Raw genomic sequence first — 106,526 nt, forward strand, 5'->3', positions numbered from 1 at the left:
TATTAATATATTTTCTTACTGTAGTTCTAGAAACCTTCATCTCTCTAGCTATTGCTCTTTGAGACATATTTTCTCTAAAATATTTCATTAGTATTTCTGCTTTCTGATCCAGCTTTATCACCTCTTGTCCCCCCTCAAAAGATATCTTCAAGGGGTATTATATTTTAAGGTGGACCAGTTTTCAATTATTATGGTGGTCTACTTTTAGATTAACATAAACAACTATCCAGTGTTAAATCAAAGATAGCAGTTAAGGTTATGACACTCTTACCTAATCCCATATCTAAGAGCACTGCTGCTATAGGATGATTGAGGATATACTCAGTGGCATAAACCTGATATTCATGAGGCTTGTATTTCACGAAGTATCCCTCCAATCTGTTCTATATGATCCAGGCAGAACACCAAAAAACCAAGTGCTTCTAACTGTCTTTTTCGCTTTTCCTGTAGAGGCCTTAAGGTTTTACCTGGTGCTTTTACCTCTACAAAAGCAACTTTTCTATTAGGTAATAGAATCAATCTGTCTGGCATTCCATCAAAACCTGGTGATACAATCTTAAGTGCAATGCCGCCTATATCTTTTACTGATTTTATTAGTTGCTGTTCAATCAATTTCTCTCTCATAAATCCTCCATGTTCCCTAAATCCAAAAAGTCTCTATACGTGCGTATATACGCGTTTGTAGGTAATTTCTTCTTTTTGTCTTTAGGATTATTTTTAATAATAATTATTGGAACAATGGAACAGAGGTTATAAAGTAGCCTACTTTACAAGGGGCTGCCGCCTGTTCCGATGAGGTGTACCAAATGACCATTTTTGTTTCACCGGAACAGGTAAAATTTGTTCCAGAGAAAAAATTGTTCCATGTGTTCCAAACTAAATTATTCTTTGGGAACATAAACCCATTGTGGTCCATAAAGCGGGATTCGTTCTTTTTTCACGAGACCTGTCCAGCCTCCGATACTTGCCATAATCGCCGATATTTCATTACCATCCACCCTTCGCAGGTTGGCTCGATCCTTTCCAAAGCACTCACACCAAATTTCCATATTAGAAACCGATTTTCGTTTCCAAACACCAACCCTCTTGCTTTCACCAAACTCAGTTCCATTGATATAGGCTCGGCGTTCATATAAATCCATGGTGTCCCAATCTTCAGGTAAAAGCATGTCAAGGTACTCTCGTACTAAACCTTCACGCTCATCGGATTCCATGGCTTCCCGCTGTTCTTCTTTTGCAAGCTTCTCAAGACTGGCATCAAGGTACAATTTCTCTCCAGCCTTAACGAAGGTAAGAGCTTCAGCCCATATCTGAAGAATTTCATCCTGCTTTAGCTGCCATGACTTTTTAGTTCCATTCCCCGGAGTCTTTACCGGCCAGAAACGACGGTTTCCTGTAGTGTCACGTAAATAGCCTTTTTCAGCATTAGTTGTACCAAAAAATATACATTGCCTTAAGTGGGGAGTAGCCCTTCTGCCAAAACTAGCTCTATAAATATCATTCTGGCGAGATAGAAAACTCCTTAGGGTTTCCACTTCAGCTTTTTTCAGTCCAGCTAGCTCTCCAATTTCTAAAATCCAATAACCCTGTAACTTTTCTGCAGCGGTCTTATCCTTGGTATCCGATAAGTTCAAGCTATCAGAAAACCAGTCTCCACCTAACTTGGCTATAAGAGTACTTTTTCCAACTCCCTGCGGGCCATTTAAGACCAACATGGAATCAAACTTGATTCCTGGAGTCAGTACACGAGAGATAGCCGCACATAAAGTTTTTCTTGTCACAGCCCGAACATATGGGTTATCTGATGCACCTAGATAATCGATTAGCAAGGTATCTACTCTAGCTACCTTATCCCATTCAGGGAGTGCATCAATAAACTCACGAATCGGATGATAAGACCTGTCGTCAGCGACCTTCGCTACCGCTACATCATAGTTTCTTGCAGAGAAGGTCCCGTAGTGGGTGTCAATGTAGCTGATTAGCTGGGCATCATCTGCATCTCTCCAGAACTTTGATGGATGTGGCCAAGGAACCTCACCTTTAATTTCAAGGCTATCTGATAGCTGATTAAACACAATGCTTTTCAGGTTTGGATCATTTTCAAGTATCAAAATCAAATTTCTAAGGGTATTTTTAACTGTTCCTGTCTTATCAAGTTCCAGCTGCTTTTCCCAATCTTCATCAATAAACTCTTTTTCAGCCTGAGCCTTTCGTTCTTCTGCAAACTGCTCTTTTACCCGTTCATCCTCTAAAGCCAAATCTGTCATAGCTCTAAACGAAGGTAGTTTACTTGGCGGTGTATTTTCTGCGACCTTTTCATCTAAGTCCCGAAACTTATGCACTCGGACCAAATCAAAAGCGTTTAGCAGCATTCCACATGCTGGATCGGTGGCATGATGGCTATAAGCAAATTTACCGTCATAGATTACCAAGCCCGCTGAAGAATCTGCTGGAATATAATCAAATCGGCCATTCATGGTACTAGGTTCATATACATCCAGTAGAAAAGCTTCGATGGCTTCTTCAATGGTATAGGCCCTGCAAAATGCTCCTATAACACCTTCTTTAATTAATGGATCTGCTTGTTTAGTTATTTTCCTTTGCACAACCTCTGACTGTCTAGAAGATACAGGCCACATGGAAGTATCCCGCCAGTCTTCATATTTTGAAAGATAGCCATCTGGGTCTAACAGTTCTCCATCTTTTTCTTTAAAGACAAACTCTCCATCTGACGGTGTAGAAGGCCAATACATTAGTCTTGAAGGTTCATAAGTGGTGTCATCGAATAAATCAATCCCAATCTCCTTTGCAACCATCCGACCAAGGGCTGGGTATTCATCCTCTGTTACTTCTCTTTTAAGTGGAATAATAAGTCTTAATCTTGGTGCATCTGGTGTATGTTTATGGGTAGAATAGATGCAGCATTTGAAATCATGTAACGCTTCAATTTGATCCCAAATCCCCGGTTTGGCATAATCCATATCTAAAGTCAGGAGGGAGCGGGAGAGGACATAACCATTTCTGCGCTTTCCTTCACGGAGAGCTCCTCCCACAAATCCACCGACGTCTTTTATTGAGTCCTGTTGAGCGCGACTCATTTTTCGGAACTCAGATACAGTTTCTGTTGTTCGTATGGTAGATTTAACTCGTGAGATAAAGTCCTCCCATGTGATATCTTTGTTCTTCCACTTTTTATCCATTCGGCTGTTACCAACCGCTATCTTCATAGCTTCTGCACCTCCTCGCAGTTTTCAGAAAAATACCGGATAGGTATACGATGCTTCGATGCTTTATTTATCTCTGCTTGCATCCCTTTTGAGATATAGCGACCAAATACCCACAGCTCATCACACTTTCTAAGCCATACCATGCCAAAGTATAGTCCTAGTTTTCTTTGTTCAGGATCGCCATCATCTAGCACTTGAGGGTATAGCAGATGAGGAGCAAAAGGAATGGTTCCTTGCTTCACTGCAAACTTCAGGTATTCTCTAGCTTTATTCAGATTTTTTTCTATGTCTCCAGCAAAAGGAGAACAAATAAAAACGCAAGGTTTATAGTTTTTTGCTTTTTCTTCACGCATGATATTTTCCAAGGCTTCTGCTGCAGTTGGATCTGGATAGCCTTCAGCGTTATATCTATCCATAAGTTACATCTCCTCGAATTCGGACTCTTGTTCAATCAATGGTAAAATACCATGATCCTTAAGAAGCTCATAAATGAACAAGCGTCCTTTCTGAGTCCAGTAAGTATGAACCTTTGAATGCATCGTCCCATCATTTCCAAGGTAAGTATGGGTTTTTGTCGTCGTATATCCATGTTGAGCGTACTTTTGATATAGAAGCCAAATCTTCCCTTGACGGAATTGAACACCTAAATTATGCAGATACTCATTAAACCAGCGCCCTGACTTTCCATAGTCCTTGGCTATTGTTGTGATAGACACCGCATCCTTACAGTTAAGTACCACATCGTAATAACTTGCTTTAGGTTTCATTTCTGCAATTTGCTGTTCTTGAATGCTAATGGTAGTAGTTAACTCAGCATTTTTAGCTCTTTCCGCTTTAAGCTCCTGTAGTGCCTGAATCAAAAAGTCTGGATTAGCAAGTAACTCATCTGTAGCATAAAGGCCATGCCTTCTGATTGAAGGAAGCACCTCATGGGTTACCCAGCGCTTAAACTTTTTAGCTTCTGGCTTTCGAGAAACCAATATCACGCTATAAAGACCACTTTCATTGATAATAGATACTTCCTGTTTTCCTCCAGGGGTGTCGATAATATCGACTCCCTTTTCATCACTGTCCAAACGAGCCATAACATCACGACTGTTTCCAATGTCTAGTACCGAACATACATCTTTTAGAACCCACCAAGGATTTCCATCCTTCATTACTGTTCTTACTGTGTTGCCTTCATAGTTGAATATAGTTATTTTGTTCATATTGAACCTCCTGCTTATTGTAGTAGAGCAATAAGACATGCCCTCAGCTATAAGCAAAAAAAGAGGAGGTTTCGAACCCCCTCAAATTAATCTTTTTTATAAAAATTGCATTCGTATCCATCTGCGCGAAGTAAAAGTCCTTGAGCCCAAGTTGGCGTCTGATTCATTAGAGTACATATATCAGTAACGGTTACTTCTAAAGGGACTTCTAAAACTACCTCATCATGGACATGCATTACAATATCAAAACCTTTTTCATCAAGCTTTCTCATGGCACAGCAAAGAATATCTCTTGAAATAGCTTGCACAATATTCTCGACAAACTTAGGACCATAACTTTCAATGCGCTCCCATTTCTTTGTGGCACCAACTCCTTCATAAGTCACTGCTTCACTGCCAAAGCTGTTAATACCTATTCTTGGTTTAACATAAGTAAGTTGTCTGCCAGAAGGAAGCCATATTAATAGCATCCCGCTACGATACTCAAAACGGATACGGTGGGTTTCGGTTCTACACCTTTCTGTTACAGCTTCTTTGACAGCACGATCAACATCCCACCAAAGTCTAACAATATTAGGATTTGCATTCCTCCAAGCATAGACTAGCGGTTTTAATTCTTCTTCGGTAAGACCCATGTCAAGTGCACCCATTGCTTTTAATGCACCTACTGACCCTCCATAGCCACAGTTATGAACTAACACATTTGAAACAGTAAATCTATGATTCTTACCTGCATTTAATATGTCATAAACTCTAACCTTGCTTGGATTAATCTCCAGTTCTTTCTCTGTTCTATAACTGCCATTTCTGCTGATGCTATAATTCCTTCTCTTGTCATGCCATTGGATATCATCCTTGTAACAACACTTCTTGCATAGGGCCAATTTTCTTGTTTGAAATCTGGGATTACTGATATTCTTCTGTTGGCTTGATTTATACTTCTTGGAACAAAACGAATATTGCCCTTTTCGTAATTTCCGTCGTTGTCTATCCTGTCCATCTCTAAATCTTGGCGTACATTTTCTACATTTTTCAATATCCATATCCCCGCACTGAGAACTGAGGGAAAATTGAATTTTATACCCCTTCCCCCATATAAATGGTAATTCCTTGCCTTTGGATTCTCGCAACGCTGCTTTGCGGCAGCAAGTCTTTTCTGTAGCCACAAAGGTATCTTCCTTTGTTGAGAGCATCTCTGGCAGCCTTTTGATTTTCCAGATTTTAAGCTGTTTAAATTTTGCCACTGTATACTGTGACAACCTGTGCATTGTGTTAGGACATAGCAATGATTCATCTTTGCATTCCATCTTTTCTGTGCACTTATTATTTTCACCCAGCCGTATTGCTCTCCTACCATTTCCGGTTTGTATGAGATGTGCTTTGCAGGTGGCAGCTTCTCCAAATTGTATTGGCCTCGATTTCCCTTTGACCCATACAAGATGGTCTTTTGTAGCTGTAAGTCCTCCATAAGTTATAACCTCCTTTTCACCTTTTGAAATGACACCATCATGTTTTACCCAATCTTCACCATCCCACAATTTATGTTTTGTTGTAATATCTTGAATTGGAACAAGTCCTTTATCCGTTAACACAAGACTATTATGTGCTATACAAGCCAGTTCTGCCTGCTTACCTTTCTGCCTTAAATGTCCGTTAACGCCATTCTTCTCAACAGGAACATTAAACATTTGCGATGCTGAAGCACAATAAATGTCTCCGCCATTTGCAAACACTTCATTTCTCCATGTCTCCCCAGCAAGCCAAGCAATTACTCTAGCTTCTATTGCACTAAAGTCAGCAACGATAAACTTATATCCTTTCTTTGGCACAAAAGCGGTTCGGATTAATTCAGACAAAACTCCCGGAATAGAGTCATACAATATTTCCAAGGTATCAAAATGGCCACCTCTAACCAAGCATCGTGCCTGTTCCAGATCCGACAAATGGTTCTGAGGGAGATTTTGAACTTGTATAAGCCTTCCTGCAAATCTACCGGTTCGATTAGCACCGTAGAATTGTAGTAGTCCCCGAGCTCTTCCGTCAGTGCATACAGCATTTTCCATAGCGGTGTATTTCTTTACACTGGATTTAGCTAGTAACTGTCTCAGTTCCAGTACTTCACTCAGATGTTCTGGAGCTTCCTTTAATAGTGCCTTAACTGATGCCTTATCAAGACTGTCTGTTTCCAGACCATTTTCTGATAGCCAGGACTTCATTTGAACAACTGAATTAGGATTATCAAGATCAGTTAGTTCTTTTAGTCTGCTTGTTAGCTCTTCTCTTACTTTTTCATCACATTGAATCGCTTTTTTTACCAATTCCAAATCCAACTGAATACCTCGATCATTGATTTGCTGGTCTAGAATATAGTTCTTCCACTCCTCTTCCGGCATAGGAAATTTTTGAAGCTTTGCCTGTATGGAAAGTTCAACTTCAACGTCTCGAAGGTTATATTCTTTGAAGCTATTCCACTTCTCTGGAGCATGTTCAGGTAAATTTCGTGTACGACCACCATTCGCCCCTGTTGGTTTGCATGGAACTGAAAAATATCGGATGAGCTCTTTACCTTCTGTCAGCTTTTTCTTATCTGCTCCTGTTACAATTGCTGCCCCTTCCAAAGATAGAGGAAGTCCAAGATACGCAGACCATACCATCGTACAACGCCAAGAATCAGGTTCTAGGTGAATACCAAAGTGTTTAGATAAGCAAATCCGTTCAAACTGCGCATTGAATGCCCATTTGGTAACATTATTATCTAAAATCGCTTGCTGTATTTCTTTAGGTATTTTTTCGCCACAAGCGAAATCCACTACTTGTACCGGCCCAGCATCTACACTGTAACCGAAAAGTAAAATCTCAAAATCCGGTGCTTCAGCGTAACGATAGACCCCGCTTTTGGCGAGGTCTACGCTACTATATGTTTCTATATCTATGCTGAGGGTTCTCATGATAAAAAGTCATCATCCACGTCAGTGGCAAAGTCATCAGCTGCATTAGTTCTTCCACCCAAAGGCTCACCATCGCGGATTTTTTGAATATTTCCAAGACCACATGCTATACCCTTATTCCCATTGGAGTTAAAGGCATAAAAGTTGATACTTACTCTTGCATAAACACCGGAGTATACTTCTGAACGCTCAAGGATTGGATTGATATTTTTATCTACAATTTGTGGGGCAGTATTGCTATTGGCATTGATAAAATAGCTATTTGCATAAGCTTCGTCATCTGGACGATCAATATCTCCATCACGTAGAGGAAGCTTTAACGCCGCTTTATTTGGAATCTTGCCACCGAATTTACCTTTACCTTCTTCTATTGCAGCATTCACCGCTTCATTGATAGCACTTAAGGTTTTAGTATCACTCTTAGGAATAATCAGGCTCACACTGTATTTTTCAGCACCGCCATTGATTGATTTAGGTTCCCACACATTAGCATAAGAAAGTCTGACAACTCCTGTAACTACTTTTGTTGGATTTGTTCTTTTTGCTGTTTTTGACATAATTTTTATACCTCCATAAAATCATTTTTTGCTGATGATGTGTTCATTTCAGGACGCTTGTCTGAAACTGGTACTAACGTCGGTTTGCCTGGTGGCTTTATAACTAATCCACCAAGGACTTCATTGAATTTTGACTTGCCCATCAATTTTTCCATTTCAGTAATGGTGATGAGACTTTGTTTGTATATGTCGCGGTAACCTGCATTCTTTGCCGCTTCTGCGACCGCTTCTTCATCTTTGTATTTACGGTTGGAGCGACCTTCGACTACTTTAAAGCCAGGCCACTTCTTTCCATGATTAACTGCTTCATCCGTCGCATAGGCTATAATCTCATTTGCCCAGTTAGTGAGATCACCGATAGAAGATAAAATGTCAGCAATCTCTTCATCAGATAAAAGTGGTGGTAGAGCAAACTCAAACGTAGCCAGTTTCATTTTTGCTTCTGCTCTTGCTCTACATTTCACAGCTGCTCTGCAAAATTGACACCATTCACCGGGACAGAAGTTGCCGTCACCATTGAAGGCTAATTCAGCTTTAGGTTTTAAAACTTCTTCAGCCCACTGATACAAGTTTTCTTTTGAGACTGTGGATGTACTGACATTTTCTCGACGGGGTTGATAAATTGTCATTGAAACCATCTCGATATCATAAATGCCATCAAATAGATCCAGTGCACCAAGGGCATAAAGTTTCATTTGAGGATTGTCTTCTGCGCTGACTAAGACACCCTGACCGTACTTAAAATCAATAATGTGAAGAGTTCCATCAGCTATAATTAAACAATCCCCGGTTCCAAATCCCTCAGGTACATACTTTGAAAAATCAAGCCGCTGTTCTATCAAGATTAGGGGATCACTACAAATTTGCTTAGCTTGCTCAATCACTTCAAGTACAAACTCCACGTAACCATCGGTATAATTGTCCATCTCATCTGAGTCGTATGGAGAGACCGGCTTTTTTGATCTCATCTTAAGTGCCTTTCGGAGTTTGTGTTCACTTAATGCATGAGCTGCTGTACCTTCAGCTGCAGCCTCACCACTGTTGTCATCAAACTCCTGTTCTAGCCTTGCCGATGGTGTACAGTTCATCCAGCGATGAGCCCCTGACGCGGAGAGAATTGCATGTTTACTCATTTCAACTCCTCCGCATCAGCAAGAAGTACAGCATACTTACTTGGATCAATCTGACTAAGTTTTGATGCACCATACTTTTCTAGAAGACCTCTAACCTGAGCAGTAAATCCATCATGACTTTTCTCCGCGAGCACCGCTCTTACTTCTTCTAAGGTAATTTGCTTTTCTTCAGGCTGTTTTTCATGTTTTGGCTGCTCTGACTTTTTATCCTCCTTAGGCTCATTACTTCCAAGGGCATCAGCTACAGCCTGCAAACTATCTGCCAGTGCTCGAAGATCTGACACTACATCAAGAAGGAGCTTAATCTTACTCATGTCCTACACCTCCTTCCTTTATTTCCTTAATTTCTACCGTCTCAACTGAGTCACCTGGAGTAATTACTAACAAACTGGCTTTCTTTCCAAATAGGAAATCAAGCATTCTAGTTCGGATAGTCTTACGACTACTTTGAATGACGGAGCTTTTTTCGCCATTTGGCTTTGCCACATTAATAGTGACTTTATGTTTTAGGCTCATATTCCCTCTCCTTTCCGGGGCAATTTATCTCCCCTCACCGATAAGCGAAAAAGAGAGTTCTTTCGAACCCCCTTTCAGAAAAGATTTTTTAATAGATTCTTTAGAACCCAATTAGTATAGAATTTTTCTAAGTCTTTCATGAAGCTTCTTAAGGCGGCCGCGAATGGCAGCTTCTGTCACACCTTCTTCTGCTGCAATGTCAGTGTTGGAGCGTTTCTCAAGATATACTTTTTGGAAAAGTTCTTTCTGTTGTGGTAAAAGACATTCCATTGCCTTAGTTAACTTGTCCAGCATATCTTGATACTCAGTTTCATCTTCCGCTTGGAGCATAAGATGTTCGGGATTCGCAGTATCATCCGCAAGATACTTATTGCGGTCATTTGCCAATTCATTTTCACCATCATGATAGGCATCTAAATGAGTTGTAACTCTGTAATCATAGCGGCGCTGCTCGTCCACTTCGTCATCATCCATAGTATGTAAAAGCTCGATATCAGCTTCGGTGACTCCATCTTCGCCTGGGGTTATTACAATCTTTGTTCCTTCAGCGGTGTAATAAATGTAGTTAGTTCTCTTTTTTTTACTTGTTTTGTACGCTCTTGACATGTTTTTGCATCCTTTCCGCCGGTTTGCATTGGCGGCAAAGGATACAAAAATAGGCCTGTACCAGAAGTACACAGACCTTTTTATCCTGAAAATGAGCGCAATAAGGTAAGGTACTTCTATTGCACCGCAACAATCCTTACGGATTGGAGCGAAACAATATGTATCCTCTGCCCTTATTGCAAATCAGGCATTCGATATTTTTTTGTAGACGAGGGACGGTCTTAATCTAGCTACTTACGAAGGACCTTTCCTTCGTCTAATATTATTGTAAGGTAGAAATGGACAGCCTTGGCGGACACCTCATGCCCGGTTATTTCATACTCAAAATGATGCTTTTCTCCTCATAAACACCTAAAAACAGCAATAAAAAAAGCCATACACAAACCCTTAAAAGGATTCATGTATGGCTCATGTGCCTAACAGCTAAAAAAACGGACATCCCGTGTCCGCTTTTTCAAAAATATTTTGAAATTTTATAATGGGTCTGCACCATGTTCCTGTAAAAACGCTCTAATCTCATCCATCGATTTTGGATATAGGTGAGTCAGGGCAAAATTATACCAAATATGACTATCGTTATTGAAGTTTAACGAAAAGGGGGAATTGCGAATTATATGACTACTAATATTAGGTGGTAGATGAAGTCCAAGGCAAATTAAGATTATGGAATTGATAGAACCTGGCTCTTCACCATTAACGATTCGTCTTATAGTACGTTCATTAATCAGTATTCGTTCAGCTAATTCTTTATAAGTTACATTTTTCCATTCACGCACTATTTTAAGAGAGCTTGTATAACTATTTGGCAGTTCATTATAGATCCGCGTTTCTTCAGCTAGTGTATCAGCTAGTATCTTTGCTTTCTTCTCTGGAGTTGCGTGTTCAAAACCGTTACAGTATTTTATGTCGAAATCAATATTTGATGTCTTATCTCGGTTGAGAAAACATTCAGTATAATATCTTTCCTTACATCCAGACTTGACTGATAAGTTAAAAGCCAAACAGCACTCTTCCATATGGGTTCGTGCATAATCAGTAAGTACAGTCTGTCCAAATATATCCTGTGTTAAATATTTGGGATGATTTAAAACAAAGTGAGAATCTACATAAACATAACTTCCATCTCCAACTAAAGCTGCCATTTCAGGATTAGTTATGCTTTGGATGGCAGCATCCTCCGCACTTATAGAGAACGTTTGATTTCTTTCAAGTGCACCTTTCTTAAACCTATGAGGTTTGACGTAACGACCATCTATGTAAGTAAAAGTTCCAATTGCTTCCTCATACCCAGCATCAATCATTCGGATTTTTGCTGCGGTTCGAGAAACACAGAAAAACGTAGCCAAAGCGTCAATAACTGGTTCCATTACATCTATAAGTTCAGACGTTCCTAATTCCGTACGAAATTGCTTAATATACTTAAACGCTTGGGTTTTAAACATTGCAAGTGGCATTTGTATCTTTGGAGTGAGAGCATTTGCCTGCCATTCCATCCAATCAGTTGCATCTCTGCTATTGTCTTTTATGCCACCAACAACCTGACACTTGATTCGTGTTAGACTGTTGTTATAGAGCCGCTCCAATTCAAATGCTTTTCTATGCTGATCCCAATGAACACACTCATGGACAATGGTATTGTTTACCGATCCTAGATTACGTAGGAAGAACGCTTTTGGATCAACTATGATAGTTCTGGCATCTACATGGGTCTGTACCATTTCATCACTGTCCTCATCATAGAATACTGCATCACAATCATGAAAGTATAGCTGTCCAAAAACAGAGAAATCCTTTGTAATTTCTCTCATTTCCACTGTAAGACCCATTTTTTCTGCTAGTACTTGTGGTTCAATTGCCATTGGGGTTTTTAGTGCTTCTGGGTAATGTCTGCGAAGAAAGTCTGTAGCGACAGATTCAAGTTGCTCCTTATGAATGATAGGGACAAGAGAGTCCGACATAGGTTTGGGCTGCTTATTTTTACTGGTATACTCAGTTACACTAGAGATTGTAAAGTCATCTAAATTGCAAGCCAAATCTCCTGAACATGTCAGCATAAACCACTGCCTACAATTTTCCGATTCATCATAATGATAGTCTGACTCACGGACTTCTAATTCGGCTTCCACAACAACATCAAATTCTATTTTCATACCTGGTAAGTCATTAACAGATACAAACTTTACTTCTATATCTGATAATTCTATGCCACCAATATTTCGAACCCTGTATAGCCTTAAGTCTAAATCATCGTAGTTATCCGTGGTGTAACTTTGTATAGTAGCAAATATTTCATTATAGAACCTATCTGCCACATAGTCTTTAAAAGAACGATTACCCGCCACTATATTATCCCCCTCTCCAATCAATGTTAAAAAGATTTATTCTGCTTCTAAAATATCTCTCTTTTTATTAATCCCTTGGATAATATTGTAACATCGCAATAAAGAGCTTTCAATCGATTCTGCATGAAAATCTTGCTATCGCATGATTATTCATGCTTTAAGCATTGTTTTTTACATTTTGAGGTGATATACTTGAAAAAGGACTTGTAAAGTGGCCTATTATTAAGCCACTTTACTTCTTTTAATGTAGAAGTTGAGAGGTGGAAATTGATGTCCATAAGTTATAAAAAATTATGGAAATTACTTATCGACAAAGATATGAAAAAGAAAGATTTACAGATAGCTGCAGGAATAAGCTCATCTTCCATTACTAAAATGGCGAAGAATGAAAATGTAAGTACAGAAACTTTAACTAAAGTTTGTAAAGCACTTGACTGCGATATTTCCGATATCGTTGAAATAATAAAAGACTAGCCTTATTAAGCAGAAGTCTAAGCAAATATACGGAGGTCATTATGAAAATAAATACATTTTTCGACTTTTGTTCGGGAATCGGAGCCGGAAGGCTCGGTTTAGAGCAAAGTGGATTAAGATGTGTCGGTTATTCAGATACAAGTAGACTATCGGTAGCAACATATAAACAGATGTTTGATACTGAAAATGAAAAGAATTATGGAAACTTAAAAAAAATTAAAAGTGAAACTCTACCATCATTTGATCTTCTAATTGCAGGATTCCCTTGTCAGACATTCTCTGTCATAGGTAGAAAAGCAGGATTTAATGATGATAGAGGGCAGATCATTTTTCACCTTATAAGAATCCTTAACGAGACTCGCCCGAAATGTTTCATATTAGAAAATGTACGTGGACTTGTGAGCCATGACAAAGGTGCAACAATTAAAAAGATTATGACTGAATTTGATGATATTGGATACTCAGTTGTTTATAAGGTTTTAAACAGCCTTGATTACGGCGTTCCTCAAATGCGGCAACGAGTATATTTCATTGGATTTGATAAAAAATCGAATCTTTCTGCCGATGGCTTCGAATGGCCAACAGTAGAGCCCGTACCTGGTTTAGAAAATTATTTAATTGATTCAAACAACGATATATCAGAGATTAATCTTGAAAAATTCACATATTACCTAAAAAACCCAACAAATCAGGGAAAGTATGTACCAACAGATTTCTTGGATGAAGAATTACTTATAATCGATACAAGAATGTCAGATTTAAGGTTATACCGTGGAAAGGTGCCAACTTTACGCTCTCAAAGAGACGGGATCTTTTACATAAAAAATCATGCCATTAAAGAACTAACAGGTTTTGAAGCACTACTTTTACAAGGTTTTCCTGTACAATATGCAGAAAAAGTAAAAGACAGTGTTACAAATAGACACTTACTTATGCAGGCTGGAAATGCAATGACAGTTAATGTCATTAAAAAGTTAGGTGATTGTATCATTAAACATCTTAAAAAAGAGGAGGTAATATAATGTCATCAATATGGGAAGATTTTGAAATTGACTGTACCGAATATTTAAATAGAAAATTCGGTGATTATGCAAGCTTTAAACATGAGGGGGGATCTGACTCCACTATACCAGACATTAAAGTTACAACTAAGTCTGGCAATATTTTTTACATTGATGCAAAGCACTCTCCAGCACAATGTGGTCAATTTGTTTTGCTACCAGATATTGCATCAAGTACATTTATTTATAGCCGTCTAAATACCACTCCAATTAATACATACGCAAAACAAATCATTGAACATATGAATGCCCAATTTGACGAGTTTAAGGAGGCTGGAACAGCAGGAAAAGATATAGTAATGAATAATGGTTCTGAAATCTTTTCAAATTGGATTATCGACAGCTACAGAAATAAGGGTGCTCGCTATTTTATAACAAATAACTATACTATTTTACCTGTTGAAAGATTTAGTGAATATTTTAATGTTAGTGCTAAATACAGAGTTAAACGCAGTGGGTCAAGTCATGTTGGAAAGAGTAATATATCCAATGTTCTAAACTATATTAAATCCAATGGCTATAATATTGAAAGCTCAAGAACAGATGCTGGCAAGCTTTTTGTCGTTTCAGCGGAATCCTTACACAACCAACGTTTCCTATTACACGGTTATGAATATATGTTCTCTCTACGAGACTCTGAATACGAAATCAGAAAGCTTTCTAATACATTTAATGCAAACGTCATTTTTTCAATTGACTTAAAGTCAAATAAAAGCGGTATTGGACCAGATGAGTTCATTCAGGCTTTGAGGTAATCTCGTCCTCAATGAATTGCTTATACTTATTTAGTGCATACTTAAATATACTAAGCTGGTATTTACCAATTGGCAAATCTACATTTTTAAACTTATTCATATTGTCATTTAAACCTTTGTTTTGAAAAAGGGAGAATAGGTAATAAAACTTATCACTGCGATATTGCTCATCAATATCGCAGTTTTCTATCGCCTTTTCAAAACGTTTCAATCTCGACACAAGATCACTTTGCATCTTTTTGGATATATTATTTTTAGATAGCCATTGTCTGAATTCTATTTCCCTCATTCTTTGCTCCCTCCATGGCACTTCCTATCTCTTGACCAATCAGTTGCAAAACATCAATAACTACAGAATTACCAAATTGCTTATAGGCTTGATTATCACTCTTGCAAATTTTGTAACTATCTGGAAACCCCATTAGTCTAGCACATTCTCTAGGATGCAATTTTCTGGTTTTTCCATTAATTAAGTATCCTCCCGTTTTGGCAAATATTCCTCCACCGTTAGCCGATAGCGTAATCGCTATCCCTTTTACACTATATATTCTTTCACCTTGACCGCCTTTATTTACTATTCCTAATCTAATTGGTTTGTTACTGTACTTGTTATCTTCCACCCCATTGAAATAAGTATCTGGCCTCTGTATGTATAGATGTTCTACCTGGCTTTCATCTTCTAATAAAAAGTCTTCAACATGTTTTTTCAATGGGAAAGGCTTTGGAAAATTAAACTCTCCAATGTCTAAATCATTTCTAAAGCAAACCATGTAAATACGCTCTCTCTTTTGAGGAATTCCATAATCAGCAGCGTTTAAAACTCTCTGATGGAATGTATACCCCAACTCCTCCATAATGGTTTTTACCACGGACAAAGTATTACCATTATCATGAGAAGCAAAATTCTTAACATTTTCCATAAAAACTACCTTTGGCTTCTTAGCTTTCACAATTCTTGCGACATCAAAAAATAATGTACCTCTACTATCTTCAAATCCACGCTGTTTCCCACTTATTGAGAAAGCCTGACATGGAAATCCAGCACATAGAATATCATGATCAGGAATAGAGTTTTCATCTACTTGAGTAATGTCTCCATCAGGGATATCTCCAAAATTCTCTGCATAAACTTCTCTTACAGGTTCATCCCATTCACTTGAATAAACACATTTTGCACCCAGCGATTCTAATGCAATTCGAAAACCACCTAATCCTGCAAATAAATCGATAAAAGTAAAACCAGAAAGCGACTTTTTCTTTATATTAATCATAGTGAATCTCCTCTTTAAGTTTTAATTTCTACTATCATTATAGCGCATTGCGCTATAATTTCAAGTTCTTTAGTCCTAAATTACTAAGTGTTTTCTCAATCAATTATCTGTTTAACCCCATGTATATCTATCCTATCTCCTCGACCCTACGATTTTATCTAATCTGTCAACTCAACCCTACACACTTTTTTACAGTCGACCTGTTTCCTCAATAAATAAAAATAAGGATTTCCAAGGTTAAGAGGACTGCCAGACATCAGACAGAAAATCTTACAACCTTGAAAACCCTTTATTTATCAGTATTTTTAGTAGAGCTACTTCTCAACCCTTGACATCAAGACAACACACTCAACGTGCCCAGTATGCGGAAACATATCCACCGGCTGAACTTCCTCTACCTTATACCCATTCTCCGCCAAATACTTCACATCCCTAGCCATAGTAGCAGAGTTACATGACACATATACAACTTTCTCTGGGCTTAATTTTATAATGGCTTCTATAATTTCTTTTTCGCAACCTTTTCTAGGTGGATCAACTACTACCTTGTTACCCTTTATTCCTTTATCCATTAATTTAGGAAATACTTCTTCGGCTTTTCCCACTATAAATTCCGCATTATCTATATTGTTTAATCTCGCATTTTCCTTAGCATCTTCTATAGCTTTATTTACTATTTCCACTCCATATACTTTCTTAGCTTTTTCTGCCATATATAAGGAGATAGTTCCAATTCCACAGTATAAATCATAGATAATATCATCTTTATCTATATTTAAGTATTCTATAGCTTTATTATATAAAACCTCTGCTTGAGTTCTATTTATTTGGAAAAATGAGTTAGGTGATAGATAAAACTCATACTCTCCTATATAATCTAATAATTTATCTTCTCCATATATTTTTATATATTCTTTCCCATATGTAGTAGATGAGTTTAGCTTATTTATATTTTGATAAATACTGATTATATCTTCTTTAATCAACATATTTATTAATTCTTTTTCATAGGGTATCTTATTACTACCTATGACTATAATCACCATAGCCTTATTATCTTTATTAATTCTTATACCTATATGACGTACTATTCCTTTTTTAGTATTTTTATTATAGGGTTTTATATTAAATGAATCCATCCAATGTCTGATTATTTTTATTATCTTATTTCCCAATTCAGGTTGAAGTATGGTTTCATTCATATTGACTATATCATTTGTATTTTGTTCATAAAATCCGATAACTGTTTCTCCATTTTTTTCACCTACTGGTATTTGAACATGGTTTCTATATCTATAGGGGTTATCCATACCTATAGTATCATTAATTTTTATATTATCTAAATTTGCTATTTTAAGAAAGTCCATCTTTACCTTATTCTTCTTCCACTCCAGTTGCTTAGAATATTTATATTCTATTAAAGGTATTCCACCTCTAGCTTCCTCTATATTAAAATCTAGCTTTATTCTATCTTTTGATGGCTCTATAATATTAGTTACCTGACCTATGGCAAAATTCTTCTTAACCTCATCTATTTTTCCCACTACTTTATCCCCAATTACTCCACCAGAAACAAAAATTGTAAAATTATCAACCTTTACTACTCCATTACCTTCATGGGTAAAATCGATTATTTCTCCTTCAAATCTATCTCCAACATTAATTCCCATAACTTCCTCCATTATAATTTGATGTTAAAAATAAATACCCTTCTTAAAGGGTATTTATCTATAATTTATTTTGCTATTTCCATTAATCTTTCTTCTATATATTCTTTAAGAGGTTTACCAGATATATTTACCTTAGTTTGATCCATAGGGTCTACCATTATTCTAAAGAAGTTGATTATTAATTTATTTCCATCTACATAATATTCAGCTTCATGTCCAGGTATAAAGATTACTTCTAATTCTTCAAACTTTGCATCTTTTGGTAATTTTTCTTTCACATCATCTAAGTTCAATGTTTTAACAGGTCTAACCATATTGTTCATGTTTTCTAAGTCTTCTAGCATCCACATATGGTTATTCCAAAATTTTCTTTCCTTTTTACTTGAGTTATTTAACATTTCTCTATTGGATATAGCTGATAATACTTTTCTAACAGATTCTTCATTAAATTCTTCGTCGTATAGATATTTCATATCTTCTTTATTTGCAACATCTATAAAAAAAGAATCTACTACTTTCTCTCTATCAGCAATAGACTGCCAGATAAATAGCATCATTTCCACTGTATCAAAATTAGTCTTTATTGTCTTCACCATTAAAATCGTCTCCTAATCCTTAGTTATTTTAATTTAATTCCTTTGTCTTCTATTGTGATTAATCCTTCTTTATATAGTTTTCCTATGGCTCTTTTAAATCCTGATTTACTCATACTCAGTTCTTTTTTTATTCTCTCTGGGTCAGTATTATCATTTAGAGGTAAAAATCCATCTCTTTCCTCTAGTTTTAATAAAATATGCTCTGAGTCTTTATCCATTTGAAGATGAGCCCTATCCCTTAGACTTAAATCTAGTTTGCCATCTTCTTTTACTTTAGTTACTCTTACTTCTACTATTTCCCCTACTTCATAAACACCTAGTAGTTCTTTTTTGGGAATCAGTCCATCATATTTATCTTCTACTGCTACAAATGCTCCAATATCTCTATTGATGCTATAAATAGTTCCCTTTACCTTATCATTTTCCTTGTATGGAGACTCTGTACTTAACATATCTTTTATTTTCATAGTAGCACAAAGTCTATCAGATTTGTCTAAATAAACTCCTACTAAATATTCCTTTCCTTTTTCAACTGACCCTACAGTTTCACTAAAAGGTAAAAACAAATCCTTTTCTAATCCCCAATCTAAAAATGAGCCTATTTTAGTTTGACTAATTACCATTAAATGAGCCATTTCTCCTACTTGGGCTTTTGCTCTTTTTGTGGTAGCAATAATTCTATCTCTGGAATCATTATATACCATTACTTCTATTTCATCTCCCACCTTTGCCTCTTCTGGTATTTGAGATTTAGGTAACAATACATCATCTTCTCTGCTATCATCAATATTCAAATAAGCTCCTACAGATGTGAATCTTTTTATTTTTAATTTCTGTATTTTTCCTATTTTTATCATATTTCACTTCCTTTTCCTATTATTTCTACTACTATTTTATCACAATAACTATATTTTATCTAAATAATTTTAAATTTTTAAAGGGCGAACCAAGTTCGCCCTTAATTAATTATTTAGAAACTTCTTTTTCTAATTTTTCAAGTATATCTAATGCTTCCTGTGGTAATTTGTCTCTTCCGCCTTTAAAAGTTTCCATATTATTTAAAAACTCTTTTCTGTAGTTTATACTACTTAACCACATTTTTTGATATTCAGTATTTTCCATATCTGGAGTAAATCCTTCTATTTCCACATATTCAATATCAGTAAAGTTACCTAATTTTTTAAATTCTATTTTCTTAGTTGCTATATCTTCCAGTAATTTTAAGGTAACTTCTTTTGGAATTTTCTTATCTAGAAAATGTCCTGTATTGAATATATAACATTCTACATTTCTGTTCTCAAATAATTCCTTAAACTTATTATAATCATCTTTAAGAGGATAAGTCCTAAAAGGATTTGCATAAGGCTCTATAACTAAAGCATTCATATCTACACCATTAGCAAGTCTTTCAGCCGTAGATCTTTTAGTTGCAAGGGTAGCTCCCATTACAGATGCAAGTACAGGGTTAGTTATTTTCACTATTGGTGGAATAGTTGCATCCTTCATTAACCAAGCTATAGAATCCACTGGTTCATCTATTTTATCTATTCTATTTTCTGCCCATAGTTTCGATTTAACAGCTCTTCCATTACCATTTCTTAAATCTTCTGTTACTATAACTTTCTTTCCTTCATCATCTAAAGTAACTCCACAGTTTTGTACTGTTATTAAATACTTATTTGATGGATGGTCCGTTGGATAATCTTGAGTTTTATCAAAATATGATGGTTCCAAAGCTACTGAAGATCCATCTTTAGTAGATATTACATAAGCATCATCATGTAATATTGTTATATCATATTTTCCGTCATGTTTTTCATGAGTAAGTGTAGATTTACCTGAACCAGATAATCCAAATACTCCAATAGTGTATTTTTCATTGTTTGAGAAATTATATCTTTTCATTCCACCATGACATGAAGCAAATCCATTTCTATTTGCTATACCCCAAGCCAAAGTTAATGTTCCTTTCTTATGCTCACCGAAATATCTCATTCCACATAATAATGCACAATTATGCTGTGGATCAAATAATGCTAATCCATTTGGGTGAGTAGGTGGGTAATATTCTGGATCAGATAATATATAAATATCACCTTCTGGCAACTTTGTAGAATTTTTATACATTTTGATATATTCCTCTGTTATATATTGGAAATTAAGCATCCAACTATACATTGTGTTTTCATAGCCTTCTTGAATTAATAAATGAGCCTTTACCATGAAATCTTCATGTAATCCTATAACCACTTGAGCATGGTATAGTTTTTTATATCTTGTATGAAATACTGCTTCTCTTGCAATACCTGCAAATTGTCCTTCATCTACATTATTTTCTCCAATAATAACTCTAGCTCCTGCGAATCTTCCAGTTATTTCACCATCATTAAATAAAAGAATCTTTGAACCCTCATCTAATCCTAATTCTGTTGGTCTATGTACTGGCATATCCGTAACTATTGTCCCCGATGAAGCTTCTGCTAACTTATATGCTTCTGATAATGAAGAAACTTTAATTACATTATTACCATAAAAAGTAGATTCAATTGTAGTACGTATAGAAGAAAAAATCGGATTATCCTTTCTTATATCTTCTCTTCTATAGTTTGCTGTCGTTGCCATTGTTTTTATTTACCCCCTATAATACATATTATTTTAATAATCATATTATAACAGATAATTCGACGATTTGAAACAAGATATGATATATTTTTTTAATATATGTGTTATACTTTTTTTATTATATTCCACACTAGTACGTCACTATACTAAAATTTCAACTTAGATAAAGCATCTGCTAAATCTGTATTTAAGGATTCATTCTTATTCTTATTTTGTTGCTTCAGATAATTAGAAACTTCCTTCTTAGATACATTACTCTTTTCCTTTGATTTTCTTTCATTAAAAGTAGATAATTTTTCTCTATATCCACATTGACAAGTAAATATCTGTGAATCACCCTCTCCACGAAGCTCCAATCTTTTTTTGCAATTAGGACATCTTGCATTTGTTTCTCTAGATATATTTTTTCTATGACCACATTCTCTATCCTGACATACATACATCTTTCCTTTTTTTCCTTTAACTTCTAACATGAATTTCCCACATTCCGGACATTTATTTCTAGTCATATTGTCGTGTCTAAAGGTTTCATCGCTGTTTTTTATTTCTTTTACTACTGTTTTAGAGTATTCTTTCATTTCTTTTATGAAATTATTTTTATTTAGCTTTCCCTGGGAAATAAGACTAAGTTTTTGTTCCCATTCTGCTGTTAAAGCTGGTGACTTTAAATCTTCCGGTACTAACTCCATTAATTGTTTTCCCTTTGATGTTATGAAAATATCTTTACCATTTTTCTCAATTAGAAATGTATTAAATAACTTCTCGATTATATCTGCTCTAGTTGCTACAGTTCCTATTCCACCTGTTTCACCAATTATCTTTTTCAATGTTTTACTCTCATCACTCATATATCTTACGGGATTTTCCATAGCTTGAAGCAAAGTCCCTTCATTAAATGGTGCTGGTGGTTTAGTTTTTCCTGTTGTTTGTACTATGGATATTACTTTCAATATATCCCCTTTATTTATTATTGGAAGATTTTGTTCATCATTATCTTCCTCTTCATTATAATTATTATTTTCATATATTTCCTTCCACCCCAAGGATATTACTCTTTTTCCTTTAGCTATGAAATTTTCACTTCCTATTTTAGCTTTAATAGAAGTTTCCTCATATTCAAAAGGTGGATAAAGCACTGACAAAAATCTTTTAACTACTAAATCATATATCTTTCTTTCATTATCATTTAGATTCGATAATAGTACTCTTTCTTCCGTAGGAATTATAGCATGATGATCAGTTACCTTAGAATTATCTACAAAAGACTTGTTAGTCTTTATTGGAGAGTTAAGTAGCTTGGATGCAATTCTTCCATATTGACTGATGTTACAGGCTTTTACTCTATCTTTTAGTGTATCTACTAAATCCTCTGATATATATTTAGAATCTGTTCTTGGATATGTCAAAATCTTATGATTTTCATATAATCTCTGCATTATGGATAATGTTTCTTTTGCTGAGTATCCAAATATTCTATTGGCATCTCTCTGTAACTCTGTTAAATCATATAGTCCTTTGGAATAGGACTTTTTATTAGACTTTTCTATATCAACTATTACAGCATCTTGTCCTTTAATAGAATCTAGTATTTTATTAGTTCTAGCTTTATCAAATGTTTTAATGTCCTTAGTGTTACTATCTTGCCATACTAATTTTAATTCCTTTATATTTGCAGTAATGCCATAATATTCTTTTGGTACAAACTTTTTAATCTCCTCTTCTCGTTGTGCAATCATAGATAAAGTAGGAGTTTGAACTCTACCACAGGATAACTGAGCATTATATTTTACGGTAAGAGCACGAGTAGCATTTATACCTACTATCCAATCAGCCTCTGCCCTTGCAACTGCAGAATGATAAAGATTTTCATAGGCTTTACCATCCTTTAATTTATTAAATCCATCCTTTATTGCCTTATCTGTAACTGATGAAATCCATAATCTTTTGATTGGCTTTTTTACATTAGCCTTTTCTATTATCCAGCGAGCTACAAGCTCTCCTTCCCTACCTGCATCTGTCGCTATAATTATTTCATTTACATCTTTACGATACATCTGTTCCTTAACTGTATAGAATTGCTTACTGCTCTGTCTGATGACTTCAAGTTTCATATTATCTGGAAGCATTGGAAGGTCTTCCATACTCCAAGTTTTATATTTCTTATTATATTGTTCTGGGTCAGCTAAAGTAACTAAGTGACCTAATGCCCATGTTACAATATATTTTTCTCCCTCTAAAAATCCATTACCTTTTTTGTTACAATTAAGCACCCGTGCTATATCTCTAGCAACTGAAGGCTTTTCTGCTAAAACCAATGATTTACTCATTAAAAACATCCTTTCAATTTTTGTTTTGCTGTTCTATTTGTTCTGCTAATTCACTTAAATAAACCCATCTATTCATTTTTTCTTCTAGTTTATTTTCAATTTTTTCCTTATCTTCTAGTAGTTCTTGAAGTTTAGTATAATCTGTAGCAGCTATTTCTATTTTCTTATCTATTTTTGCTATATCATCTTCCAATTTAGCAATAATAGTATCTATCTCCTGCCATTCTCGTTGTTCATTATATGAAAATTTCAATTTACTATTTGTCTTTTGCTTTTCTTTATGTTCAGATTTTTTATCTGTCTGAAGACTTTCTTTTTCAACTTTTGATACTTCTTTAAAATACTCATAGTTTCCAGTATATCCTGCTATTTTTCCATTTCCCTCAAATACAAATAATTTATCCACTATTTTATCCAACAAATACCTATCATGAGATACTATAACTACTGGTCCCGGAAACTCTTCAATATAGTCTTCCAATACATTAAGCGTATCTATATCTAAATCGTTAGTAGGCTCATCTAATAAAAGTACATTTGGTGCTTCCATCAACACTCTAAGTAGATGAAGTCTTCTTTTTTCCCCACCTGAAAGTTTTCCTATGGGTGTCCATTGAAGTTCTTTAGGAAATAAAAACCTTTCCATCATCTGAGAAGCAGAGATTTTTTCTCCATCAGAGGTTTGAATAAATTCTCCGCCTAGCTTTATAAACTCAATTGCCCTAATATCATTATCCATATTTAAATTTTCTTGGGCAAATACTCCAATTTTTACAGTCTCTCCCACATCTACTATACCTTTATCTGGATTAAGTTTTCCTGCAATTATATTCATTAAAGTCGATTTTCCACTACCATTTGGACCAAGAATTCCTACTCTATCATCTCTCAAAATAATATAACTAAAATTATCTATTACTTTCTTTTCATCAAATGATTTCTCTATATTTTCCATTTCAATTATTTTTCTACCTAATCTAGTGCCTCCTACAGATATATCTAATTTTTCATTTGATATATCTATTCCTCCTTCCTTCAATTCATTGAAACGTTCTATTCTAGCTTTTTGTTTTGTAGTTCTAGCTCTTGCCCCTCTCTTTATCCATGCTAATTCTTTTTTAAATAAGGATTGTCTTTTTCTCTCACTGGCTAATTCTATTTCTTCTCTTTCTAATTTTTTTTCTAGAAAATAATTATAATTACCTTTATACAGATGAAGACTTCCTCTATCTAGTTCCACTATTTGATTAGTCACTCTATCTAAAAAGTACCTATCATGGGTAATCATAAGGATTGCTCCTTTTCTACCTTTCAAGTATTCTTCAAGCCATTCTATTGTATCATTATCTAAATGGTTAGTTGGCTCATCTAATATAAGTAATTCTGATGGATTGATTAAAGCAGATGCCAAGGCTACTCTTTTTCTTTGTCCTCCAGATAAGTTACCTATCTTTTCATTGAAGTTTGTAATACCAAGTTTAGTCAACACTGATTTTGCCTCATTTTCTAAATCCCAAGCATTGGCATTATCCATTTCTTCTGTTAATTTTAATATTTCTTCACTTTTAGTATTTGGATTTAAAATTGCCTCTTCATATCTTCTAACTAATTGAATATTTTTAGAATTACCTCTAAAGACCTGCTCTACTACTGTAACTTCGAGATCAAAATCTATATCCTGTAATAGATATTCTATATTTACATTGTTGCCTTTTATTATTCTTCCTGTATCTGGTTCTTCCATTCCTGCTATAATCTTTAAAAATGTAGTCTTTCCAGTACCATTTACCCCTATAAGACCTATTTTGTCTCCTTCATTAATTCCTAAACTTATATCTTTAAGTACCTGTTTTTCATTATATGCTTTTGATAAATTTTCTATAGATATTAAATTCATAATATAACCCTTTCGTTTAAGTTTTTCTAACTTAATATTATAACATATATTGGGCATACAAAACAAAAAACGGAGAATTAATTCTCCGTTTTACTCTGATATTGATAGCCTAGAAAATCTACAATCTCTATTACTTTAACTTTTCTACGATAAAATCTGTATCTAAAAAAAATGCTTGTCTTTTATCCTTATCTTCTATGTCTTCAAATCCTAGCTGATAAACTGTTGGATTAGTATTAGATTTTACAGTCAATATTTTGTTCTTTGAATCATAGGAACAAATGTATCTAGTATAAGTAGTATAATTATACTTTGTATTTTTAACAAACCCATTTGGCATAGTCATTGCATTCATTATATTATAAGAGTATGAAAGTGCCTCTTTAGCACTATTGGGTTTAATATTCGTTTTAGTTAGATAAAATGCTTTAATAAACCTAGAAATAGGATCGTAACCTCCTGGTAAATCTTTAGCAGAGTTAAAACCTTCAAGATTATCTAAATCTAAAATTTGATTCAGTCTTCTAACATGAGATTCAAATCTCGGTGAATTTGTCATTACATCATATGGATTTTCATAGCATATCAATTCCCCTTTTCTAGGCTCAACAACAATGCACCTTTTAGTAGAATCGGCAAACATAAAATGAAAATCTGGTGATATTACATTTTCTCCCTTATGATCTTTAGTAGACATATGGATATTTGGTAGGTCTCCAATTAATTCCTCTACAGATTTATAGCTTGTAAGTGCATAGGTCAAGTAAGTCAAGCTAGAAATATTAATCTTTTCCGATTTCACCTGATTAGCATAAAGATTGAATCCCGAAAAAGCATTGGTAATCCCTATTAATCCATATTCATTTATACCATCTTTCAATGGGTCTCTATTTTCAAAACATAGACCTAATGTTTTATATTTTGAATACAATGGTTTGCCCATTAAATCATTACAAAAATTATACTTCTTTGGTAAATAAATTACATTGTAATTTAGAGGAACTTCATAATCCATTGTCCTCCCCATGACACAGCCATTATTATAATTTATTTTTATACCTGTACACATATTATCCCTCTTATTATCATAATATATTTTTTGAAAAGAACCACTTTAGAAATAACTTAATTATCTATATTTTAATTATAGCTTATATTTTCTTTCATTCCAATAAGAACCACCTTTAACAATTTTTTAAATATAATTTTAGAGAGGATTAAATAGTAATTTAATCCTCTCTAAAGTAGTTATCTTCAACATTTAAAAATTTATTAGTAATCAACCTTTTCTTTTAAAAAACTTCCATTTCTCAATTCATCAAATGCCTGTTGGATCTCTTCCTTTGTATTCATAACAATTGGTCCACCCCATGATACTGGCTCATCTAACTTATCAGAACTTATAAATAAAATCTGTATATCTTCATTAAGAGACTCTATATCTAATGAATCTCCCTCAGTTAACTTAACTGCTGTTTTCTCTCTTACAATTTCATCTGTTACTTTAGCATCACCAGATAATAAAAATACTAATACTGATTTATTTTCTTCAGTTTCAATAGTAAATTTATTATTTGCTTTTAACATTATATGATAGTAATCAAGTGGTAAGTATTTCCCCTTGAATCCTTCATATTCTTTATAGTTACCACTTATAAGTCTTAATATCCCTCCATCAATAGGAATTTCTTTTATGTCATTTTTCTTTATGCTGTGATACTCTGGAGCAGCCATTTTATCTTTTTTAGGCATATTTAACCAAAGCTGAACTCCTAAAAGCTTATCAGAAGCGGGTAGCTTCTCTTCATGTAATATTCCGGAACCAGCTGTCATCCACTGAACCTCTCCATCGGAAATTCCGTCCTCATGTCCAAGGCTATCCCTATGTACCATATGACCTCTAACTACTAGACTAATAGTCTCTATACCTCTATGAGGATGCATCGGAAAACCTGCTGTATATTCATCAGGATTTGTACTATCAAAAGAGTCAAGCATCAAAATAGGATCAAAAGTTTCAATTGTATTATGTCCCAAAACCCTAACTAAATTTACTCCTGCTCCATCCTTGGTTCTAAAGCCTGTCACTCTATCTTTTATCTTTCTTTTCATATTATAGCCCTCCAAATTTTTCATATAATTTAATATATTTTCTTGTTCCTCTTAAGTTCTGTCTTTTACATAAAGTCGCCTCATTATTTTTGACCTATCTTCATTAATTTATCTCTAATTAGATATGGTTATCTCTAATTAAAGATAAATCGGAACCTTAATAGACTTATCCCCCTTTCCATAGATTTAAATCAATATTATTAAAAATTCTATTAAATTTTCTTACTAATCTACATCTATCTCCAATCTCTTAAAAGTAAAAATAGCTTCATATAAACAAGAGAGCATGGCTAGCATAAGCTTTCCATACTCTTAATTTTATCTCTTTCTAATAATTTATCAACCTTACCTCTTGATATGTGTAGTATATTGATAAATGAAATACATATGCAGGAGATAATCTTCTCATGGCAGGAATAAAGATATCATTATATCCACTAATCTGTCCAAATGATTTCATAGCCTCCATCAATTGTCCGAAAGGTGAAGATTTATATTCCTACCGTCCTCTTTCTATCTAATATTCTATATTAATTATGTTTTTTTATAACAGGTATCCATACTTCAAACTTTGCATCCTGGGGATCTGCTGATAGATATACTTCAATATCAGGTGCATTGGCATATTCATAGCCTGATGTAGGAAGCCATTCAGTTATAATTCTCTTTTCAAGTTCTTGTATAGAATGTGGCATAGTACCTTCTCCATAAAAAATTGCCCACGTTGATGCCGGAACAATGAATTCTTCAAACTCTTTATCAATAAATTTATCGCTTGCGACAGCAATATAATACTTCCAATTTTCTTCTTCATTACAGGCACTTACTCCAAGTACACCCATGGGCTCAGAACTCATCATAGAAACAAGTTTTCCCACAGTGCCATCTTCTGCCACCCTTTGCCACATTTGTGGAACAATCTCAAAGTTTTTCTCAATCTCCTTATGTAAAGATTCTGCCACTCCAATGATTCTAAAACTATCTTTCTGTTCAATTCTATAATTCATCTCCACATCTCCTTTAATTGTTATTCTGAAGCTAATTGGAGGGAATGCCTTGATTAAAACGCCTTTTGTTCTAGCCTGTGATGGTGTAATTCCATGTATATTTTGAAAAGCTCGGTTAAATGCAGTCGGAGAATTATATCCATATTTTAAAGCAATATCGATGACTTTCTCGTTACTATTTTGCAAATCAACAGCTGCCATTGTCATACGTCTACGACGAATATATTCCGCAAGAGGTACATTTGCTATATAAGAAAACATTCTTTGGAAATGAAATGTAGAACAGCAAGCAATTTTTGCAATATATTCATAATCAATTTCATCCTCCAAATGTTCTTCAATATAACTTATGGCACTATTTAATCGTTCTATCCATTCCATCCTCTTCTCTCCTTTACAATTAAGTATAATATAATCCAGCTATTTTTTCCTCTCCATTCATGCACAAATAAGAGAGTTATCATAAAATTAATGATATTCTAATTGCAAAAACGAAGAATTAATTCTTCGTTTTTATAATTATTTTATTCAATTACTCCAAAGGCACCTTCACTTTGACATTCATCATCTGTCTTGATTACTTTCTTTTGCCATTTGTTGCCTCTATATACCCAGTAACCATATAGACATACTATAAGATTACTAAAGCTCATGGAAAACCATATTCCAGTAGGCCCCCAATTTGTCAAATGTTTAAATATAAGTATCATTGGGAGTCTAACAAACCAAAGTCTGCCTATTTCCATTGCCATGGAATACTTGGTATTTCCAGAACCTTGGAATATTCCTTGTAGTACGCTGAATATACCCATTAAAGGCATTGATAAGGATATATAGAATAAATAAGTTAAGCTTAGCTCTATAACTGAAATATCATCTTTTGACTGCATAAAAAAGTTTATAATAGGCTCATCAAATGCTATTAAAAGTACACAACCTATAGTTCCTATAAGAATTGTTAATTTCAATGCTTTATGGAAAGCCTCTCTAGCCCTATCAATTTGATTAGCACCTATATTTTGCCCTACTATTGCAGTTAAAGCTGAACCCATTCCCATGGCTGGCTGCATTACTAAAGATGTTATTCTATTTACCATGGCATATGCTGCTATGGTAGCTGTTCCATAGGATCCTATAAATCCATTAAGTACAATAAATCCTAAGGAAGCTCCTGACTGCCCTATTGAAGATGGTAATGCTACAGTGATTATTTCTTTTACTATTGATTTATTAAATCTAAATCCTCTAAAATCTGGTCTTATTTTATTACTTTCAGTAAATAGCATAATGACTCCTGCCAGTGCCAAGACTGCTCTAGCCACTAAAGTAGCCCAAGCGGCTCCTGCAATTCCCCAACCAAATGTAAATATAAATATTGGGTCTAAAACTACATTTATTATTGCTGAAATAGCACTAAGTATAGTTGGAGCTAAGGTATTTCCTTGGGCATTCATAATAGAGGTAATATTAAAGAATAGGAACATGAATGGCAAGTCTAAAAATGTAACTCTCAAGTAAATATTACCATATAATCCTAAATCTCCAGTTCCACCCATTAATCTAATTATAGTCGGGCTTATTAAATACCCTAAGGCAGTAAATACAATTGAAGATAATATAGTAATAGCTATTAATTGAGTTGAGTATTCTCTTGTATCCTCTATTCTATCTCCTCCAATTAATTGAGACAAAATCGAAGTACCAGCTATAGATAATCCAATACCCAGTGACACAAATAAAAAGTTTACAGGCCATACAAAAGCCGTTGCTGCAAAATGAACTGAAGATATTTTACTAACCCATACACCATCTACTAGATTATATAGAGTCTGTATAAGGCTGTTGATTATAATTGGAATTGATAAAGTAATAAGTACATTATATATATTTCCTTTTAAAATCATTTCTGTTTTATTTTGCTTATTCATATTCCACCTCTTTCTATATATTTCGAGTCGCTAAACATATATATATTATATCATCTTCTCTAAAAAAGAAAAGTAGGTATAAAAAAAAATATAAGTTAGACCAAATTGGTCTAACTTATATTTTCATGTGTCATAATTTTAAATTTAAGATTATAAATATTTTGCCAAAATATTTATAGAGGAGAAAACTTCATGGGGAAAAGTTTTCTACAAATCTATTGAGAACTCAAATGAGTTGTCTCCTTATTTAATGTCAATTCTTTATTAATTTTGTCCTTATGGTTTTAATTACCATAAACCCTAATAGTACAAAACCTACATATCCATTTATTACATATATTATATTTACTAGTTTATCGAAAGGAACTTTTAGGCCAATAAATACTCCAATTACAGCTAAAACTACTGTTAATATTTTAAATTTATTAGTTTTTTCTTCTGAAAATCTTGCAACAACTTGCCATAAAAGTGGTACTGCTGTTGTATATATACCTGCTACTACTATGAATGAAAATATTATAGCAAGTATTGAATTTATATTACCTGCAAGTATCAATGTAGGTACCATTGTACCAGCTAATTGGTCAATATTTGCAATAATACCTAGGGTAATAATTGCAAGTGAAATACTGAATCCTGCTGCACCTAAAACTACTCCAGTAGTAATTTCTTTTTTACTTTCACTTGATCCTCCTAGAGGCGTTAAGAATCCTGCCAACCACAACATACAGAATCCTACATAAGAACCAGCTGCAAAGAACCAATTAGAAGATGCCTTTAATAAATTAAGCTTTGGTATTATTTCATTAGCTTCAGATAGTCCTGATGGATTTTTTATTATAGATGCTATACCTAATATAATTGTTAATAAAACGATTGCTGGACCTATCTTACCTATTACATCTACTATCTTTCCTAAACCAAATATTACAGTACCTCCTGCTAATATGCCCATAAGTATTCCACCTAATGATGTAGGTAGTCCGTATTGCTGATTTATAGTAGCACCTGCTCCACCCATCATAACTATAAATGACATATAAATAAATGCTATGGAGAAATAATCATAAAAGTTTCCAATTATATTTCCACAATAATATTTATATACATCGCTTCCTTTTGGAAACTGTTGTTCTTTACCTACTGTTACAAACTCAACTGCTACATAAACAAATAATAGAAACGCTACTACTACTCCTAATATTCCTAAGTATCCATATGCACTAAAATACTGCATAACTTCTTGTCCCGTTGCAAATCCTGAACCTATTAGAAAGGCAATATATGCCCCGGCATAAGTCATAGTTCTACCCCAGTTTATTTGCTGTTTTTCCATAGTTATCATCTCCTATAAATTAATAGTACCTTATTAACTATTCTAGTCAAAAGGGGCATCAATAGCCCCTTTTATTTCTAATGATGGAAAAATTATAGAACTAGAACTGAGTTACTTCTTTTATTTCTGTATTTAATCCTTTTAAAGCTCTTTCAACCATTTTCTTTCTCAATGTATATTCTTCATTCTCTGGAAGATTTGGATTTCCAACAGGATAAGGAATTGCAATAGTTGGAACAATTCTATTAGCTCCTACTGATTCTGAGATTGTAGTTATAGTAGACATATGAACTATAGGTATGCCATATCTTTCGATTTCTTTTACCATCGTTGCACCGCAACGTGTACAAGTACCTCAAGTAGATGTTAAGATAACACCGTCTACTCCAGCTTCTTTTAATTCCTTTCCAATTTCAGTCCCAAATTTTATTGAATTTCCAACAGACGTTCCTGTACCAGTAGTAGTATAGAAATATTCAAATACATTACCGATAACTCCTTCTTTTTGGAATTCTTTAAGCATATCAAGGGGAGCTACTCTATCTGGGATTTCATTTGCATATACAGGGTCAAATCCACCGTGAATTGTACAATATTCTCCTGTTAAAGCCTCTCTGCCACTTACATCATATTTGCCCCATTTTTGAGCACTAGCAGACTGAATTCTATCTGGGTTGCCATGTGGAACCATTCCACCGCTAGTTACTAAAGCAATAGTTGATTTGCTTAAATCTTTAATAGCTGGTGCTGGGTCTACCTTATCAAATACTGGCATTGGTAGTTCTGTTTCAAAAGGTTCATCAGTTAAACGAGCCAATAGCATATCTACTGCTCTTCTAGAACCTCTTTTATCTGATAAAACAGTAAGTCTCTTTCCTTGAGAAATATATCCTTCTTCTGCCGGAAGACCTAGTTCTTCATTTTTCATTAATTTCTTTACGATATTAGCCATTACTGGTAACGCTTTTCTCATTCCAGCTGCTGAATCTGTAGTTTCCACTACGATTGCTTTAGCCCTACAAGAATCTAATCCCGGGTTTTCTATATACATACCTGTAACTACAGGAATATTTAATTCATCTATTACTGCATTAGCTACTCCTGAGCAAGCCATACCATATCTTCCTGCATTAAAAGCTGGTCCTGCAACAATAATGTCTGGATTGCTTTCTTTTATTACATTCATTATATATTCTAAAGCTTCTTCTTTGTTTTCATTAAAATAGTTATCACCACATATTAATGTTCCTACTACTTCCCCTTCTTCTCCAAGAAGACCATTAAATCCTAATGCTGGTCCAATGTTTTCCTTCTTAAAAACTGGTGCCATTCCTGCTTCTTCTTCTCCACCTATTTGACCAAAGAATTGATTAACATAATATAATACCTTGAATTTCATATTTTTCTCCTCCTTTCCAAGCTAATTAATATAATTTAACTGTACAATTATGATATCCGATTTCTGATGTTGCTCCAATTACTGCATTTAGCTCACATTTTAAACTTCCGTCTTCCTCTAAGCAACCTTCCCATCCTCCTGCTAAAGTGGCTATTGCTTTATCATTTCCAATAACTCTATCTGCTGGTGGTAATGTAACTACGTGGCTAACATTTCCTGTAGATACTACTGCTATTGCTTCTTTTGCTGTATCTGCCAATGGTTGACTCATTCCATCCCAACCAGAACATTCATCAGTTATTAGTACTGTCTTTATTCCTGAGTCTTCTAATCTCTTACAAATCATTAATAAATCAGAGTCTGGGTTACCATAACCTTCTTCAGATATAATAACTCCATCTGCTCCTAAGCTCTTACATAATTTAGCTGTATAATCACAAGTTCTAAATTTACCTTCAAGAGTAGTTAGTTCTGGAGTAAGTATTACTCCTAAGAAATTAATAGTTTTTCCATGTTCTGCATATAAATCGAGAATCGCTGAGTTGTTTTGGTGTTGGTAAGTTGTTATCTTATCACAAGCCGCAACACAGTTACCACTAATTACTGCTCCATCTAATTCTTCGTTTGGATGTAGTAGTGTAGGTAATATTAATTGACTATTAACACCATATATATATCCATCATGAAGTAATCCTTGAGAAATAAGCATTTCCACATATGCTACTTTTGGTAGGTCTGGATATTTTTTGCTTTCTTCTGCATGGCTGCCCATTTCATATACTAATACCTCATCTGGCTCCACACTTCTACCTGCTTCTCCTACAAATTCAGCTGCTTTAAGTCCTGCTAATCTAACAGTTGTTTCATGAACATGTGGCGCTAATCCTTCCACTGGAATAATATCTACTACTAAATTAAAGGTTTGAGAAAATGGAGTCCATTTTGCACCTTCGCCCCACATATCAACTACTCCCTCTTGGAATCCTACTATATCTCCCACTGTTACAATTGCTGCACCATAAAGCACATTTACTTTTCCGTCTCCCAATTGAGCCATCTTTGTAGATACTCCAGGGAAACCATTTCCTTCTCCCTCAATTTTTACCCTTGGCTCAATAACGTCTTTTACTGGAATAATTCTTACTTTTTCTCCAGGTCTAGCTACGTCAAGCTTAACATCTTTAATTCTTTCGTCTTCTTTAAGCTTACTAATCAATTCCTCTTTATTTACTGTTAGAACTCCATTTTTTACAGTTGTTTCATTTCCTAATTGAATATCTTTAATATGGATTCTTCTAAGTTCAAGTTTCAAGGAAAGTCACCTCCGCTTTATTTTAAATTTTTTAATTATAAACTCTTTCATATTCATCTAATGCAGATTTCAATAATTCAGCATCAATCAAAGCATAGTCTTCACCATTTACCACGTCTACATTTCTAACACTCATATGTTTTTGGTAATTCACGATACTATTTTCAATTGTTTCTGCATAAATATTATTTGTTTTATCTATATTCTCCCTTACAATAATCGAACGATATGGGGAGAAAAACATTCTTAAACTTGCTCCTAGAGGATGATTAATAAGCTCAAAACCTGTATGCACTAAGTCTCTTACCTTAAATAATACATCTTCAAAACTGCCTTCAACAAAGATTACTTCTTTATAGTCCTTCTTAACATTTGGATTATTAGTTACTATTTGATAACTCATATTATTTTTCATAGATTTCCCTCCTCTTATTGTTTTTTTGGGATCTATATTAAACAGAATTAATTATTAAAACTTCGTATATTCATCTCTCATACCTTTTACTTCTGAAACGATTTCATCAACTTCAAGAACCATTTCCATCATACCAATTTGTTCATCGTATACATCAGCATCTACTGATTCTTTGAATTCTGGTTCTACTGCATGATAAACCTTAAGTCCCAACGGAACCCCTGCTAATGGACCTGCAAAAGTTGGGTCTCCTGCTGTAACTGTTTCAGCTGCTAATCCTGCTGATTCAGCTTCTGCTCCACCGATTAATACTAGCATATTTTCTGCTCCGTATTTTTCAGTTAAATCTTTAACCCTTTTTTGATTTTCCAAATCCATTGCACCTGCAGCCGTTCAGACAAAACATTCTGTTGCTGAAAATACTACTTCTGCAGGAGTGGTTTTTATACATTCTTCCATAGCTGGTCCTGGTATACCATCTCTGTCACCAATAATGATAACTTTTGTGTTTTCATTAAATATTGACATTTTGCCACTTCCTTTCTTTTTGTTTGATATATGTTTTTCATTTGTTTCTTAATTATATTCTATATGTTTTTTAATTGTATTTCAAGTGTATTTTAATAAAATTATAAAACTTTCTTCAAAAAAATTAAAAAGCTTCAATTTTGAATGATCTAAACCATCTAAAATTGAAGCTTTCTTTAAAATTCTATAACATTTCTTTTTTTATTTTAAAAACAAATTCATCTATATGTTCCCTAGCATATTGTTCTACTTTATCTAAATCTTTCTCCTTTATTCCCTCTAATACTTTTCCTAAAGTATGACTAAATAAATCAATACTATCAAAATACTGCTCACAATAATGCCACAATCTTTCTGTATGATAATGTAAAGATGTCAAGATGTCTTGTAACCACGGATTACCACAGGATGAAAGTATAATACTATGAAATTGCTCGTCATCATTAATGGCATTTTGATAATCTTTACCTATATCATAGTTTTCAAACCTTAGCATAATTTCTTCAAGTTCTTTTACTTTTTCTTCACTTATTCTTTCTACTGCAAGTCTTGAAGCAAAAGGGTCTAGCTCTCTAGTCACTTCAAATATATACTTCATCTGTTTAAAGTCAATAGGTGTAACTTGAGCTCCAAATCTTGGCACAATATTTAAAAGTTTATCACTATGTAATAATTGAAAAACCTTTCTAATTGGTGTTCTACTTATATTAAATTCCTCTGCTAAATCTACTTCATTTAAAACTAATCCTGGTTCATATTCAAGATGTATAATCCTTGATTTTAATATTTCATATATCTTATCTGTATCTAGTTTAATATCGGTCATAATCATACCCCTTACTTAAAATTGTTATTAAGTATTATTATATTTGTTATACAAAAAATAATCAAATATAATAATTCCGATTCTCAGTATTATCACTAAAAATCGGAATTATTCAGACTAACCTATCCTAATTTCTCCACTACATTTTTCATCATCTTTCTTATGGGGAGATTATATGGACATCTAGTTTCACATAGCCCACACTCTATACAGTGAATCGCCCTATATTCCATGGCATCGTATCTGCTTTGAGCCCATTCCTTTAGATTATATCTTGTATAATATCCCTCCATCAAAAATTGAGTAGGTATATCTATTTTTTGAGGACAAGGTAGGCAATAGCCACATCTTCTACAAAATTCTGTTCCTAGGGAATTAGCTTCTTCTGATAAAATACTGCCTTCCTCTTCTGTCAGCTTTCTTATATTAATTCCTACTTCTGTATTAGATTTTACTTGATCCAAAGTATCCATCCCTGGAATAACTACAGATATATTTGGATTATCTACTATAAATCTAAGGGATAATTCCCCTTTAGTAATAGCACCTCCCGCTAAGGGTTTCATAACTATTACTCCTATATTCATATCCTTAGCTTTTTTAAACAATTCTTCTGCCTGACGTTCTACTGGATTATATGGACATTGTATAGTAGAAAATTTTCCTGTATCTATGGCTTTATCTAATATTTCTGGACTATGGGATGTAATCCCTATTTCTTTTATTATTTCCTTCTCTTTAGCTTCCTCCAATGCTTTAAATGCTCCGTTTTCACTCATAATGAAATCTAATTCTTCTAAGGTTCTAATATTATGAAATTGAAACAAATCTATATGGCTAGTTTTTAAGCTTTTTAAACTAGTATTTAATTCTTCTGTCATTCCATTGTAATCTCTTTTCATTGATTTTGTAGCTAATATAAATTTATCTCTGCCTATTTTCTCCAAGGCCTCTCCAATTAAACTTTCTGATTCATTGTATCCTCTGGCTGTATCTATAAAGTTTATTCCTCTGTTATAGGCCTCTTGAAGAAGCTCATGGGATAATTCCTTACCTACTCTTTGTATGGGAATTCCTCCGAAGCCAATAACAGATACATCTAAATTAGTCCTTCCTAGTTTTCGCTTTTCCATACTAATCCCCCTTATACTTCTATAAAACCCTTGCTTCTCCTTTGTATACAAGTCCTGTAGTACTATCTACCGTTACCATCTCTCCGTGTTCTAATAAAGTTGTAGCATTTTCTGCACCTACAATAGTTGTTTTATTAAGGTTTAACCCTACTATGGCTGCATGAGATGTAAGTCCACCTTGCTCAGTTATTATGGCAGAAGCTCTTTCAATAAATGGTATCATATCTCTATCTGTATCTCTCGTCACTATAATATCTCCATCCTTAAACTTCAATTCCAATTCTTCCTTATTGTTTGCAATACAAACTCTGCCTAAAGTAGAACCTTGACAAATTCCCATTCCTTTAATCAAAACTTTTCCTATTGTATGAACTTTAATAAGATTAGTAGAACCTGATGTTCCTACAGGAATTCCTGCTGTAATAACTACTAAATCTCCCTCTTTTACATATCCTCTATCTACTGCTGATTGTATAGATAGTTCTATTACATCATCTGTAGAGTTGCTATAAGGTGATAACACTGGATAAACTCCCCATACTAGAGATAGTCTTCTCATTACAGATTCTGTAGTTGTAGCTGCTATTATAGGTGATTTTGGTCTAAATTTAGATATTGCCTTTGAAGTATAACCTGAAGATGTTGCAGTAATTATGGCAGATGCTTCTAAATCCATTGCTGTAGTACATGTTGCCTTTCCTATTGCATTAGTAGTTGACACTTCTGCTATAGTAGTTTTTGATTTTAATATTTCTCCATAATTTAAAGAGTCTTCTGTTCTTGTGGCAATATTATACATTGTTCTTACAGATTCAATAGGATATTTTCCTGCGGCAGTTTCTCCAGATAACATAATTGCACTACTTCCATCAAGAATGGCATTGGCAACATCTGTTACTTCAGCCCTTGTAGGTCTAGGGTTTCTCATCATGGAATCTAACATTTGCGTAGCTGTAATAACTGGTTTTCCTGCTAAATTTGATCTTCTAATTAAATCTTTTTGAACTAATGGTATATCCTCTGTCTGTATCTCTACTCCTAAGTCTCCCCTAGCAACCATTATTCCATCAGATGCTAAAAGTATTTCATCTATATTATCTACGCCTTCTTGGTTTTCTATTTTTGAAATTATCTCTATAAAATCTGCATTATTGTCTTCTAGTATCTTTCTTATTTCCAAAACGTCAGATGCTTTCCTAACAAAAGATGCCGCTATGAAATCTATTCCATTTTCTATTCCAAACAATATATCGTCTGTATCCTTTCTAGTTACTGCTGGTAAATTGATTTTTACATTTGGTACATTTACACCTTTATGGTTCTTTAATGTTCCATTATTTAAAGCTACACATTTTATATCTGTTTCTCCTATTATTTCTATTACTTTAAATTCTACTAGTCCATCGTCTATTAAAATTCTACTATCTATTTTAACATCCTTTGGCAGTCCATCATAAGAAATAGATACAATAGTATCATCTCCTAGTATATCTCTAGTAGTTAAAGTAAATATATTACCCTCTTCAATTTCTATAGTACCATCTTTAAAATCTCCTAGTCTTATTTCTGGTCCCTTTGTATCTAGCATAATTCCTATAGGCATATTAAGTTCTTTTCTAACTTTCTTTATGGTATCTATTCTTTTTTTATGTTCTTCATGAGTACCATGGGAAAAGTTAAGCCTGCACACATTTAACCCATTTAAAAATAATTCCTTTAATACTTCCTCAGATTCAGATGCTGGCCCTATTGTACATACTATTTTTGTTTTTTTCATCTACTTTCCCTCCATTAGTTTGATTTTATATATATTATTAATCTAAGCTATATCGATAAAATCTTTGTAGTATCATACATTTCTATATCAAAACTTTTCTCCACTTTTAAAGCATCATTTATGTCCATATCTATTATGCTGTTACATTTAATTCCAAGGGCTCTTCCAGATTTCCCTTCCTTTAATAAATCTATGGCTTTGCTTCCCATTTTACTTGCTATAATTCTATCATAAGATGTAGGATTTCCTCCCCTTTGAATATATCCTAAAACTGTTACCCTAGTATCTATTCCGGTTTTCTCCTCAATTGCCTTAGATACATCATAAGCATTTCCTACTCCCTCTGCTAGGACAATAATATGATGTAGTTTTCCTCTATTTTTACCTTGTATGGCTTTTTTACATACTTCATCTATATTGAATTCTACTTCTGGCACTATTATACTTTCAGCTCCACCTGCAAGACCTGCATATAAAGCAATATCTCCACAGTGTCTACCCATAACTTCTATTACATTTGCTCTACCATGAGATGTGGATGTATCTCTGATTTTAGATATGGCATCTACTACTGTTTCTACAGCAGTGAAAAATCCAATGGTAAAATCAGAATATCCACAATCATTATCTATTGTACAAGGTATTCCTATAGTTGGTATGGAAGCATTTGATATTTCCCTTGCACCTTTAAGTGTACCGTCTCCTCCTAATACCACTAACCCGTCTATTCCAAATACTTCTAATACATTTAAAGCTTTCTTAAATCCTTTTTCTGTTTTAAATTCTTCTGATCTAGCAGATCTGAGCATAGTCCCTCCTCTATGTATTATATCTGCAACGGAAGAAAGATTCATTTCATATATATCTCCATTAATAAGTCCATTATATCCTTGTCTTATACCCATTACTTTAAATCCATTATATATCCCCGCTCTTACAACTGCTCTAATGGCTGCATTCATACCTGGTGCATCTCCGCCACTAGTCAGTATTCCTATAGTCTTCATTTAATTCCCCCTTATATAAATTAAATAATTCCTAATTCTATCATAGCCTCTTGAATATCTGCCGCTTCAAATTCTGGAGCTAATATTTCATATAGTTCGTCTTCACCTTCTTTAGTAAAATATTTTATCTTTACTAAAAAACCCTCTTGTCTCAATCTCTTTTCTATATCTCGAGCATTTTCTACTCCTGTAGTCATATGAACTGCTGTCCACATATTAAAGCACTCCTTTTAAATTCACAATTGATATTATTTAAGAAATTTTAACTGAATCTTCCCCAAGTAATGTTTTTAATTCTGATATTACATTTCTATTATTTATATCAATCCATAATTTCCTATCTGCTATTACAGTTTTTCTTTCTTTTTCAAGGTATAAATATACTGGTGTATCTCCAGTATATTTTATTAGAATAGCTTTAATCTTATCTAATATATTAACATGACTGTTGGATGATAGTTTTACATATATTTTTTCTTTTTTATGAATATTTAACTCAGATATTTTCTCAACTATAATCTTTGGTTCCTCTACTTCAGACATACTAATTTTACCCTGAATCACTATAATATTATCTTCTTTTAAATATTTATTATATCTTTCAAAAGTAGTAGGAAAAACTATACATTCTATGACACCATATAAGTCCTCTAAAGTAATAAACGCCATCATATTGTTGTTTTTAGTTATCTTATTTTTCTTTTCAACAATAATCCCACCTAATACTATTGTAGAGCCATCTTTTAATCCGTTTAGTTCTTTACCTATTTCATCATTTATATTTAGTAAATCAAAGGTTGTAGTAGTTGATACCTTTTCCAGTTCAGATTTATATGGTTCTAATGGATGACCCGATATATAAATTCCTACCATTTCCTTTTCCATTGTAAGCAATATATTTTTAGGAAATTCTTTTAAATCTGGTAAATTATCTTTTGAAACATTTTCATCTATAGTATCAAATATGGAAAATTGTCCTTCTATATTTCTTTTCCTATCAGCATGAATTCCATCTATTATCTTTTCATATATTGCCAGTAATTGTGCCCTATTTGCACCTAGACTATCCATGGCACCGCATTTAATCAAGGATTCTACTGCTCTTTTGTTCATTACAGATGAATCTACCTTTTCTATTCTTTCAATGAAATCTGTAAATGATTTAAATCTTCCTAGCTTTCTAGCATTTGCTATGGCATTTATAAAGTTTTCTCCTACATTTTTCACTGCTGATAATCCAAATCTAATTTTATTTTTAGATACAGTAAATTTATTGTAGGATTCATTTATATCTGGTGACAATATATCTATTCCAAGTCTTTTGCATTCTTGTATATAAAGTGATACTTGGTTAGTATTCCCCATAACAGAAGAAATAAGAGCTGCCATAAATTCCACTGGATAATAATATTTTAAATATGCAGTTCTATATGCTACTACTGCATAAGCAGCTGAATGTGCTTTAGGAAAGGCATATTTAGCAAAATCAATCATTAAATCATATATTTTATTTGCAGATTTCTCATCTATACCATTTCTTATGGCACCATTTATGATTACTTCTCCATTTTCATCAGTTTCACCATATACAAATCGTTTTCTTTCCTTTTCCATTACATCCATTTTCTTTTTACTCATGGCACGTCTTACTAAATCTGCTCCTCCAATAGTAAAACCACCTATATCTCTTACAATCTTCATGACCTGTTCTTGATAAACTATACAACCATAAGTCATATCTAATATGGGTATAAGTCTTGAATGTAAATACTCAATTTTTGAAAAATCATGTTTAGATGCAACAAACTGTGGAATCTGATTCATAGGTCCTGGTCTAAATAAAGCATTGGCGGCTATAAGGTTTTCAAATACATTTGGTCTTAGCTCCCTAAGAAATGCCCTCATTCCAGGGGACTCAAACTGAAATATGCCTAGAGTTTCAGCCTTTGCAAACATTTCAAGTACAAGTGGATCTTCATGATTTATATTACTTAAATCAAGTTTTATTCCATGATTTTCTTCCACTAAATTAACAGCGTCTCTAATTACAGTTAAGGTTCTCAAACCTAAAAAATCCATTTTTAATAATCCTAATTCTTCTAATTCTACCATATTAAATTGGGTAGATACGGCATCTCCATTTTTCAGAAGAGGAACATAGCTTGTCACAGGGTCTTTAGATATAACCACTCCTGCAGCATGGGTTGATGTGTGTCTAGGCAACCCTTCTACTGCCTTAGCCACATCTATTAACCTCCGAACATTTTCATTTTCATCATAACTGTCTTTTAATGATTTATTTACTTCTAGAGCTTTAGATATTGTCATACCTAATTCCATTGGTATTTGTTTTGCAATATAATCTACTTCACCATAAGGCATATTTATTGCCCTGCCTACATCTCTTATGGAGCCTCTAGCTGCCATAGTACCAAAGGTAACTATTTGCGCTACATGGTCTATTCCATATTTATCTATAACATATTGAATAACTTCTTCTCGTCTTTCATAACAAAAATCTATATCTATATCAGGCATAGATACTCTTTCTGGATTTAAAAATCTTTCAAATATCAACCCATATTCCAATGGGTCTATATCTATAATCTTAAGAGCATAAGAAACAACACTTCCAGCAGAAGAACCTCTTCCTGGACCTACCATTATGCCATTGTCCTTAGCAAACTTTATAAAATCCCATACAATAAGAAAATAGTCTGTATATCCCATTTGAGTTATAACATTAAATTCATATTCAAATCTATCTTGTACTTCTGGAGTAATTTCTTTATATCTTTCTTGTAATCCTTCAGAACACAGTTTCTTTAGATATTCTATATTTGTATATCCATCTGGTACCTTATATTCAGGTAAGTGCAATGTATCAAAATCCAACTCCACATTACATCTATCTGCAATCCATGCAGTATTTTCTAGAGCTTGTAAATTGTCTCCAAAAATATTTCTCATTTCTTCTGGTGATTTTAAATAAAATTCATTTGTAGGAAACTTCATTCTGTTGGTTTCCTCTACTGTACTTGCTGTTTGTATACATAATAAAATATCATGAACTTCTGCATCTTGTTTTCTTAGATAATGTACATCATTTGTGGCTACTAATCCTATGTCCATTTCCTTAGATATTTTTATTAGTTCTCTGTTTACACTTCTTTGCTCTTCAATTCCATGATCTTGTAATTCAAGAAAGAAATTATTCGGACCAAATATCTCTTTATATAATAGCGATATTTCTTTAGCTTTATCTATATTGTTATTCATTATATGCTTTTGTACTTCTCCTCCTAGACAAGCTGATAGAGCTATAATCCCTTTACTATATTTTTTAAGTATATCATGGTCTATTCTAGGTTTATAATAAAATCCATTTATATATGCTTCTGATACTATTTTCATTAGATTTTCATAACCATGTTTATTTTCTGCCAAAAGCACTAAATGGTATTGATTCTTATCCTTTGGCTCTCTTTCAGTATATTTATCTATAGCCACATAAACTTCAGAGCCAAGTATTGGTTTAATTCCTTGTCTCTTAGCTTCTTTATAAAATTGAATAACTCCAAACATAGAGCCATGATCTGTTATGGCTATGGATTCCATACCTAATTCCTTAGTTCTAGAAATTAAGTCTTTTATTCTAATGGAACCATCTAATAAGCTATATTCAGTATGGACATGTAAATGACTAAATTTATCTTTATACATCTTTATATCCCTTTCTAATTATTTATATAGATATATCTTATCATAAAACAAAAGATTTCCCTATACTGAGGAAATCTTTTAATTCATAATTCAAAATTCAAAATTGATATAATCCTATCTATGTCCGAGTTTATCAATTACATTTTCTATTAAAGATAAATCTATAACTCTAAAATCATCTAAAACGCTTTCTACCCAATCAGGAGTAGGTTTATTAGTTTGAAACTTTTTAGCTGTCTCTATACTTTCTTCAACTATTAACATTCCACTTGTATCAAGGCTTCCTTTATCCTTTGAAATCATAACTGTTTTATAAGGTGTTTCATTAGGCTTTATACTTCCTGATAGTGGATGAGTAAGTAATTGATGACCTTCATGAATTTTATCTCTTATGAACTCCAATAACTGTATATAATTAAGTTCCTCTTTATAAATCATATCCATTTTATCCTTATACTTCTCATATACATAAGGATTGTTTGTAACTATAAAATTAGACATTGTTCCTATCTCCTCTCAACTTATCTGCTAGTTCTTCTATTTTTCTAAATCTATGATTAACTCCAGATTTCCCAACAGGTGGTTCCAGCATCATACCTATTTCTTTTAGACTAGCTTCACTATACTCTAATCTAAGTCTTGCAACCTCCCTCAAATTTTCTGGTAGTTTTTCCAAACCAATAGTATTTTTAATGTATTTTATACTTTCTACTTGTCTCATAGAAGCATCTATGGTTTTACTTAAATTTGCAGTTTCACAGTTTACTATTCTGTTAATATTATTTCTCACATTTTTTAATACTCGAATGTCTTCAAGCTTTAAAAGCGCCTGGTGTGCTCCTATGATATTTAATAAATCTACTATTTGTTCACCTTCCTTAATATATACTACATAGTTTTCCTTTCGAATAACTATTTTGGAATTTAATCCAAAGGAATTGATTACATTAGATAAATCTATAGCATGTTCCTCATTACTGGTTACAAATTCAAGATGGTAAGTCTTTTCTGGATTACTAATAGAACCTCCACCTAAAAATGCACCTCTAATATAGGAACGTCTACAACATCTGTTCTTTATGAGTTCTTCTGGAATTGTAAAATTGGGATTAAAAACACTTGACTCATCTCTAATAAATCCTATATCTTCTAATATTTTTCTTGATATATCTTTATTATTGATTATTATTAAATAATTATTATTTTTCTTTAGCTGTTTATTTCTTCTAACCATTACCTCTACTTCAGTATTGTAAATTGCCTTCAATAGAGAAAAAATCCTTCTGGCAATGGCGGCGTTTTCAGTAGTAAATTTTAGATTAATCTTTTTCATTCCTGATATTTGTATAGTGCCATTCATTCGTACAAGAGCCGCTAGTTCTGCCATCGCACAACATCGATCCGTTAAAGGTATTCTAGACAATTCATTTTTAGTTGTGGCTGAAAATGACATTTAATCACCTCAATTCATATCTACAACATCTTTAATCCCTTAATAATAATATTTTTTTCATCTTGATACCTTACTAAATTTTTAGCCTTATCTATATGAACAAACATTGCATCTACAAATCCTTCTTTTTTTTGCGGAGTACAATCCATACTATTTGTTTTCATTAAATACCAATGAACAGTTTTATAAACCATTTCATTCTCTTTTAAATTTTTATATTTATAATGAACCATACCTATATATTTTACAGCTTCAGCTTTTACTCCAGATTCCTCTAAAACTTCTCTTAAAGCTGTTTCCTTTAAAGTCTCGTCTTTTTCTACTCTTCCCTTAGGTAGTACCCAATCACCATTAAATTTTTTTAAAAGTAATATGGTGTTGCCAAATGTTACCACACCTCCAGCACTTACTTCTTCCATCATTGAAACCAACTCCCAATATATTAATTAAATTATTCCCAAGAAACATATAATCTAATTATACTATATTATTGCTAGATTTGCTAAATGATTTTGACTTATAATTACAATAGCAATATAATATATCTATAGACATTTTAGAAAGTGAGGAGATAAACATGAAATATTTAACTGAAAACTTGATACAACTACTTAACATTCCAAGTCCCACTGGAAATACAGAAAGAGCTATAGTTTTTATAGAAGAAAAGTTTAGAGAATTAAATATTCCTACAGTAAGAACAAATAAAGGTGCTTTAATAGCTACAATTGAAGGAAAAAATAAGGATAAAGAAGTAACATTATCTGGCCATGTAGACACTTTAGGTGGAATGGTAAAAGAAATAAAAGGAAATGGAAAACTTAAAATTACTCAATTAGGTGGATATGTTTGGAGTACAATAGAAGGTGAACATGTAACTATTGAAACTATTGAAGGAAAAACTTATACTGGTACTATAATGACTACTAAAGCTTCCTCACACGTTCATGGGGAAGGCACTAAGACTATTGAAAGAAATGCAGATAATATGGAAATTAGAATAGATGAAAGGGTTTTCTCAAAAGAAGATACTTTGAATCTTGGTATCAATGTAGGAGATTTTGTATTCTTTGATCCAAGAGCAGTAGTTACTGAATCAGGTTTTATTAAATCAAGACATTTAGATGATAAAGCTGGAGTTATATCTTTATTGGGTATGGCAAAATATCTAGTTGAAAATAATATCACTCCTAACTATACAACTAACTTCTTTATATCTACTTACGAAGAAGTTGGACATGGTGCTTCTACTTCTATACCTGAAAAAACTTTTGAATTCATAGCAGTGGATATGGCAGCTCCTGGAGAGGGACAAACTTCTGATGAATTTTCAGTTACAATTTGTGCTAAAGACAGTACAGGTCCTTATGATTATGACCTTAGAAAAAGACTTGTTAATCTAGCTAAAGAAAATAATATAAATCACCAAATAGACATATATCCATTCTATGGTTCTGATGGATCTGCTGCTCTTAGAGCTGGATATGATATTAAGGTAGGTTTAATTGGACCTGGAGTTGACGCTTCCCATAGCTTTGAAAGAACTCATATTGAAGCAATTGACAGCACTATAAAATTAGGAATAGCATATTTAACTAAGTAATTATACTATAACATAGTTTTACATTATGAATTAAACACTGGACTAAAGTATATTTTTTGTTCAGTGTTTATTTTTTAAAAACTTGATTCCAGTATTATCCAACGATTATAAGTTTTTATTTGGGGAATATATAATTAGAGGTGATTTTATGACTGTAAATGAAAGATTTATTATAAATTTACAAGGCAAATCCTTTGTAACTTATGAAGGGCTTCTTGATTTGGCACATCAAATGAATCTTCTCTCTTTAGAAGTAGAGATAATCCAAATACCTACTAATGAGAATAATATGACAGCCATATGTAAGGCAATAGCCACTACAGAAAATGAACGATTTCAAGATATAGGAGATGCCTCTCCACGGTCTGTTAATTCTGCATTAGCTCCTCATCTAATTAGAATGGCTTCTACTCGTGCTAAAGCTAGGGTTCTTAGGGACTTAACCAATGTAGGTATGACTGCAGTGGAAGAATTGTCTATTGAGGAATCAGTAGTATCTGATGGAGAAGAAAATTATCCAATTTCTTCAGAAGAACCTCCTACTCCTAGGCAGATAGAAACTATAAAAAAATTAGCTGGTGAACTAAACTATCAGGTAAATTATGATACATTGACTAAAAAAACTGCTGGAAATATTATATCTAGATTAATAGATGAAAAGAAAAAATAAGCACCTTTGCTTATTTTTCTTTTTTTGCTATTTCCATTAATAGTCTGCTTAATTCAATATTATCATGCCTAATATATTCTTTTCTAATATCTATTAACTTAGACCCTATTAGCTTTATATTTTTAGATCTCAATATTTCTTCGTCTTTTACCCCCATTAAAACAGCCTTAGAACCATCCATTACATATTTTTCAAGTATATAATAAGGTACTTCTTCTGTATTGGCTATTACATAGTCTAAGAAATCTAAAGTACTATGTTTTAGTATTGCATCTACATGGTCTAGTACATCATACTCATCAGTTTCTCCTGGTTGAGTCATGACATTTGTAATATATACTTTAGGTGCCTTTGCATTGTAGATTGTATCCACTATATCATTTACTAAAAGATTTGGTATAACGCTGGTATATAAACTTCCAGGACCTAAAACTATAATATCTGCCTCATTAATTGCTTCTACAGATTCCTCTAAGGGATATGATATTTTAGGATCAGTATAAATATAATCTATTCTGCTTCCTTCTTTTATTGCATCAATTGGTATATGGGATTCTCCTTTAAGGGTAGAGCCATTTTCAAGTACTGCACAAAGTTTTACATCTTCTAATGTCATAGGAAGTACCTTTCCAGTAACGGCTAATACATTACTGGTTTCTTTTACTGCCTTTTCAAAACTTCCATATATTTCATTCATGGCCGCTATAAATAAATTACCAAAATTTTGTCCTTTTAATATTCCATCTGTAAATCTATATTGTAAAAGTTTTTCCATGGTAGGTTCTGTATTTGCAAGGGCAAGTATACAGGAACGAATATCTCCTGGAGGAAGCATACCCAAGTCTTCTCTAAGCTTTCCAGAACCTCCCCCATCATCAGCTACAGTAACTATGGCTGTAATATTTGATGTAAATCCTTTTAATCCTCTTAGTAAGACTGATAGCCCTGTACCTCCGCCTATAACCACAAATTTAGGTCCCATGGACAATTTCTTTTTTATTTCTACATCCTTCATAAATATTCCCCTTTATTTTAATCTATTATCTCTATGATCTACTGCTGCTCTATGTCCATTAGCTGTTAGTATCTCGGCAATTTTATTTGCTATTGCCACTGATCTATGGACTCCACCAGTACATCCTATTCCTAAAATTAACTGTGTTTTTCCTTCCCTCGTATAATGAGGAATTAAAAACTCTAACATATCTATGGTTTTTGATATAAAAATATTAGTTTCTGGCCATCCAAATACATAATCTTTTACATTTTGATCTTTTCCTGTAAACTCTCTTAATTCTGGAATATAAAAAGGATTTGGAATAAATCTTACATCAAATATTAAATCACCATCTAATAAGGTTCCATGTTTAAATCCAAAAGAAATTACTGAAATAGATATATTTCTAGATTTCTTTCCCTTTAAAATAATATTTGACATTTCTTCCTTCAACATCCCTAAGGTTAAATTAGATGTATCTATTATATAGTCAGCTCTCTTTTTTACCTCATTTAACATTTCCCTTTCTTCCTTAATTCCTTCACTAATACTTCCTTCTGGATTTAAGGGGTGAGGTCTTCTTAATTCTTTATATCTTTTTATTAAAACATTATCAGCTGCATCAAGAAAAAGTATCTTATATGTTATACCTCTAGTTTTAAGTTCTTCTAAACCTTTAAATAAATGATCAAAGAATTCTCCTGAACGAATATCTACTACTACTGCTACCTTATCAATATCTTTTCTCAGCTCATAACATAACTCTACAAAATTTGGTAAAAGTGCAGGAGGCAAGTTATCCATACAATAATAACTCATGTCTTCCATTACCTTCATTGCCTGAGATTTACCAGCTCCTGACATTCCACTAATCAATAAAAACTCCATAATTACACCTCATTAGTTTATCTCTATATTTTTTATCCTATTAAGAGGTAAGTTTGCCTCTTTTGCCTTTCTTATGGCATTTTCCACATTTCCTACATCTTCAGGTCTATGGGCATCACTATTTACCATATAGACTATATCCATATCCAATAAAAGCTTGATACTCTCCACCGATAACTGACTATGCTTTGAACTTATTTCTAGTGCAGTACCATATTTTTTTGTTTCCTTCCCAAGCTCTACTATATCTACCTTTGCCTTAGAACCTGGGTGAGAAATCATATCTATAGGATATTTCCTCAATGCCCTTATATAAGCTTTAGTATTCAGTTCTATAGCTTTTTTTTCGCATATGGACAAACACTTGGATAATGGATTTAATCCATATAACCCTAAACCATCTCTAATTCCTTTTGGAGTTGCACCATAGTGATAGCCCATAATCAGAAAGTCTATATATTTAAGAGATTCTTCCTCTATATCAATAGTACCATCTAAACCTATTAAATTAGACTCTACTCCAAGTAAAATTTTAAGTCCTTTAGGTATAAACTCCTCATTTAATCTATTTATTTCCTCCCTAACAGCAGGAATCCTCTTTTCTCTAAGACCATAAAGATAATGAGAAGGTCCATGTTCAGTAATTGCAATTTCTCTAAGTCCCTTAGATAAAGCAACCTCTGCATTATCTCTTATGGTGCCTGTTGCATGTTTGCCTTCTTTTCTAAACCCACTGCTATATACAGTATGAGTATGGTAATCACCAATTAGTTTTATCATCTAATCCTCTCCCAATAACTTTATCTCCGTTTCTAATTCCACACCATGGTTATCTTTAACTACTTTCTGAATAACAGATATTAGATGTAATATATCCTTACAAGTGGCATTATCTACATTTACTACAAATCCACAGTGTTTTTCTGAAACTTGAGCACCCCCATGTCGTAGTCCACGCAGTCCTGCATCCTCAATTAATTTTCCAGCAAAATGTCCCTCTGGTCTTTTAAATGTGCTACCTCCACTTGGCAGCTCAAGTGGTTGTTTAGATGTTCTTCTACAGGTCAAATCTTTCATTACCTCTTCAATAGCTGAATATTCTCCCACTTCTAAATCTAACTCTACACCAAGGACAATTAATCCTTCATCCCATACTCTGCTGTTTCTATATCTAAAATTCATTTCTTCGTTTGTATATTCCCTAATTTGGTTATTTTTGTCCAACACTCTAACCATTTTAACTACATCTTTCATTTCCCCTCCATAGGCTCCTGCATTCATTGTAATTGCTCCTCCTATGGTACCTGGTATACCAGATGCAAATTCAAAGTTTTTCAGACTATGTTTTAAAGCTAATTTACTAGCAGTAGATAGTAATGCTCCAGCCTGACAATATATTTTAGTTCCGTCTACTGTTAATTCATTAAACCCTTCATTTACTTTAATTACAACACCTCTTATACCTCCATCTCTAACAAGTAAATTGCTTCCATTTCCCATGATTAAAAAATCTATATTATTTTCTCTACAGAATATAATTACATTTATTAGTTCTTCTTCATTAGATGGAATAATCATTACATCTGCTGGACCACCTATTTTAAAGGTAGTATGATTTCTCATTGGTTCATTAAATAAAATTTTTCCAAAAGATTTATTTTCAAAGATTTCTTGTAGTCCTTTTATTTTCAAGTAAATCACCCCTTGTGTATTGTCTTTATCTTTATTATTGTACCAAATTTAGCCTAGTATTACTAATTTATTTTATACCCATTACATTATAATATTCTTAAAATCCTTTGTTTATGTACAATAAAAAGTAGGGCATATAAGCCCTACCTAGTTATAGTTATATATTCTTTTTCTTTAGAAATTTCATATAATAAAAAATAAATAATATAGAAGTATGAAAGTATCTCCCATCTATTTATTATAAATTATAATAAAATTTAACTACTTTTAGAAAAAAATCAATGATATAAAAATGTCAAATTTCTATTTCCTAGTATATTTATTTACTAATAATAAAACCCTTTCAAGAGTATCATTATCTCCTACCCATATATCTGGAAAAAATCCAACTCCCTCTTTATGGATTTTTTCATCATATATACTTAACACACGCCCAAACTGAAAATTTATTTTAGAGCTATAAAGCCTTCCTTCAACATATCTATCGCTTAATGTAACTCCTCCAGTATTTGTACCTACAAAAACTATATTTTCTAAATTATATAGAAATTCTACAAAAGATTCACCTGAAGAAGCTGTTCTTTTATCAACTAATACAAAAATAATATTATTATTTTTTATTTTAGTATTGCTTCCCAAGGATATACCCCATTGATTTATATTTGATTCTATTTTTTGTTTTTCATTTTCTATTATTTCTTTAATATATTCATCATCATAATCAGTATCTATATTTTGTAAATATTTCTCAGTGATATAACTGTTTACTTTGCTATATAAAGTAGCAGTTGTACAAATTTTCTTAGGACTTTCTCCTGTAAAGTTAGTAAACCACTTAATTCCTAGGGTATCTTGCCCTCCAGAATTTCCTCTAATATCAATAATACTAATGGGGTATTGATTTATCACACTAGGTGTCTCTATAAAGATAGTATTATTTTCTTTCTCTACCATAGTTCTCAGAGATATTATTGGAATATTCCCTTCAATTTTTTCATTGAAAACTTTATCATTTTCTATGTCTAAAATTTTAGCCTCTTTCAATTTTATTGTCTTTAGTATTTCCCTATTATCTTCATCAAATAATTTTACATTTAAAGTTAAAGTCTGTCCTAATGATTGAACCTTACCTAGATAATAAATTAAATCCCCTTCTTTATTTATAGATAATTTTAAATAGTCATCATATTTTTTTCTATTATCAATATCTTTTAGATAATATCTAATATTATCTATATATGTATAATATCCTTTTCTAGGATCTAATAAAAATTCTAATTCGTCGTTATGAAAATAATACTTTTTATCTACAAGCTGATGTCCATTTATGGAAAAATGAGCATCTTGAATAAAATTTAAGTTGTCTATTAGTATATCTGAAAAATATTCTGCTGTTAATGTATCCGCATTTATTTCATTAATGGTATTGATGGTACTAAATTTGGCATTATTAAAAATTTGGTCTCCACCAAAAAATGTATATGGAGCATATGAATATTTTAGAAAATCAAATAAATAATCTACATCTTTTATGGCTTGGACTTTAGTAATTTGTCTATATGGATTAAATTTTTCATCAAGAGAATTCATATCATACTCTGTCAACAAATCTATATCTTCATTACTTAAACCTATTTCGTCTTTATTAAAATTATAAATAAATCTACTTAAATCATCTATAACTTCATGAGAGCTAACCCGACTTGTATTTATTTCTTTTAACAAATCATTTATGCTCTCCATATGTTTCCCCTTTGAACAACCAGATAATAAAATAGTACATAGAGAAACTATAATTAGCATAAAATAATTCATATTTAGCACCTCCATCTTGAAATTATACACTAAACACTACTATTTAAATTAACCTGTTGTGCTATATAAAATTAATTATCTATAGGAACAGTTTGGTAATATATAAGGCTAGACTATCTTTAGGAAATCATAATCCAAATATTATGACCTAAAATTTTAGTTCTTAGTCTAGTTATTAAGCACCATAGAGACTTAGCTTTAACTTTATTTAGATTAAGCTGCTCAGTCAATTGAGAGAATGAGATCTCTATCCTTCTTCTAGCTTTAAAAATTAACTGTCGAAGCGGCTGTGGAAATTGAGATTTACTGTTATTTCTTTTCATAGAAATTAAGTCTATTTCTTTTTCTTGTTTTAGTTCTAAAGTTAGCTTTTCACCCCATAACCTTTGTCTCCTATAATAGTTAAAGATTTATATAGCTCTGGCATATATTATCCTCCTATCATTCGTTGTGGCTATCAATGATAAGAGGATAATATAATTGTCAGAGTTTTTTATTAGTAAGTTTTACTAGCACAACAGGTTAAATTAGTCCTGACATTTCAAAAGCATCTATTAATTTTGTTTCCATCCATATTGCTTCTTCAGTAGTTGTATAACCACTGATATTTGATCTACATATTATTAGATAATCAATTATTACATTATTAAATATTAAAAATTTTATTATCTGATCTATTTTAATTATTATATCATCTTTATTTCGAATCTTATTCTCTAAGGGCCCATCAAACTCATTATATTCAAGAAAGTAATGACCCTCCCTAGAATAAGCCGCTACCTTGCTTCCAAATAATAATTTAAATTTATGATTATTATCTGTAATAAATGATTTATATTCATTTTCTGTAATCTCAATATTTCCATGTTCTCCAACCACATCATTGCACGAAAAGTAGTCTAAATCAATACTTAGAATAATTCTATTTTTCATAAAAGCTTCAATGTTTGTGTCTGGCTTAACCTCAAGTAAAAAGTTATTTCCTCCTCCACTTATTATTTCAGGTTTAATGCTTATCAACATATGGCTTTCACTAACAGCTTCTGTCTCTAATGTAAATTCCATATACTTTTCTAGTTCTCTATTAGAGAGCCAGAAAACAGAGTTAACTGCACCATAATAAATGGAAGAAATTATATAATCTGATATCTTAAGTTGATTAAAAGTAATATCATCCAATATTGGTGATATTATGTCTATTTGCTCTTTATCCTTTATAAGCTGATTCCAGCTATTTTGATTAACAATAGGCGATCCTAAATCATGGTGTTCATCTATATGAATTAAATCATATACTACATTATTTTTAAGATGAAAATGAACTATTTTCTTAAAAGCTTCATTATGTTCTGCTATAATTGTAATTTTTTCCACCATTTATCCTCTCCATTCCTCTATCATTAGGTATGACACACATCCCCAAGCCGACAAGATAAAACTTCTCTATGGAAGGTATTATTACATTAATGCAACAAACATTGTTTGAATCGTAAATAACTCTATAATATACATGTAAATTATTCGAGTCTAATTTTTCAGTTATAATATTCAATAATTCTTTAACCGTATACTGATTATTATTTTCTGTCTTCATCTCTACATTTACACAATTAATATTGTAATCCAAGAGAGCAATTCTTTTATAAACGGGGTATTCTTCAAAATTTATCAGTATTTGTTGGTCTTCTATCTCTAAATCAATATCATATAAATGAAATGCTTGTAAGCATTCTAAAAGTGCTCTTTCAAGTGCATATTCTGCAATTAATGATGTCCCAAACCCCTTTATAGGAATTTTAAAATCTGACCGTTTAAAGTATACCATATAGCTCGGAATTTTTAAATTACTTGTTATATCAACTATCTCCACTTCAGCCCCTACAGTTTTTTCTACTACATCAACAAGCATTAATAAATATTCATTCAAAGAACTCTTTTTAACTATCCTTCTAGGCTCCTCATTAATAAAAGAATCAATATAATGCATTGATAATGCATCTCGTTCAAGTAATTCATTAATAGCATGTATAGCAGCTTCTTCGAAACAAATTCCCATTGCAAAACCACTATTAGATACATATTTTAATACACTGTTCAACTTTTCATCAACAGTATAATTTAAATCTACGTTTATAAGAAATGCTGGATAAAAAATCTCACTAGCCTTATTAAATGATTTGTATCCAAAGCATTTAATATCTTCATCTATGTTCATATTATGAATATAATTTGTTGGAAATTCTTTATTTAATACGGGACACCTATCCAAAATTTCTTGAATCTTTAGATTAGTAAATTCATAATTCTTAGCATCCTCAGCATAATAATAATGTTCTAAAGTTTCAAAAAGTGCACTAGCAAGTGATTGTTCTCCGAATCCTTTCCCATTCCCTATTAAGTTGCCACCTAGCCAATCATAATTACTAATATTAACTACAGTTGTATTTATATGCTTATTACTTGATTTATAAGTATGAATACTATGATCTAAATTTAATCTATTTATATGCTCCTTTGCGAATCTAATTGCCTGCTTTGTATCTAAGGCTCTTTCTATATTCTTCACATTCACTCAACCTTTCATATTAGTTTGCTGACTGATACTTTTCCAAGCCTTTATTCCAAAAATAATATGATAGAATTCCTAAAATAAATATAAAAATTAAAAACCAAATATATTCCAATATATTAAACTCTTTACGAATAAAATCAACAATAGAATTTGTGGCTATAAACGAGGGAATAATTATGCTAAAAATAAACTTAATTCCTCTCGGATAAAAGTTTCTTGGTCTTGCAGAAAAATCCATAATATATTCTGGAAGAGCTAATAATTTTTCCGACTTCTCGCTCCAAAAAGATGTTATTACTACAATATGATTTATTAAAAATACAAATACAATATTTAATACAAACATAAGAAAAACTATGACAATTTCTAATAAACCTAACCTTATTGGCAAGAAAAAACTAAATGTGATTATAGAAATGATTAAACCTATAATACTTGGAATATCAACTCTATATAGAGAGTAAAAAAAGAATGAGTTCAATGGCCGAATAAGAATATAATCTAGTTCACCCTCAATTATTGATTCTGATAATATCTCATGTGATAATATAAAGAAGAATTGATAACCATATGTTATTATATTAAAAGAACTAATAAGTAAAAAATAATCATCCCTACTCCATCCTAACAATAAATCTGAAAACTGAAAGTATACATATCCTGCAATAAATTCAATTCCAATAAACATTATTCCAAATATTATTATACAAATCGATGTAAATCGATGTGACATCATCTCTGAGAAACTCTGATATAATAAATTCTTATATATCTTAAAATTCATTAGTTTCCACCTCCTTCATATTTTTTTAACCCTTTTTTGAAAATTCTTTTATATAGGATAAAAAATATAATTGCATAAAGTATGGAAACTAATGTTAACGTTTTAATGACTCTACTGTCATAATTCCCTTGAATAACTCTAGTTGTAAAATGTCCAACTATTGAAAATGGATTATATTTAATTATTCTATACATCTCATCTGGTAGTAAATCAAGAGGAAAATAAATTCCACCTAACAACATATAAAAAGCATTTAGGATTGGTCTTAAAGGCCAAATTTCAATAATCCAAAAAGATATGGTTGAAATTAACGATATCAACATAAAAAACATAATATAATTTACTACTAGCAACATAATTATCTGTAAAAGTTGTTTTTCTATAGCATTAATACCAAATATTAAAATTAGCATAGTATAAATAAATATAAATATTGATTTTTTTCCAGTATAATAAGCAAAAGATTCTCCTAATATACTCACTGGCCTAACTAACATTTCATTCAACTTTCCATTATGGATCATGCGCCCTAATCTAAATATTGGTTCAAATGAAAATAATAATCCTGTTGCTGTAGTTAATATAAGGTATATTACAATTTCACTGAAACTATATTTTTCAATTGTAACATTTGATGCATAAATGCTATTCCAAACAAAAATCCCAGTCATCAATTGAATAACATTAGATATTATTGATAATATAAAATTAAACTTATATGTTAATTCAATTAAAATTTGATTAATGGTTATTTTTATATATGTATTCATTATCAAACCTCCAAAAATATTTCAGAAAGTATATCTTCTAAATTTGGAGTATCTTCTCTAATAGAAAGAATATTAGCCAAATCTAAATTTATTGACTTTAATGTCCCACTAAAAAGCGTTATTTTGAAAGTCAAATCATTGATTTGACTTACAATCATTTCTTCGTCTTGTAAAAAAGGTAGCTCACCATTCTTACTCTCTATTATATATGAATTTTTAACCTTGAATTTATTGGACAAATCTGCAATTGAACAATCCTCTTTTTTTTCACCTTTGCTAATAATAACTACTCTCTCTGCTAACTTCTCTATATCTTTAATATAATGACTTGTCAGAATAATTGTAGTTTTTTTCTTTTTGTTTACTTCTAACAGAAATTTATGTATTTGATTTTGGCTATTAATATCTAAACCTATTGTAGGTTCATCAAGAAAAACTATTTTGGGAGAGTAAAATAGGGTACATACTAAATCAAATTTTGTTTTTTGCCCTAATGATAATTTTCTTACTGGAGTATCCTTCCATTGATGTAAATCAAGAATATTAAATAATTCCTTAATATTCTCTTCAAATACTGATGTGCTTACATTATACATCTCTTTGAGCATATATAATGTGTCCATAGGTGGAAGATCCCAAATCAATTGACTTTTTTGACCAAATAGTACACCTATATTTTTTAAATATTCTTTTCTCCTATTAAAAGGATTTGAACCTAAACAACTTATTTCTCCACTCTTTTTCTCTAATATTCCTGTTAAAAGTTTAATTAATGTGGTCTTACCTGCACCATTTGAACCCAGTAAACCTACTATTTCTCCTTCATAGATAGTCAAGTTTATATCTTTAATAGCATCAATTTGTATTTTTTCTCTTTTAAAAAAATCAGCAAGAGTTCCCTTCAACCCCTGCTTTTTCTCATAAGAAGTATATGAGTAATTTAAATTTGAACATTCTATAACTTTCTTTTCCATCTTATTTCTCCTTTACTAAATTAATTTCACACGATAAGTTTAGTTATCTTAAATACAGAATATAAATATTCAGTAAAACAAAATTTTATAAATTCTACACTTGAGCATTAAGTTCTTTTAATATTCTAATTTCTATAGGAGAAACTTCTCTTAATCTCATCAATTTTTTTGCTTGTTCTATATCCATATAAAATAGGTTGTCTTCCTCTAAATTGTAATTAGAGCATTCTATCATACTTACTTCACTACGCCTTCTACCCATAAACTTCACCACCTTTTTGCATTTGATATTGAATATTTATTAGATAAAAACTTATCGTGTTGAAACTAAAAAGCATTTCTAATATCGTATTATCTTTGATTTATTACATTTATCCACAGGAGGCTTGTACTGGGCAACTTTATAGTTTGATACTAAGCCATTTTATTTCATATTCTATCTATTTTTCTTCTAGATACTTCATAGCCTGCTTTTTTAAGTTCGACTTTGATTTTTCTTGTGCCCTAGTTATTTCTACTTGCTTTAAATATAGCAATAACTTTTGGTGTTATTTCATCTTCAGACCCTTTAGCTTTTGATTCATAGTAATAAGTACTTCGTGGGTGTTAAGTCATATTCAGATATAATATCATTCTTAGACTTACCACTTTCGTATAGTTTTACCATTTGATCTTTGAATTCTTAGGTATAGGTTCTTCTTTCTCTTTTTGTCATATAAACTCTCTCCTTTTTCTATTAATCGTTTACATAACCTTATTTTTATTGTCTAGTTTATTGTAACCTATCCAATTGAGTGATACCATCTTCCATTAGAATTTTTTAGTTGTACAGCAAGGTTCATTAATATACATTAAAACATACAGTAATATCAAAATCAACATATTTCGTTAGACAAGTTTTGCAAGAAACTCGAATTTTGTCTAACTATCTGTTTTCGTTAACTTTAAATTCAATTTAGTCATATGTTACAATATAAAAAAAATAAGCAGTTGTTTCCAAACAACTCCTTCAGTAATTTTATTAATAGCTTTACTTTGTCTCTCCATAAATTGTCTCCCATCATATTAAATCTATATTTTCATTGATATATGAAAATATAATTTATAATAAAATTCAACTACTTTTATAAAGAAATTAATGATATAATCTCTGTTGCATACATCTCTGAATATTGTATTAATAGTTAATAGTAAATAGGCATATTTTTTATAAAAAATATGCCTATTTTATATTTATAATTTAGAAAACTAATATTGAAAATCTTTATGTTAGTATATCTATAAAAGTATAATTCAATTCTTTAGATGTTATTTCAAGTATAGTTATAATAAACTAAAACAATACCATTAAACTACATATTTTCCAGTATAGAATGTATTTTAAATTTGTTTTTAATTATAACTAATAATAGACCAATGCCTATGAATAAAATCAGCTGATATATTAATATAAAAGACCATGGCATAGTTCCAGTATATAGCTTTCCTAAAACTGGTGCTATTATAGGCATTGATATGAAATAATTAAATAGATTAGCTGCCTTTACAGTTTTACTTCTCAGAGAAATCAACACTCCTAAAAAAGTTGTAAAAAAACATACTATTAAGGAATTGATAAATATAAAATATATGGCTTTAAAAGAATAAAAGTTGAAAATCAGATTTTTATATTCTATAAAATTCATTATTATAAATAATATATAGCTTATTCCAAAAATTATAGTCATAATAATTAAGGTCACAATGACTATATATATTACTTTTCCTAAAAAAATATATATCAATGGTACTGGAGAATTGAATAGAGTTTCTATTGTTTTTCGCTCCTTTTCTCCTGCAAAAGAGTCTGCTGTCAATCCAGAAGGAATAACACTGGCTATAATCTGAAACAAAAACCCCATTACATACCAGTTCCTATTTAATATACTCTCTTTTGAGGATATAGGTATCATAATTCCTATGACTATAATGAGCATTATATAATATGAAATAAACTCTTTTGATTTTAATAACTCTTTCATTTCTTTTTTTACAATAGCCTTTATCATATTGCATTTTCCTCTCTATGGCTGTCTAAATAAATTTTGTTTAAATCAAATATTTTATGCTCCACATTTATAATATTTAAATTATAATTTATAAGAACCTTTATAACCATATTTATATCATTTAAGCTGGGAATCTCCATCTCTATTGAGTTCCTATTAAACTTTGTGTAATCAATTTTATTATCTTTTAATTCCTTCTGTATTTGTTCTTTAAATGAAAATAAATCTTGAATAGTATCTATTTTAATTCCTATAGACTCTTTATTACTGGATAAACTGCTTACACTATCACTATATACAACATTTCCTTTTTTTATTATAGTGATATGTTCACATAACTTCGTCACTTCTCCTAAATCATGACTACATAAGACCACAGAAATATTTTTTATTTTAACTAATTCCTTAATAAGCCCATGAAATTCGTCTTTACTTATGGGGTCTAATCCATTGGAAGCTTCATCTAATAAAAGTAATTTTGGTTCATTGATAATCGCCCTAATTATTCCTGTCTTCTTTTTCATTCCTGTAGAGCAATCTTTAATGAGCTTATTTTTAAACTCTGAAATTTGAAACATTTTAAGATAATTATCTATTCTGCTTTTTAATTCTTTTTTTTCTATATTATAAAGCTTTCCATAGAACATTAAATTGTCATAAATACTTAATCTATCATACATACACATATTTTCAGATAAGACACCTATGTTTTTTCTAAGCTCATATCCATCATGAATTGGATTTAACCCTAATACCTCTACTTCTCCCTTATCCTGCTTATAAATTCCTCCTATAATCCTTATTAACGTTGTTTTTCCAGCTCCATTGTGGCCTAGTAATCCATGTATACATCCTTCATTGAAATCAACACTAATATTATCAAGAGCTATATTATCTCCAAATCTTTTCTGTACATTCTTAATCTGTACTATCTTATTCATTTATTTTTCCCTTTCTTTTTAAGATAATATCCATACCCCTTAGTTATAATTGCTATAGTTAAAAATATTGCAAAATATCCCCATTGACTCATTATCTCGCCTCCTATACTTAGAAAAGTTTCATTATTTTTTTGTAATTATCCTTTTCCTATGTAAATAGCCCAAATTATGATTAAAGTTGGCTTTATTATACTAATCTATAGAAAACCTTGTCAATGAATTTGGTTCGATTTTTTTAGACATAATTCGACTTTTTTGTTACTATTCACATTTTATATCAGTAAATATATAATATATAAAATACCTGCTGTAATCCCCGTGGATATGAAAAATCTATAGCTATCATTGCGCAGTTCAAAATTACGTTTTGCTGCATTTGCCCCTCCTGATTGTTCCCTTATAAATATATATCCACTTTGTCGAATAGCACTATTGCTTCCATAAGTAGAAAATATGCCAATAGTCAAAGTTATTAAGGCAGAAAACCCTAATACTTTTTTAAAATTTGCATCAGTAAGCAAACTTATTATAAAAGCAATCATAAGAACTATAATAACTGCAATTATTATTTTTTGTATGTATCCAACTATACCCTCCTTTATAAATTTTCTTTTTTCCCGTCTTTGCATAAATATCACCCCTGTTTTTATATTTATACTTAATATTACCACTATACCCCAGATTATCATAATATTAACAATCATTACAATATAAAAAAACAAGGTTGTGGGCGTCCCCACAACCTTGTTTTTTACTGTTATATATTATTCAGCCATTTTTTTATATTGTTCGTATCTATCCTTAGCATCTTTCTCAGCTGCAGCAAATAATTCATCTGCTACCTCTGGGAATGTTCTTCTTAATGAAGTATATCTAACCTCAGAGTTGATGAAGTCCATAAATGGTTCTGTTGGTTCTTTAGAATCAAGAACAAATGGATTTTTACCTTCATCTTTTAATCTTGGGTCAAATCTATATAAATGCCAGTATCCTGTATCTACAGCTTTCTTCTCTTGTTTAATTGTTGTACCCATACCAGTTCTTATTCCATGGTTGATACATGGTGCATAAGCTATAACTATAGATGGTCCGTCATAGGATTCTGCTTCTTTAAGTGCTTTCATTAATTGGTTCATATTAGCACCCATTGCTACTTGAGCTACATATACATATCCATAGGAAGTCATCATTAGACCTAAGTTTTTCTTAGTTACTCTCTTACCAGAAGCTGCGAATTTCGCAACTGCTGCTGTTGGAGTTGCTTTAGATGATTGACCACCAGTATTTGAATATACTTCAGTATCCATAACAAATATATTTATATCTTCTCCTGAAGCTAGAACATGGTCAAGTCCTCCAAATCCTATGTCATATGCCCAACCATCTCCACCAAATATCCACATAGATCTCTTGATTAGATAGTCCTTTAACTCTTCGATTTCAGCAAGGATTTCTTTTCCTCTTGCGTTATCTACTTCTTTATTTAATCTTGGTAGGATCATACCAGTGGCAGCCTTTGAAGCTTTTGCATCTTTCTTGCCTTCTATCCAAGCATTAAAATGAGTATTTAATTCTTCATCTATATTTAATTCAACAAATTCCTTCATTAAATCTTCTAACTTATCTCTCATTTGGCTAACAGCTACTGCCATACCATATCCGTATTCAGCATTGTCTTCAAATAATGAGTTTGCCCATGAAGGTCCTTTACCTTCTTGATTCTTGCAATATGGCATAGATGGTGCAGAACCACCCCAGATTGATGAACAACCTGTAGCATTGGCAATCATCATTCTATCACCAAATAATTGAGTAATTAATTTTACATATGGAGTTTCTCCACAACCAGCACAAGCTCCTGAGAATTGAAGTAATGGTTCTTGGAATTGTGAGCCTTTTATACTGAATTCATCCATTACATCAGTTTTAGCCTTAACTGTCATAGCATATTCCCAGTTTTTAGCTTCTACTTCATATTCTTCTTCAAATGGTGTCATAACTAAAGCTTTTTGTTTTGCTGGGCATACATCAGCACAGTTTCCACATCCTGTACAATCTAATGGACTAATTTGAATCTTGAATCCATATTCTTCTAATCCTTTTCCTGTAGCTTTTAATGTTTCAAATGTTTCTGGTGCATTATTTTTCTCTTCTTCGTTTACAAGAATAGGTCTAATAACTGCATGTGGACAAACATATGAACATTGATTACATTGAATACAGTTTTCTGGTATCCATTTTGGCACATCCACTGCTATACCACGTTTTTCATATGCTGATGTTCCATGTGGGAATGAACCATCTTCTCTGCCAACGAAAGTACTTACAGGTAAATCATCACCTTCTTGTCTATTCATTGGTTTAAGAACCTTTTCTATAAATTCCGGAACGTCTTTGTTATCTTCTACAACTTCAGCTTCAGCGTCTTTCCATGTTGCTGGAACATCTATTTTAACTAAGGAATCAATTCCCTTATCTACTGCTTCATAGTTCATTTTAACTACTTCTTCACCTTTATTACCATATTCGTCAACTATGGATTTCTTTAAGTGAGCAACTGCCTCTTCTAATGGTAATACTTCAGCTAATTTAAAGAAAGCTGACTGCATTATCATGTTTATTCTTCCGCCTAGTCCTATATCAACTGCCATCTTAGTTGCATCAATTGTATAGAAGTTAATATTGTGTTCTGCAATATATCTTTTCATTGATGTTGGTAGATGTGAATCTAGTTCTTCTTCATTCCATGTACAGTTTAGAAGGAATGTTCCGCCGTCTTTTAGTCCTTTTAATAAATCATATTGATATACATAGGATTGCTTTGAGCATGATATAAAGTCTGCATCAGTAATTAAATAAGTAGATTTTATAGGCTCATGTCCAAATCTTAAATGAGAAATAGTAACTCCACCTGATTTTTTACTGTCATATGCAAAATATCCTTGTGCATACATATCTGTATCGTCACCGATAATCTTTATAGCTTGCTTATTTGCTCCAACTGTTCCGTCAGAACCAAATCCCCAGAATTTACATTTAATTGTTCCCTCTGGTTCAGTGTTTATAACTTCTTTTATATCTAATGATAGATTAGTTACATCATCAACTATACCTATAGTAAATCTATCTTTTGGTTTATCTTGGTTTAAGTTTTCATACACAGTTAATATCTGTGATGGAGTAGTATCTTTTGAACCTAATCCATATCTTCCGCCAACTATAACTGGTCTTATGTCTGAATCATAGAATATGTTTTTAACATCTAAATGTAGTGGTTCAGCAACAGCACCTTTTTCTTTAGTTCTATCTAATACTGCAACTTTCTTTACAGTCTTAGGTAATACATCAAAGAAGTATTCTGGTGCGAAAGGTCTATATAGATGTACCTTAATAACCCCTACTTTTTCACCTTTTTCCATTAAGTAATCAATAGTCTCTTCTATAGTTTCAGTAACTGAACCCATAGCAACTATTACTCTTTCAGCTTCTGGATGTCCATAGTAGTTGAAAGGTTTATAATCTCTACCAGTTATTTTATTTATTTCGTTCATATATTCCACTACAACATCTACTACTTTTTCATAGTATGGGTTAGCAGCTTCTGCAGCTTGGAAATAAATATCAGGATTTTGTGCAGTACCTTTTGTATACGGTCTTTCTGGATTTAATGCTCTTTGTCTAAATTCGTTAAGTGCATCGTAATCAACTAGTTTTTCTAAATCCTTATAATCCATTACTTCAATTTTTTGAATCTCATGACTTGTTCTAAATCCATCAAAGAAATGTAAGAATGGCACTCTTCCTTTTATAGCAGCAAGATGAGCAACTCCTGCTAGATCCATTGTTTCCTGAACAGAACCTGAAGCAAGTAATGCAAAACCCGTTTGTCTAGCTGCCATAACATCTTGATGATCTCCAAATATACTAAGAGCATGTCCTGCTAGGGCTCTTGCAGTAACATGGAACACTGCTGGAAGTAATTCTCCTGCCATTTTATACATATTTGGAATCATAAGTAGTAGACCTTGTGAAGCTGTAAATGTAGTAGTTAATGCTCCTGCTGATAAAGAACCATGAACTGCTCCTGCTGCCCCTGCTTCAGATTGCATTTCTTTAACTAATACTTCTTGACCAAAAATATTTTTACTGCCATTAGCAGACCATTCGTCTACTAATTCTGCCATTGTTGAAGATGGTGTAATTGGATAAATTGCGGCTACATCAGTGAAAGCATAAGCTACATGGGATGCAGCCGTATTACCATCCATAGTCTTCATTACTTTTGCCATTTGTATACCTCCTTTTTATTATAAAACTAGTAAGTTTGTTGAAAAATTAACACTTTGCTAATCAAAAGTGTTTCAATACTTTATAACCATATTTTCTTACCCTTTAAGTATATGAAATATTGGGTAGAAAGTCAATCTTTGGAATACATAATTAAAGAGAATAGATTTATAGTTATTCTATATCTATCCTCTTAAATTGCAGAAATAGTTAAAAAAACTTAACAATTTAAAAACTTCTTTTTGGAATTATCATACATGCTATAATATATGCTATTATGCCAGGAAATCCTGCACTAAAAATAGATAATAATACCCATCCAAGTCGTACTAGAGTAGAATCTATTCCAAAATATTCAGCAATTCCTCCACATACTCCGCATATTTTCTTATCTGTATTAGATAAAAATAATTGTTTCATTTATTCGCCCTCCTTTTTCTTATTAAAATGATTATACAATTCTTCTGCCGCTAATTTATTCATCCCTTTTACTTCTGATAATTCTTCTATAGATGCCTTCTTTATTTTTTCTATACTTTGAAAATGTTTTAATAACTCTACTTTTCTTTTTTCTCCTATGCCCTTTATATCATCTAGCTCAGATTTAAACATCTTTTTAGTTCTTAATGATCTATGATAAGATATGGCAAATCTATGGGCTTCTTCTTGCACCCTATAAATTAATTTAAACCCTAGAGAATCTTCATTTAAACTTATCTCTTTATTATTATATATTATTCCTCTTGTCTTGTGAAAATCATCTTTTACTAGTCCACATACTGGAATGTCTAGGTTTAATTTTGTTAATACTCTAATAGCCACATTTACCTGTCCCTTTCCGCCGTCCATCATTATCAAATCTGGAAAGTTTGAAAATCCCTTTACTTCTATTTTATTTTCATTCATTAGTCGTTTTTCTTCTAAACCTCTAGTAAATCGTCTAGTTAAGATTTCTTCCATACTTCCATAATCATCTGCACCAACTATGGTTCTGATTCTAAATCTTCTATAATCTGATTTTTTTGATTCTCCTTTTTCAAATACTACCATAGAACCAACAGACTCCACTCCACTAATATTTGATATATCGAAGGCTTCAATTCTATTTAAATCGTTACTAATACCTAAGGTATTTTTCAATTCTTCTAAGGCTTTTTGGTTTTCTATTGCTTTCTTTAAAAATCTATCACCATATTTATTCAGCATATCTAAGGCATTTTTTCTAACCATATCTATTAATCCAACTTTATCACCACGCTTTGGTATTAGTATATTTATTTTAGTTCCTTTCTTTTCTCCTAACCATTTAGATATAGCTTCCATATCTTGAATTTCTTCTTCTATTATAATTTCTCTTGGTATATAAGAAGCACCAATATAAAATTGTTTAATAAATGAACTAAGAATTTCTTTTCTGTCTTCTTCAAAGGTATCTTCCAATATAAAATGTTCTCTGCCTACAATTTTTCCATTTCTAATAAAAAATATTTGTATACATACTTCTTTTATACCCCTAGCCATTCCTATTATATCTTGATCTACTAAATTAGTAGTGGATTCTATCTTTTGTTTTTCATGAAGTAAATTTAAAGAATTAATTTGGTCTCTATATTTTGCAGCTTCTTCAAAATCCAAGTTCTTCGATGCCTCTTTCATCTTATCCTCAATTATTCCAATTAATTTATCTTCTTTGCCATTTAAATACATGAGAACTTCATTTACCATTCCCATATATTGCTCTTCATTTACATTTTCACCTTGACATGGTCCTAAACATCTTCCCATATAAAAATTCAAACAAGGTCTAGTTTTTTTAGTATAGCTACTTAAATTACGATTGCAAGTTCTTAAAGGATATATATTTCTCAAAATTTCTATTACATCATTTACTGCATATACACTGGGATATGGTCCAAAATATCTTCCTCCGTCTTTTAATACCTGTCTGGTCTTCATTACTCTAGGATATTTTTCATTTAACGTTACTTTAATATAAGGATATTGCTTATCATCTCTAAGTAGAATATTATATTTAGGTTTATGCTTCTTTATTAAATTAGCCTCTAATATTAAAGCCTCTACTTCATTATCTACCATAATATATTCAAACTCAAAGATATGCTTAACCATGGCATTTACCTTAGGTGGATTGTTTTTTCCCGATTGGAAATACTGTCTTACTCTTTTTCTAAGAGAAATAGCCTTTCCTACATAAATTATCTCTTCGTTTTTATCCTTCATTATATAAACACCTGGTTTATCAGGTAGTTTTTTTAGTTCTTCTTCTATATCAAACATCAAATCACCTCATGCTTATGTCAATTTTAAATTTAAAATTGTTAATTAGAACCTATATTCTTATTATACCAAATTTATTTGCATTTAGATATTTAAAATGCGATACTACTAGTAGTATCGCATTTTAAATCATATTAATTATTTACTGATTCTTTTACTATTTTAACTAGCTCCTTAACCCTATCTCCAATTAGCCGTAAATCTTCCTCTCTAGGAGCTCCTTTAAACTCAACTGATTCTATAAAATCCCAGTTCATACAGTATCTACTCATTATTTCATCTAGTTCTTTTTGAGCACCACCTGACCATCCGTAGGAACCAAATCTAAAAGCTTTTCTCCCTTGAACTTTTTTCTTTCCTAGTTCTTCCAAAACTGCTGCCATTGGTGGAAACATTTTATATTCATAAGTTGGCATAGCAAGAATTATTCCCGTTGAATTCCAAGCTGATGCTAGTACTGTTCCCCAAGACTCCTGTGGTACTTGATGTGAATTGACTTTTATACTTTCCTTTTCTAACAATTCAGCTACATAGTTTACTGCCTTTTCTGTCATACCGTACATAGAACCCCAAATAATAGTAATTTCTTCCTTTGCAGGTCCTTTTTGATAAGAAACATATCTAATATAATCTTCAATAATCTTACTTGGATTTTTTCTCCATACTATTCCATGACCTGGTGCTATGATTTTTATAGGCAACGGTGCACATTTTTCAATGGCCTTTTTTGTTGGCATAGAAAAAGCTCCAACTATATTTGAATAATATCTAACAGCTTCTCTTTCATAAAACTCTATTTCTTCTGGTTTTAATAAATCATCATAGTTTGAATCTGTAACTTTTCCAAAAGAACCAAAAGCATCACAGGAAAATAAAGTTCCTGTTAATGTGTCAAAAGTCACTATGGTATCTGGCCAATGAACATTTGGTATTTCTGCGAATTTTAAAACATGACCTTTACCTAAATCTAAAGTATCATTATCCTTTACAATTGTAATATTTTCTTTATGATTATAGAAGGCATCTAATAACTCTGCAGATTTTTGACTGCAAACTATTTTAAAATCATTATTTATCTTTTTAAAATCTTCTATCCATCCTGAATGATCAGGTTCCATATGATTTATTATAAGATACTCTATGGATTTTGGGTCTATCTCTAGTTTACCTAGAAGTTTAAATAGAGACTCTGGTACTCCATCCCAACCACATACTCCATCTACTATTGCTGTTTTATCCCCTTTTATTATATAAGAATTTACAGAAACCCCATTAGGTATTTCCCACAAGCCTTCAAATAGTATATTTTCCACATTTACTGAAAGCTGATAAATATCTTCAGTAACCTTTGTTACATTCATTTGCATCCCCCTTACATTATTACCTTTATTGTCTTAATCTTCATACCTTGATATATATTAAACTATTTCTTATTTACCCATATATTGGATATAAAAACAAATCAGAATATTACAATATAAAACTGCTAATTATATTGTTTAGCAGTTTTATATATTTATTAGCCTCTATATACTTCTAGTTTCATTTTTTAGCCATTCTCTTTCTTCGTGGCTTAAATAGGATTCAAGTTTATTATATACATCTTTATGATATTCATTTAACCATAGTCTTTCTTTTTCAGATAATAACTCCACATCTACACCTTCTAAATCTATTGGCACAAAAGATAATGTTTCAAATTTCATAAATTGACCTGAATCTGTTTTTATATCCTCATCTACTACTACAATATTTTCTATTCTTATTCCATGACTTCCAGCTTTATATACTCCTGGTTCTATACTTACTACCATTCCTTTTTCAAGAACTACAGTATTTACAATTGGTGCAATTCTATGAGGACCTTCATGGACATTTAATAAAAACCCTATGCCATGGCCAGTACCACATTTATAATCTATACCTTCTTGCCATAATGGGTATCTTGCCAATACATCAAGGCTATGTCCTGTAGCACCATAAAGGAATCTTGCATTTCCTAAGTTTATATGGCCTTTTAAAGTTAATGTAAAATCTCTTTTTTCTTCTTCAGTTATAGGTCCCATTACTACAGTTCTAGTTATATCAGTAGTTCCATCAAAGTATTGTCCACCTGAATCCACTAGATATAATCCTTCTCTTTTTATTTCAGCATTTGAATTTTCATTGGCTGAATAGTGCATCATAGCTGCATTTGCCTTGTAAGCAGATATAGTACCAAAGCTTGGTTCAATAAATCCTTCCTGCTCTTTTCTAAATTCTAATAACTTTTCCTGTGCTGATACTTCAGTAACTTGAATATTTCCTACATTTTTATCTAACCAATATAAGAATTTAACTAAAGCTACTCCGTCTTTAATATAAGCATTTTTTTGATTTTGAATTTCAGTAGGGTTTTTTCTACCTTTTAAATTTGTTGTAATGTCTGTGCCTTCTACTATATTACATTCCGATGGTATAGCCTTATATAACCATCTGTTTATTCTATTTTTATCAATATAAATATTTGTCTTTTTATCTATTTTACTTATATAATCAATAACCTCATTATATTCAGCAATCTCTACTCCGTTTTCTTTTAGAAAAGCTTCAACTTCACTGCTTATCTTTCTTTTATCTGTAAATAAATAAGATTTATCCGTGGAAATTAGTGCATAGGATATGACTACAGGATTATTTGATACATCTCTTCCTCTAATGTTATATAGCCAAGCTATGTCATCTAAACTTCCTATAAGAAAATAATCTGCACCTTGTTTCTTCATTTCGGCTCTTACTTCTTCAATTTTTTCTTTCCCAGTTTTACCTGTATATTTTAATTCATGTATAAAAGCTTCTTCCGTAGGTAAACTTGGTCTATCAGTCCAAATTTCTCCTACTAAATCATATTCATCAATAAATTTAATATTTTTTCCTTTAAATTCTTTTTCTAAATTTTCAACTGCAAATTGTGAATATACTTTACCATCAAACCCTATGGTATCTCCATTATTTAAGTTATCCCTTAACCATTCTGTATAAGTTGGGAATCCTGGTATTGCAATTTTAAACAACTTATACTCTGAACCTTTTAATTCTTTCTCTGCCTGAACAAAGTATCTACCATCAGTCCATAGAATTGCTTCCTTTTGTGTAATCACCACAATACCAGCTGAACCTGTAAATCCTGATATCCATACTCTTCCTTTATAATAGTCTGCTACATATTCAGATTGATGTGGATCTCCTGTGTTCACAATATATGCAGAAATACCTTTATCTTTCATTAGTTCTCTTAGTTTCTTTACTCTTTCATTAATTACCATCTTTTACCCCCCTAGTCTTTTCTAATTTTATTATTAAAATGGCTACTATAACTGCAGATATACCAGCCACTAATTTACTTACTATGTAGGCATTAACATTTTCTGGAGAAACTGATGAAATATATCCTAATTGTCCCCCAAAAACATAGGAAGCCGATACAGCAAAGGCTGCATTTATTATCTTTCCTTTTTCATTCATTTTATCATAAATTCCTAACATTGGAATGCTATGAGCTAAAGAGCTGAATATTCCAAGTATAGAATATTCATCGAGTTCAAGTTTACTTCCTAGTTTAGTTAAATATCTTTGTAATGCTCTAGATATAAAATGAAACATTGGATAGGCACCTGATAATATAATTCCTATTTTTACTACTAATATTGCCCCTTCCTCTAAAGGGATTAAACCATTTATTATTTCAACTTCAAACATAAAGTTTAAAATAGACACAATTAAGCCAAAGGTACTAATGGCTATAATGACTTTACCTATTACATTAAATATTCTAACTATGGTATTGGGTATTTTAAATATCCCAATAATTATCAAAGCCGAAAATATTATAACTGGAATCAAATTAAATACAATGTAAATAAATTCTATTCCCATCATGATTCCAGCAACGACCATTCCAATGGGTATAGTCATAATACCTGCTAATACACCCTTAGCAAAGTAGTTAAAATCCTCTTTAGGTATTAGTTCCACTGAAATAGGTATGGTAAAAGATATAACAGTTCCAAGCATAGAAGAAAGCATAAGTCCATTAAATTCTCCTATTGATTTATTTAATGCTATTTCAACACTTGTGTTGTAACCTCCCAGGTCTGGAGCCAGTAAACTTCCTATAAATACAGAAGGATCTGTATTTAAAACATTTGCTATTGGATTAAGTATTGGAACAAGGGCCTTAGCAATAATTGGAGATAAACTATAAATACCTATTATAGATACTGCTAATCCACCTAAGGATTTAAAGCCTTCATCAAACTTTTCTCCTAACCCAAATCTATTATTTAATATTTTATCTATTCCAGCAATAGCGGAAAAGATAACCATTATATAAATCATCTTTCACCTCATATTTCAAATTATAATGATTTTATTATACTATATTTATATAACTAATAAAAGAAAAAAGGCAGATTATCTGCCTTTTTATCTATAATAGATATTATTTTAAATTATTTATTTCTCTTACATAATGACATGAAACAAAATGTCCTGGTAATACTTCTTCTATTACTGGATTGTCATGATGACAATTTTCTTTAGCATAGACACATCTTTGTGCAAATCTACATCCTGGTTTTGGATTAATTGGAGAAGTAAGCTCACCTTTTAATAAAACTCTTTCTCTTTTATGTTTTAAACTTGGTACTGGAATTGCTGAAAGTAAAGCTTTTGTATAAGGATGTAATGGATTTTTAAATAAATCCTTTGCATCTGATTTTTCAACTAATTGACCAAGATACATTACAAGTATATCATTTGATATATGTTTAACAACTGATAAATCATGAGTAATAAACATATAAGTTAAATTTAACTCTTTTTGTAAGTCCTGCATTAAGTTAAGAACCTGTGCTTGAATTGATACGTCAAGTGCTGATACTGGCTCATCACAAACAATAAAGCTTGGATTAAGTGCCAATGCACGAGCTATACCTATTCTTTGTCTTCTACCACCATCTAATTCGTGAGGGTAAGTATTAGCAAGTCTTTCTGCTAAACCTACAGTATCCATTAGGGATGATACTTTTTTCTCGATTTCTTTTTTATCTTTTATGGTTTTGTGAATTATTATAGGTTCTCTTATTATTTCACTAACTGTCATTCTAGGATTTAGAGAAGAAAATGGGTCCTGAAATATAATCTGCATTTCATTTCTCAATTCTCTAAACTTATCTTTATTGATTTTAGTAATATCTTCACCTTCATAAATTATTTGTCCATCAGTGGATTCTAGTAAATGAAGTATTACTCTACCTAAAGTTGACTTTCCACACCCTGATTCTCCTACAACACCTAATGTTTCACCTTTATCAATATTAAAAGTAACACCATCAACTGCATGAAGTAGTCCTTTAGGGGTATTGAAATACTTCTTTAGATCTTTGACTTGTAAAATTGGTTCCATCTATATTTCCCCCTTTGGTTTTACTTGTCCAGTATATATATGACATTTTACCTTGTGTTCTGGTGCTATTTCTGTATCTTCTGGATGATTTTCCTTACAATATTCTGTAGCGTGAGGACATCTTGGATGGAATTTACATCCTGAAGGTAGATTTGTTGGGTCTGGCATAAGACCTTTTATTGGCTTTAATCTATCTACTTCTTCATCTAAGTTTGGAATTGAACCAAATAGTCCTCTAGTATATGGGTGGCTTGGGTTTTCAAATAAGTCTTCAATTTTTGAATACTCTACTATTTCACCAGCATACATTATAGCAACTTTATCGCAAACTTCTGCCACTACACCTAAATCATGAGTGATTAAAAGCATAGCTGTGTTAAATTCATTTTTCAAGTTATTCATTAATTCAAGAACCTGAGCCTGAATAGTAACATCAAGAGCTGTTGTAGGTTCATCTGCTATTAATAGTCCAGGGTTACATGCTAAAGCTATGGCAATAACTACCCTTTGCTTCATTCCACCTGAGAATTGATGCGGATAATCAACTGCTCTAGCTCCTGGAATTCCAACTAATTCTAGCATTTTCTTTGCCTTTTCAAATGCTTCTTTATTAGATAGTTTCTCATGTATTTCAATAACCTCAGATATTTGCTCTCCTACTGTCATAACAGGGTTTAAAGCCGTCATAGGATCTTGGAATATCATGGAAACCTTATTTCCTCTTATCATTCTCATTTCATCTTCTGGTAACTCTAATATGCTTTGTCCTTCTAAGAATATTTCTCCATCAATAATCTTTCCTGGAGGATTCGGAACTAATCTTAGAATTCCCAGAGCAGTAGTAGTTTTTCCTGCACCTGTTTCACCAACAAGACCTAATGTCTCACCTTTATTTATTTCCATATTTACACCATTCACTGCCTTAACTGTACCTTCTTCTGTAACATAGTGGATGTGTAAATTTTTAATATTTAAGAATTCATTACTCATTTAAAAGTTCCTCCTCTCTTATTGTTTTAATCTAGGATCTAGAGCATCTCTTAAACCGTCACCAAGTAAATTTAGTGATAGTATTGTAAGCATAATCGCTATACCCGGGAATGTAGTTACGTGCCATGATTGTCTAATAAAATCTTTACCAGATGAAAGCATTGCTCCCCATTCTGGAGCTGGTTTTTGAATACCTAAACCGATAAAGCTAAGACCTGCTGTTGATAGTATAGCACTTGCAACTCCTAATGTACCTTGTACAATTATAGGGGCTAATGAGTTTGGTATTATATGTTTTAATATAATTCTAGTATCTTTAGCTCCAATTGCTCTAGCAGCTTCTATATATTCTTGATCCTTAATGGAAAGTACAGAAGCTCTTACAATACGTGCATAACTAGGTATGGATGATATACCTACTGCAATCATTAGATTTAGCATACTGGTACCAAGGGCAGATACTATGGCAATTGCAAGTAGTATACTTGGAATTGCTAAGAATATATCCATGGCTCTCATTATGATATTATCAAATTTACCACCATAGAATCCTGCTATAGCTCCTAAAGTACCACCAATTATTATGGCAATACCTACAGCTATGATACCTACCTGTAAAGAAACTCTAGCACCGTGAATTATTCTAGCAAATATATCTCTACCTAATTCATCAGTACCCAGAATATGGTCTTTACTTGGTCCTTGAAGCCTAATTGAAGTATTCATCTTTATAGCTACTTCATCATAATCTGCAATTACATCAGCGAATAAAGCTAATAATATAAAAATAGAAATTATAGTTAAACCTAACATGGCCATTTTATTTCTTCTAAGTCTTCTCCAAACTTCTGACCATTGTCCTTTTTTCTTTTTACTTGTATTTTTTTGTACAGCTTTGTCAGACATTATTCTACCTCCTTACCTTGAGTATTGATTATCTATATTGTGATTTTATTCTTGGATCTATAAATGCATATAGTAAGTCAACCAAAAGGTTAACAAAGCTAAATGTTACAGATATAAATACAACTGATGCTAAAACCATTGGACTATCTTTTTGTCTAATAGCATCTACCATAAGTCTTCCAACTCCTGGCCATGAAAATACTGACTCAGTAAGTACCGCACCACCAAGAAGACCTCCGAATTGTAGTCCAACAACTGTAACTACTGGTATAAGTGCATTCTTTAGGGCATGTTTATTTACTACTTTCTTTTCAGCAACTCCCTTTGATCTAGCAGTTCTTATATAATCTTGTCTTATTACTTCAAGCATTGAGGATCTAGTCATACGAGTTATAATTGCGGCTGAACCAACACCTAGTGAAAACGCTGGTAAAATTAAGTGTTTAATTGTTTCAGAACCACTTGATGGCAGAAGTCTTAAATTAACAGAAAATACTAAAATAAGCATTAGTCCCAACCAGAACACTGGCATGGAAACTCCTATTAAAGCACCGATCATAGATATACTGTCTAAGGCTGAATACTGCTTTGTTGCAGAAATAATACCTACAGGAATACCTATTGCAATTGCTATCAACATAGCCGCTGCCGTAAGCTTTAAAGTGGCAGGAAATCTAGCAAAAACCTCATCAAAAACTGGTCTATTAGTTGAATATGACCTTCCAAAGTCTCCTGTTAAGGCCTTAGTTATAAATCTAACATACTGCACAATAAATGGGTCATTTAATCCCATTTCTTCTCTTAAAGCTTCGACCTGTGCAGGTTGCGCACTTTCACCAAGTATAAGTTTCGCTGGGTCTCCTGGTGTAAAGTACATAATTGTGAAAACTAAAAATGTAACTCCTAATATTACTGGAATTAACAGCAATAATCTACGTAATATATATTTATGCACTTCTTTCCCTCCTTATCTAATAGACATTGTCAATGTTATTTATTACCATATATAGATTGGGAAGCGAGACATAAGTCCCGCTTCCCAATATCCAACTAACAATATTATTGTTCTATAGTTACATTGTATAGTGAGTGATGTCCAGCAGGATGTAATTGGAAGCCTTTTATAGCTTTGTTTTCACCAACATTTTGAGTTGAGAAATATAGGAATAATTGTGGAGCATCAGCTACTATTATTTCCTGTGCTTCCTTATAAGCAGCTAATCTCTTATCTGTGTCTACCTCAGTTTTACCAATGTCTAATAATTTATCTACTTCTGGATTTGTATAGAAGAATCTGTTACCAGCATCTCCATGTTGTGAACTGTGATATAGAGCATAAAGACCATAGTCTGCGTCTCCAGTTACTGTAGTCCAACCAAGGATGAACATATCATGTTCTCCTGCTGATGTTCTATCTAGGAAAGCACCCCATTCAACAACTTCTATATTAGCTTCAATACCTATTTCTTTAAGTTGAGCTTGTACTATTTCAGCTATTCTAACTCTTACTGGGCTGTCATTTGTCCAGATAGAAGTCTTGAATCCATTTTCAAATCCAGCTTCTTTCATTAATTCTTTAGCTTTTTCAACATCATAAGAATAACCTTGAATATCTTCATTAGAACCAAATATTAATTCCATTAAAGGTGATTTAGCAACTTCTCCTGCTTTTTCAAGAACTACGTCTATGATTTCTTGTACATCGACAGCATAGTTAATAGCTTGTCTAACTTTTACGTTATCAAATGGAGCTTTTTGAGTATTGAATCCTAAATATTGACTTGATAATGACGGTCCTTCTATTAGCTCTAGTCCTGCATTATCAATAACTAGGTTTTTATCAATAGGTTCAATATCATAAGCTATATCAACCTCTCCAGTTTCAAGTCCTACAGTTCTATTAGTTCCTTCTGGAACATTTCTAAATACAACTGTTTTTACAGCAGCTGCACCTTGGAAATAATCTTCAGATGCCTTAAGAGTTATTCTGTCTCCTGATTGCCAAGTATCAAATGCAAAAGGACCTGTTCCTACTGGGTTTTGTCCATAGTCTTCACCAGATGCTGTAACAGCTTTTTCATTTAATATAGATGAAGCTGTATGAGTAAGGTGTGATAATAACGGAGCAAATGGCTCAGAAGTTATTATTTGTACTGTATAATCATCTACAACTTTAATTTCCTTAACCGGTCCAAGAATGTGTGATACAGATGGTGAAGCTAACATTCTATCATAAGTAAACTTAACATCTGATGCTTTAAATTCTTCACCATTATGGAATTTAACACCTGAAGCAAGTTTAAATTCCCATGTTAATTCATCAATACTTTCCCAACTTTCAGCTAAAGCTGGAACTATTTCCATGTCTACAGTTGAAGCTACTAAAGTGTTATAAATTTGCTTCATAACTCTTGATGATGGTTGGTCGTTAGTAGCATGAGGGTCTAATGACTTAGCATCTGCACCTTGTGCAACAACTAAAGTATCAGCCGGGTTCTTTCTAGTAATTCCTTTACTTCCACCACATGCAGATAAAACAAGTGATAAAGTTAGGATAGTAATTACTAGTGATAGAATTTTTTTGTTCTTAAACATTGAATCACTCCTTTTGATTTTTCTCCTAGATTAGTAGCATTATAACATTAAGGAACATATACTCATTATAATCTTCCAATAATTTCATATATGTTCCTTAATAATACTTTAATCCAGACTAATTGATTTTATTCTATATTTTCCAACATAATAAATTATACTATATTCTTATAGTTTTGACAACTGAAAAAATTATTATATGAAATATTAATCTATAATAATATCTGAACTATAGATATTTTCTATCTATTATATATTTCTAAGTTTTCTTAACATGATTTTTTGTTTTACTGAAACCAATAATCTCTTTGTATATCCCACTGTATCTAGATTAACACTTATACTGTCAATTCCTTCTTCCACAAAAATGCTGGATATTGACTAGGCCCTTGACTACAAATCCAAATAGTTTTTCCATATTTATGTACAGTTTTTATAAAAATCAAAATAGCATTTTTACAGCTTAATTTCTTTCGTCAAAATATTCCATGTTATTGAGTATTCCTGAATCTCTATCTGCCCACATTACAAGTTGAGTAAGGTCATTACTTCCTATACTAAACCCATCTATCATTTAAATTCATTCCGCCTTAAGGTAATTTTGGGTATCTTCCTATATTAAATTCAAATAATTATATGATATAATTATTTGAATTTAATATTATCCAATAAAAAAAATCCCGTTTTACGGGATTTTTCATTTAGGTATTAATTAGAAGCAAAAACCTTCTCCACAGAATAATACAACTAATAACAAGAAGAAGAATAGTAACGAATCATCTGTTCTATCATTCCAACATCCTGAGTTTGTAAATAATACAACTAATAATAGGAAGAAGAATAACAATGAACTATCAATATCATCACAACCTCCAAATATACCTCTGTTTTCTCTTCTTACTCCTAAATCTTCAGTCATTATAATAACCTCCTTATATTTATTCCTCACTTTATATTATGAAATTGATATATAAGTGGTTACTATAATTTAAAAACTTTACTCTCCTGAAATAGATATGCTATTTATTTTTATAGAAGGTGAACCAAAATAGCCTAAAGATGGAAGGCCAAATTCTAAGTCATCTCCTATGGCATCAATATCGTTTAATACTTCGAAAAAATTTCCTGCTATTGTTATTTGATTAATTGGTCTTTGAATTTTACCATCTACTATTTCATATCCACTTGCTGATAAAGAAAAGTCTCCTGATATTGGATTCAATCCTGAATGTAATCCAGCTACATCTGTTATATATACTCCATTGTCTATACTACCAATTAATTCTTCAAATGTATTATTTCCTTTTTCTATATAGAAGTTTGTAGGTGATATGGATAAGGATGATTTATATGAACCTCTAGTCCCATTACCAGTGGAACTCACATTATCTTTCTTAGCAGTTTTCCAATTATACAAATAAGTAGTTAAAACTCCCTTATCTACAATCTTCTTATAAGTAGTTTTTGTTCCTTCGTCATCAAAGCAGCGGGACATAAAACCATCTTTTAAATCAGGATCATCTACTATGGTCAATAAAGGAGATGCAATTTTAGTTTCCACTTTATCCTTTAATAAAGACATTCCTTTCTGTACATGATCGCTTGAAAAAACAGAAGCAAATGAAGATAATAAATCTGCAAATATTGTATTTTTTATTACTAATGGATAATTATTTGATTTAATAGGCTTTGCACCTAAACTAGAAATCGCCTCATGGACAGCTTCCTTGGCAATAGTTTTATAATCTACTTGGCTTATATCCTTAATCAATCTAAATCCCATACCTGTCTTAATATCTTCTCCATCCTTTGCTATTACTGCAACATAAATTGCTGCACCATTTAGTGTGTCTGATAAATCAATACCCTTTGTATTTACAATATATCTAGATTTATCAAACTCCTTATATACACATTCTTGAATTGAAGTAACTCTTTTATCAAGAGACAAAGCCTCTATTTCCAATTTTTTTACTAAATCTATTTTCTCTTCTATGGAAGCAGTAGATAGTCCTTCACTATGAAATTTAATCTCTTTATAGTCATCTGAACCTACAAATATTTTTTCTTCGTCTTCACTATCGATGTATTCAGCATTTTCACAAGCCTCATTAATAAGCATATCAATGGAGGACTCATCTATCTTTTCCGTATATGAATATCCCATTTTTCCATTATTCGTTCCCCTTAGAGATAATCCTCCAGATTCGGATATACTATATTTATCTATTTCACCATTAAATACTTTAATTTCAATTTCTTTGGAGTTTTCTATATATACCTCTAAATCTTCCATTTTTTCTTTTCCCTTATGAAATATCTTATTAATTAGTTCTCTATAAGCCATATTATTCATCCCCCTTTCTTCCACCAACTGTTAGAGATTTTACCCTAAGAGGAGGCTGCCCTAGTCCTGCAGGTACCGTTCCACTATCTGCACCGCACATTCCCTGACCTAAAGATAAGTCGTTGCCTACCATATCAATCAGCTCTAAGACTTTAAGCCCATTACCTATTAGTGTAGCACCTCTTACAGGTTTTAATATCTTTCCGTTTTTAATTAAGTATCCTTCCATAACTGCAAAGTTAAAGTCACCAGTAGCAGGATTTACAGAGCCACCACCTAATTTTTTAGCATATAATCCATTTTCCGTACTGGATATTATTTCATCAAAATTAGATTCACCATTGGCTATATAGGTATTATTCATTCTAGATGTAGGAGCAAATTTATAGGATTGTCTTCTGCCTGAACCAGTAGATTCCATATTCATTCTTCTCCCATTTAATTTATCAATTAAATATGATTTTAAGACACCATTTTCTATAAGTAGATTTCTTTTCGTAGGAGTCCCCTCATCGTCTATATTTGTAGTTCCCCACTCATTAGGTATTGTTCCGTCATCTATGGCAGTTAGTAAAGGCGAAGCTACTAATTCTCCTAATTTATCTGTAAATACTGACGTACCTTTTGATATAAAAGCCGCTTCTAAAGAGTGTCCACAAGCTTCATGGAATAATACTCCACCAAATTCATTATCCATAATTACAGGCATAACTCCTGATGGACAATGCTCTGCATACGCCATGGTTTTAGCAATTCTTGAGGCTTCTTTTCCTACTTCTTCTACATTAATCTTATTAAATAATTCAAAACCCATAGATGCACCTGGTCCATAAAATCCTTGTTGCATCTCTCCATCTTTAGATGCTACTGATCCAACTGTAAATCTTGTCCTAACTCTTTTATCTTCACCCATTAATCCTTCTGTATTAGCTATAAGTACGTTTTGTTCCTCATCAAGATAGTTTACTGCAACTTGTGATATAACTGAATCATAGTTTTTAGCAGCCTCATAACCTTTTTTCATTAAATCTACTTTTTCCTTTTTCTCAATAGATGATGGCATTATTTTTATTGGATTATAATTAGTTACATTTGATTTCATAAAATTTAGCTTTAAATCAATAGATGCTCCTTGTAATGCTGATGCCGCTTCTTTTGCAACTTTTATTAAATTTTCCTCTGTTGAATCATTTGTAAAAGCATAGATACAGTTTAATTTATCAATAATTCTAATGCCTACTCCATAGTCTCTACCTGAAATATTATTTTCAATAAGTCCACCAACTAATTTGATACTAGAGCTATATTTATCTTCAACAAATATTTCCGCAAAATCTCCACCTTTACCTAAAGCTGCACAAAGTACATTTTCTATAATTTTTTTATCTAGCAAAGAAACTCCCCCTTTTTTTGAATATTTAATTAACATTATATAATATTAATTGTATATTTGGAATATTATTCTAATTAAAATAAAAAAACAGCAGATAATCTGCTGTTTTTTAGAAAAAGTCACCTAAGAAAAGTAATAATATAAGTATCCATATTATGTTATCTCCCCCAAAGAGACCTCCGAAACCACCACATTGATTGTGATCATGACCACATTCACAATCATCATTGCCTAGTAATAGAAATATTAAGATAATAATTAATAACATATTATTATTATCGCCACCAAACAGATTATTTAACATATGAAAACCTCCCTATTTTAGATTAATATATATTATTCTTATAGGTGGGTTTTGGTTACATTTGTTATACTAACCCTTTTTCTCTTCTAAGTTCAGCAATGGATTTTGTAGATATGTTTTCTTTCGGAATTTTTAATACATCTATCATAGTTTGAAGTTCATCTTCATCATTAACTTCAATTTCCATATAGGGTTCAGGATAAGTTAAATCATCCCATTTATCTAAATCAAATCTCACATTATTTAAGGAATATGAAGTTCTTTCTTTAAATCCTTCTTGATAAACATAGTATCCTAAAGACTTAAATATTTCTAAAAGAGCTTTTTTGTCGGTTATATCTGTATTGATTTCAATACTTTCCCTAATACCTTCCCTATTAATGTTTTTCTTCATAGTTAATGTTAACTTAATGTTATTAGTTAATAAAGATTTAGTCTCTCTTATTCTCAAGTAGCTGTCTAGATTATTTTGAATAAAATCTTCCTTAGAATCAATTAATGTATTTACTTGAACCTCTTTATCTATTAATGTAGCACCTAATGCCTTTAACTTTGTTTCCATCTCATTTATATCTATATTTAATATTTTTACTTCAAGTTCTTTCATATTAACCCTTTCCATTAACCTTTATATGCTTTTTCATCTACTATAATAGTTACATCAGGGTGAAGTAATAGAAATGATGCTGGTAATTTAGTAGTTATTTTATTGCTGTTTAGCAATTCTTTTATAATAGGAGCTTTCTTTTCTCCACTGGCTAAAAGCACTATTTTCTTTGCTTTTAATATAGTTCCAATTCCCATGGTTATTGCTGTCTTAGGTACTTCCTCCATTGAATCAAAAAATCTAGAATTAACTTCAATAGTGCTTTCAGTTAATTTAACAATATTTGTTCCTACAGATAAAGCTTCTTCTGGTTCATTAAAGGCTATATGTCCATTTTCTCCTATTCCTAATACCTGAATATCTACTCCACCTGCTTCAGCTATGAATTCATCATACTTCTTGCAATATTCCTCTATATTTTCTGCCTTTCCATTGGGTACATGAGTGTTTTTCTTGTCTATATTAATATGATTAAAAAGCTCAGTATCCATAAAATAGCCATAACTATTTGGATTATCTTTAGATAAACCTATATATTCATCTAAGTTGAAAGTTTTAACCTTTGAAAAGTCTAGTCCTTCTTCTTTGTGAGCCTTTATTAATTCTTTATACATTCCAATAGGCGTACTTCCAGTAGCCAAACCTAAAACTATATCTGGTTTTTTTGATATTTCTTCTTTAAATATTTCACCAGCTTTCTTGCTCACAGCTTCATAATCTTTTTCTACTAATATTTTCATCTTTTTCACTCCTCTAATATTTTTTTTGGCATGAAATCAATATAATCACATGATACACAGTGAAATTGAATTTCATCTATATTACCCTCAACAACATATTTATGTCCTTCAGAATGCAAGTGTCCATATATACATATATCCACATCATAGTCTCTCATAATATTTACAAATTCATTTGTACTAAGATTTGGATTAAAGGGCGGATAATGAAGTACAACTATGATCTTTTCCGTCTTATTTTGTAATGAATCCAATGATAATTTCAATCTATTTAGTTCTCTATTAAAAATTCGTTGATTTTTTTCATCAGACTCATTTGTGTCTATTGAAGACCAACCTCTAGTTCCTACTATTCCTACACTACCATGTATAAAACTATTATTTTGAATAAATTCAATAGTTTTAAATTGAAAATCATTAAGCTTTTTCAAACTACTCCACCAATAGTCATGATTTCCTTTTATGATTATTTTTCTCCCAGGAAGACTTTCTATTTTCATTAAATCCTCATAGGCTTCTTCCAGTTTTAATGCCCACGATATATCTCCTGCTAACAGAACCAAATCATTTTCTCCTACAACCTTTTTCCAATTGTTTATAATTTCTTCTTCATGGTTTAACCAATTGTCTCCAAATATATCCATGGGCTTTTTACCAGTATTATCAAAATGTAAATCTCCAATAGCAAATATCAAAATACCACCTCTTAATGTTGTTGATGAACATACGCTAGACCTTAGTGTTTTCAATATCCTTTAAGTTAAAGTATTACTTTAACTTAAATTAATTAAGTTAAAATCTACTCCTACTTCATCTAATATTATATTCTCACGATTCTGACATGTAAATAAAATTATTTGTCTTTCATGGCTGATTTCATATAAAAACTTCATAATATTTTTTAATCTTTTATCATCATATTGAACAAAACAATCATCTAAAATCAAAGGATAATTGTCACCAATCATAGAATTAACTATACCAAATCTAAGGGAAAAATATAATTGATCTATTGTACCACCGCTTAAACTATCTATTCCTATTATTTCCCTGGTAATAGGGTTTTCAATGCTAATATTTAGATCTTCACTTACTTTGACCTTATTATATTTTCCGCCTGTAATCCTTTCAACAATTGTACTAATTCCTTTATTTATACTAGGTGCAAATTCATAATGAATATTTGTTGATAATTCTTCTATAGTGTTAATTGCCAATTCTAAGGATTTAATTTTAAATTCCATTTTGTCCTTATATTTTTCTCTTTTTTCTAATTCTTCTTCAATTTCAACAAGCTTATCCATATTTTTTCCAAGTATTTTCAAATTCTCTTCTATTCCTTTTAGAGCTATTTTAAAATCTGAAATACTTTCGCCAGTTCTTTCAATTTCATATCTTAATTGATTTTTATCTACTTTTAATAACTCCCTATCTAATGCTAAAGTGATTCCTTTAAGTTGACTTTTGAAATCTTCTATGGAATTTTCCCCCACTAGCTTAAATAAAAGCTCTTTTTTAGTTTCTAATTCATTTATATATTTTTCATATAAAGTCTTTTTGTCTAATCCTTCTCTGAACGCTTCTACATTATCAACATTATTTTTATATAAAATTTCCTTAAGTTTATTAGTATCATTCTCTTTCTTAAGTTTTTCTCCGCTGATCTTTTTCATCAAGAAATCCTTTTTATTATTAAGTTCTTTATATAATTCTGCTATTTCCTTATTTCTATAGCTTTCCATTTGAATTTCTTGAAGTAATTTTTTAAACTCCATTTTATTTTCAATTTTATATTTTTCTAGTAATTTTCTTTGTAGAATTTTTATTTCTTCTATTCTATTTTGTTTTTCTTTTTCTCTTATATAATATTTATCTATCTGAGATTTTAATATTTCCATGGATGATTTTATTTTTTTAGATTTATTAGATAGATATACAAATAAAATAATTAAAGGAATATCAATGATACAAAGAAAATATTGCTTAAATATAATTCCGCCAAATAGAAAAACCAATAAAAGCACACCTATGCCAATTTTATTCAATTTATTTTTATATAATTTATCTTTATAATCAATATAATCTCTTTTTAAAAATTCAATTTGATTGTTCTCTTGATTATATAGAATCTTATTCTTTTCTTCTTCTATTTCTTCAAAGACATTATAATCATTATTCATTTCAATTATTTCATTATCATTATTTTCATTCTTTTCTCTATGATTATCTTTTATTTTCTTTTCTATTTCATCTATTTCTTCTCTATTATCAAAGATATTACTCTCTAAAAATTCGATAGAATTATTTAAGTTGATGATTTCATTATATTCATCTATAGAAAAGTTTACATAAGTTTTTAAAGTCTCTATTTTCTTTTCTATATTTTTTATTTCGTCTGATAATATTTCTACTTCTTCAACTATTTTTGCCTTTTCTAATACTTCTATCTTATTTAGTTTTTCCTTTAAGCTTGAAAGTTTTTCCATATCCATACCAAGCATATTTTTTACTCTAATCTCTTCTTCTATGTAGGATTCATAGTTATCTTTCTCTAGTATTATATCTTTTCTTCTTTTCTGAAGTTCTTCTATATGTTTAAGATTTAAAGCATAGGGTTTAGTATAAGCTTTATCAGTACCAATTTCTGCAATTTGTTCCTTTAATTCGTCTATTACCTTATCTACATATATATTATCATCTAAAGCTGTAGTAATATTTATCAATTTCTCTGTAACTTCTTTAGCAAGTTTTTCATCTGTTTTAACGCCTAATTGTTTAATAAATATGGTGTTAGAGAAAACTCTAGTATTAAATCCAAAAAAATGAATTCCCGGTTGTAAAACTCTGCCTTTTCCTACATCAATATTCTTTGTAATATCTTTACCAGTGACCTCATCTATAACTTTAGTTTTTTCTTGTCCTTTAGTAAAATTCCTCTCTATTCTATAGGATTTTCCATTATGTTCAAACCTTATGATTCCTGCATATTTATTACCATTCCAAGGATTATATTTCTCATGTTCTTCTAAATACAATGTGGATTTAACATTAGGTCTTAGAAATCCATAGAACATCCCATCAATAAAACTATGTAAAGTTGATTTTCCAACTTCATTTTCTCCATATATAATATTTATACCTTTATTAAAAGTAAAGCTTTCATTTTGAAATTTCCCAAATCCTAGTAAATTCAGTTCTTTAAGAAGCATTTTATCACCTCCCCTTTAAAAGCACCTCTAGTCCAGTGTATAATGCGTCTTTTACTACTGGATCATCTAAACCTTTATCTTTCATGGTGTTTATAAACTTCCCAATTATATTATATTTGTTTTCTTCTTCCAACTCATCTAAGTTATAATCCCATATAGTATTATCTATTATCTCTAAATGGTAAAAATCATTATATAAATCTTTTTCTAAGTTTTTAATCTCCAAATCTTTTCGTAAAAAACCAGAAAGATTGATTCTAAAAAAATCCATACTTTTATTACCTATATCTAAATTTCTTATACTTTCTAATATATCTATATACCCCATATCTTCATTTATTGTTATATTGGTTTCCATAAACTTTCGTTTGCTAAATGGTGTTAATTTAATTTTTGTCTCTTTATTCTCTATTACCCCTTCTATTATACCTCTCTCACCTATTTCTCCAAAGTCTAAGGGTTCAGGACACCCACTATATGCAATGTTCTTTGAAATAATCTGTGGTTTATGTATATGACCAAGTGCTATATAGTCCATATTTAATCGATTCAATTCCCCTATTTTTAATGGCAAGTATGTAGAACCATGTCCTAAATCTCCATGTAATACAAGGATATTATTTTTAGTAGTATCTACTGTTATTTCAGAAAACAAATTGTTCTCTTTTATTTCTACAGTATCCCAGCTATACCCATATATTACAGTATTCAAATCTTTAAATTCCTTATTTTGAATTTTACTCCCATTAAAGATAGTTACATTTTCTGTCCATTCTATTTTATCATACAATGATTTTCTTCCTCTATAATCATGATTTCCAGCAGATATAATTATATTGATATTTTCTGCATTTCTAAAGGTATCTCTTATTCTAGTAATATCACTTATGGTAAAGTAAGCTTCTTCAAATAAATCTCCTGCAATTAACAAAAAATCTACCTTATTATCTTTTCCATATTGTACTATTCGTTCAAAGGTAGTCCATAGTTCTCTTCTTCTTTCTGCTGCCTTTTCCTTTTCAAAAGATACATTTCTAAATTTTAAACCAAGATGTAAATCTCCAGTATGAATAAATCTAACCATAAATTCACCTCCAAGCCTTAGTACTAAAATTATATCATAGTTGTCTAGCCTATTTCCAATAAAAAGAAAACCAGCTAATATTAAACTGATTTAAGCTAGTCTATGTTTTAAACAACTATTTTTATAAATTTAATATCCACTCTTCTATTTCCTTTGAAAATCCAGAATTAAGCCCTTCTTTTTCAGCCTTATGGATATATGACTCTATACATATATTATAGTCATATTTAAATATCCAAGGCTTCAGTATTTCTATACCATAATATCTATATAAGAAACTTACCATATAATATCCTATGGAATAAATATCTATTTCTCCAAGTTGTAAATAATCTATATTTCCACCTTTTAGTTTCAATAATACACTATTTAATACTTGAAATTTTTCTTCTATATTCTTTATTTTCTCCTTAGTGACAGTTCCTATAGGGTCATCTTTTTCTAAAGTTGTTCCATGTTGTATCAATGATGCAATTCCTTCTTCTAAAATCTTTCCTAAAATCTCATATATATATTTTTTAGTATCTAAAAATAGAAAAATTCTAAATTTATTTTTAAATGGTGTAATTCTGCAATGGAATAATTCATGACTTAAGATTTTAATCAGTTCATCTGTTTTATTAAAATATTTTATATAGTTAATAAATATATTCTTTCCATATATTGAAAATCCCCCATCTATTCCTCCTATGTAAAGATAAATATTAGAATTTGTTTTTATGTTTTCAGGCACTATATTCTTAATCCTGTCTAAAGCCTGTTTGATAATTAAATATTGGTGTGTTTCTATATAGTTTAAGCTGTCCCTTATTATATTTATATTGTTTTTTATTATATAAAAATCATATTTATCTTTATAATCAGTTCTAGTTTTTAGCTTTATTATTTCTTTAATTATAATGTCTTCGCTTATTTTTCTATTAAAAATTTTTTCATGTTGAATAAAGCCTTGGACTTCCTTAGTCTTAGTGAATTTAACTAGTTTTTGATAATCTGTTTTATTTTCCTCTAATATATCTAATAGTATTTTTATACTTTCCATATGAATTTTCACAAAAAAAATCCTTTCTTAAAGCATTATAATAAATATATATGGCTTTAAAAAAGGAGTATTCTATATAATTAATAATTAATTGAATATATGTCTATTTGTCCCATAATTCTTTTTATATCACTTATTTCAGTGGTTTCTAAATTGGAATCCATATTGGATACTATACTAAAGGATTGTCCCAATTTCATAGTCATATCTAAATCATAGTTTCTATTTATACCAAGGGCAAATCCAGCTATCATACCACTATGATCAGTTCCTAATTCACATTCATAATTAGGAATTTCAACTCTATAGCCTTTGTCCTGTCCTAAGACTATACTGCCTTTTTCTTGTAAATCAATGATTACAAAACCTACTCCCCTATCAAGGATATATTGCCCTGATTTAATAATTTGATTTTCAAAATCTAAGGTTACATTCATTAGACCTTCTAATTCCCTCTTATTTAGTACTACCATATAAGGAGAAGCATCTATTCCGTACCTTGTTTTATCCTCTGTTCCATCTAAAATGAACTTTTTTCTTTTCTTATTGGCTAAAGTTATTAAATCAAAGTAAATATCTTTTGGTACACTTGGATGAAATGTTGATCCTAATCCACATATAATATCCATATTTTCCAATAAGTCAGAAGATAAATTATAGAATTTAGTCAATTCTTCCCTAGTGATTCTAGGAGCTTCTTCCATTATATTAATATAATTTTCCGATATATCCTTTAGTTTAATAATAGTTCTGGTTTCTTCTTTAATACCAACAAACTCATGAGGTATTCCTGCATCTTTCAGTTTCATATGGAAGTATTCCCCATTTATACCTCCTAAAAATCCAGTAAGAAATGAGTTTTCATTGAAAATATTTAATAGTTTCTCCACTTTTATTCCTTTTCCAGATAGATTATAAGTAAAAGAACTAGCTTTTATATTATCTCCTATGGAAATATTATCTACAATATATCTTTTTTCTATGGCAGGATTTAAATCTATGGTTAAAATCACATTTATCACCCCCTAACCATCAACTATTTTTTTATAACGAATAGGAAAGTTCTACTTTTTTCCTTTTTAAAATCTTTGAACTTGTTATTACCTAAATAAGTTTCAACAAAAGCTACATTTAACTCTTCCATGAAAGCCTTTATTATAGTGATTTCTTATATATACTTAATACATCTTCATATGCTAAAGGTTTGAAATTACCTACAGACCCTTCTGCATACTCCATTAATGCCTTAGCCATTATTTCAAGTTTTTCTTCCCCGATTCCAACTTCTTTCAGAGTCATAGGTATACCTAGGGATTTGAAAAATTCACTGGTTTTTTCTATTGATTTCTTGGCTATTTCCATATCATCAAGATTTCTATCTATATCCCATACATTCACTCCATATTCCACAAACTTCCATAAATTATCTTGATCTAATACATGTTCCATCCAATGAGGTGTAAGTATGGCTAATCCTACTCCATGGGTAATATCATAATATGCAGATAATTCATGCTCCAATGGATGAACTGTCCAAGCTGAATCTTTTCCATATCCTATTAATCCATTAATGGCTAAAGAGGAAGCCCACATAAGGTTTGCTCTTGCCTCATAATTTGTTGGTTCATCTATGGCTATTCTACCATATTTTATACAAGTTTTTAATATTCCTTCTGCTAATCTATCTTGAAGATATGCACCTTTAACATTGCTAAAATATTCTTCAAGGGTATGACTTATAATATCAGCTACACCTGAAGCAGTTTGATATTTTGAAACTGTATAAGTGTAAGTAGGGTCTAAAATTGAAAACTTAGGAAACATACCGGAATGTCCTATACCATATTTTTGATTTGTTTCTAAATTTGTTATAACTGCACCTGCATCCATTTCTGAACCAGTGGCAGATAGTGTCAATATAGTGCCTATGGGTAGTACATTTTCAACTTTTGATTTACCTATAACTAAATCCCATGGATTTCCATCATAATAATATGCCGCTCCTATGACTTTAGAGCAATCTATGGTACTACCTCCACCTACTGCCAGTATAAAGTCAATATTATTTTCTCTACATATTTTCACACCTTCAATTACAGACTCAACCCTTGGATTTGGTTCTATACCTGATAATTCAAAGTACGGAATATTATTTTCTTTCAATATACTTATTACTTTATCATATAGTCCGATTTTTTTAATACTTCCACCACCATAAGTAAGAAGTACCCTAGAGCCATATTTCTTTATTTGTTTTCCTAAGACTTCTATTTTACCCTCTCCAAAGAAAACTCTAGTAGGTATATTATAATTAAAATTTAACATATATTCATCTCCTTTAATTTCTTTTTCTTATATATAATACCCAAAGAACTTTATTTTAATTTGTAAATTAACTTCCCTTCTCTTAATTCCTTATAAAGTTTTCCAGTACAATATAAGTACTCTAAATGAGCCATTGCTTCTCCAGCTGCAAACCATTTTTGAGGAATAGGGAAATCTTCAAAGGAATTAGCCCGTATTTTCCACTCCATTCTAGCAGTCACATCTCTTACAGTAGACTCACCACTTTCCAATATATAAAGTATTTCACCTAATCTTTCCTTATGATGAGCTAATAATTCAGTAATTCGTCTAGTGTGATCTCTAATTATATTTCTATGGGAAGGAAATAAATAGTCTATATCATAAGAGTATATCTTTGCCAAACTATTAAAATATACAGCTAAAATATTTTCTTCAAATCCCCAAAATCCAATATTAGGAGTAATTCTATCTAAAATATGGTCTCCACAGAAAAACAGCTTATGATTTCTTTCATATAAACCTATATGTCCAGGAGTATGACCTGGTATATCTATTACTTCAAAAAAATAATTTCCAACCTGTATCCCCTTTCCTTCACTAATATATGTAAATTCAACTGGTTCTTTTAAACAATATTTATATCCAGGGTGTTCACTAAATGTAACTCTATCCCTTTCTAAATCGAATAATACTTTAAATTCCTCAAATCTTTCCCAATAAGACATTGACGTCATTTCATTGATTAGTCTTCCATCTATTTCTCCAGCATATATTTTAATTCCTCTATCTTTAAATATAGATGCCATTCCTGAGTGGTCTGCATGAAGATGTGTAATAAACAATTCAGTATCTTCTATATTTATATCCAATTCTTTTAATCCTTGAAAAAGTCCATCTATACATTCCTTTCTATTAAATCCTGTATCTATTATTAAAGACTTGTTTTTACCCTTTATTACATATGAATTTAAGGCTTTTAAAGGATTTTCTGGAAGAACCACTTCAATCATATATATATTTTCATAAACCTTAGTAACCAAATTATTCACCTCGCTGTATTCTTTTATCTATATAGTATTTTGTTATGGAAAGGTTGTCAAATGAAAATTTAATATTTGGTATATGTAGGAAAATTACTATTCGTTATAAAAAGCACCTCTACATTTGATAATTGCCAAAATGTTAAAGGTGCTTTTTATAACTATATATTTTTTACTTCACAATATATACCTTTATATAATTCCTCCAGTGTAACAATCTTTTTCTCCAGATTACTTATATTTATTCCTTCATTAGCCATTGAAACTATAAGGTTTTGTATCTCACCTTTATCAATAACCACTTCAATTTTACTGTCATTAGTATTATAATTGATATTATTTTTTTGAAAAAATTCTCTTGCCAATTCCATATTATTTACTTCAATAATATATATATCCTGTAAAGAAGCATTTATCTCTGGATGAACTATTCTTCCTTTATTAATACAAATTAAACGATCACTTAGTTTTTCTACTTCTTCCAATTGATGTGATGAGAATAATATAGAAATATCCTCTTTATTGACTAGTTCTAAAAGTTCATTTCTCAAATTAATAACAGCCGTAGGATCTAACCCATTTGTAGGCTCATCTAAAATCAATAGTTTAGGCTTACTTAGTAAAGCTATTCCTAAAGCAAGACGCTGTTTCATTCCCATGGAATAATTCCCAGCCTTTCTTTTCAAACTATGTCCTAGTTCTGTAAATTCCATTATCTCCTTTACACGTTTGGAGTCAATTCCTCTTAGTTCTGCAAATAGCTTTATATTATTCTCCCCTGACATATCCAAAAACAAACCTGGAGATTCAATAACTCCTGCCATACAGTCCAAAGCCTTTAAACGTTCTTTTTTTATATCAAATCCATTTACAGTAATAGTACCACTATCAGGAAAAATAAGGGAAAGTATACATTTCATAACTGTAGACTTTCCAGCACCATTTGGACCAATGAAACCTACAATTTCATTTGGATAAATATCCATATTAATATCATGAAGAATCTTTTCTTTTCCGAAACTTTTATTTAAATCTTTTATTTCTAAAATTTTTTCCATAGTTTTCACCTACTTTTACTCTGAAATTTTTATACTCAATATTTGTATTAGCTTATTAGGCTGATTTAATGGTCCTACCTCTAATTTTCTTATTTCCTCAATAACTTCCATACCCTTAATTACTTGACCAAATACAGTAATGTCCTTATGATTTCTTATATTTCCTCCCACTGTTTGAAATGCCTCTCGCAGTTCCTGTGTCATCTCCATATCTATAAGCTCCTTTTCTTCTTCATCTGTCAGAAAGTCCTTATCTATAATGGCAAAATTCCCTGTATTTAAAGATTCTTCCCCTTCTACATTGATGCGGCGAGGTGCTACTAAACTACCATATATCATTCCAAAGTCCTCATTTATTTCCACAGGGATATTTTCTCCTGTTGCTGTTTTAAAGGTATAATCAGGCTCTCCTATTTTTCCTACTCCTATGGACACAGAAGTTACATTTACAAGTCCAAAATCTTCATAATATTTCTCTTCAACAAGTTTAATAAAATTATCTACCATTAAAGGAGCCTCTTTAGGAAATAATGATACAACTACACTACCATAATTGGTTTCAATAGTTGCAGTTATTTCTTCTTTCAATGCTTCTTCTATCTGCCTACATTGAATAGATTGATAATTTACTACTTCTGGCTCCTTTATGTCCATGTATGTTTCCTCTTGATTATCTGTATTTTTACAACCTGATATTATCAAAGCAATTACGACCGTTAAAATAACAATACTTTTTTTCATGACTTACCTCCTATTAAATCTCTTTTATTAAATATATAGGATGTATACATAGTAACTATTATCATAATCAATAGTTGAAGTATTACCCCATAGTACATACTTACCTTGGTATTTATACTGAGAATAGCAGTAAAATCCATAAATATCCAAGGATTAAAAAATACTTGTACAGCTAATATATTGTCTAACATAGAACCTATAAACGATACAATCATTATACCTAAAACCAATCCAAAACTAGTAGAGCTATCTTCTAGTAATACAGATAAGGAAACTCCTATAATTGTCTGAAATATTATTATAAAAATAAATCCTATGGTTTGAAATCCTAAGTACCCACTTGTTGAAATATATGTTTCATTATTTGATATCAACAATAGAGAAAGTTTCATTGCCTCCTCACTAACTCTAACTGGATATAGCATATTTCCCCATCCGAAACTTAATCCTATCATCAATATTACAATTGATACTGGTATCACAATAAGTAGAAGGTTTACAATGGATCTTACTATATATTTTGACAATAATAGACTTTTCCTGTTCCATGGGGAGGTATATATAAGTTTATAAGAACCTTCTTCAATTTCTCCTTCATAATCATTTATAGATATAAATAAAATCAGGACAAGAATTATAAATATATTCATCTGCTGGAGGAAGAACTTAATATAGTTCTTAGCATTTAACACATATGGATTAGGTTCATATTTTATATCTAAAGTCTCAATATTTTCATAGTCAGTAATTTGCTTCTCTAGTTTTTCTTGTGTCAAACTTCTTTCTTCCATCCAGCTTTCATCAACAACGCCCTCTATATAACCATTTAAAATAACTTGATCCATAGATTTATTATTCATAAATAAAATTGAAAGTTCACTTTGACTCAGTTCCTTTCTCAATGCCATCTTATTATATATCTCCTCAGATAAAAGGGATTTAGAGTAGAGATGTTGATAAAATTCTGCTTCTCTTTCTTGTTTGGCAATTTCAGTATGATTTTCAGGCTCTCTATATTCTAAATCCATAATTTTTATTCTAGCCATACTTAAAAGTCCAGAGTATTCTTCTATGGTATTTTGATTATACCTCTGTTGTTGAGCCAGAAAATCTTTTTCTTTACGATTTAAAACGAATACTAATCCTATACAATACAATAACACTAAAACCAGCATAAACCATGTTTTTTTCTGTGTTAATGCTTTTTTCACTTCAAATTTTAATCCTTTCATAGTCTCACCTCTCAATAGCTTATATCCTTCCTATTAAATAAATAATTCCCTACTAAAACTACTACCAATATACTTGCTACTTGTATAAGTGTAAGAGATAATAATGTAAAATTAGATGCACCACTTATTATGTTTCTTGTTTCTAACGCAAGTAGTGGATTGGGTATTTTAGGAAAGTATTTATGTACCAAATATAATCCTCCTATGATGCCAACACTTACTCCTATGGAAATAGATTTTTTATTGGTCATAGCTGATATATATATTGTGACACTTAAAATAAATATAATAAATAAAAGCATCTCCAAAGAATAAATCAGTAACACTTCCCAAAATGGAAGATATACAACTTTATCAAATAAATTTGTTACTAAGTCCCTCTTATTAACAAATGTAGGCCCTAAGTTATCACTTCCAAATATTTTACTATCCTGTTTCTTCTCTATGTCCATCCCATTATGATAAAATTCTGTCCATTGATTATTAGTTGTTAGAATTGGCATTTTTAAAGAGTGTGAATCTGTGTATATCCCAGTAAATATACATATCAAAATAATTGTAATTATCATGGATGGAACTATTGCAACTATATTTGATATGATTTTCTTTCGTAAATACGTATGTCTTTTAAATGGTTGAGATAGTACATTTCTTGATATATGAATTCTATGTTCTTCACTAACTGTATCGTAGGTCAATAGAAGTATAAATAGAATAATAGATACAGGTATGACTTTATCCATGATTTTATATAAGAACACCATATTATTGGCACTATGATCCTCAACATATGGAATTCCCAAGGTGTAGCAGGTATATAGATATTGTAAGTGAGTAAGCCAGTATTTAAAATCAGTATGACTATTAGGAGACGAACCACTATAAAAATCAAATTCTTCTCCATTATTGTCTGGATATTCAGTATCTGGACTTATATCCTCCCATATAGGTCTTGCAACAGACTCTATATATTCTCTTTGTTCAAGATGAGAATATAAGTTTAAATCTAAAATTCTCACCATCATTTCATATCTATATGCCTCTATGTAATTTCCTTGTTCTATATTTTCTATTGCTATCTCCGAATTTTTTATGGCTAATCTAAAGTAAGGTACTTCCTTCTCACCTTTTCTATATATGGATATTGTTCTTTCTAAACTTCCCTTACTGTTATTCATACTAGTTGAATGTTTAAGCTCTGAAATATTTCTATTATTAAAATCCTCTAGTTTAAGATTATTCAACTCACTAATACAAACAAAAACAATAACCACTATTAGAATAAAAAATACTTTCTTATTTAAAACTTGCCTTATTCCATAACTCTTTAACATGATTTCCCCCCCTTTCTTATTAATTAGCAGAGCTATTTTATATCAATAACTTATATCCTTCCTATTAAATAAATAATTTCCCAGTAAAACTACTATTAATATACTTGCTACTTGTATAAGTGTAAGAGATAATAATGTAAAATTGGATGCACCACTTATTATGTTTCTTGTTTCTAACGCAAGTAGTGGATTAGGTATTTTAGGAAAATACTTGTATACCAAATATAATCCTCCTATAAATCCAACACTTACTCCCATAGAAATGGACTTTTTATTGGTCATAGCTGATATATATATTGTTATAGCAAGTATAAATACTACAAATAATATCATCTCTAAAGAATAAACCAATAATATCTGCCAAAATGGAAGAAATATTACTTTCTGAAACAGTTCTGAACCTAAACTCCTCCACTCAACATGTGTAGGTCCTAATTTCCTTATTTCATATATTCCATATCTAGTAGAGTTTTGTGGTTTCTCCAAATTCATTCCGTGATGAATAAATGTATTCCATTGATTATTAGTTGTTAAAATTGGCATATTCATAGAATATGAACCTGTATCTATAGCAACAAATAAACATATTAAAGTAATTATAATCATTATAGTTGGAACGATAACTACTATATTTGAAAAGAATTTTTCATGTAAATACTTAGTTCTCTTAATTGGTTGAGATAATATACTTCTTGATATATGTTGTCTATTTTCTTCACTAACTGTATCATAGGTCAATAGTAGAACAAATCCTATTATAAATATGGGAATAATTTTATCCATGATTTTATATAAGAATACCATATTATTGGCACTGTCATCTTCTACATATGGAATTCCTAAGATGTAACAAGTATATAGATATTTTAGATCTAAAACCCAAGATTTTAAAATATGATCTGGTTTTATACCTGTATAATCAAGTTTATATTCTTGTCCATTATTGTCTGGATATGCTATTTCTGGATTTATATTCTTCCATATTGTTTTTGCAATAGGTTCTATATATTGTCTCTGTTCTAGTTTAAAGACAGCATTTAAATCTATAATTCTTCCTATCATTTCGTATCTGTATGCCTCTATGTAGTTTTCTAAATCCTTATTCTCCAACGCTAACTCTGAATTTTTAAGAGTTAAAGAAAAATATTCTTTTACCATTCCCTCTGTTCTATCTATTAAACTCTCCACAAAATCTCCCTCCCGAATTGTTACAGTGGAAAAACTTAAATCAGTAGTATTTCTATTATTTAAATCTTCCATTTTTAAATTATTAAGCCTACTAAAACAAATAAAAATGAATGATGTTATTAAAATCAAAAATACTTTCTTATTTAAGACTTGCTTTATTCCATAGGTCTTTAACATGATTTCCTCCTTTCTTATTAATTAGCAAAGCTATTCTCTCTCAATAGCTTATATCCTTCCTATTAAATAAATAATTCCCTACTAAAACTACTACCAATATACTTGCTACTTGTATAAGTGTAAGAGATAATAATGTAAAATTAGATGCACCACTTATTATCTTTCTTGTTTCTAACGCAAGTAGTGGATTAGGTATTTTAGGAAAATACTTATATACCAAATATAATCCTCCTATGATGCCAACACCTACTCCTATGGAAATAGATTTTTTATTGGTCATAGCTGATGTATATATTGTGATGCTTAAAATAAATACAACAAATAATATCATCTCCAAAGAAAAAATCAGTAACACCTGCCAAAATGGAATATACACAACTTTATCAAATAATTTTGTTCCTAAGTCTACTATATTAAAGAATACTGGCCCTAAATTACTTCCCCAAAACATTTCACTATTTTGTTCTTTATCTATATTCATTCCATTATGATAAAAATTTACCCATTGATTATTAGTTGTTAGAATTGGCATTTTTAAAGGGTGTGAATCTGTGTATATAGTAGCAAATATACATATCAAAGTAATTGTAATTATTATGGTTGGAACTATTGCAGATATATTTGATATGATTTTCTCTCTTAAATATGTATATCTTTTAATTGGTTGAGATAATATATTTCTTGATATATGAATTCTATGTTCTTCACTAACTGTATCGTAGGTCAATAGAAGAATAAATAGAATAATAGATACAGGTATGATTTTATCCATAATTTTATATAAGAACACCATATTATTGGCACTATGATCCTCAACATATGGAATCCCCAAGTTGTAGCAGGTATATAGATATTGTAAGTGAGTAAGCCAATATTTAAAATCAACATTACTCTCAATAGATAATGGTCTATCAAAATCAAACTCCGCCCCATTATTATCTGGATATTCAATATCTGGACTTATATCTTCCCAAATAGGTCTTGCAATAGGCTCTATATATTCTCTTTGTTCAAGATGAGAATATAAGTTTAGTTCTAAAATTTTCACCATCATTTCATATTTATAAGCCTCCATATAATTCCCCTGTTCAAGATTCTCCATTGCCAACTCTGCACTTTTAAAAGCCAATCTAAAATATGGTACTTCTTTTCCATCTCTTCCTTCTTTCTCATATAACGAAAATGTTCTCTCTAGTCTTTCGATCCATTCAATGATATTAATAGAATGATTTATTCCTATAGTACTTCTATTATTAAAATCCTCTAATTTAAGATTATTTAATTCACTAATACAAACAAAAACAATAACCACTATTAGAATAAAAAATACTTTCTTATTTAAAACTTGCCTTATTCCATAACTCTTTAACATGATTTCCCCCCCTTTCTTATTAATTAGCAGAGCTATTTTATATCAATAACTTATATCCTTCCTATTAAATAAATAATTTCCCAGTAAAACTACTATTAATATACTTGCTACTTGTATAAGTGTAAGAGATAATAATGTAAAATTGGATGCACCACTTATTATGTTTCTTGTTTCTAACGCAAGTAGTGGATTGGGTATTTTAGGAAAGTATTTATATACCAAATATAATCCTCCTATAAATCCAACACTTACTCCCATAGAAATAGATTTTTTATTGGTCGTAGCTGATATATATATTGTTATACTTAAAATAAATATAATAAATAAAATCATTTCCAAGAAATAAGTTACTATCATCTGCCAAAACGAAATATACACCACTTTATCAAACAATTTTTTTACTAAATCTATCTTATTAACAAGTGTAGCCCCTAAGTTATCACTTCCAAATATTTTACTATCCTGTTTCTTCTCTATGTCCATCCCATTATGATAAAATTCTGTCCATTGATTATTGGTTGTTAGAATTGGCATTTTTAAAGAGTGTGAATCTGTGTATATCCCAGCAAATATACAGATCAAAATAATTGTAATTATTATGGCTGGAACTATTGCAACTATATTTGATATGATTTTCTTTCGTAAATACGTATGTCTTTTAAATGGTTGAGATAATATATTTCTTGATATATGAATTCTATGTTCTTCACTAACTGTATCGTAGGTCAATAGAAGTATAAATAGAATAATAGATACAGGTATGACTTTATCCATGATTTTATATAAGAACACCATATTATTGGCACTATGATCCTCAACATATGGAATCCCCAAGTTGTAGCAGGTATATAAGTATTGTAAGTGAGTAAGCCAATATTTAAAATCATCATTGGTATCAATAGCTGATGGTCTATCAATATCAAACTCTTCCCCATTATTATCTGGATATTCAATATCTGGACTTATATCTTCCCATATAGGTCTTGCAATTGGCTCTATATATTCTCTTTGTTCAAGATGAGAATATAGGTTTAAATCTAAAATTCTCACCATCATTTCATATCTATAAACCTCTGTATAATTCCCCTGTTTCATATTCTCCATTGCCAATTCTGCACTTTTAAAAGCCAAGTTAAAATATGGTACATATTTTCCATCTCTTCCTTCTTTCTCATAGGATAAAAATATGGTCTCTAGCCCTTCGTTGAACTTAATGGCATTAATAGAATGGTTTATTCCTATAGTACTTCTATTATTAAAATCCTCTAATTTAAGATTATTTAATTCACTAATACAAACAAAAACAATAACCACTATTAGAATAAAAAATACTTTCTTATTTAAAACTTGCCTTATTCCATAACTCTTTAACATGATTTCCCCCCTTTTCTTATTAATTAGCAGAGCTATTTTATATCAATAGCTTATATCCTTCCTATTAAATAAATAACTTCCTACTAAAACTACTATTAATATACTTGCTACTTGTATAAGTGTAAGAGATAATAATGTAAAATTGGATGCACCACTTATTATGTTTCTTGTTTCTAACGCAAGTAGTGGATTGGGTATTTTAGGAAAGTATTTATAAATTAAATATAATCCTCCTATAAATCCAACACTTACTCCCATAGAAATAGATTTTTTATTGGTCATAGCTGATATATATATTGTTATACTTAAAATAAATATAATAAATAAAATCATTTCCAAGAAATAAGTTACTATCATCTGCCAAAACGAAATATACACCACTTTATCAAACAATTTTTTTACTAAATCTATCTTATTAACAAGTGTAGGCCCTAAGTTATCACTTCCAAATATTTTACTATCCTGTTTCTTCTCTATGTCCATCCCATTATGATAAAATTCTGTCCATTGATTATTGGTTGTTAGAATTGGCATTTTTAAAGAGTGTGAATCTGTGTATATCCCAGCAAATATACAGATCAAAATAATTGTAATTATTATGGCTGGAACTATTGCAACTATATTTGATATGATTTTCTTTCGTAAATACGTATGTCTTTTAAATGGTTGAGATAGTACATTTCTTGATATATGAATTCTATGTTCTTCACTAACTGTATCGTAGGTCAATAGAAGTATAAATAGAATAATAGATACAGGTATGGTTTTATCCATGATTTTATATAAGAACACCATATTATTGGCACTATGATCCTCAACATATGGAATCCCCAAGTTGTAGCAGGTATATAAGTATTGTAAGTGAGTAAGCCAATATTTAAAATCATCATTGGTATCAATAGCTGATGGTCTATCAATATCAAACTCTTCCCCATTATTATCTGGATATTCAATATCTGGACTTATATCTTCCCATATAGGTCTTGCAATTGGCTCTATATATTCTCTTTGTTCAAGATGAGAATATAAGTTTAAATCTAAAATTCTCACCATCATTTCATATCTATAAACCTCTGTATAATTCCCCTGTTTCATATTCTCCATTGCCAATTCTGCACTTTTAAAAGCCAAGTTAAAATATGGTACATATTTTCCATCTCTTCCTTCTTTCTCATAGGATAAAAATATGGTCTCTAGCCCTTCGTTGAACTTAATGGCATTAATAGAATGGTTTATTCCTATAGTACTTCTATTATTAAAATCCTCTAATTTAAGATTATTTAATTCACTAATACAAACAAAAACAATAGCCACTATTAGAATAAAAAATACTTTTTTATTTAAAACTTGCTTTATTCCATAGATCTTTAACATGATTTCCCCCTTTCTCATTAATTAGCAGAGCTATTTTATATCAATAGCTTATATCCTTCCTATTAAATAAATAATTTCCCAGTAAAACTACTATTAATATACTTGCTACTTGTATAAGTGTAAGAGATAATAATGTAAAATTGGATGCACCACTTATTATGTTTCTTGTTTCTAACGCAAGTAGTGGATTAGGTATTTTAGGAAAATACTTATATACCAAATATAATCCTCCTATAAATCCAACACCTACTACCATAGAAATAGATTTTTTATTGGTCATAGCTGATATATATATTGTTATAGCAAGTATAAATATAACAAATAATATCAGCTCCAAAGAATAAATCAGTAACACTTTCCAAAATGGAAAATATACAACTTTATCAAATAATTTTGTTACTAAGTCTACTACATCAAAAATTACTGGACCTAATTTACTTCTCCAAAACAACATACTATTTTGTTCTTTATCTATATTCATTCCATCATGGCGAAATTCTGTCCATTGATTATTAGTTGTTAGAATTGGCATTTTTAAAGAGTGTGAATCTGTGTATATTCCAGCAAATATACATATCAAAATAATTGTGATTATTATAGCTGGAACTATTGCAACTATATTTGATATGATTTTCTTTTGTAAATATGTATGTCTTTTAAATGGTTGAGATAGTATATTTCTTGATATATGAATTCTATGTTCTTCACTAACTGTATCGTAGGTTAATAGAAGTATAAATAGAATAATAGATACAGGTATGATTTTATCCATGATTTTATATAAAAACACCATATTATTGGCACTATGATCCTCAACATATGGAATTCCCAAGTTGTAACAGGTATATAAATATTGTAAATGAGTAAGCCAATATTTAAAATTAACATTGGTATTAATAGCTGATGGTTTATCAATATCAAACTCTTCCCCATTATTATCTGGATATTCAATATCTGGACTTATATCTTCCCATATAGGTCTTGCAATTGGCTCTATATATTCTCTTTGTTCAAGATGAGAATATAGGTTTAAATCTAAAATTTTCACCATCATTTCATATTTATAAGCCTCTGTATAGTTTCCATTTTCAATATTCTTCATTGCCAACTCTGCACTTTTAAAAGCCAAGTTAAAATCTGGTATATATATTCCATCTTTTTTATATAGTGATAATACAAATTCTGTCCTTTCCTTACCCTTAATCACATTAATAGAATTACTTATTCCTATAGTACTTCTATTATTAAAATCCTCTAATTTAAGATTATTTAATTCACTAATACAAACAAAAATAATAGCCACTATTAGAATAAAAAATACTTTCTTATTTAAAACTTGCCTTATTCCATAACTCTTTAACATGATTTCCCCCTTTCTCCAAGATCCAATAATAGGGAGGATGGATACAGCTAATTAATAGTGAATAACTTATCTTATACTTGATTGCATCAAACCTTTAGTTAATCACTATAATCATGTTCCATCCTCATAAATATTATATCCTAGCCTATTATTCTACTAATTTCCATATCTCTTACTTTTTCTATTATAATGACGATGGTCTAACTCCTGACCAAGCTTGTTCTCTCATTGGTTGTATCCACTTCATAGCTAGAGTTGTACGTTGAGTTCGATCAATTCCACAGGTACAATTTTCTCTAGTATCGCAATAACAGTCTGCCATTATGTTCTTAAAACTATTAGTTCTTTTCTCTTCCCTTCTATTCATTAAAATCCCTCCCAATAATTTATCTATATGCAATCAAGTTTATAAGATACTATATTACTAACCCAAGAATCCAATATATTCCTTTCAAGTGAATCTGCATAAATCACATTATCTGAAATGTCTATATCATGCAAAAGTTTGTCATCTGAAATATTTCGAAATTCTGCTTCTGGCAATATATCCATTCTTGTCTGCTGAAATTTATAAAATTCATTAGTTACAATAAAATAATCCACATCTATATTGAATGATTTTGATAAATATTTATTTACAATTTCCCTATACTCATTATCATATAATGTAAAAGGCACTACATTGAAGTAAAAATCAGGTTTGATTGACTGCATTACTGACCAAAGATGAATTCCAAAGTCATTCATAAAAAATTCATCAGTTCTCATCATTCCTCCTGGTATATCTATAATTATAAAATCAGGATTCAATGTCATCTCTATTGCTTTTAATTTCATATTGAGTTCATAAATTTCACCTGTAGAAACTCCTGTGAATTGTTGAAAGTTCGTACCAAATAATGGTAATGCAATAGATTGATTGCTTGGATTATCAGATAGCATAACTACTTTATTTCCATTTTTCTCAAGTTTTGCTTTTAACACCGATGCAATAATACTAGTATATATAGATTGATAAAATCCAGAAACTGCAATAACAATAGGTCCTATACTCTCTGAAAATTTGATATTTAAAGATATTAAATTATTGGTTACTCCATTGATTAATTCTGCATCTTCATATTTAATATCGCTTAATTTTCTAATAAAACTTTTCTTGTATTTTTCAGTAAATGACTGCAATCTTTTCTCCAAAAGCTGATTATCCTCATAACCTAAATCATTGAAAAATATATTCTCCTTCATTGATAGATTTTCCAATGACCCAATAGTTTCAAATGAACCCTTTATATTTAAAATCTCGCCTAAATTTTGTCCATTTAAAGGTGACAATTCATCTGTATAATAAGATATAGATTTATCAGTATATTTATAGTAATATGCTAAGGGCATACAATGTTTATTTACTGGGTATAACTGTAGTTTATTGTCCATAATATCCATACCTTTCATTAAAATTAATAATATCGTGTAATATGTTATCAAATCCAGCTCTTATTTGGTTACATTCATTTTCTAATTGTTCTTCATTACCAGATATGCAACCTTCATATTTTTTTATACATCCATCACAATGTCTAAAAGCAAAGCAATTTATACATTTATCCTTTGATAGATTATGAATATTCAATATGAATTTTGCTTTCTCCAGATTAAATCCTTCTTCTATATTTCCGATTACATTTTCTTCTACAGTTTCACTGATACGCTCACAAGGAAAGAAATTACCATTTATATCTACCATCCAGCGTGTTGCTCCTGGAATACATGGTCCCGAAGGACATATATTTTTAGAAAATCCCCATTTTTCATCAAATCCATTTATTATTCTTTCAAATAATGAGTTGAATAAAGGCATTCCAAGTTGATATGAAACTCGATCCGAAAGATTATTTCCTTCAAATAAAAACTTACCCATCTCCTCCTTATATTGATAGTAACTCTCCATGAATTCATCAGAAAAATGGTTTTTAATAGATTTATAAGTATCATCTAAAACTGTAGACTGAACTTTTATCTTTCTCATAGCTTCATTGATATTGAAAAGCTCTGCATACTTATCAAGACTAAATCTAGGGTCAATTACCATGTTGATAGTAGTTCTATTAAACAAATCAGGGTACTCCCTATAAATAATCTCTATATTCTCCATAACCTTATTAAATACACTATCTTTGACATTAGCAAAAACTCGATTTGCATCATTTATTTCTTTTGGACCATCAATACTTATGACTAAATCAAAATTATTATCATTTAAGAACTCCAATATCTCTCTATTCATTAAAGTAGCATTGGTGGTTATTGTAAAGCTAAGGAGCTTGTCCTGTATCAAATTATGTGCATAGTCTACAACTGATTTCATAGTATCAAAAGCAAGGAGAGGTTCTCCTCCATAGAATCCAATTGTAATCTTTTCACTATCTATGGAATGTGCGTAGAGATAGTCAATAGCTTTCTTAGCTAAATCAATATCCATATATTTCTTTTTATGTAGACGATTTACATTGTCGTTTCCAGTATAAGGACAATATGAACACCTAAGATTACAATCTTGTGTTATTTGAAGGGTTACTAATGAAAGTTTTCTATTTAGATAATATTCCAAACTATCCGTAAGAGGATGACAGAATTCTTCAATATTTATATCTCTAAAGAAGCCATCCTGCTGAAGATTTCTATACTCTTCTCCAATAACATCATCATTTGAAACTTCTTTTTTTTCTGAAATCAAATCATATAATCCCCTGGAAATTTTGCGATAAGTGTCCCTTTGAGCATCATAAACATAATATTTCCCATTTTGTTCCCATACCTTATTAATCAAAAATTTTCCCCCTTCCATTTTTAACCTCATAAAGTTAAAAAATCTAAAGTTATCTAAATATAAATTATCTACCCTATCATAACCTTTATATATTTTTTTACTTAATCAATTATCAGCTAAATATATATGAAGAATTCTGTATTAAATTAATATTCTGACTTTGGTTTTAATTTAATCATACGCAAATATCCATGTCAACAGATTTATTTATACAAATTTCGACACCAGCAGAAATTTGTATAATGATTACCATATATATAATCCTCTACTTTCCCTTTAGTGGTCAATTCCCTTAAGTTATTTTTATTATGGTACATACAGCCAGTTAAATTTACTGTAAATAAAATAATTACAATTTATATAGTTATTTTTCTCCTATTATTTATATTTCCTAATATTAGTAACCGATAAATCCAAATTTATTAGAATTTGGACTTATTAAGCTGCTGATGATACAATCTTTCTAACATTTATTCACACTATTGATTTTATTTAAAATCATATTAACATAATCTTCCAATAATTTGTTAATTATTGCACCAATAGTATGTATTTTTGTACCAATGGTAAAATAAAGGAACCATTTAGTAATAAAAATTTTATGATTTAAATTTCACCTAAAAAAAGAGCTATTTCATAACTAATTTAATAGTTATGAAATAGCCCCATTATTTCTTATTTTCCTTTAACTTTTTTTCATCCTTATCTGAAGAGAGTCCTACATTATTTTTCATTTCTTCATTATCTACTACTCCAATTTCTCCAGCGAATTCATAGCTCATAGCCTTAAAGAAATTCTTATCAATAGTATCTTTACTTTGTTTATCTTTCATCTTTATCACCTCTTTAAATCAAGTAGTATTTTTCAATACTTCTGATTAATTTTTTATTATTTTAGTAGATCATTTTAAGCAAAATAATTTTATTTTACATGAAATGTCTATTTTAATCCTCACTTAATAAAAGTA

At 31.1% G+C, this 106,526-nt stretch carries 95 protein-coding genes and 1 pseudogene; 5 read left to right on the top strand and 91 right to left on the bottom strand.

All coding sequences use genetic code 11. The features are described from left to right. From FYJ83_RS20525 to FYJ83_RS04565, 12 genes are all read right to left on the bottom strand, one after another. A partial coding sequence (locus FYJ83_RS20525) for a helix-turn-helix domain-containing protein (protein ID WP_154439151.1) occupies window positions 1-121 on the bottom strand: 121 nt, incomplete at its 3' end. 221 nt (window positions 122-342) lie between these two features. Continuing rightward, window positions 343-624 carry a VRR-NUC domain-containing protein gene (locus FYJ83_RS04515; protein ID WP_097033507.1) on the bottom strand — a complete coding sequence of 94 codons (282 nt, stop codon included), beginning with the start codon at window positions 622-624 and terminating at the stop codon, window positions 343-345. Between the two features lie 257 nt (window positions 625-881). Next, window positions 882-3,227 (bottom strand): virulence-associated E family protein, encoded by a 2,346-nt coding sequence (locus tag FYJ83_RS04520; protein ID WP_154439152.1) that lies wholly within the window; start codon window positions 3,225-3,227, stop codon window positions 882-884. Then, window positions 3,224-3,643, bottom strand: coding sequence for a DUF7768 domain-containing protein (locus tag FYJ83_RS04525; RefSeq protein ID WP_009052904.1), 420 nt, complete (start codon window positions 3,641-3,643; stop codon window positions 3,224-3,226). The genes FYJ83_RS04520 and FYJ83_RS04525 overlap by 4 nt, the downstream gene beginning before the upstream one ends. Window positions 3,644-3,646: 3 nt before the next feature. Beyond that, window positions 3,647-4,438, bottom strand: a complete 792-nt coding sequence (locus tag FYJ83_RS04530) for a phage antirepressor (protein WP_113784416.1) — start codon at window positions 4,436-4,438, stop codon at window positions 3,647-3,649. An 86-nt stretch (window positions 4,439-4,524) separates the two neighbouring features. Beyond that, window positions 4,525-7,386, bottom strand: a complete 2,862-nt coding sequence (locus FYJ83_RS04535; protein ID WP_154439153.1) for a DNA polymerase — start codon at window positions 7,384-7,386, stop codon at window positions 4,525-4,527. Beyond that, window positions 7,383-7,943 (bottom strand): DUF2815 family protein, encoded by a 561-nt coding sequence (locus FYJ83_RS04540; RefSeq protein WP_154439154.1) that lies wholly within the window; start codon window positions 7,941-7,943, stop codon window positions 7,383-7,385. Before FYJ83_RS04540 ends, FYJ83_RS04535 begins: the two co-directional genes overlap by 4 nt. Window positions 7,944-7,948: 5 nt before the next feature. Further along, on the bottom strand, window positions 7,949-9,076 hold the full coding sequence (locus FYJ83_RS04545) for a DUF2800 domain-containing protein (RefSeq protein ID WP_154439155.1): 1,128 nt from the start codon (window positions 9,074-9,076) through the stop codon (window positions 7,949-7,951). Beyond that, window positions 9,073-9,390 carry an rRNA biogenesis protein rrp5 gene (locus tag FYJ83_RS04550; RefSeq protein ID WP_154439156.1) on the bottom strand — a complete coding sequence of 106 codons (318 nt, stop codon included), beginning with the start codon at window positions 9,388-9,390 and terminating at the stop codon, window positions 9,073-9,075. The genes FYJ83_RS04545 and FYJ83_RS04550 overlap by 4 nt, the downstream gene beginning before the upstream one ends. Next, complete coding sequence (locus tag FYJ83_RS04555; protein WP_041160340.1) at window positions 9,383-9,592, bottom strand: hypothetical protein; 210 nt, start codon at window positions 9,590-9,592, stop codon at window positions 9,383-9,385. The genes FYJ83_RS04550 and FYJ83_RS04555 overlap by 8 nt, the downstream gene beginning before the upstream one ends. Before the next feature lie 111 nt (window positions 9,593-9,703). Further along, window positions 9,704-10,198: an RNA polymerase sigma factor gene (locus FYJ83_RS04560; protein WP_154439157.1), complete on the bottom strand. Its 495-nt coding sequence runs from the start codon at window positions 10,196-10,198 to the stop codon at window positions 9,704-9,706. Between the two features lie 473 nt (window positions 10,199-10,671). Next, complete coding sequence (locus FYJ83_RS04565) at window positions 10,672-12,540, bottom strand: helix-turn-helix domain-containing protein (protein ID WP_229768488.1); 1,869 nt, start codon at window positions 12,538-12,540, stop codon at window positions 10,672-10,674. A gap of 270 nt (window positions 12,541-12,810) precedes the next feature. Between FYJ83_RS04565 and FYJ83_RS04570 the strand changes: the two genes are divergently transcribed. Genes FYJ83_RS04570 through FYJ83_RS04580 form a run of 3 tightly spaced genes read left to right on the top strand, consistent with a single transcriptional unit; the run spans window position 12,811 to window position 14,830 of the window. Beyond that, window positions 12,811-13,014 (top strand): helix-turn-helix domain-containing protein, encoded by a 204-nt coding sequence (locus tag FYJ83_RS04570; RefSeq protein ID WP_058009470.1) that lies wholly within the window; start codon window positions 12,811-12,813, stop codon window positions 13,012-13,014. Between the two features lie 41 nt (window positions 13,015-13,055). Beyond that, a complete protein-coding gene (dcm, locus tag FYJ83_RS04575) occupies window positions 13,056-14,036 on the top strand; it encodes a DNA (cytosine-5-)-methyltransferase (protein WP_154439159.1) in 981 nt (326 codons plus the stop codon). After that, entirely contained in the window at window positions 14,036-14,830 is a 795-nt protein-coding gene (locus FYJ83_RS04580) for a PDDEXK family nuclease (RefSeq protein WP_097033496.1), read from the top strand. Before dcm ends, FYJ83_RS04580 begins: the two co-directional genes overlap by 1 nt. On the opposite strand, the gene FYJ83_RS04585 is transcribed toward FYJ83_RS04580, so the two are convergent. The 27 genes from FYJ83_RS04585 to FYJ83_RS04710 all read right to left on the bottom strand — a co-directional run bounded on the left by FYJ83_RS04585 (window position 14,811) and on the right by FYJ83_RS04710 (window position 45,591). After that, window positions 14,811-15,119, bottom strand: coding sequence for a hypothetical protein (locus FYJ83_RS04585; protein ID WP_216585076.1), 309 nt, complete (start codon window positions 15,117-15,119; stop codon window positions 14,811-14,813). The two genes, FYJ83_RS04580 and FYJ83_RS04585, sit on opposite strands and share 20 nt — an antisense overlap. Further along, a complete protein-coding gene (locus tag FYJ83_RS04590; protein WP_154439160.1) occupies window positions 15,085-16,101 on the bottom strand; it encodes a DNA cytosine methyltransferase in 1,017 nt (338 codons plus the stop codon). Before FYJ83_RS04590 ends, FYJ83_RS04585 begins: the two co-directional genes overlap by 35 nt. 314 nt (window positions 16,102-16,415) lie before the next feature. Next, complete coding sequence (rlmD, locus tag FYJ83_RS04595; protein ID WP_154439161.1) at window positions 16,416-17,771, bottom strand: 23S rRNA (uracil(1939)-C(5))-methyltransferase RlmD; 1,356 nt, start codon at window positions 17,769-17,771, stop codon at window positions 16,416-16,418. 65 nt (window positions 17,772-17,836) lie between these two features. Beyond that, entirely contained in the window at window positions 17,837-18,367 is a 531-nt protein-coding gene (locus FYJ83_RS04600; RefSeq protein ID WP_154439162.1) for a TDE2712 family protein, read from the bottom strand. 23 nt (window positions 18,368-18,390) lie between these two features. Then, window positions 18,391-19,224: a CvfB family protein gene (locus FYJ83_RS04605; RefSeq protein WP_154439163.1), complete on the bottom strand. Its 834-nt coding sequence runs from the start codon at window positions 19,222-19,224 to the stop codon at window positions 18,391-18,393. A gap of 109 nt (window positions 19,225-19,333) precedes the next feature. Further along, window positions 19,334-20,989 carry a phosphoenolpyruvate carboxykinase (ATP) gene (locus tag FYJ83_RS04610; protein ID WP_154439164.1) on the bottom strand — a complete coding sequence of 552 codons (1,656 nt, stop codon included), beginning with the start codon at window positions 20,987-20,989 and terminating at the stop codon, window positions 19,334-19,336. A 146-nt stretch (window positions 20,990-21,135) separates the two neighbouring features. Beyond that, complete coding sequence (locus FYJ83_RS04615; RefSeq protein WP_154439165.1) at window positions 21,136-23,316, bottom strand: DNA topoisomerase III; 2,181 nt, start codon at window positions 23,314-23,316, stop codon at window positions 21,136-21,138. 13 nt (window positions 23,317-23,329) lie between these two features. Next, window positions 23,330-25,213 (bottom strand): ABC-F family ATP-binding cassette domain-containing protein, encoded by a 1,884-nt coding sequence (locus tag FYJ83_RS04620; protein WP_154439166.1) that lies wholly within the window; start codon window positions 25,211-25,213, stop codon window positions 23,330-23,332. A gap of 130 nt (window positions 25,214-25,343) precedes the next feature. Next, window positions 25,344-26,282 (bottom strand): linear amide C-N hydrolase, encoded by a 939-nt coding sequence (locus FYJ83_RS04625; RefSeq protein ID WP_229768489.1) that lies wholly within the window; start codon window positions 26,280-26,282, stop codon window positions 25,344-25,346. A 203-nt stretch (window positions 26,283-26,485) separates the two neighbouring features. After that, entirely contained in the window at window positions 26,486-27,325 is an 840-nt protein-coding gene (locus FYJ83_RS04630) for a pirin family protein (protein ID WP_154439167.1), read from the bottom strand. Window positions 27,326-27,653: 328 nt separating this feature from the next. Continuing rightward, window positions 27,654-27,785 carry a hypothetical protein gene (locus FYJ83_RS20200; protein WP_268233506.1) on the bottom strand — a complete coding sequence of 44 codons (132 nt, stop codon included), beginning with the start codon at window positions 27,783-27,785 and terminating at the stop codon, window positions 27,654-27,656. Between the two features lie 70 nt (window positions 27,786-27,855). Next, on the bottom strand, window positions 27,856-28,713 hold the full coding sequence (locus FYJ83_RS04635) for an AraC family transcriptional regulator (RefSeq protein WP_154439168.1): 858 nt from the start codon (window positions 28,711-28,713) through the stop codon (window positions 27,856-27,858). Between the two features lie 143 nt (window positions 28,714-28,856). Then, window positions 28,857-30,260, bottom strand: coding sequence for an MATE family efflux transporter (locus FYJ83_RS04640; RefSeq protein WP_154439169.1), 1,404 nt, complete (start codon window positions 30,258-30,260; stop codon window positions 28,857-28,859). Between the two features lie 253 nt (window positions 30,261-30,513). Continuing rightward, window positions 30,514-31,596 carry a YkvI family membrane protein gene (locus FYJ83_RS04645; protein ID WP_154439170.1) on the bottom strand — a complete coding sequence of 361 codons (1,083 nt, stop codon included), beginning with the start codon at window positions 31,594-31,596 and terminating at the stop codon, window positions 30,514-30,516. A 100-nt stretch (window positions 31,597-31,696) separates the two neighbouring features. After that, a complete protein-coding gene (locus tag FYJ83_RS04650; RefSeq protein ID WP_154439171.1) occupies window positions 31,697-32,995 on the bottom strand; it encodes a glycine/betaine/sarcosine/D-proline family reductase selenoprotein B in 1,299 nt (432 codons plus the stop codon). Between the two features lie 25 nt (window positions 32,996-33,020). Further along, on the bottom strand, window positions 33,021-34,307 hold the full coding sequence (locus FYJ83_RS04655; protein ID WP_154439172.1) for a glycine/sarcosine/betaine reductase component B subunit: 1,287 nt from the start codon (window positions 34,305-34,307) through the stop codon (window positions 33,021-33,023). Window positions 34,308-34,338: 31 nt separating this feature from the next. Further along, the gene (locus tag FYJ83_RS04660; RefSeq protein ID WP_229768490.1) at window positions 34,339-34,722 is read right to left on the bottom strand and encodes a GrdX family protein; all 384 of its coding nucleotides are present in this window, start codon (window positions 34,720-34,722) and stop codon (window positions 34,339-34,341) included. Window positions 34,723-34,776: 54 nt separating this feature from the next. Then, the gene (gene grdA / locus FYJ83_RS04665; RefSeq protein ID WP_154439173.1) at window positions 34,777-35,250 is read right to left on the bottom strand and encodes a glycine/sarcosine/betaine reductase complex selenoprotein A; all 474 of its coding nucleotides are present in this window, start codon (window positions 35,248-35,250) and stop codon (window positions 34,777-34,779) included. Window positions 35,251-35,434: 184 nt separating this feature from the next. Then, on the bottom strand, window positions 35,435-36,076 hold the full coding sequence (locus tag FYJ83_RS04670) for a GntR family transcriptional regulator (protein WP_154439174.1): 642 nt from the start codon (window positions 36,074-36,076) through the stop codon (window positions 35,435-35,437). 122 nt (window positions 36,077-36,198) lie between these two features. Continuing rightward, complete coding sequence (locus tag FYJ83_RS04675) at window positions 36,199-37,209, bottom strand: aldo/keto reductase (RefSeq protein ID WP_154439175.1); 1,011 nt, start codon at window positions 37,207-37,209, stop codon at window positions 36,199-36,201. Window positions 37,210-37,228: 19 nt separating this feature from the next. Next, window positions 37,229-38,986 carry a pyruvate kinase gene (pyk, locus tag FYJ83_RS04680; RefSeq protein WP_154439176.1) on the bottom strand — a complete coding sequence of 586 codons (1,758 nt, stop codon included), beginning with the start codon at window positions 38,984-38,986 and terminating at the stop codon, window positions 37,229-37,231. Window positions 38,987-39,033: 47 nt separating this feature from the next. Beyond that, on the bottom strand, window positions 39,034-39,993 hold the full coding sequence (gene pfkA, locus FYJ83_RS04685; RefSeq protein ID WP_154439177.1) for a 6-phosphofructokinase: 960 nt from the start codon (window positions 39,991-39,993) through the stop codon (window positions 39,034-39,036). 20 nt (window positions 39,994-40,013) lie between these two features. Then, window positions 40,014-40,208 (bottom strand): hypothetical protein, encoded by a 195-nt coding sequence (locus FYJ83_RS04690; RefSeq protein WP_154439178.1) that lies wholly within the window; start codon window positions 40,206-40,208, stop codon window positions 40,014-40,016. A gap of 37 nt (window positions 40,209-40,245) precedes the next feature. Then, window positions 40,246-43,716, bottom strand: coding sequence for a DNA polymerase III subunit alpha (locus tag FYJ83_RS04695; RefSeq protein WP_154439179.1), 3,471 nt, complete (start codon window positions 43,714-43,716; stop codon window positions 40,246-40,248). A gap of 114 nt (window positions 43,717-43,830) precedes the next feature. After that, a complete protein-coding gene (locus FYJ83_RS04700; RefSeq protein WP_154439180.1) occupies window positions 43,831-44,217 on the bottom strand; it encodes a GrdX family protein in 387 nt (128 codons plus the stop codon). Beyond that, window positions 44,210-45,169 (bottom strand): DNA-binding protein WhiA, encoded by a 960-nt coding sequence (whiA, locus tag FYJ83_RS04705; protein ID WP_154439181.1) that lies wholly within the window; start codon window positions 45,167-45,169, stop codon window positions 44,210-44,212. Before whiA ends, FYJ83_RS04700 begins: the two co-directional genes overlap by 8 nt. 20 nt (window positions 45,170-45,189) lie before the next feature. Then, the gene (locus FYJ83_RS04710; protein WP_154439182.1) at window positions 45,190-45,591 is read right to left on the bottom strand and encodes an NUDIX hydrolase; all 402 of its coding nucleotides are present in this window, start codon (window positions 45,589-45,591) and stop codon (window positions 45,190-45,192) included. Window positions 45,592-45,746: 155 nt separating this feature from the next. Here FYJ83_RS04710 and FYJ83_RS04715 point away from each other — a divergent pair, with 155 nt between their 5' ends. Next, a complete protein-coding gene (locus FYJ83_RS04715) occupies window positions 45,747-46,772 on the top strand; it encodes a M42 family metallopeptidase (protein ID WP_154439183.1) in 1,026 nt (341 codons plus the stop codon). 148 nt (window positions 46,773-46,920) lie between these two features. After that, window positions 46,921-47,442: a hypothetical protein gene (locus tag FYJ83_RS04720; RefSeq protein WP_154439184.1), complete on the top strand. Its 522-nt coding sequence runs from the start codon at window positions 46,921-46,923 to the stop codon at window positions 47,440-47,442. Window positions 47,443-47,452: 10 nt separating this feature from the next. Here the strand turns inward: FYJ83_RS04720 and FYJ83_RS04725 are convergent, their stop codons facing one another. From FYJ83_RS04725 to FYJ83_RS04980, 52 genes and pseudogenes are all read right to left on the bottom strand, one after another. Continuing rightward, a complete protein-coding gene (locus tag FYJ83_RS04725; protein WP_154439185.1) occupies window positions 47,453-48,457 on the bottom strand; it encodes a gluconeogenesis factor YvcK family protein in 1,005 nt (334 codons plus the stop codon). 12 nt (window positions 48,458-48,469) lie between these two features. Beyond that, entirely contained in the window at window positions 48,470-49,327 is an 858-nt protein-coding gene (gene rapZ, locus FYJ83_RS04730) for an RNase adapter RapZ (RefSeq protein ID WP_154439186.1), read from the bottom strand. A gap of 12 nt (window positions 49,328-49,339) precedes the next feature. Then, window positions 49,340-50,107: a PHP domain-containing protein gene (locus FYJ83_RS04735; RefSeq protein WP_154439187.1), complete on the bottom strand. Its 768-nt coding sequence runs from the start codon at window positions 50,105-50,107 to the stop codon at window positions 49,340-49,342. Further along, complete coding sequence (gene murB, locus FYJ83_RS04740; protein WP_154439188.1) at window positions 50,108-51,019, bottom strand: UDP-N-acetylmuramate dehydrogenase; 912 nt, start codon at window positions 51,017-51,019, stop codon at window positions 50,108-50,110. It abuts the gene before it with no gap. A 303-nt stretch (window positions 51,020-51,322) separates the two neighbouring features. Continuing rightward, window positions 51,323-52,834 (bottom strand): S41 family peptidase, encoded by a 1,512-nt coding sequence (locus FYJ83_RS04745; protein ID WP_195837918.1) that lies wholly within the window; start codon window positions 52,832-52,834, stop codon window positions 51,323-51,325. Between the two features lie 522 nt (window positions 52,835-53,356). Beyond that, on the bottom strand, window positions 53,357-54,211 hold the full coding sequence (locus tag FYJ83_RS04750; RefSeq protein ID WP_154439190.1) for a peptide arginase family protein: 855 nt from the start codon (window positions 54,209-54,211) through the stop codon (window positions 53,357-53,359). Beyond that, entirely contained in the window at window positions 54,177-55,400 is a 1,224-nt protein-coding gene (locus tag FYJ83_RS04755) for a YcaO-like family protein (protein WP_154439191.1), read from the bottom strand. The genes FYJ83_RS04750 and FYJ83_RS04755 overlap by 35 nt, the downstream gene beginning before the upstream one ends. Window positions 55,401-55,419: 19 nt before the next feature. After that, entirely contained in the window at window positions 55,420-56,190 is a 771-nt protein-coding gene (locus FYJ83_RS04760; protein ID WP_154439192.1) for an ABC-2 family transporter protein, read from the bottom strand. After that, a complete protein-coding gene (locus FYJ83_RS04765; protein WP_154439193.1) occupies window positions 56,190-56,960 on the bottom strand; it encodes an ABC transporter permease in 771 nt (256 codons plus the stop codon). Before FYJ83_RS04765 ends, FYJ83_RS04760 begins: the two co-directional genes overlap by 1 nt. 2 nt (window positions 56,961-56,962) lie before the next feature. Next, window positions 56,963-57,934, bottom strand: a complete 972-nt coding sequence (locus FYJ83_RS04770; RefSeq protein ID WP_154439194.1) for an ABC transporter ATP-binding protein — start codon at window positions 57,932-57,934, stop codon at window positions 56,963-56,965. 94 nt (window positions 57,935-58,028) lie between these two features. Further along, window positions 58,029-58,196: a hypothetical protein gene (locus tag FYJ83_RS04775; RefSeq protein ID WP_154439195.1), complete on the bottom strand. Its 168-nt coding sequence runs from the start codon at window positions 58,194-58,196 to the stop codon at window positions 58,029-58,031. Between the two features lie 1,090 nt (window positions 58,197-59,286). Continuing rightward, window positions 59,287-59,982: an ABC transporter permease gene (locus FYJ83_RS04780; RefSeq protein ID WP_154439196.1), complete on the bottom strand. Its 696-nt coding sequence runs from the start codon at window positions 59,980-59,982 to the stop codon at window positions 59,287-59,289. Continuing rightward, window positions 59,979-60,923 (bottom strand): ABC transporter ATP-binding protein, encoded by a 945-nt coding sequence (locus FYJ83_RS04785; protein WP_154439197.1) that lies wholly within the window; start codon window positions 60,921-60,923, stop codon window positions 59,979-59,981. Before FYJ83_RS04785 ends, FYJ83_RS04780 begins: the two co-directional genes overlap by 4 nt. A gap of 272 nt (window positions 60,924-61,195) precedes the next feature. After that, window positions 61,196-61,552, bottom strand: coding sequence for a hypothetical protein (locus FYJ83_RS04790; protein ID WP_154439198.1), 357 nt, complete (start codon window positions 61,550-61,552; stop codon window positions 61,196-61,198). Window positions 61,553-61,687: 135 nt separating this feature from the next. Then, window positions 61,688-65,212 carry a pyruvate:ferredoxin (flavodoxin) oxidoreductase gene (gene nifJ, locus FYJ83_RS04795; RefSeq protein ID WP_154439199.1) on the bottom strand — a complete coding sequence of 1,175 codons (3,525 nt, stop codon included), beginning with the start codon at window positions 65,210-65,212 and terminating at the stop codon, window positions 61,688-61,690. 226 nt (window positions 65,213-65,438) lie between these two features. Then, the gene (locus FYJ83_RS04800; protein ID WP_154439200.1) at window positions 65,439-65,630 is read right to left on the bottom strand and encodes a PspC domain-containing protein; all 192 of its coding nucleotides are present in this window, start codon (window positions 65,628-65,630) and stop codon (window positions 65,439-65,441) included. Further along, entirely contained in the window at window positions 65,631-67,508 is a 1,878-nt protein-coding gene (gene uvrC, locus FYJ83_RS04805) for an excinuclease ABC subunit UvrC (RefSeq protein ID WP_154439201.1), read from the bottom strand. A gap of 134 nt (window positions 67,509-67,642) precedes the next feature. Continuing rightward, window positions 67,643-68,869: an FprA family A-type flavoprotein gene (locus FYJ83_RS04810; RefSeq protein ID WP_154439202.1), complete on the bottom strand. Its 1,227-nt coding sequence runs from the start codon at window positions 68,867-68,869 to the stop codon at window positions 67,643-67,645. A gap of 165 nt (window positions 68,870-69,034) precedes the next feature. Further along, window positions 69,035-70,813 (bottom strand): aminopeptidase P family protein, encoded by a 1,779-nt coding sequence (locus FYJ83_RS04815; protein WP_154439203.1) that lies wholly within the window; start codon window positions 70,811-70,813, stop codon window positions 69,035-69,037. Continuing rightward, entirely contained in the window at window positions 70,803-71,885 is a 1,083-nt protein-coding gene (gene eutH / locus FYJ83_RS04820) for an ethanolamine utilization protein EutH (RefSeq protein ID WP_154439204.1), read from the bottom strand. The genes FYJ83_RS04815 and eutH overlap by 11 nt, the downstream gene beginning before the upstream one ends. A gap of 103 nt (window positions 71,886-71,988) precedes the next feature. Next, complete coding sequence (locus FYJ83_RS04825; RefSeq protein ID WP_154439205.1) at window positions 71,989-72,954, bottom strand: ABC transporter ATP-binding protein; 966 nt, start codon at window positions 72,952-72,954, stop codon at window positions 71,989-71,991. Continuing rightward, window positions 72,955-73,944, bottom strand: a complete 990-nt coding sequence (locus tag FYJ83_RS04830; RefSeq protein ID WP_154439206.1) for an ABC transporter ATP-binding protein — start codon at window positions 73,942-73,944, stop codon at window positions 72,955-72,957. An 18-nt stretch (window positions 73,945-73,962) separates the two neighbouring features. Further along, window positions 73,963-74,850: an ABC transporter permease gene (locus tag FYJ83_RS04835; protein ID WP_154439207.1), complete on the bottom strand. Its 888-nt coding sequence runs from the start codon at window positions 74,848-74,850 to the stop codon at window positions 73,963-73,965. Between the two features lie 28 nt (window positions 74,851-74,878). Further along, entirely contained in the window at window positions 74,879-75,805 is a 927-nt protein-coding gene (gene nikB / locus FYJ83_RS04840; protein WP_216585058.1) for a nickel ABC transporter permease, read from the bottom strand. Between the two features lie 104 nt (window positions 75,806-75,909). Continuing rightward, the gene (locus FYJ83_RS04845; protein WP_154439208.1) at window positions 75,910-77,445 is read right to left on the bottom strand and encodes a glutathione ABC transporter substrate-binding protein; all 1,536 of its coding nucleotides are present in this window, start codon (window positions 77,443-77,445) and stop codon (window positions 75,910-75,912) included. 249 nt (window positions 77,446-77,694) lie between these two features. After that, window positions 77,695-78,019 (bottom strand): annotated as a pseudogene (locus tag FYJ83_RS20535) (putative PEP-binding protein); the annotation flags it as partial. A 138-nt stretch (window positions 78,020-78,157) separates the two neighbouring features. Then, a complete protein-coding gene (locus FYJ83_RS04855) occupies window positions 78,158-78,364 on the bottom strand; it encodes a hypothetical protein (RefSeq protein ID WP_154439209.1) in 207 nt (68 codons plus the stop codon). A 78-nt stretch (window positions 78,365-78,442) separates the two neighbouring features. After that, window positions 78,443-79,792: a TldD/PmbA family protein gene (locus FYJ83_RS04860; protein ID WP_154439210.1), complete on the bottom strand. Its 1,350-nt coding sequence runs from the start codon at window positions 79,790-79,792 to the stop codon at window positions 78,443-78,445. A gap of 1 nt (window position 79,793) precedes the next feature. Then, on the bottom strand, window positions 79,794-81,185 hold the full coding sequence (locus FYJ83_RS04865; protein ID WP_154439211.1) for a TldD/PmbA family protein: 1,392 nt from the start codon (window positions 81,183-81,185) through the stop codon (window positions 79,794-79,796). Between the two features lie 109 nt (window positions 81,186-81,294). Beyond that, window positions 81,295-81,489 (bottom strand): hypothetical protein, encoded by a 195-nt coding sequence (locus FYJ83_RS04870; protein WP_154439212.1) that lies wholly within the window; start codon window positions 81,487-81,489, stop codon window positions 81,295-81,297. 64 nt (window positions 81,490-81,553) lie between these two features. Next, window positions 81,554-82,096 carry a class IV adenylate cyclase gene (locus FYJ83_RS04875; RefSeq protein ID WP_229768491.1) on the bottom strand — a complete coding sequence of 181 codons (543 nt, stop codon included), beginning with the start codon at window positions 82,094-82,096 and terminating at the stop codon, window positions 81,554-81,556. Between the two features lie 14 nt (window positions 82,097-82,110). Continuing rightward, the gene (gene nagB, locus FYJ83_RS04880) at window positions 82,111-82,836 is read right to left on the bottom strand and encodes a glucosamine-6-phosphate deaminase (protein ID WP_154439214.1); all 726 of its coding nucleotides are present in this window, start codon (window positions 82,834-82,836) and stop codon (window positions 82,111-82,113) included. Window positions 82,837-82,841: 5 nt separating this feature from the next. Continuing rightward, window positions 82,842-83,531, bottom strand: a complete 690-nt coding sequence (locus tag FYJ83_RS04885) for a metallophosphoesterase (protein ID WP_154439215.1) — start codon at window positions 83,529-83,531, stop codon at window positions 82,842-82,844. Window positions 83,532-83,609: 78 nt separating this feature from the next. Continuing rightward, window positions 83,610-86,045, bottom strand: coding sequence for an ATP-binding protein (locus FYJ83_RS04890; protein WP_154439216.1), 2,436 nt, complete (start codon window positions 86,043-86,045; stop codon window positions 83,610-83,612). Window positions 86,046-86,049: 4 nt separating this feature from the next. Further along, a complete protein-coding gene (locus FYJ83_RS04895) occupies window positions 86,050-87,129 on the bottom strand; it encodes a metallophosphoesterase family protein (RefSeq protein WP_154439217.1) in 1,080 nt (359 codons plus the stop codon). A 121-nt stretch (window positions 87,130-87,250) separates the two neighbouring features. Next, window positions 87,251-88,171 (bottom strand): DUF5700 domain-containing putative Zn-dependent protease, encoded by a 921-nt coding sequence (locus FYJ83_RS04900; protein WP_195837919.1) that lies wholly within the window; start codon window positions 88,169-88,171, stop codon window positions 87,251-87,253. An 80-nt stretch (window positions 88,172-88,251) separates the two neighbouring features. After that, window positions 88,252-89,184, bottom strand: a complete 933-nt coding sequence (locus FYJ83_RS04905) for a 1-phosphofructokinase family hexose kinase (RefSeq protein ID WP_154439219.1) — start codon at window positions 89,182-89,184, stop codon at window positions 88,252-88,254. A gap of 142 nt (window positions 89,185-89,326) precedes the next feature. Then, entirely contained in the window at window positions 89,327-90,496 is a 1,170-nt protein-coding gene (locus FYJ83_RS04910) for an iron-containing alcohol dehydrogenase (RefSeq protein ID WP_154439220.1), read from the bottom strand. Between the two features lie 50 nt (window positions 90,497-90,546). Then, window positions 90,547-91,527, bottom strand: a complete 981-nt coding sequence (locus FYJ83_RS04915; RefSeq protein WP_326828301.1) for an MBL fold metallo-hydrolase — start codon at window positions 91,525-91,527, stop codon at window positions 90,547-90,549. Window positions 91,528-91,679: 152 nt separating this feature from the next. Further along, on the bottom strand, window positions 91,680-92,576 hold the full coding sequence (locus tag FYJ83_RS04920) for an ABC transporter ATP-binding protein (protein ID WP_154439222.1): 897 nt from the start codon (window positions 92,574-92,576) through the stop codon (window positions 91,680-91,682). Between the two features lie 15 nt (window positions 92,577-92,591). Then, on the bottom strand, window positions 92,592-93,317 hold the full coding sequence (locus FYJ83_RS04925; RefSeq protein ID WP_154439223.1) for a peptidylprolyl isomerase: 726 nt from the start codon (window positions 93,315-93,317) through the stop codon (window positions 92,592-92,594). Beyond that, window positions 93,314-94,549 carry an ABC transporter permease gene (locus tag FYJ83_RS04930; protein ID WP_154439224.1) on the bottom strand — a complete coding sequence of 412 codons (1,236 nt, stop codon included), beginning with the start codon at window positions 94,547-94,549 and terminating at the stop codon, window positions 93,314-93,316. The genes FYJ83_RS04925 and FYJ83_RS04930 overlap by 4 nt, the downstream gene beginning before the upstream one ends. A gap of 11 nt (window positions 94,550-94,560) precedes the next feature. Continuing rightward, entirely contained in the window at window positions 94,561-95,883 is a 1,323-nt protein-coding gene (locus FYJ83_RS04935) for an ABC transporter permease subunit (protein WP_154439225.1), read from the bottom strand. 42 nt (window positions 95,884-95,925) lie between these two features. After that, a complete protein-coding gene (locus FYJ83_RS04940; RefSeq protein WP_154439226.1) occupies window positions 95,926-97,248 on the bottom strand; it encodes an ABC transporter permease in 1,323 nt (440 codons plus the stop codon). A 40-nt stretch (window positions 97,249-97,288) separates the two neighbouring features. Further along, window positions 97,289-98,620, bottom strand: a complete 1,332-nt coding sequence (locus FYJ83_RS04945; RefSeq protein ID WP_154439227.1) for an ABC transporter permease subunit — start codon at window positions 98,618-98,620, stop codon at window positions 97,289-97,291. A gap of 42 nt (window positions 98,621-98,662) precedes the next feature. Continuing rightward, on the bottom strand, window positions 98,663-99,994 hold the full coding sequence (locus FYJ83_RS04950; protein ID WP_154439228.1) for an ABC transporter permease subunit: 1,332 nt from the start codon (window positions 99,992-99,994) through the stop codon (window positions 98,663-98,665). Window positions 99,995-100,036: 42 nt separating this feature from the next. Next, complete coding sequence (locus FYJ83_RS04955) at window positions 100,037-101,368, bottom strand: ABC transporter permease subunit (protein ID WP_195837920.1); 1,332 nt, start codon at window positions 101,366-101,368, stop codon at window positions 100,037-100,039. A gap of 40 nt (window positions 101,369-101,408) precedes the next feature. Then, complete coding sequence (locus FYJ83_RS04960; RefSeq protein ID WP_154439230.1) at window positions 101,409-102,731, bottom strand: ABC transporter permease subunit; 1,323 nt, start codon at window positions 102,729-102,731, stop codon at window positions 101,409-101,411. 184 nt (window positions 102,732-102,915) lie between these two features. Then, window positions 102,916-103,098, bottom strand: a complete 183-nt coding sequence (locus tag FYJ83_RS04965; protein WP_154439231.1) for a hypothetical protein — start codon at window positions 103,096-103,098, stop codon at window positions 102,916-102,918. A gap of 23 nt (window positions 103,099-103,121) precedes the next feature. Then, window positions 103,122-104,165 (bottom strand): P-loop NTPase family protein, encoded by a 1,044-nt coding sequence (locus FYJ83_RS04970; protein WP_154439232.1) that lies wholly within the window; start codon window positions 104,163-104,165, stop codon window positions 103,122-103,124. After that, window positions 104,155-105,558, bottom strand: coding sequence for a radical SAM protein (locus FYJ83_RS04975; RefSeq protein ID WP_195837921.1), 1,404 nt, complete (start codon window positions 105,556-105,558; stop codon window positions 104,155-104,157). The genes FYJ83_RS04970 and FYJ83_RS04975 overlap by 11 nt, the downstream gene beginning before the upstream one ends. A 668-nt stretch (window positions 105,559-106,226) precedes the next feature. Next, on the bottom strand, window positions 106,227-106,391 hold the full coding sequence (locus FYJ83_RS04980) for a hypothetical protein (RefSeq protein WP_154439234.1): 165 nt from the start codon (window positions 106,389-106,391) through the stop codon (window positions 106,227-106,229). Window positions 106,392-106,526: the final 135 nt, after the last annotated feature.

It is taken from the genome of Tissierella pigra (assembly GCF_009695605.1).
Classification (GTDB): Bacteria; Bacillota; Clostridia; order Tissierellales; family Tissierellaceae; genus Tissierella; species Tissierella pigra.

Excerpts from the sequence above, each read along its gene's own strand:
- FYJ83_RS04515 (WP_097033507.1), bottom strand. The coding sequence starts at position 624 with ATGAGAGAGAAATTGATTGAACAGCAACTAATAAAATCAGTAAAAGAT.
- FYJ83_RS04520 (WP_154439152.1), bottom strand. The coding sequence starts at position 3,227 with ATGAAGATAGCGGTTGGTAACAGCCGAATGGATAAAAAGTGGAAGAAC.
- FYJ83_RS04525 (WP_009052904.1), bottom strand. The coding sequence starts at position 3,643 with ATGGATAGATATAACGCTGAAGGCTATCCAGATCCAACTGCAGCAGAA.
- FYJ83_RS04530 (WP_113784416.1), bottom strand. The coding sequence starts at position 4,438 with ATGAACAAAATAACTATATTCAACTATGAAGGCAACACAGTAAGAACA.
- FYJ83_RS04535 (WP_154439153.1), bottom strand. The coding sequence starts at position 7,386 with ATGAGAACCCTCAGCATAGATATAGAAACATATAGTAGCGTAGACCTC.
- FYJ83_RS04540 (WP_154439154.1), bottom strand. The coding sequence starts at position 7,943 with ATGTCAAAAACAGCAAAAAGAACAAATCCAACAAAAGTAGTTACAGGA.
- FYJ83_RS04545 (WP_154439155.1), bottom strand. The coding sequence starts at position 9,076 with ATGAGTAAACATGCAATTCTCTCCGCGTCAGGGGCTCATCGCTGGATG.
- FYJ83_RS04550 (WP_154439156.1), bottom strand. The coding sequence starts at position 9,390 with ATGAGTAAGATTAAGCTCCTTCTTGATGTAGTGTCAGATCTTCGAGCA.
- FYJ83_RS04555 (WP_041160340.1), bottom strand. The coding sequence starts at position 9,592 with ATGAGCCTAAAACATAAAGTCACTATTAATGTGGCAAAGCCAAATGGC.
- FYJ83_RS04560 (WP_154439157.1), bottom strand. The coding sequence starts at position 10,198 with ATGTCAAGAGCGTACAAAACAAGTAAAAAAAAGAGAACTAACTACATT.
- FYJ83_RS04570 (WP_058009470.1), top strand. The coding sequence starts at position 12,811 with ATGTCCATAAGTTATAAAAAATTATGGAAATTACTTATCGACAAAGAT.
- dcm (WP_154439159.1), top strand. The coding sequence starts at position 13,056 with ATGAAAATAAATACATTTTTCGACTTTTGTTCGGGAATCGGAGCCGGA.
- FYJ83_RS04580 (WP_097033496.1), top strand. The coding sequence starts at position 14,036 with ATGTCATCAATATGGGAAGATTTTGAAATTGACTGTACCGAATATTTA.
- FYJ83_RS04585 (WP_216585076.1), bottom strand. The coding sequence starts at position 15,119 with ATGAGGGAAATAGAATTCAGACAATGGCTATCTAAAAATAATATATCC.
- FYJ83_RS04590 (WP_154439160.1), bottom strand. The coding sequence starts at position 16,101 with ATGATTAATATAAAGAAAAAGTCGCTTTCTGGTTTTACTTTTATCGAT.
- rlmD (WP_154439161.1), bottom strand. The coding sequence starts at position 17,771 with ATGGGAATTAATGTTGGAGATAGATTTGAAGGAGAAATAATCGATTTT.
- FYJ83_RS04600 (WP_154439162.1), bottom strand. The coding sequence starts at position 18,367 with ATGGTGAAGACAATAAAGACTAATTTTGATACAGTGGAAATGATGCTA.
- FYJ83_RS04605 (WP_154439163.1), bottom strand. The coding sequence starts at position 19,224 with ATGATAAAAATAGGAAAAATACAGAAATTAAAAATAAAAAGATTCACA.
- FYJ83_RS04610 (WP_154439164.1), bottom strand. The coding sequence starts at position 20,989 with ATGGCAACGACAGCAAACTATAGAAGAGAAGATATAAGAAAGGATAAT.
- FYJ83_RS04615 (WP_154439165.1), bottom strand. The coding sequence starts at position 23,316 with ATGAGTAAATCATTGGTTTTAGCAGAAAAGCCTTCAGTTGCTAGAGAT.
- FYJ83_RS04620 (WP_154439166.1), bottom strand. The coding sequence starts at position 25,213 with ATGAATTTAATATCTATAGAAAATTTATCAAAAGCATATAATGAAAAA.
- FYJ83_RS04625 (WP_229768489.1), bottom strand. The coding sequence starts at position 26,282 with ATGTGTACAGGTATAAAAATAAATTATAATAATGGCTGTGTCATGGGG.
- FYJ83_RS04630 (WP_154439167.1), bottom strand. The coding sequence starts at position 27,325 with ATGAAAAGAAAGATAAAAGATAGAGTGACAGGCTTTAGAACCAAGGAT.
- FYJ83_RS20200 (WP_268233506.1), bottom strand. The coding sequence starts at position 27,785 with ATGAAATCATTTGGACAGATTAGTGGATATAATGATATCTTTATTCCT.
- FYJ83_RS04635 (WP_154439168.1), bottom strand. The coding sequence starts at position 28,713 with ATGGAATGGATAGAACGATTAAATAGTGCCATAAGTTATATTGAAGAA.
- FYJ83_RS04640 (WP_154439169.1), bottom strand. The coding sequence starts at position 30,260 with ATGAATAAGCAAAATAAAACAGAAATGATTTTAAAAGGAAATATATAT.
- FYJ83_RS04645 (WP_154439170.1), bottom strand. The coding sequence starts at position 31,596 with ATGGAAAAACAGCAAATAAACTGGGGTAGAACTATGACTTATGCCGGG.
- FYJ83_RS04660 (WP_229768490.1), bottom strand. The coding sequence starts at position 34,722 with ATGAAAAATAATATGAGTTATCAAATAGTAACTAATAATCCAAATGTT.
- FYJ83_RS04670 (WP_154439174.1), bottom strand. The coding sequence starts at position 36,076 with ATGACCGATATTAAACTAGATACAGATAAGATATATGAAATATTAAAA.
- FYJ83_RS04675 (WP_154439175.1), bottom strand. The coding sequence starts at position 37,209 with ATGGAAAAGCGAAAACTAGGAAGGACTAATTTAGATGTATCTGTTATT.
- pyk (WP_154439176.1), bottom strand. The coding sequence starts at position 38,986 with ATGAAAAAAACAAAAATAGTATGTACAATAGGGCCAGCATCTGAATCT.
- pfkA (WP_154439177.1), bottom strand. The coding sequence starts at position 39,993 with ATGAAGACTATAGGAATACTGACTAGTGGCGGAGATGCACCAGGTATG.
- FYJ83_RS04690 (WP_154439178.1), bottom strand. The coding sequence starts at position 40,208 with ATGTGGACAGCAGTTCATATGACTACAGGAGTAGAAAATGCTCGAGAT.
- FYJ83_RS04695 (WP_154439179.1), bottom strand. The coding sequence starts at position 43,716 with ATGTATAAAGATAAATTTAGTCATTTACATGTCCATACTGAATATAGC.
- FYJ83_RS04700 (WP_154439180.1), bottom strand. The coding sequence starts at position 44,217 with ATGTCTAATTTTATAGTTACAAACAATCCTTATGTATATGAGAAGTAT.
- whiA (WP_154439181.1), bottom strand. The coding sequence starts at position 45,169 with ATGTCATTTTCAGCCACAACTAAAAATGAATTGTCTAGAATACCTTTA.
- FYJ83_RS04710 (WP_154439182.1), bottom strand. The coding sequence starts at position 45,591 with ATGATGGAAGAAGTAAGTGCTGGAGGTGTGGTAACATTTGGCAACACC.
- FYJ83_RS04715 (WP_154439183.1), top strand. The coding sequence starts at position 45,747 with ATGAAATATTTAACTGAAAACTTGATACAACTACTTAACATTCCAAGT.
- FYJ83_RS04720 (WP_154439184.1), top strand. The coding sequence starts at position 46,921 with ATGACTGTAAATGAAAGATTTATTATAAATTTACAAGGCAAATCCTTT.
- FYJ83_RS04725 (WP_154439185.1), bottom strand. The coding sequence starts at position 48,457 with ATGAAGGATGTAGAAATAAAAAAGAAATTGTCCATGGGACCTAAATTT.
- rapZ (WP_154439186.1), bottom strand. The coding sequence starts at position 49,327 with ATGGAGTTTTTATTGATTAGTGGAATGTCAGGAGCTGGTAAATCTCAG.
- FYJ83_RS04735 (WP_154439187.1), bottom strand. The coding sequence starts at position 50,107 with ATGATAAAACTAATTGGTGATTACCATACTCATACTGTATATAGCAGT.
- FYJ83_RS04745 (WP_195837918.1), bottom strand. The coding sequence starts at position 52,834 with ATGAATTATTTTATGCTAATTATAGTTTCTCTATGTACTATTTTATTA.
- FYJ83_RS04750 (WP_154439190.1), bottom strand. The coding sequence starts at position 54,211 with ATGGTGGAAAAAATTACAATTATAGCAGAACATAATGAAGCTTTTAAG.
- FYJ83_RS04760 (WP_154439192.1), bottom strand. The coding sequence starts at position 56,190 with ATGAATTTTAAGATATATAAGAATTTATTATATCAGAGTTTCTCAGAG.
- FYJ83_RS04765 (WP_154439193.1), bottom strand. The coding sequence starts at position 56,960 with ATGAATACATATATAAAAATAACCATTAATCAAATTTTAATTGAATTA.
- FYJ83_RS04770 (WP_154439194.1), bottom strand. The coding sequence starts at position 57,934 with ATGGAAAAGAAAGTTATAGAATGTTCAAATTTAAATTACTCATATACT.
- FYJ83_RS04775 (WP_154439195.1), bottom strand. The coding sequence starts at position 58,196 with ATGGGTAGAAGGCGTAGTGAAGTAAGTATGATAGAATGCTCTAATTAC.
- FYJ83_RS04780 (WP_154439196.1), bottom strand. The coding sequence starts at position 59,982 with ATGATAAAGGCTATTGTAAAAAAAGAAATGAAAGAGTTATTAAAATCA.
- FYJ83_RS04785 (WP_154439197.1), bottom strand. The coding sequence starts at position 60,923 with ATGAATAAGATAGTACAGATTAAGAATGTACAGAAAAGATTTGGAGAT.
- FYJ83_RS04790 (WP_154439198.1), bottom strand. The coding sequence starts at position 61,552 with ATGCAAAGACGGGAAAAAAGAAAATTTATAAAGGAGGGTATAGTTGGA.
- nifJ (WP_154439199.1), bottom strand. The coding sequence starts at position 65,212 with ATGGCAAAAGTAATGAAGACTATGGATGGTAATACGGCTGCATCCCAT.
- FYJ83_RS04800 (WP_154439200.1), bottom strand. The coding sequence starts at position 65,630 with ATGAAACAATTATTTTTATCTAATACAGATAAGAAAATATGCGGAGTA.
- uvrC (WP_154439201.1), bottom strand. The coding sequence starts at position 67,508 with ATGTTTGATATAGAAGAAGAACTAAAAAAACTACCTGATAAACCAGGT.
- FYJ83_RS04810 (WP_154439202.1), bottom strand. The coding sequence starts at position 68,869 with ATGAATGTAACAAAGGTTACTGAAGATATTTATCAGCTTTCAGTAAAT.
- FYJ83_RS04815 (WP_154439203.1), bottom strand. The coding sequence starts at position 70,813 with ATGGTAATTAATGAAAGAGTAAAGAAACTAAGAGAACTAATGAAAGAT.
- eutH (WP_154439204.1), bottom strand. The coding sequence starts at position 71,885 with ATGATTTATATAATGGTTATCTTTTCCGCTATTGCTGGAATAGATAAA.
- FYJ83_RS04825 (WP_154439205.1), bottom strand. The coding sequence starts at position 72,954 with ATGGAACCAATTTTACAAGTCAAAGATCTAAAGAAGTATTTCAATACC.
- FYJ83_RS04830 (WP_154439206.1), bottom strand. The coding sequence starts at position 73,944 with ATGAGTAATGAATTCTTAAATATTAAAAATTTACACATCCACTATGTT.
- FYJ83_RS04835 (WP_154439207.1), bottom strand. The coding sequence starts at position 74,850 with ATGTCTGACAAAGCTGTACAAAAAAATACAAGTAAAAAGAAAAAAGGA.
- FYJ83_RS04845 (WP_154439208.1), bottom strand. The coding sequence starts at position 77,445 with ATGTTTAAGAACAAAAAAATTCTATCACTAGTAATTACTATCCTAACT.
- FYJ83_RS04855 (WP_154439209.1), bottom strand. The coding sequence starts at position 78,364 with ATGACTGAAGATTTAGGAGTAAGAAGAGAAAACAGAGGTATATTTGGA.
- FYJ83_RS04860 (WP_154439210.1), bottom strand. The coding sequence starts at position 79,792 with ATGGCTTATAGAGAACTAATTAATAAGATATTTCATAAGGGAAAAGAA.
- FYJ83_RS04870 (WP_154439212.1), bottom strand. The coding sequence starts at position 81,489 with ATGTTAAATAATCTGTTTGGTGGCGATAATAATAATATGTTATTAATT.
- FYJ83_RS04875 (WP_229768491.1), bottom strand. The coding sequence starts at position 82,096 with ATGAAAGAACTTGAAGTAAAAATATTAAATATAGATATAAATGAGATG.
- nagB (WP_154439214.1), bottom strand. The coding sequence starts at position 82,836 with ATGAAAATATTAGTAGAAAAAGATTATGAAGCTGTGAGCAAGAAAGCT.
- FYJ83_RS04890 (WP_154439216.1), bottom strand. The coding sequence starts at position 86,045 with ATGCTTCTTAAAGAACTGAATTTACTAGGATTTGGGAAATTTCAAAAT.
- FYJ83_RS04895 (WP_154439217.1), bottom strand. The coding sequence starts at position 87,129 with ATGGTTAGATTTATTCATACTGGAGATTTACATCTTGGTTTAAAATTT.
- FYJ83_RS04900 (WP_195837919.1), bottom strand. The coding sequence starts at position 88,171 with ATGGAAAGTATAAAAATACTATTAGATATATTAGAGGAAAATAAAACA.
- FYJ83_RS04910 (WP_154439220.1), bottom strand. The coding sequence starts at position 90,496 with ATGTTAAATTTTAATTATAATATACCTACTAGAGTTTTCTTTGGAGAG.
- FYJ83_RS04920 (WP_154439222.1), bottom strand. The coding sequence starts at position 92,576 with ATGGAAAAAATTTTAGAAATAAAAGATTTAAATAAAAGTTTCGGAAAA.
- FYJ83_RS04925 (WP_154439223.1), bottom strand. The coding sequence starts at position 93,317 with ATGAAAAAAAGTATTGTTATTTTAACGGTCGTAATTGCTTTGATAATA.
- FYJ83_RS04930 (WP_154439224.1), bottom strand. The coding sequence starts at position 94,549 with ATGAAAGGATTAAAATTTGAAGTGAAAAAAGCATTAACACAGAAAAAA.
- FYJ83_RS04935 (WP_154439225.1), bottom strand. The coding sequence starts at position 95,883 with ATGTTAAAGAGTTATGGAATAAGGCAAGTTTTAAATAAGAAAGTATTT.
- FYJ83_RS04940 (WP_154439226.1), bottom strand. The coding sequence starts at position 97,248 with ATGTTAAAGACCTATGGAATAAAGCAAGTCTTAAATAAGAAAGTATTT.
- FYJ83_RS04945 (WP_154439227.1), bottom strand. The coding sequence starts at position 98,620 with ATGTTAAAGAGTTATGGAATAAGGCAAGTTTTAAATAAGAAAGTATTT.
- FYJ83_RS04950 (WP_154439228.1), bottom strand. The coding sequence starts at position 99,994 with ATGTTAAAGAGTTATGGAATAAGGCAAGTTTTAAATAAGAAAGTATTT.
- FYJ83_RS04955 (WP_195837920.1), bottom strand. The coding sequence starts at position 101,368 with ATGTTAAAGATCTATGGAATAAAGCAAGTTTTAAATAAAAAAGTATTT.
- FYJ83_RS04960 (WP_154439230.1), bottom strand. The coding sequence starts at position 102,731 with ATGTTAAAGAGTTATGGAATAAGGCAAGTTTTAAATAAGAAAGTATTT.
- FYJ83_RS04965 (WP_154439231.1), bottom strand. The coding sequence starts at position 103,098 with ATGAATAGAAGGGAAGAGAAAAGAACTAATAGTTTTAAGAACATAATG.
- FYJ83_RS04970 (WP_154439232.1), bottom strand. The coding sequence starts at position 104,165 with ATGGACAATAAACTACAGTTATACCCAGTAAATAAACATTGTATGCCC.
- FYJ83_RS04980 (WP_154439234.1), bottom strand. The coding sequence starts at position 106,391 with ATGAAAGATAAACAAAGTAAAGATACTATTGATAAGAATTTCTTTAAG.